At 52.6% G+C, this 115343-nt stretch carries 102 protein-coding genes and 4 pseudogenes (1 of these 106 running past the window's edge); 47 read left to right on the forward strand and 59 right to left on the reverse strand.

Features of this window, described 5'->3' with window-relative positions:
* From rsxG to blr, 8 genes are all read right to left on the reverse strand, one after another.
* On the reverse strand, window positions 1-185 hold the 5' end (the start) of the coding sequence (gene rsxG / locus C3708_RS00305; protein WP_095281824.1) for an electron transport complex subunit RsxG. Its footprint begins 436 nt before the window's first position; only the first 185 of its 621 coding nucleotides appear in the window; it begins with the start codon at window positions 183-185; its stop codon lies off the left edge, out of view.
* Window positions 186-194: 9 nt separating this feature from the next.
* The gene (rsxD, locus tag C3708_RS00310) at window positions 195-1247 is read right to left on the reverse strand and encodes an electron transport complex subunit RsxD (protein WP_103949073.1); all 1053 of its coding nucleotides are present in this window, start codon (window positions 1245-1247) and stop codon (window positions 195-197) included.
* A complete protein-coding gene (gene rsxC / locus C3708_RS00315; protein ID WP_095281826.1) occupies window positions 1248-3269 on the reverse strand; it encodes an electron transport complex subunit RsxC in 2022 nt (673 codons plus the stop codon). It lies immediately after the preceding gene.
* On the reverse strand, window positions 3262-3837 hold the full coding sequence (gene rsxB / locus C3708_RS00320; RefSeq protein ID WP_095281827.1) for an electron transport complex subunit RsxB: 576 nt from the start codon (window positions 3835-3837) through the stop codon (window positions 3262-3264). The genes rsxC and rsxB overlap by 8 nt, the downstream gene beginning before the upstream one ends.
* Window positions 3837-4418, reverse strand: a complete 582-nt coding sequence (rsxA, locus tag C3708_RS00325) for an electron transport complex subunit RsxA (protein WP_095281828.1) — start codon at window positions 4416-4418, stop codon at window positions 3837-3839. The genes rsxB and rsxA overlap by 1 nt, the downstream gene beginning before the upstream one ends.
* Before the next feature lie 76 nt (window positions 4419-4494).
* Window positions 4495-4935 (reverse strand): DUF2569 domain-containing protein, encoded by a 441-nt coding sequence (locus C3708_RS00330; RefSeq protein WP_095281829.1) that lies wholly within the window; start codon window positions 4933-4935, stop codon window positions 4495-4497.
* Window positions 4936-5021: 86 nt separating this feature from the next.
* Complete coding sequence (gene ydgT, locus C3708_RS00335; protein WP_095281830.1) at window positions 5022-5237, reverse strand: transcription modulator YdgT; 216 nt, start codon at window positions 5235-5237, stop codon at window positions 5022-5024.
* Between the two features lie 225 nt (window positions 5238-5462).
* Complete coding sequence (blr, locus tag C3708_RS00340) at window positions 5463-5588, reverse strand: division septum protein Blr (RefSeq protein ID WP_174348432.1); 126 nt, start codon at window positions 5586-5588, stop codon at window positions 5463-5465.
* 246 nt (window positions 5589-5834) lie between these two features.
* On the opposite strand from blr, the gene C3708_RS00345 reads away from it, so the two are divergent.
* Window positions 5835-6875: an oxidoreductase gene (locus C3708_RS00345; RefSeq protein WP_095281832.1), complete on the forward strand. Its 1041-nt coding sequence runs from the start codon at window positions 5835-5837 to the stop codon at window positions 6873-6875.
* A gap of 83 nt (window positions 6876-6958) precedes the next feature.
* On the opposite strand, the gene add is transcribed toward C3708_RS00345, so the two are convergent.
* The 3 genes from add to malX all read right to left on the reverse strand — a co-directional run bounded on the left by add (window position 6959) and on the right by malX (window position 10865).
* Window positions 6959-7957: an adenosine deaminase gene (gene add / locus C3708_RS00350; RefSeq protein ID WP_103949072.1), complete on the reverse strand. Its 999-nt coding sequence runs from the start codon at window positions 7955-7957 to the stop codon at window positions 6959-6961.
* Window positions 7958-8053: 96 nt separating this feature from the next.
* Window positions 8054-9226: a MalY/PatB family protein gene (locus tag C3708_RS00355; protein ID WP_103949071.1), complete on the reverse strand. Its 1173-nt coding sequence runs from the start codon at window positions 9224-9226 to the stop codon at window positions 8054-8056.
* A gap of 49 nt (window positions 9227-9275) precedes the next feature.
* On the reverse strand, window positions 9276-10865 hold the full coding sequence (gene malX / locus C3708_RS00360; protein ID WP_103949070.1) for a maltose/glucose-specific PTS transporter subunit IIBC: 1590 nt from the start codon (window positions 10863-10865) through the stop codon (window positions 9276-9278).
* Window positions 10866-11043: 178 nt separating this feature from the next.
* On the opposite strand from malX, the gene C3708_RS00365 reads away from it, so the two are divergent.
* On the forward strand, window positions 11044-12072 hold the full coding sequence (locus C3708_RS00365) for a Mal regulon transcriptional regulator MalI (protein ID WP_095281836.1): 1029 nt from the start codon (window positions 11044-11046) through the stop codon (window positions 12070-12072).
* 5 nt (window positions 12073-12077) lie between these two features.
* Here the strand turns inward: C3708_RS00365 and C3708_RS00370 are convergent, their stop codons facing one another.
* Window positions 12078-13265: a serine hydrolase gene (locus tag C3708_RS00370; RefSeq protein WP_103949069.1), complete on the reverse strand. Its 1188-nt coding sequence runs from the start codon at window positions 13263-13265 to the stop codon at window positions 12078-12080.
* 193 nt (window positions 13266-13458) lie between these two features.
* Here C3708_RS00370 and C3708_RS00375 point away from each other — a divergent pair, with 193 nt between their 5' ends.
* Window positions 13459-13974 (forward strand): phospholipase D family protein, encoded by a 516-nt coding sequence (locus C3708_RS00375; RefSeq protein ID WP_103946394.1) that lies wholly within the window; start codon window positions 13459-13461, stop codon window positions 13972-13974.
* 102 nt (window positions 13975-14076) lie between these two features.
* On the opposite strand, the gene C3708_RS00380 is transcribed toward C3708_RS00375, so the two are convergent.
* Together C3708_RS00380 and manA are read right to left on the reverse strand one after the other, a co-directional pair.
* Complete coding sequence (locus C3708_RS00380; protein ID WP_103949068.1) at window positions 14077-15594, reverse strand: YdgA family protein; 1518 nt, start codon at window positions 15592-15594, stop codon at window positions 14077-14079.
* Window positions 15595-15681: 87 nt separating this feature from the next.
* Window positions 15682-16857 carry a mannose-6-phosphate isomerase gene (gene manA, locus C3708_RS00385; protein ID WP_103949067.1) on the reverse strand — a complete coding sequence of 392 codons (1176 nt, stop codon included), beginning with the start codon at window positions 16855-16857 and terminating at the stop codon, window positions 15682-15684.
* Between the two features lie 201 nt (window positions 16858-17058).
* On the opposite strand from manA, the gene fumA reads away from it, so the two are divergent.
* Entirely contained in the window at window positions 17059-18705 is a 1647-nt protein-coding gene (fumA, locus tag C3708_RS00390) for a class I fumarate hydratase FumA (RefSeq protein WP_095281841.1), read from the forward strand.
* Window positions 18706-18946: 241 nt separating this feature from the next.
* Window positions 18947-20341, forward strand: a complete 1395-nt coding sequence (fumC, locus tag C3708_RS00395) for a class II fumarate hydratase (protein ID WP_103949066.1) — start codon at window positions 18947-18949, stop codon at window positions 20339-20341.
* Here fumC and tus read toward each other — a convergent pair whose 3' ends face one another.
* Entirely contained in the window at window positions 20342-21271 is a 930-nt protein-coding gene (tus, locus tag C3708_RS00400; protein ID WP_103949065.1) for a DNA replication terminus site-binding protein, read from the reverse strand.
* 239 nt (window positions 21272-21510) lie between these two features.
* On the opposite strand from tus, the gene nikA reads away from it, so the two are divergent.
* The 6 genes from nikA to nikR are packed head-to-tail and all read left to right on the forward strand — an operon-like array spanning window position 21511 to window position 26807.
* A complete protein-coding gene (nikA, locus tag C3708_RS00405; RefSeq protein ID WP_103949064.1) occupies window positions 21511-23082 on the forward strand; it encodes a nickel ABC transporter substrate-binding protein in 1572 nt (523 codons plus the stop codon).
* Window positions 23082-24026, forward strand: a complete 945-nt coding sequence (gene nikB, locus C3708_RS00410; protein WP_103949063.1) for a nickel ABC transporter permease subunit NikB — start codon at window positions 23082-23084, stop codon at window positions 24024-24026. Before nikA ends, nikB begins: the two co-directional genes overlap by 1 nt.
* Window positions 24023-24856 (forward strand): nickel ABC transporter permease subunit NikC, encoded by an 834-nt coding sequence (gene nikC / locus C3708_RS00415; RefSeq protein WP_103949062.1) that lies wholly within the window; start codon window positions 24023-24025, stop codon window positions 24854-24856. Before nikB ends, nikC begins: the two co-directional genes overlap by 4 nt.
* Window positions 24856-25620, forward strand: coding sequence for a nickel import ATP-binding protein NikD (nikD, locus tag C3708_RS00420; protein ID WP_103949061.1), 765 nt, complete (start codon window positions 24856-24858; stop codon window positions 25618-25620). The genes nikC and nikD overlap by 1 nt, the downstream gene beginning before the upstream one ends.
* The gene (gene nikE / locus C3708_RS00425; protein WP_103972655.1) at window positions 25617-26390 is read left to right on the forward strand and encodes a nickel import ATP-binding protein NikE; all 774 of its coding nucleotides are present in this window, start codon (window positions 25617-25619) and stop codon (window positions 26388-26390) included. The genes nikD and nikE overlap by 4 nt, the downstream gene beginning before the upstream one ends.
* Before the next feature lie 15 nt (window positions 26391-26405).
* A complete protein-coding gene (nikR, locus tag C3708_RS00430; protein WP_095281849.1) occupies window positions 26406-26807 on the forward strand; it encodes a nickel-responsive transcriptional regulator NikR in 402 nt (133 codons plus the stop codon).
* Here nikR and rstB read toward each other — a convergent pair.
* Both rstB and C3708_RS23745 read right to left on the reverse strand, forming a co-directional pair.
* Window positions 26804-28111 carry a two-component system sensor histidine kinase RstB gene (gene rstB, locus C3708_RS00435; RefSeq protein WP_103949060.1) on the reverse strand — a complete coding sequence of 436 codons (1308 nt, stop codon included), beginning with the start codon at window positions 28109-28111 and terminating at the stop codon, window positions 26804-26806. The two genes, nikR and rstB, sit on opposite strands and share 4 nt — an antisense overlap.
* 29 nt (window positions 28112-28140) lie before the next feature.
* A pseudogene (locus C3708_RS23745) lies at window positions 28141-28506 on the reverse strand (tyrosine-type recombinase/integrase); the annotation flags it as partial.
* A 568-nt stretch (window positions 28507-29074) separates the two neighbouring features.
* On the opposite strand from C3708_RS23745, the gene C3708_RS00450 reads away from it, so the two are divergent.
* On the forward strand, window positions 29075-30997 hold the full coding sequence (locus C3708_RS00450) for an acyltransferase family protein (protein WP_103949058.1): 1923 nt from the start codon (window positions 29075-29077) through the stop codon (window positions 30995-30997).
* 158 nt (window positions 30998-31155) lie between these two features.
* On the opposite strand, the gene rstA is transcribed toward C3708_RS00450, so the two are convergent.
* On the reverse strand, window positions 31156-31872 hold the full coding sequence (rstA, locus tag C3708_RS00455; RefSeq protein WP_103949057.1) for a two-component system response regulator RstA: 717 nt from the start codon (window positions 31870-31872) through the stop codon (window positions 31156-31158).
* Between the two features lie 128 nt (window positions 31873-32000).
* Here rstA and C3708_RS00460 point away from each other — a divergent pair, with 128 nt between their 5' ends.
* The gene (locus C3708_RS00460; RefSeq protein ID WP_095281854.1) at window positions 32001-32336 is read left to right on the forward strand and encodes a GlpM family protein; all 336 of its coding nucleotides are present in this window, start codon (window positions 32001-32003) and stop codon (window positions 32334-32336) included.
* Here C3708_RS00460 and folM read toward each other — a convergent pair.
* The 3 genes from folM to ydgH form a co-directional block, all read right to left on the reverse strand.
* Window positions 32333-33055 carry a dihydromonapterin reductase gene (folM, locus tag C3708_RS00465; RefSeq protein ID WP_095281855.1) on the reverse strand — a complete coding sequence of 241 codons (723 nt, stop codon included), beginning with the start codon at window positions 33053-33055 and terminating at the stop codon, window positions 32333-32335. The genes C3708_RS00460 and folM overlap by 4 nt on opposite strands.
* 40 nt (window positions 33056-33095) lie before the next feature.
* On the reverse strand, window positions 33096-34478 hold the full coding sequence (locus C3708_RS00470) for an amino acid permease (protein WP_103949056.1): 1383 nt from the start codon (window positions 34476-34478) through the stop codon (window positions 33096-33098).
* 184 nt (window positions 34479-34662) lie between these two features.
* Window positions 34663-35607, reverse strand: coding sequence for a DUF1471 family protein YdgH (gene ydgH / locus C3708_RS00480; RefSeq protein WP_095281858.1), 945 nt, complete (start codon window positions 35605-35607; stop codon window positions 34663-34665).
* Between the two features lie 535 nt (window positions 35608-36142).
* On the opposite strand from ydgH, the gene pntA reads away from it, so the two are divergent.
* The gene (gene pntA, locus C3708_RS00485; protein WP_103946380.1) at window positions 36143-37672 is read left to right on the forward strand and encodes a Re/Si-specific NAD(P)(+) transhydrogenase subunit alpha; all 1530 of its coding nucleotides are present in this window, start codon (window positions 36143-36145) and stop codon (window positions 37670-37672) included.
* Window positions 37673-37682: 10 nt separating this feature from the next.
* Window positions 37683-39071, forward strand: coding sequence for a Re/Si-specific NAD(P)(+) transhydrogenase subunit beta (pntB, locus tag C3708_RS00490; protein ID WP_095281860.1), 1389 nt, complete (start codon window positions 37683-37685; stop codon window positions 39069-39071).
* Between the two features lie 123 nt (window positions 39072-39194).
* Here the strand turns inward: pntB and uspE are convergent, their stop codons facing one another.
* From uspE to C3708_RS00520, 6 genes are all read right to left on the reverse strand, one after another.
* Entirely contained in the window at window positions 39195-40145 is a 951-nt protein-coding gene (gene uspE / locus C3708_RS00495; RefSeq protein WP_095281862.1) for a universal stress protein UspE, read from the reverse strand.
* Window positions 40146-40281: 136 nt separating this feature from the next.
* Complete coding sequence (gene fnr / locus C3708_RS00500) at window positions 40282-41034, reverse strand: fumarate/nitrate reduction transcriptional regulator Fnr (protein WP_014070017.1); 753 nt, start codon at window positions 41032-41034, stop codon at window positions 40282-40284.
* A gap of 184 nt (window positions 41035-41218) precedes the next feature.
* Complete coding sequence (ogt, locus tag C3708_RS00505) at window positions 41219-41731, reverse strand: methylated-DNA--[protein]-cysteine S-methyltransferase (RefSeq protein ID WP_095281863.1); 513 nt, start codon at window positions 41729-41731, stop codon at window positions 41219-41221.
* 10 nt (window positions 41732-41741) lie between these two features.
* Complete coding sequence (gene abgT, locus C3708_RS00510; RefSeq protein ID WP_103949055.1) at window positions 41742-43268, reverse strand: p-aminobenzoyl-glutamate transporter; 1527 nt, start codon at window positions 43266-43268, stop codon at window positions 41742-41744.
* A 52-nt stretch (window positions 43269-43320) separates the two neighbouring features.
* Window positions 43321-44766, reverse strand: coding sequence for a M20 family metallopeptidase (locus C3708_RS00515; RefSeq protein ID WP_103949054.1), 1446 nt, complete (start codon window positions 44764-44766; stop codon window positions 43321-43323).
* Window positions 44766-46076: a M20 family metallo-hydrolase gene (locus C3708_RS00520; RefSeq protein ID WP_103949053.1), complete on the reverse strand. Its 1311-nt coding sequence runs from the start codon at window positions 46074-46076 to the stop codon at window positions 44766-44768. The genes C3708_RS00515 and C3708_RS00520 overlap by 1 nt, the downstream gene beginning before the upstream one ends.
* A 175-nt stretch (window positions 46077-46251) precedes the next feature.
* Between C3708_RS00520 and C3708_RS00525 the strand changes: the two genes are divergently transcribed.
* Window positions 46252-47172 (forward strand): LysR family transcriptional regulator, encoded by a 921-nt coding sequence (locus tag C3708_RS00525; RefSeq protein WP_095281867.1) that lies wholly within the window; start codon window positions 46252-46254, stop codon window positions 47170-47172.
* A gap of 337 nt (window positions 47173-47509) precedes the next feature.
* Entirely contained in the window at window positions 47510-48073 is a 564-nt protein-coding gene (gene smrA, locus C3708_RS00530; RefSeq protein ID WP_103949052.1) for a DNA endonuclease SmrA, read from the forward strand.
* 3 nt (window positions 48074-48076) lie between these two features.
* On the opposite strand, the gene C3708_RS00535 is transcribed toward smrA, so the two are convergent.
* Complete coding sequence (locus C3708_RS00535) at window positions 48077-49735, reverse strand: methyl-accepting chemotaxis protein (protein WP_103949051.1); 1659 nt, start codon at window positions 49733-49735, stop codon at window positions 48077-48079.
* Between the two features lie 97 nt (window positions 49736-49832).
* Between C3708_RS00535 and C3708_RS00540 the strand changes: the two genes are divergently transcribed.
* Together C3708_RS00540 and C3708_RS00550 are read left to right on the forward strand one after the other, a co-directional pair.
* Window positions 49833-50699, forward strand: a complete 867-nt coding sequence (locus C3708_RS00540) for an aldo/keto reductase family oxidoreductase (protein ID WP_103949050.1) — start codon at window positions 49833-49835, stop codon at window positions 50697-50699.
* A 916-nt stretch (window positions 50700-51615) separates the two neighbouring features.
* Entirely contained in the window at window positions 51616-52458 is an 843-nt protein-coding gene (locus C3708_RS00550; protein ID WP_103949048.1) for a hypothetical protein, read from the forward strand.
* A 12-nt stretch (window positions 52459-52470) separates the two neighbouring features.
* On the opposite strand, the gene C3708_RS00555 is transcribed toward C3708_RS00550, so the two are convergent.
* The 6 genes from C3708_RS00555 to C3708_RS00580 all read right to left on the reverse strand — a co-directional run bounded on the left by C3708_RS00555 (window position 52471) and on the right by C3708_RS00580 (window position 59058).
* Window positions 52471-52758 (reverse strand): putative quinol monooxygenase, encoded by a 288-nt coding sequence (locus C3708_RS00555; RefSeq protein ID WP_095281873.1) that lies wholly within the window; start codon window positions 52756-52758, stop codon window positions 52471-52473.
* A gap of 85 nt (window positions 52759-52843) precedes the next feature.
* Complete coding sequence (locus C3708_RS00560; RefSeq protein WP_103949047.1) at window positions 52844-54049, reverse strand: fimbrial protein; 1206 nt, start codon at window positions 54047-54049, stop codon at window positions 52844-52846.
* Between the two features lie 26 nt (window positions 54050-54075).
* Window positions 54076-55110, reverse strand: coding sequence for a fimbrial protein (locus tag C3708_RS00565; protein ID WP_103949046.1), 1035 nt, complete (start codon window positions 55108-55110; stop codon window positions 54076-54078).
* An 8-nt stretch (window positions 55111-55118) separates the two neighbouring features.
* Entirely contained in the window at window positions 55119-57713 is a 2595-nt protein-coding gene (locus tag C3708_RS00570) for a fimbria/pilus outer membrane usher protein (RefSeq protein WP_103949045.1), read from the reverse strand.
* Window positions 57713-58435 (reverse strand): fimbria/pilus periplasmic chaperone, encoded by a 723-nt coding sequence (locus C3708_RS00575; protein WP_103972656.1) that lies wholly within the window; start codon window positions 58433-58435, stop codon window positions 57713-57715. The genes C3708_RS00570 and C3708_RS00575 overlap by 1 nt, the downstream gene beginning before the upstream one ends.
* 44 nt (window positions 58436-58479) lie before the next feature.
* Window positions 58480-59058 (reverse strand): fimbrial protein, encoded by a 579-nt coding sequence (locus C3708_RS00580; protein WP_103949044.1) that lies wholly within the window; start codon window positions 59056-59058, stop codon window positions 58480-58482.
* A 317-nt stretch (window positions 59059-59375) separates the two neighbouring features.
* Here C3708_RS00580 and C3708_RS00585 point away from each other — a divergent pair, with 317 nt between their 5' ends.
* Both C3708_RS00585 and C3708_RS00590 read left to right on the forward strand, forming a co-directional pair.
* Window positions 59376-59639 (forward strand): hypothetical protein, encoded by a 264-nt coding sequence (locus C3708_RS00585; RefSeq protein ID WP_103949043.1) that lies wholly within the window; start codon window positions 59376-59378, stop codon window positions 59637-59639.
* Between the two features lie 71 nt (window positions 59640-59710).
* Window positions 59711-60370, forward strand: a complete 660-nt coding sequence (locus C3708_RS00590; RefSeq protein ID WP_103946367.1) for a helix-turn-helix domain-containing protein — start codon at window positions 59711-59713, stop codon at window positions 60368-60370.
* A gap of 11 nt (window positions 60371-60381) precedes the next feature.
* Here C3708_RS00590 and umuC read toward each other — a convergent pair whose 3' ends face one another.
* The gene (gene umuC, locus C3708_RS00595) at window positions 60382-61644 is read right to left on the reverse strand and encodes a translesion error-prone DNA polymerase V subunit UmuC (protein WP_103946366.1); all 1263 of its coding nucleotides are present in this window, start codon (window positions 61642-61644) and stop codon (window positions 60382-60384) included.
* On the reverse strand, window positions 61628-62062 hold the full coding sequence (gene umuD, locus C3708_RS00600) for a translesion error-prone DNA polymerase V autoproteolytic subunit (RefSeq protein ID WP_103949042.1): 435 nt from the start codon (window positions 62060-62062) through the stop codon (window positions 61628-61630). The genes umuC and umuD overlap by 17 nt, the downstream gene beginning before the upstream one ends.
* Before the next feature lie 141 nt (window positions 62063-62203).
* On the opposite strand from umuD, the gene C3708_RS00605 reads away from it, so the two are divergent.
* A complete protein-coding gene (locus tag C3708_RS00605; protein WP_103949041.1) occupies window positions 62204-63136 on the forward strand; it encodes a zinc-dependent alcohol dehydrogenase family protein in 933 nt (310 codons plus the stop codon).
* Here C3708_RS00605 and C3708_RS00610 read toward each other — a convergent pair.
* Complete coding sequence (locus tag C3708_RS00610) at window positions 63123-64157, reverse strand: AI-2E family transporter (RefSeq protein WP_095281877.1); 1035 nt, start codon at window positions 64155-64157, stop codon at window positions 63123-63125. The genes C3708_RS00605 and C3708_RS00610 overlap by 14 nt on opposite strands.
* 431 nt (window positions 64158-64588) lie before the next feature.
* On the opposite strand from C3708_RS00610, the gene mdtJ reads away from it, so the two are divergent.
* From mdtJ to C3708_RS00630, 3 genes are all read left to right on the forward strand, one after another.
* Entirely contained in the window at window positions 64589-64951 is a 363-nt protein-coding gene (mdtJ, locus tag C3708_RS00620; RefSeq protein WP_095281879.1) for a multidrug/spermidine efflux SMR transporter subunit MdtJ, read from the forward strand.
* A complete protein-coding gene (gene mdtI, locus C3708_RS00625) occupies window positions 64938-65267 on the forward strand; it encodes a multidrug/spermidine efflux SMR transporter subunit MdtI (RefSeq protein ID WP_095281880.1) in 330 nt (109 codons plus the stop codon). Before mdtJ ends, mdtI begins: the two co-directional genes overlap by 14 nt.
* 83 nt (window positions 65268-65350) lie before the next feature.
* On the forward strand, window positions 65351-67513 hold the full coding sequence (locus tag C3708_RS00630) for a bifunctional diguanylate cyclase/phosphodiesterase (RefSeq protein ID WP_103949040.1): 2163 nt from the start codon (window positions 65351-65353) through the stop codon (window positions 67511-67513).
* A 1-nt stretch (window position 67514) separates the two neighbouring features.
* Here C3708_RS00630 and C3708_RS00635 read toward each other — a convergent pair whose 3' ends face one another.
* Both C3708_RS00635 and asr read right to left on the reverse strand, forming a co-directional pair.
* Window positions 67515-68336, reverse strand: a complete 822-nt coding sequence (locus C3708_RS00635; protein WP_103949039.1) for a serine protease — start codon at window positions 68334-68336, stop codon at window positions 67515-67517.
* Between the two features lie 276 nt (window positions 68337-68612).
* Window positions 68613-69011, reverse strand: a complete 399-nt coding sequence (asr, locus tag C3708_RS00640) for an acid resistance repetitive basic protein Asr (RefSeq protein WP_095281884.1) — start codon at window positions 69009-69011, stop codon at window positions 68613-68615.
* A 245-nt stretch (window positions 69012-69256) separates the two neighbouring features.
* Here asr and C3708_RS00645 point away from each other — a divergent pair, with 245 nt between their 5' ends.
* On the forward strand, window positions 69257-69538 hold the full coding sequence (locus C3708_RS00645) for a hypothetical protein (protein WP_103949038.1): 282 nt from the start codon (window positions 69257-69259) through the stop codon (window positions 69536-69538).
* A gap of 53 nt (window positions 69539-69591) precedes the next feature.
* Here C3708_RS00645 and C3708_RS00650 read toward each other — a convergent pair whose 3' ends face one another.
* Window positions 69592-71076: a carboxypeptidase M32 gene (locus tag C3708_RS00650; RefSeq protein ID WP_103946360.1), complete on the reverse strand. Its 1485-nt coding sequence runs from the start codon at window positions 71074-71076 to the stop codon at window positions 69592-69594.
* Window positions 71077-71349: 273 nt separating this feature from the next.
* Here C3708_RS00650 and C3708_RS00655 point away from each other — a divergent pair, with 273 nt between their 5' ends.
* Window positions 71350-72573, forward strand: a complete 1224-nt coding sequence (locus C3708_RS00655; RefSeq protein WP_095281887.1) for an MFS transporter — start codon at window positions 71350-71352, stop codon at window positions 72571-72573.
* Between the two features lie 435 nt (window positions 72574-73008).
* Window positions 73009-73485 carry a GNAT family N-acetyltransferase gene (locus C3708_RS00660; protein WP_103949037.1) on the forward strand — a complete coding sequence of 159 codons (477 nt, stop codon included), beginning with the start codon at window positions 73009-73011 and terminating at the stop codon, window positions 73483-73485.
* Window positions 73486-73615: 130 nt separating this feature from the next.
* Here the strand turns inward: C3708_RS00660 and C3708_RS00665 are convergent, their stop codons facing one another.
* From C3708_RS00665 to C3708_RS00675, 3 genes are all read right to left on the reverse strand, one after another.
* Window positions 73616-74056 (reverse strand): GNAT family N-acetyltransferase, encoded by a 441-nt coding sequence (locus C3708_RS00665; RefSeq protein ID WP_103949036.1) that lies wholly within the window; start codon window positions 74054-74056, stop codon window positions 73616-73618.
* A 48-nt stretch (window positions 74057-74104) separates the two neighbouring features.
* On the reverse strand, window positions 74105-74494 hold the full coding sequence (locus C3708_RS00670) for a GFA family protein (RefSeq protein ID WP_095281890.1): 390 nt from the start codon (window positions 74492-74494) through the stop codon (window positions 74105-74107).
* Between the two features lie 93 nt (window positions 74495-74587).
* Window positions 74588-74932: a cupin domain-containing protein gene (locus C3708_RS00675; protein WP_103949035.1), complete on the reverse strand. Its 345-nt coding sequence runs from the start codon at window positions 74930-74932 to the stop codon at window positions 74588-74590.
* Window positions 74933-75278: 346 nt separating this feature from the next.
* On the opposite strand from C3708_RS00675, the pseudogene C3708_RS00680 reads away from it, so the two are divergent.
* A pseudogene (locus C3708_RS00680) lies at window positions 75279-75750 on the forward strand (hypothetical protein).
* A 682-nt stretch (window positions 75751-76432) separates the two neighbouring features.
* Entirely contained in the window at window positions 76433-86020 is a 9588-nt protein-coding gene (locus C3708_RS00690; RefSeq protein WP_103949033.1) for an autotransporter-associated beta strand repeat-containing protein, read from the forward strand.
* Between the two features lie 69 nt (window positions 86021-86089).
* Here C3708_RS00690 and C3708_RS23515 read toward each other — a convergent pair whose 3' ends face one another.
* Window positions 86090-86431: a hypothetical protein gene (locus C3708_RS23515; RefSeq protein WP_133159899.1), complete on the reverse strand. Its 342-nt coding sequence runs from the start codon at window positions 86429-86431 to the stop codon at window positions 86090-86092.
* 198 nt (window positions 86432-86629) lie between these two features.
* Here C3708_RS23515 and C3708_RS00695 point away from each other — a divergent pair, with 198 nt between their 5' ends.
* On the forward strand, window positions 86630-87664 hold the full coding sequence (locus C3708_RS00695) for a GIY-YIG nuclease family protein (protein ID WP_103949032.1): 1035 nt from the start codon (window positions 86630-86632) through the stop codon (window positions 87662-87664).
* A 111-nt stretch (window positions 87665-87775) separates the two neighbouring features.
* Here C3708_RS00695 and C3708_RS00700 read toward each other — a convergent pair whose 3' ends face one another.
* Window positions 87776-88219 carry a VOC family protein gene (locus tag C3708_RS00700; protein ID WP_103949031.1) on the reverse strand — a complete coding sequence of 148 codons (444 nt, stop codon included), beginning with the start codon at window positions 88217-88219 and terminating at the stop codon, window positions 87776-87778.
* 474 nt (window positions 88220-88693) lie between these two features.
* Entirely contained in the window at window positions 88694-89632 is a 939-nt protein-coding gene (locus C3708_RS00705) for an omptin family outer membrane protease (RefSeq protein ID WP_103949030.1), read from the reverse strand.
* Between the two features lie 169 nt (window positions 89633-89801).
* Here C3708_RS00705 and C3708_RS00710 point away from each other — a divergent pair, with 169 nt between their 5' ends.
* Window positions 89802-90317 (forward strand): ClbS/DfsB family four-helix bundle protein, encoded by a 516-nt coding sequence (locus tag C3708_RS00710; RefSeq protein ID WP_103949029.1) that lies wholly within the window; start codon window positions 89802-89804, stop codon window positions 90315-90317.
* A 24-nt stretch (window positions 90318-90341) separates the two neighbouring features.
* Here the strand turns inward: C3708_RS00710 and C3708_RS00715 are convergent, their stop codons facing one another.
* On the reverse strand, window positions 90342-90806 hold the full coding sequence (locus C3708_RS00715) for an NUDIX hydrolase (RefSeq protein ID WP_103949028.1): 465 nt from the start codon (window positions 90804-90806) through the stop codon (window positions 90342-90344).
* A 111-nt stretch (window positions 90807-90917) separates the two neighbouring features.
* Between C3708_RS00715 and C3708_RS00720 the strand changes: the two genes are divergently transcribed.
* From C3708_RS00720 to C3708_RS00735, 4 genes are all read left to right on the forward strand, one after another.
* Entirely contained in the window at window positions 90918-91322 is a 405-nt protein-coding gene (locus C3708_RS00720) for a nuclear transport factor 2 family protein (RefSeq protein ID WP_103949027.1), read from the forward strand.
* Window positions 91323-91343: 21 nt separating this feature from the next.
* Complete coding sequence (locus C3708_RS00725) at window positions 91344-92021, forward strand: hypothetical protein (RefSeq protein WP_103949026.1); 678 nt, start codon at window positions 91344-91346, stop codon at window positions 92019-92021.
* Between the two features lie 427 nt (window positions 92022-92448).
* Complete coding sequence (locus tag C3708_RS00730) at window positions 92449-92943, forward strand: molybdopterin-dependent oxidoreductase (RefSeq protein WP_095281901.1); 495 nt, start codon at window positions 92449-92451, stop codon at window positions 92941-92943.
* A gap of 17 nt (window positions 92944-92960) precedes the next feature.
* Window positions 92961-94889: a bifunctional diguanylate cyclase/phosphodiesterase gene (locus tag C3708_RS00735; RefSeq protein WP_103946349.1), complete on the forward strand. Its 1929-nt coding sequence runs from the start codon at window positions 92961-92963 to the stop codon at window positions 94887-94889.
* A gap of 23 nt (window positions 94890-94912) precedes the next feature.
* Here the strand turns inward: C3708_RS00735 and catA are convergent, their stop codons facing one another.
* A complete protein-coding gene (catA, locus tag C3708_RS00740; RefSeq protein ID WP_103949025.1) occupies window positions 94913-95590 on the reverse strand; it encodes a type A chloramphenicol O-acetyltransferase in 678 nt (225 codons plus the stop codon).
* Between the two features lie 269 nt (window positions 95591-95859).
* On the opposite strand from catA, the gene C3708_RS00745 reads away from it, so the two are divergent.
* A complete protein-coding gene (locus C3708_RS00745; protein WP_103946347.1) occupies window positions 95860-96237 on the forward strand; it encodes a RidA family protein in 378 nt (125 codons plus the stop codon).
* A gap of 241 nt (window positions 96238-96478) precedes the next feature.
* Here the strand turns inward: C3708_RS00745 and C3708_RS00750 are convergent, their stop codons facing one another.
* Window positions 96479-97468 (reverse strand): hypothetical protein, encoded by a 990-nt coding sequence (locus tag C3708_RS00750; RefSeq protein WP_103949024.1) that lies wholly within the window; start codon window positions 97466-97468, stop codon window positions 96479-96481.
* A gap of 341 nt (window positions 97469-97809) precedes the next feature.
* Between C3708_RS00750 and C3708_RS00755 the strand changes: the two genes are divergently transcribed.
* The 4 genes and pseudogenes from C3708_RS00755 to C3708_RS00770 form a co-directional block, all read left to right on the forward strand.
* Window positions 97810-98292: a glutathione peroxidase gene (locus C3708_RS00755; protein WP_095281906.1), complete on the forward strand. Its 483-nt coding sequence runs from the start codon at window positions 97810-97812 to the stop codon at window positions 98290-98292.
* Between the two features lie 71 nt (window positions 98293-98363).
* Entirely contained in the window at window positions 98364-98708 is a 345-nt protein-coding gene (locus C3708_RS00760; RefSeq protein WP_103949023.1) for a DUF1294 domain-containing protein, read from the forward strand.
* 80 nt (window positions 98709-98788) lie between these two features.
* A pseudogene (locus C3708_RS00765) lies at window positions 98789-99531 on the forward strand (isocitrate lyase/phosphoenolpyruvate mutase family protein); the annotation flags it as partial.
* A gap of 42 nt (window positions 99532-99573) precedes the next feature.
* Window positions 99574-99852 (forward strand): annotated as a pseudogene (locus C3708_RS00770) (methylated-DNA--[protein]-cysteine S-methyltransferase); the annotation flags it as partial.
* On the opposite strand, the gene C3708_RS00775 reads toward C3708_RS00770, so the two are convergent.
* Window positions 99853-101106 carry an MFS transporter gene (locus C3708_RS00775; protein ID WP_095284261.1) on the reverse strand — a complete coding sequence of 418 codons (1254 nt, stop codon included), beginning with the start codon at window positions 101104-101106 and terminating at the stop codon, window positions 99853-99855.
* Between the two features lie 121 nt (window positions 101107-101227).
* Here C3708_RS00775 and C3708_RS00780 point away from each other — a divergent pair, with 121 nt between their 5' ends.
* The 3 genes from C3708_RS00780 (at window position 101228) to bioD (ending at window position 104304) form a co-directional block, all read left to right on the forward strand.
* Complete coding sequence (locus tag C3708_RS00780) at window positions 101228-102136, forward strand: LysR family transcriptional regulator (protein WP_095281908.1); 909 nt, start codon at window positions 101228-101230, stop codon at window positions 102134-102136.
* A gap of 119 nt (window positions 102137-102255) precedes the next feature.
* Window positions 102256-103476, forward strand: coding sequence for a sugar metabolism global transcriptional regulator Mlc (gene mlc, locus C3708_RS00785; protein ID WP_103946342.1), 1221 nt, complete (start codon window positions 102256-102258; stop codon window positions 103474-103476).
* A gap of 132 nt (window positions 103477-103608) precedes the next feature.
* Window positions 103609-104304, forward strand: coding sequence for a dethiobiotin synthase (gene bioD / locus C3708_RS00790; RefSeq protein WP_095281910.1), 696 nt, complete (start codon window positions 103609-103611; stop codon window positions 104302-104304).
* Window positions 104305-104345: 41 nt separating this feature from the next.
* Here the strand turns inward: bioD and osmV are convergent, their stop codons facing one another.
* The 7 genes from osmV to C3708_RS00830 all read right to left on the reverse strand — a co-directional run bounded on the left by osmV (window position 104346) and on the right by C3708_RS00830 (window position 111691).
* A complete protein-coding gene (gene osmV, locus C3708_RS00795; protein WP_095281911.1) occupies window positions 104346-105491 on the reverse strand; it encodes an osmoprotectant ABC transporter ATP-binding protein OsmV in 1146 nt (381 codons plus the stop codon).
* Window positions 105491-106138, reverse strand: coding sequence for an osmoprotectant ABC transporter permease OsmW (gene osmW, locus C3708_RS00800; RefSeq protein WP_095281912.1), 648 nt, complete (start codon window positions 106136-106138; stop codon window positions 105491-105493). Before osmW ends, osmV begins: the two co-directional genes overlap by 1 nt.
* Window positions 106139-106147: 9 nt before the next feature.
* Window positions 106148-107047: an osmoprotectant ABC transporter substrate-binding protein OsmX gene (gene osmX, locus C3708_RS00805; RefSeq protein WP_103946340.1), complete on the reverse strand. Its 900-nt coding sequence runs from the start codon at window positions 107045-107047 to the stop codon at window positions 106148-106150.
* Between the two features lie 18 nt (window positions 107048-107065).
* The gene (gene osmY / locus C3708_RS00810; protein WP_095281914.1) at window positions 107066-107779 is read right to left on the reverse strand and encodes an osmoprotectant ABC transporter permease OsmY; all 714 of its coding nucleotides are present in this window, start codon (window positions 107777-107779) and stop codon (window positions 107066-107068) included.
* Between the two features lie 409 nt (window positions 107780-108188).
* Window positions 108189-108803 (reverse strand): Tat proofreading chaperone DmsD, encoded by a 615-nt coding sequence (gene dmsD, locus C3708_RS00820; RefSeq protein ID WP_103949022.1) that lies wholly within the window; start codon window positions 108801-108803, stop codon window positions 108189-108191.
* A gap of 12 nt (window positions 108804-108815) precedes the next feature.
* The gene (ynfE, locus tag C3708_RS00825) at window positions 108816-111254 is read right to left on the reverse strand and encodes a selenate/tellurate reductase subunit YnfE (protein WP_103949021.1); all 2439 of its coding nucleotides are present in this window, start codon (window positions 111252-111254) and stop codon (window positions 108816-108818) included.
* A 134-nt stretch (window positions 111255-111388) separates the two neighbouring features.
* Window positions 111389-111691 (reverse strand): DUF1161 domain-containing protein, encoded by a 303-nt coding sequence (locus C3708_RS00830; protein ID WP_095281918.1) that lies wholly within the window; start codon window positions 111689-111691, stop codon window positions 111389-111391.
* Window positions 111692-112026: 335 nt separating this feature from the next.
* Between C3708_RS00830 and C3708_RS00835 the strand changes: the two genes are divergently transcribed.
* On the forward strand, window positions 112027-113058 hold the full coding sequence (locus C3708_RS00835; protein ID WP_103949020.1) for a methyltransferase: 1032 nt from the start codon (window positions 112027-112029) through the stop codon (window positions 113056-113058).
* A gap of 107 nt (window positions 113059-113165) precedes the next feature.
* Window positions 113166-113876, forward strand: a complete 711-nt coding sequence (locus tag C3708_RS00840; protein WP_095281920.1) for a YnfC family lipoprotein — start codon at window positions 113166-113168, stop codon at window positions 113874-113876.
* A gap of 54 nt (window positions 113877-113930) precedes the next feature.
* On the opposite strand, the gene speG is transcribed toward C3708_RS00840, so the two are convergent.
* Together speG and C3708_RS00850 are read right to left on the reverse strand one after the other, a co-directional pair.
* Window positions 113931-114491 carry a spermidine N1-acetyltransferase gene (speG, locus tag C3708_RS00845; RefSeq protein ID WP_095281921.1) on the reverse strand — a complete coding sequence of 187 codons (561 nt, stop codon included), beginning with the start codon at window positions 114489-114491 and terminating at the stop codon, window positions 113931-113933.
* A gap of 23 nt (window positions 114492-114514) precedes the next feature.
* Entirely contained in the window at window positions 114515-114853 is a 339-nt protein-coding gene (locus tag C3708_RS00850) for a DUF1283 family protein (protein ID WP_095281922.1), read from the reverse strand.
* A gap of 139 nt (window positions 114854-114992) precedes the next feature.
* On the opposite strand from C3708_RS00850, the gene C3708_RS00855 reads away from it, so the two are divergent.
* Complete coding sequence (locus C3708_RS00855; protein ID WP_103946336.1) at window positions 114993-115319, forward strand: YnfA family protein; 327 nt, start codon at window positions 114993-114995, stop codon at window positions 115317-115319.
* The last annotated feature ends 24 nt before the right edge of the window (window positions 115320-115343 follow it).

The following is a 115343-nucleotide window of genomic DNA, read 5'->3' on the forward strand; positions in this document are numbered from 1 at the left end:
CTTTTCTGCAGGTCATTATCGTAAAAATCCGATGGGATCACCTGGTCAAATAGCGCTTTTTGCTGCTTTGAAGCCTGTTCATCAATGGTGTTTTTTGTGAGTTCATTCACCAGCGCGGTCAGTCCCGTCAGGGCTGCGGCGAAAATCGCCAGCGTCACGCCGTGTTTTTGCATTGTTTTCAGCATGGCGAATCCTTAGCGGTGGCCATACACGCGAGGGCGCGTGTAGTAGTCGATGAGTGGCACCGTGATATTGGCGAGCAGAACGGCAAACGCTACACCATCGGGATAGCCGCCAAAACTACGAATCAGCCACACCAGCAGCCCCGCCAGTGCGCCGAAAATCAGGCGTCCACGGTTGGTGGTTGAGGCAGTGACCGGATCGGTCAAAATAAAGAATGCGCCAAGCATCGTTGCGCCGGAGAGCAGGTGCATCTGCGGGCTTGGCAGCGGTTCGGACGAGAACAGCCAACCCAGCGTGGCGCAAATGGCCAGTGTCACCAGGAAACTCACTGGAATGTGCCAGCGAATCGCTTTCTTCCACAGCAGGAATACACCGCCCAGCAGATAGGCGATATTCACCCACTGCCAGCCTGCGCCCGCCAGCACCCCGCTGTAAATCGGGTACTGCATGATTTGTTCCAGACTATGACCGGCATGAAGCGAGGTTTTAAACGTATCGAGCGGCGTTGCCTGGCTAATCCCGTCAACGCCCATACGCAGCGTGGTCATATCGCCGCCTGAGGCCGTATGACCGGTGAAGATCACCTGCAGGGCATCCATAAAGCCCGGCACCGTCGCGGCGATTTCGTGCGGCGGCAGCCAACTGGTCATCTGCACCGGGAAGGAGATCAGCAGCACCACGTAGCCGATCATCGCCGGGTTAAACGGGTTATGTCCCAGACCACCGTACAGCTGTTTGGCAATAATGACTGCGAAAACGGTACCCAGTACCACCATCCACCACGGGGCAAAGGGCGGAATACTGATTGCCAGCAGGAGGCCTGTCAGCAGGGCTGAGTTGTCCGCCAGAATACGCGGGACGGGCATTTTGCGCAGCTTCAGCACCAGCGCTTCGGCAGCCAGCGCACTGACGCAGCCGAGGAGTATCTGAAACAGTGTCCCCCAGCCAAAAAACCAGAACTGCACAGCAATACCCGGCAGTGCTGCCAGGCAAACCAACATCATAATGCGCGACGTCTGGCGCTGGTTATGGGTGTAAGGGGAACTTGCGATTCTGAAAACCATTTAATCCTCGTTTACTGCCTGCTGTGCGGCTTTCTTAGCCTGAACGCGCGCAATCGCGGCAGCGACTGCGGCTTTGCGTGGGTCGTCGTTTGCTGCGGGTTCGGCTTCCTGCTGGGCCGCTTTACGCGCTTTCGCGCGGGCAATAGCCGCTTCGACGGCGGCTTTACGCGGGTCTACCGGGGCTTCCGGCGCGGCTGACGCTTCCTGCTGGGCCGTTTTACGTGCTTTGGCGCGGGCGATAGCGGCTTCAACGGCGGCTTTACGCGGGTCAATCGGGGCTTCCGGCGCGGCGGGCTCTTCCTGCTGCGTCGCTTTACGTGCTTTGGCACGAGCAATCGCTGCTTCCACAGCCGCTTTACGCGGATCAATTTCTGCGTTCGGCTGCACGTCCTGCGCTTTTTCTGCCTGACGGGCGCGGGCCTGTGCTTTACGCGCTTCGCGGGCGGCGATGGCTTCGCTGTTATCCGGTTTTTCACCGGCAGGAATAATCACCGGCTGCGCAGCAGAGGCTTTTTTCTCGCGAACGCGGGCCAGGGCGGCGTTAATCGCATCGTGATCTTTTTCAGCAGGCTGAACGGCGGCCTTTTTATGACGTTCCTGACGCGCCAGTTTCTCGCGCTCAAGACGGGCCTGACGGGCTTCAAAGCGGGCTTTAGCTTCGGCAGCGCGTTTTTCTTCCATCGAAATCGCGTAAATCTCGGCCTTTTCCTGACGGAAGTATTGCACCAGCGGAATGCTGCTTGGGCACACCCATGCGCAGGCCCCGCACTCGATGCAGTCGGCCAGATTATGCGCTTTGGCTTTGTCGTGCAGTTGGCCTTTGCTGTACCAGTACAGTTGCTGTGGCAAAAGGTCAGCCGGGCAGGCATCGGCGCAGGCACTACAGCGAATGCAGCCTTTCTCTTCCTGTTCTTCGCCCATCTCGCTGGCAGACGGTGCCAGCAAACAGTTGGTAATTTTGACCACCGGCACGTCGAGCCACGGCAGGGTAAAGCCCATCAGCGGGCCGCCCATGATCACCATCTGATCGCTACCCGGACAAAATCCGGCCTGCTCCAGCAGATGGCGCACTGGCGTCCCCAGACGCGCCCAAACGTTACCCGGCTGCGAAACGGATTCCCCGGTCAGGGTCACCACGCGTTCGGTCAGGGGTTCGCCGTCGACAACTGCGCGTTTCACCGCATAGGCGGTCCCGACGTTTTGCATCAGCACGCCGATATCTGAAGAGCGACCGCCGTGGGGAACCTGTTTGCCGGTTAAAATCTGAGTGAGCTGTTTTGCGCCGCCGGACGGATATTTAGTTGGAACAACGCGCAGGCCAATGTCATGACTGCCCGCGAGCACCGCACGCAGCATGGAAATCGCCTGCGGTTTGTTATCTTCAATGCCGATCAGCACTTCACGCGGTTGCAAAATATGCGCAAGAATGCGAATGCCTTCCACAACCTGTGCGGCGCAGTCTTGCATCAGACGGTCGTCGGCGGTGATATAAGGCTCGCACTCGGCGGCATTGATGATCAGGGTCTCTATCTTATCGCCGCCGCCGCGCAGTTTGGTTCCGGTTGGGAAGCCCGCGCCGCCCAGACCAGCCACGCCAAACTGATGGATGCGTTCGATCAGCGCCTCGCGACTCTGCGCGCGATAATCGCTCCAGCCGTCGCGATCGATCCAGCGGTCTTCACCGTCTGCTTCAATAGTGACGCTTAATTCGGACAGCGCCGAAGGGTGGGGCACTGTATGTGGGGCAATCGCCACCACTTTACCTGACGTTGGAGCATGAACCGGCAGCATACGCCCGCGCCCGAAGGTGAGCGGTTGGCCACGCAGTACGCTGTCACCGACCTGGACGCACAGCTCGCCCTCAGCGCCGATATGCTGTTTAAGCGGCATAACAAAACGGGTTGCCAGCGGGATCTGGCGCAGCGGCGTGCCGCTGGACTGGGTTTTCATTTCCGGCGGATGAATGCCGCCGTCGAAATCCCAAATCTTCTCTTTTCTGAAAGCAGAAAATAACTTAAGCATGGTGTTCCACAGGAATTATGCGAACTGGAATGGTTTGAAGATCCCACTTCCAGCTGTCGGGAGTCGTTTCAACCGGGCGCAGCTCAATGCATTGCGTTGGGCAGGGGGCCACACAGAGATTGCAGCCCGTACACAGATCCGCCATCACGGTATGCATCGCGCGCGTCGCGCCAACAATCGCATCAACCGGACACGCCTGAATGCATTTGGTGCAGCCTATGCAGTTGGCTTCATCGATGACGGCCAGCACGCGGACAGGCTCTTGCGCACTCTCATCGCCATCGACAGGTTGCGGATCGACGTTAAGCAGTGTGGCAATTTTCAGCATCACGGCTTCGCCACCGGGCGCACAGCGGTTAATCTTTTCACCGTTCCCAACTGCTTCTGCATACGGACGGCAGCCAGGATAGCCGCACTGTCCACACTGGCTTTGGGGCAGGAGGTCGTCGATTTTTTCCACGACAGGATCGCCCTCGACCGCAAAACGGCGCGAGGCGTAACCCAGAATAATGCCAAAAAACAGCCCCAGCACGCTGATGGAGGCGATGGCAATCCAGATAGCATTCATTACAACTTCACCAGACCACTGAAGCCCATAAAGGCCAGAGACATCAAACCGGCGGTCACCAGCGCAATAGCATTACCGCGAAAAGGGGCCGGAATATCGGCGGCGGCCATGCGTTCACGAATCGACGCAAACAGTACCATCACCAGCGAGAAGCCGACGGCAGCGGAAAAACCATACAACGCTGATTGCAGGAAATTATGTCCCAGGTTGATGTTGAGCAGCGCCACGCCGAGAACCGCGCAGTTGGTGGTAATCAGCGGCAGGAAAATACCGAGCAGGCGATACAACGCCGGGCTGGTTTTGCGCACCACCATTTCCGTAAACTGCACCACAAAGGCAATCACCAGGATAAAAGCCAGCGTGCGCAGATAGGTCAGGCCGAGTGGGATCAAGATCCAGGTATCAATCCACCAGGCGCAAATAGAGGCCAGCGTCATCACGAAAGTGGTCGCCAGTCCCATGCCCATCGCGGTCTCCAGTTTTTTGGAAACCCCCATGAACGGGCACAGGCCAAGGAACTTCACCAGCACGAAGTTATTAACCAGCACAGTTCCGACAAAGAGCAGTAAGTAATCGGTCATTATTTAGCCTGAAATAAAAAAGCCGCCTATTATCGGATAAACCACAACGGGCGACAACAGGATAACTGTAGGGTTATTACGGATTCACAAAGGTCTTTTTCACGCGGGCTGAGCGCCTGAAATAGGGTGCGAAGAGCGCGGCGGCCAGCAGCGGGAACAGCAGCTGGCGTGTCGCCAGTAAGTCTGAAACCGGCGAAAAGGCGAAAGCCTTAATAGCCAGCAGCACAGAAATCAGCAGCCAGATAATGTAATGCTTGCGTACTTTCTGACGACGTTTAAAGAACGCGATGGTCAGCCAAAGGGTGTAATACCACATGGCGATAGCAAAACCGAATGAAGCAAACCATAAAGCGATATTCACGGTGCTTTGCGAGGTCAGATTCTTTAACGCATACGGCGTGACGAGAGCCGTGGTGTACAGCAGCAGCGCAAGCGATGCGCTTAACAAAGCAACCAGTAACCAGGCGAGCGGGGCGAGTAACCAGCCTCCGATTTTTTCTCCAGGCGATGTGGTCATGTTATCTCCCTCAGTCTGCGCGAAATGATACCCGGCAAATTTACCGGGGCGTGAGTATATAACATTTCGCGCTGATGGCTACCGTCTTACAGCACGTAGCGCCAAACTGATTTAGGGACTTCGCCGACGTTGAACAAGCGTCCGCCTGACACCAGCTCCGCACGGCGATGGTCGGCGGCGCGATACATATTGATGATGTCCTGATTATCGGTGAGCGTGTAGTTCAAATGGTCAAACAGTTTTTCCAGGCTCTCGAGAGAACTGATCTTGCGAAATTTTAATAAATAGTCCTGAACTGTCATTTTATTAAGCTTCCATTTTAAAAGTAAATTTTACTGGCAGGGAAATTCGGTCGAATAATAAACGGATAAATAAGGACGTAAACGGCCCACTCAAGTGTTAAGGCTAAATTAGGAGTTTTCTTTGAATAAATCAGGCGTCGGACGACGCCCAAGGAAGAAGGTTAACGCTGATTTCTGCCACTGGCAATACGCAACTGACAGCATATGTCACTCTTTCATTGCGACTTATTTCGCCTGAGAGGCGGCAACAGGCTCAGGTGGCTGGTAGTTATCAATGTGGCTGGCAACGCCGAGCAAAATGACTGAAACACCGAGGACAACCCATCCCGCTAATTCCACAATTCGATTGATTATTGACGTCATGATCTTTGTTTGTGATTTATCCATAAATACAGTTTGAGAATGTTACAGCGCTGTTTCGGCTATCGCAAGTCCTTTGGGAACGGTTTCCTTGTATGAATTCAGCATGTTATATGAATGTAACAAAGACAAAAGGTGACTCGTGCTATTTTACTTTTTGTAATCCATTACAAAATTGTTGTGACAGCAATGTTGATAGTGTGAGAATGAGCGAAAGCAACGACGAGAGGCAATGACATGAGTGACAAAATCCGCGTAGGATTAATTGGTTATGGGTATGCCAGCAAGACGTTCCACGCGCCGCTGATTGCTGGTACGCCTGGAATGGAGCTGGCAGCAGTTTCGAGCAGCGATGCGACAAAAGTTCACGCTGACTGGCCAACGGTTCCGGTAGTTTCTGAGCCTAAACACCTGTTTAACGATCCAAACATCGATTTAATCGTCATTCCCACCCCCAATGACACGCACTTCCCGTTGGCGAAAGCCGCGCTGGAAGCGGGCAAGCACGTGGTGGTGGATAAACCTTTCACGGTCACGTTGTCGCAGGCACGCGAGCTGGACGCACTGGCAAAAAGCCTTGGGCGATTGCTGTCGGTTTTCCATAATCGTCGCTGGGACAGTGATTTCCTGACGCTCAAAGCGCTGATTGGCGAAGGAACGTTGGGTGAGGTGGCGTATTTCGAATCTCATTTCGACCGCTTCCGTCCGCAGGTGCGTAATCGCTGGCGCGAACAGGCCGGTCCGGGAAGTGGTATCTGGTACGATCTGGCCCCGCATCTTCTGGACCAGGCGGTGAATTTGTTTGGCCTGCCGGTCAGCATGACGGTCGATCTGGCGCAGCTGCGTCCTGGCGCACAGGCAACGGACTACTTCCATGCGATTCTGAGCTATCCGCAGCGTCGCGTGGTCCTGCACGGTACCATGCTGGCGGCGGCAGAATCTGCGCGATACATTGTTCATGGTACGCGCGGGAGCTACGTCAAGTTTGGTCTGGATCCGCAGGAAGACCGCCTCAAAAACGGCGAACGTCTGCCGCAGGAAGACTGGGGCTACGATATGCGTGATGGTGTTCTGACGCGTGTTGAAGGCGAAGAACAGGTACAGGAAACCTGGCTGACGCTGCCGGGCAATTACCCGGCCTACTATGCAGCAATTCGCGATGCGCTGAACGGTACGGGCGAAAACCCGGTTCCGGCCAGCCAGGCGATTCAGATTATGGAACTGATCGAGCTGGGTATCGAATCAGCGAAACACCGCTCGACGCTCTGTCTGGCGTAAGAGTGAAAAAGGCCGGCGAATGTGCCGGCCTTTTATTTATCTGTGTTGGCCGGCAAAAGAAGTGCCGCCCGACAAGAGGTTTATCAACCAGCGACTTTATCGCGCAGCGCTTGTTTCTCCGCTGCGCTCAGGAACGCAATCTCCAGCCCGTTGATCTGTGCCTGGCGAATCTGCTCACGGCTCAGACCTGCCTGAGGTGCGGCGATATGATACTCATGGATAATATCGATACCCTGAACCGCCGGATCGTCGGTGTTCAGCGTTGCCAGCACGCCATGTTCAAGGAAGATTTTCAGCGGATGCTGTGCCAGGGACGCGACCGTGCTGGTCTGGATATTGGACGTCAGACACGATTCGATACCGATACGCTGTTCAGCCAGGAAATCCATCAGCGCTTTGTCTTCAATGGCCTTCACGCCGTGGCCGATACGCTCGGCACCCAGCTCACGAATGGCCTGCCAGATACTTTCCGGGCCTGCCGCTTCGCCCGCATGTACGGTGACATGCCAGCCTGCATCGCGTGCGCGGTTGAAGTGGGAGAGGAACAAGCTGCCGGGGAAGCCCAGCTCGTCACCGGCCAGGTCGACGGCCGTAATATGGTCGCGGTGGGCCAGCAACGCTTCCAGCTCTTGCAGACACGCGGCTTCACCAAAAGTACGGCTCATAATACCAATCAGACGCGCCTGAACGTCAAACGCTTTACAGCCTTCGCGCACGCCTTCGATAACGGCTTCTACCACACCTTCAACAGGCAGATTGTGGGTCATTGCCATGTAGCCTGGGGAAAAACGCAGTTCGACATAGTGCAGGCCGTTGCGCGCAGCATCTTCGATGTTTTCAAACGCGACGCGACGACAGGCATCCAGCGAGGCCAGCACTTTCACGCCCCAGTCCAGCTTGCCGAGGAAACTCACCAGATCCGGCTCGTTCGTCGTTACCTGCACGTGGGGGATCAGGGTCTCAATAGTTTGAGCGGGGAGGGATAAATTAAACTGGCGGCCAAGATCGAGAATAGTTTGGGCACGAATGTTGCCATCAAGATGACGGTGGATATCGGTTAACGGAAGACGTGTATCAATCATGGTCGCACTCATTTTCTGGTTAAAGTGCGCCACATTATAAAAACATTTGCAGGTAAAAAGCTATTTGCGCAATAGGAAATTCTATTGCGCAACCCGTTACAGCAGAGATTGAATCCCTGCGATTAACCGCTCAACCCCTTGTTCCAGCTTGCTGCGCGGACATCCTGCATTCAAACGCACATAACCCTGACCTTCCACGCCGTAGGTATATCCCGGCATAATCGCCACTTTTTGCTGTTCGATGAGGACTTTTTGCAGCGATTTATCATCGATGCCTAATGGACTCAAATCAATCCACGCCAGATAAGTGGCTTCCGGCGGCTGCCAGTTGAGCTGTGGGAACGCAGCGTTTAACTGTTCTGCTACATAGTGCAGATTATTTTCCAGATAAGCCCGCAGTGCATCCAGCCACGCTTCGCCTTGCTCGTAAGCGGCAATATGCGCCGTCAGCGCCAGCACGGAAGGGGACGAAAGTCCGTCGCGACCTTTCAATGCTTTCAAATAACTCGCGCGACTTTCGTCATCGCCGATCAGCCCGTACGCGCCGGTCAGCGCCGGAATGTTAAAACTCTTGGAGCCTGAGGTCAGCAGCGCCCACTTGCTCTTAGCCACTTCGTTCCACGGCGTATGCTGATGGTCTCCCCACACCATATCCATATGAATTTCATCGCTGATCACCGCCACATCGTAACGGTCACACAGCTCGGCCATGATGTTTAGCTCGTCGCGCGTCCAGACTTTCCCTGTCGGGTTTTGTGGGCTACACAGCAGCAGAACGGTGTTCTCAGGTTTCGCCAGCTCAGCTTCCAGTCGGGTCATATCGCACGCCCAGCCGGTCGCATTTTTTTGCATCGGAACAGGAACGACTTTGCGATCGTTACCCTGCACGGCGTTATAAAACGCGTCGTAAGCGGGGGTGTGGACCACAATGCCGTCACCGGGTTTGGACCAGATGCGGATAAGCTCGGAGACCATATAAATCACCGACGGGCCATACACGAGGGTGTCGGTGTCGATACGGCTATTAAAACGTTGCCGGAACCAGTGCGCCACGGCAGCGAGAAACTCGTCGTTCTTCCAGCGACTGTAGCCAAATATGGCGTGGTTGATGCGCTGGTGCAGCGCCTCGGTAATGCACGGTGCGGTGGCAAAATCCATATCGGAAATGGTGAAGGGCAGTAGATCGTCCGCGCCAAAGCGGTCAGCGACGTAATCCCACTGCGTACACCAGGTTCCGTGGCGATCGACGACGGTTGAAAAATCAAACATGGCTCTCGTCCTTAAAGTAAAACCCCCTTCACTAGAAGGGGGCGAGGTGTCAGGCTTCTACCGTACGCATGAGCGTCGATAGTTCATCTTTAACCGACTGGACCTGCGGTCCAATCACCACCTGCAAATTATGCTGATTCAACTGTACCACGCCGATGGCCCGGTTGGCCTTCAGGGCGTTGGTGTCTACCTTCGACATATCGTTTACCGACAGGCGCAGGCGGGTGATGCAGTTATCCAGCGAGGTAATATTATCCGCACCGCCGAGAGCCGCCAGAATCGCTGGCGTGTTGTAGCCCGATTTACCAACAGTGCCTACAACCGCTTGTTCAGTGCTGGCTGTATCGCTATCACGGCCCGGCGTTTTGAGGTTAAAGCGCGTAATCGCGAAGCGGAAGATACCGTAGTACACCGCGAACCAAATCGCCGCAACCACGGGTACAAGGTACCATTTGGTCGACAGACCGTGCAGGATACCGAACACCACGAAGTCGATAACGTTGCCGTCGGTGTTGCCGATAGTCACACCCAGAACCGCCATCACGGTGAAGCCCAGGCCGGTCAGCACGGCGTGAATGAGGTACAGAACCGGAGCGACGAACAGGAACAGGAACTCGATTGGCTCAGTTGTTCCGCCGACCACGCAGGCGATAACGCCAGAGATCAGCAGGCCTTTAATTTTGTGACGGTTTTCAGGGCGTGCGCAGTGGTACATCGCCAGAGCGGCACCCGGCAGACCGCCGAGGAAGGCCGGCATTTTACCCTGCGACAGGAAGCGGGTCGCGCTTTCAGAGAAGCCGTGGGTAGTCGGGCAGCTCAGCTGCGCCTGGAAGATAGTCAATGCGCCGCTGACATCGTGACCGCACACGTCCATCGTGCCGCCCGCTTCGGTAAAGCGGATCAGCGCCACCAGAATATGCTGCAAACCAAACGGCAGCAGCAGACGTTCACCGGTACCGAAAATCATCGGACCGAAATCGCCCGCGCTGTTAATAATGCGGCCAATGCCGGTGATTCCCATCGCGAAGACCGGCCAGATCAGTGGAATAATCAGGCCAAACAGGCCCATAACGAAGAGGGTAGCAATCGGCACAAAGCGCGTACCGCCGAAGAATGCCAGGGCGTCAGGCAGGCGGATATTGTGGAAGCGCTCGTGCAGCATCCAGATGATCACGCCCGCAATGACCGCACCGAGGATCCCGGTGTCGATGGACTGAATGCCCAGCACGCTCTGAATGTTGTTGGCTTTCAGGACGGCAGCGTCAGTGGTTGGCAGAATGCCTTTGGCGGTCAGCCAGAAGTTCACTGCCAGGTTCATCACCGCGTAACCGACGAAACCCGCAAATGCGGCCACGCCTTTGTTTTCGCGCGCCAGACCCAGCGGGATTGCGATACAGAACATCACCGGCAGGAAGCTAAACGCGAAGGAGCCGACTTTGCTCATCCAGATGAAGATCGCCTGCAGCACCGGATTGCCCAGGAATGGGATCAGAGTAATGACATCGTGGCTGCTGAGCGAGCTGCCGATCCCGAGCATGATCCCGCAAAACGAGAGCAGTGCCACCGGCAACATAAAGGTTTTACCCAGTTGCTGGAAGAACTCCCACAGCGATATTTTTGGTGCTGCTTTCGCCGTCATAAAACGACTCCTTGAAGGTTAAAAGGGTTTTATCTGTTTCGTTGTGGCGAGAAGATAAAACGTTTTACCAAACTTTAGTGCGCTCTGAATCACATTCTCGTGCTTTAATTAGCAGTATAAATAGAACCTATTGATAAAACGTTTTATCGGACTGCACATCAGGGAGTTGGGCGTTCACATGTCTGTTGCGAAAAAGGTAACCATTAATGATGTTGCGCTGGTGGCCGGAGTATCGGTCAGTACCGTTTCGTTGGTGCTGAGCGGAAAAGGGCGCATTTCTCCTGCTACCGGTCAGCGCGTGAACGAGGCGGTAGAGCAACTGGGGTTTGTACGTAACCGTCAGGCGGCTTCGCTTCGCGGCGGGCAAAGCGGCGTTATTGGGCTGATTGTGCGCGATCTCACCTCGCCGTTTTATGCGGAACTGACCGCCGGGCTGACGGAGGCGCTGGAAGCGCAGGGGCGAATGGTTTTCTTGCTGCACGGGGGACGCGAAGCGGATCAGCTGCTTTCCCGTCTGGATATGCTGCTGACCCAGGGCGTGGACGGTGTAATCATCGCGGGCGCGTCGGGCGTGGGCAGTGAACTGTGCGAACGTGCGGCGCAAAAGGGCGTTCCACTGGTGTTTGCCTCGCGCGCCAGCTATCTCGATGAAGCCGATACCCTGCGGCCCGACAACATGCAGGCAGCACAAATGCTGACTGAACATCTGATTCGTCGCGGTCATCAGAAAATCGCGTGGCTGGGCGGGAAGAGTTCCTCGCTGACCCGCGCCGAACGCGTGGGCGGCTACTGCTCAACGCTGATTAAATATGGCCTGCCATTCCACAGCGAATGGGTGGTCGAGTGTGAATCCAGCCAGAAGAAAGCGGCGGAAGCTATGGGCGCATTGTTGCGCAGCAATCCCACCATCAGCGCGGTGATTTGCTACAACGATATTATTGCGATGGGCGCGTGGTTCGGCCTGATCCGCGCCGGACGCCAGAGCGGTGAAGGCGGCGTTGAGACTTTCTTCGATCAGCAGGTGGCTTTGGGCGCTTTTGCTGACGTTGGAGAAAATGCATTAGACGATCTGCCTATCGTCTGGGCGACAACGCCAGCGCGGGAGATGGGCTACACGCTGGCGGACAGAATCATGCAGCGAATTGAAAAATCAGACGTACAAGCCGGGCATCAGATTGTCTCGGCGCGGCTGGTGACGGTGAAGTAGCACCGTCAGTTTGCAGCGAGGGTTTTCGGCTGTTTTGCCAGGTGCGTCAGGATCGTCTGGCCAATGTAGTTGCTCCAGTTAAAGCTATTTTGTAGCACGATCACCGCATTCTGATTTTGCTTATCAAAACCAATGTAACTGGAATATCCACCAATATACCCCACCTGATAGGTCATTTTCTGACCGTTCATTTCGTCACTCACCCAGGCAATATTGGCGGCCTCTTTCTGCCGGTAATAGTAGGTGCGGGTGACGTCTTTAAACGTCTGATTGAGTGCGTCTTGATCGGTAGGGCTGAAGTGCGCTCGGGCGTAGGTCGCAAGATCGCGGGCGCTGCTGTACAGGCTGGCCGCAGCGGTCATATTGTGCTGGAAATGCCAGTCCGGCGTGAGCTCTCCACGGGGGATCAATTTGGGCTGATCGCCAGCATGACCGAGTGCGCGATACGGATAAGACTTGAGCCGCTCTGGCCTGTAACTGCTGTTACTCATGTGCAACGGGGCAAATATCTCGCGCTGTGCCAGTGCTTCAATGGGCTCTTCGGCGTGCCTTTGCAAAATGTAGCCCAGAATGGCATAGCCGATATTTGAATACTGCGGTGCGTGAGAGTCGGGGGCGTCGAAATCGCTCAGATAAGTCAGGACGTTGTTGCTATCAAGCTCTGAATAAAAGTTCTCACCGGTGCTGAAATAACGCATAAGATTTTCCAGCGTCAACAGATCCATAGGTTGACGCGGCAAACCGGAGGTGTGAGTCACCAGCTGTAGCAGGGTGATATTTTTCGCATCAGGGCTTAACGGCGTGTCGGCAGGCAGCAGGGTGTCGAGCGTATCCGTCCAGTTGAGTTTTCCCTCATTGACCAGCAGCGTGGTCACTTCGGCGGTGACACCTTTACTCAACGAACCCAGGGCGAACAATGTATCAGGATTGATGGGGTGGCGATTTTTCTCGTCAGTGACACCGTAACTGTGAAATTCGGCGGGACCATTATGCTGAATAATCGCGACAATCATCCCGGTGACGTTTTTATCCTGCATATACAGATGGATCATGGGGTCGATGCCGCGCCCGTAATCACCGACCACAATGTGAGCGCGTTTTTGTACCGGCATTTCCATTTGCGATAACGTACTGTTTCCACAGCCAGCTAACACCAACAGGGACAAGAGCAGTAATGGTGTTTTCATGTTCATTCTTGAAAGCTGACTGTGCCGCCCTGTCTGGAAAATGGAGCGCGTATTATACAAAGATTGCGGTTAGCGCGGCGCAGAATTTTGGCTATTTTCAGTCCGGCACGGTGTGTTGCGGTGATCCAGATCAAGAGCCACACCCGTTGAAGGATGCATATTCGGCGCTCCTGTTAAGTTCTGTAAAACGATTATCTTCATGCAAATCTTCAAAACTCTGCTCGCATTAGCGTTCATTCCCGCTGTTTCGATCGCCTCAAGCAATATTGAAGTCGGATTCTCACCGGAGGGCGGCGCCCAGGAACTGGTGCTGAAAACGATTAATAATGCCGAAAAATCGATCCGCATGATGGCCTTTTCATTCAGCGCCCCGGATGTGATGAACGCGCTGGTGGCGGCGCAAAAGCGCGGCGTTGACGTGCAAATTGTGATCGATGAGAAGGGAAACATCAGCGATAAAAGCCTGCTGGCGATGCGCTATGTGACGCAAAATGGCATCAAGCTGAGAACCGACGATCATTATCGAATTCAGCACGATAAAGTGATTATCGTCGACGGGTGCACGGTGGAGACCGGCTCATTCAACTTCGCCAAAACGGCGGAATACAAAAACTCGGAAAACGTGATTGTGATCCACAACGCCCCGGACCTGGTGGCGCAGTATCTTGCTCACTGGGAGAATCGCTGGCGACAGGGAGTGGATTTCTCGTCATAAAAAAAGCCGGGTGGCGGCTTCGCCTTACCCGGCCTACAAAACCCTTGATCGCACTGGCTCTTTAGGCCGGGTAAGCGCAGCGCCACCCGGCTTTTTTCACCGTTACTGCTGCGGAGCCGCAGGTTCAGCCGGTTCCGGCATTCCCAGCGTTGGCATTCCGAACATGCCGACGAAATCTTCCAGCGGCATTTTCTGCCCGTTCAGCGTGACCTGGCCGTTTGCGTATTGCAGGCTGGTGCCAATCACGTTGTCTTCAAGCGTCGTAATGCGGAACATCTGGCCCATCGCCGCCATGCCTTTCACTTGCTGGCTTGCCAGCTTCGCCGCATCGGCTTCGTTATAGCCTTCGAGCTTCGCTATTTGCGTCATAAACTCGGTAGCCATATCCACCGGAATGGTCAGTTTGCTATCGATGGACTTCACGTTGCGATCCACTTCCTGCGCCAGAGTCTGCGCTTCACCGGTCGCTGTTGCCGGATCTTTCAGGAACAGAGACAGATTAAAGTTGGTTTCGCCTTTGCCGTTTTTCCAGCTCAGGGGAGCAATGGTGATCACCGGTTCGCCTTTCAGCAGCAGCGGCAGGTTGCTTAACAGAGCATCCATTGCTTTTTGCTGATACAGCTCAGGATTTTTTGTCATCAGCTCTTTATCGGCCAGCAGCGCCTGGCTCTGAGCACGATACTGTTGGCTGAACTGGTGCCACGCCTGGCCGTCGATATTGCCGATTTTCAGCGTCAGTTTGCTGGAGCCCAGATCCTGATTCTGTACTTTCAGGCTATTCAGGCTGTAGTCCAGCTGGCTGTTCACGCTTTTGCCGTCTTTGGTGATTTCCGATTTGCCGTCCAGATTCATGCCTTCCAGCACGGCCATCTCTTTACCTTCCACGCCAAGTGACAATTTCTCAAGGCTAATTTTTTGATCGCCAATGCGTTCATCAAAGCTGGTCAGGCGGCTGTTACCGTCCAGTTTCAGGTTATTGAAGGTCATCTGGACCTTCTGATCGTATTCGTTCACCGCATTGACCAGTCCGCTTTCCGCTGTTCCACTCAGGGAAATTACGTTGCCTTCACGGTCCGCATCCAGTTTGAAATCGCCACCGCTGAAGGCGACTTTCTCTTCACCTTTTTCATAATTCAGCGCTTTCAGGGCGATATCAGAACTCGTATCACCGGCGTAGCTGATGCGGGTATCCACCACAAATGGCGATTCGTTTTTCGCCAGGTCGAACAGCGGTTTGGTCGCTTCGTTATTCACCAGCGTGGATTTAACCGACGCCATCGAAGGGATCAGATTGAAATGCTTAAGCTGAGCCAACGGGAATGGGCCGTGATCGACCACTTCGTTTAGTACCACGCTTTGACCGGCCTTCAGCCAGCCATTTTCACTGCCTGCAACGGGTTTAACCACCAGTTGCATGTGGCTCTTGAAGACGCCGCGCTGATAATCCTGATAGCTCAATTCCAGCCCGGCTTCGGGTGCCGTACGTTTAATTTCGCTGTTGGCCTGCGCCACCATTTCCGCCAGACGGCTCTCCAGCTGCTTACCGGTGAACCACGAAGCACCCGTCCAGACCACGCCTAATGCGACAACAACGCTAACCGCTACAACCGATTTTTTCATCGTGATTATCCCTAAAATGAAACCAGGCGGTAGAAACCGCCTGGTGATATAAAGCCTTTAACTAGCTTAGCAAGAGTGCCGATAAACTTATAGCTTATTGAAGACTCGAGCCAAACGGCCAGTGCCGCTGATGCTGATCGGTGACTCATTCGCCGCCACAAATGCCGATTCACCCGGTTTCTGCACCAGGCGCTGCTCACCTTTGCTCAGCACCGCTTCGCCTTCAACACAGAACAGGATCGCCGCGCTCTGCTGTGAAACCGCTGTCTCCGTTGCGCTCAGGTCATGCAGCGCAAAAGCGAAATCGTCAACCGGAATCGGGAAGTCCAGCTCTGCGCCGTTTTTCACCGGCTGAGTGAGCAGCTCTGCGGCAGGTTTCGCCACGAATTTCACGTTCGCCACCAGTTCAGGAATGTCGATGTACTTCGGCGTCAGACCGGCACGCAGGACGTTATCGGAGTTCGCCATCACTTCCAGCGCCACGCCTTGCAGGTAAGCGTGCGGCGTTTCGGCAAACAGGAACATCGCATCGCCCGGATTCAGCTTCACCACGTTCAGCAGCAGAGGGGAGAAGAGGCCGCTGTCGTTCGGGTAGAATTCAGAGATCAGGCGAATGGTCTGCCACGGTTCGCCCTGCTGGCTGTTCAGCGCGGCTTTCAGCACTGCCAGCGCGTGAGATTTTTCGTCGTCCTGCATGTTCAGCAGGCTGGCAAAAAGCTGGCTCAGGCCTGCCGCATCAGGGTTCTCGAGGAAATGGGCGATGGCATGATGGGCGCCTGCGACCGGTTGCAGCAGGGAGACAATCTCGGAGAACTCGCGAAAGGCGTTCATCGCCAGGAATGGCGTTAAGGCGAAAACCAGTTCCGGCTTGTGGTTCGGATCTTTGTAGTTACGCTCGGCGGCATTCAGCGGAATTCCGGCTTTATTCTCTTTTGCAAAACCGATTTCAGACGCTTTTTTGTTCGGGTGAACCTGAATAGACAGCGGCTGTGCGGCACACAGTACCTTGAACAGGAACGGCAATTCGCCGAAACGCTGGGCAACCGCATCACCGAGCAGCGCGGCTTTATCGGCGTCGATCACATCACGCAGAGAACGCACCTGACCGCTGGCGTCTTCAATTTTTGAGCTGCTCTTCGGATGCGCACCCATCCACAGTTCCGCCATCGGCAGATTGTCGGGATTGGCGATACCGTAGAGATCCGTTAACGCAGTTTGACTTCCCCAGGCATAGTTCTGCACTGAGTTGATGAGTTTTTGCATTATCAAGCCCTGTTTCAAATGTGGAATTATCTTCGCGTATTAAAGCAATAAACCGCGCGGAAGTAACCTGCGCATGTAAAAAGTCGTACTAGTCTCAGTTTTTGTTAAAAAATTGTGTAGGATAAGCAAACTCGCTTTTAAAGCAGGGCAGCGGAACATCTGCTCTTAAATAATCAGACCGAAGCAGTAAGTGAGAGAACAATGTCGAACAAACCCTTTCATTATCAAGATCCTTTCCCGCTGGCGAAGGATCAGACCGAATACTATCTGTTAACATCTGACCACGTCTCTGTCTCTGAATTCGAAGGGCAGGAGATCCTAAAAGTTGACCCCCAGGCGCTGACCTTGCTCGCGCAGCACGCCTTCCACGATGCCTCCTTTATGCTGCGTCCGGCGCATCAGCAGCAGGTTGCCGATATCCTGAGCGATCCGCAGGCCAGCGAAAACGACAAATACGTCGCGCTGCAATTCCTGCGTAACTCCGATATCGCTGCGAAAGGCATTCTGCCGACCTGTCAGGACACCGGCACGGCGATCATCACCGGCAAAAAAGGCCAGCGCGTCTGGACCGGCGGCGGCGACGAAGCCGCGCTGGCGCATGGCGTGTATAACACCTACATCGAAGATAACCTGCGCTATTCGCAAAATGCGGCGCTGGATATGTACAAAGAGGTGAATACGGGCACCAACCTGCCAGCGCAGATTGACCTCTACAGCGTCGACGGCGACGAGTACAAATTCCTGTGCATCGCCAAAGGTGGCGGTTCTGCCAACAAAACCTATCTGTATCAGGAAACCAAAGCGCTGCTCTCGCCGGGCAAGCTGAAAAACTATCTGGTCGAGAAGATGCGCACGCTCGGCACGGCTGCCTGTCCGCCGTATCACATTGCGTTTGTCATCGGCGGCACCTCGGCGGAAAGTACCCTGAAAACCGTCAAACTGGCGTCCACGAAATACTATGACGGTCTGCCGACGGAAGGGAACGAACACGGTCAGGCGTTCCGCGACGTTCAGCTTGAACAGGAACTGCTGATCGAAGCGCAAAACCTGGGCCTCGGCGCGCAGTTCGGCGGCAAATATTTCGCCCACGACATCCGCGTCATTCGTTTGCCGCGCCACGGTGCGTCTTGCCCGGTCGGAATGGGCGTCTCCTGTTCGGCGGATCGCAACATTAAAGCGAAGATCAACCGCGACGGTATCTGGATCGAAAAACTGGAAAACAACCCAGGGAAATACATCCCGGAAGAGCTGCGCAAAGCCGGTGAAGGCGAAGCGGTTCACGTTGACCTTAACCGTCCGATGAGCGAGATCCTGGCGCAGCTGTCCCAGTATCCGGTTTCGACGCGTTTGTCGCTGAACGGCACCATTATCGTCGGGCGCGACATTGCTCACGCCAAGTTGCAGGAGCGTCTGGAGAACGGCGAAGGTCTGCCGCAGTACGTGAAAGATCACCCGATTTACTACGCGGGACCGGCGAAAACGCCAGACGGTTATGCCTCGGGTTCACTTGGCCCGACCACGGCAGGACGCATGGATTCCTATGTGGATCAGCTGCAGGCCAACGGCGGGAGCATGATCATGCTGGCGAAAGGCAACCGCAGCCAGCAGGTGACGGATGCCTGTCATAAACACGGCGGATTCTATCTCGGGAGCATCGGTGGTCCGGCTGCGGTTCTGGCGCAGGGCAGCATCAAGAGCCTGGAGTGCGTGGAATACCCGGAACTGGGGATGGAAGCTATCTGGAAAATTGAAGTGGAAGATTTCCCGGCGTTTATCCTCGTGGATGACAAAGGCAACGACTTCTTCAAACAGATCCAGTCGTCCCAGTGTTCGGCGTGTGTTAAGTAGTTTTTAAACAGTGCCGGGTGGCGGCTTCGCCTTACCCGGCCTACAAAACCTTGGGTCTGTAGGTCGGGTAAGCGAAGCGCCACCCGACACAAAAACCGTAGAATCCCGGACCTGGCGATACTTAACCGCCACCCGGCAAATAAAGAGCGCACAAAGCGCCATACCGTTTTTTTGAAGCAAACAATACTTAATCCAGCATGTGAGCAATGTCCCCCATTTCATTGTTATCAAGGAGAAAGTAATGACCACCACACGTCGCGAGAACGATTCAATGGGCGCTATCGACGTCCCGGCTGACAAGCTATGGGGCGCGCAAACCCAGCGCTCGCTGGAGCATTTCCGTATCTCAACGGAGAAAATGCCCGTCTCGCTGATCCACGCTCTGGCGCTGACCAAACGCGCCGCCGCAAAAGTTAACCAGGATTTAGGCCTGCTTCCCGCCGAGAAAGCGACGGCTATCATCAGTGCCGCCGATGAAGTGCTGGCTGATAAACACCCCGACGAATTCCCGCTCGCCATCTGGCAGACCGGCTCCGGCACGCAAAGCAACATGAACATGAACGAAGTGCTGGCCAACCGCGCAAGCGAACTGCTGGGCGGCGTGCGCGGCATGGAGCGTAAAGTTCACCCGAACGATGACGTCAATAAAAGCCAGAGCTCCAACGACGTCTTCCCGACGGCGATGCACGTCGCGGCGATCGTTGCGCTGCGCGAACACCTCATTCCGCAATTGAAGGTGCTGACCCAAACTCTGAGCCAGAAATCACAGGCGTTCGGCGATATTGTTAAAATTGGTCGCACTCATTTACAGGATGCCACGCCGTTGACGCTCGGCCAGGAGATTTCCGGCTGGGTGGCGATGCTGGAGCATAACCTCAGACATATCGATAATAGCCTGCCGCATCTGTCTGAGCTGGCGCTGGGCGGCACGGCGGTCGGTACCGGGCTGAATACCCACCCGGAATATGCGGTGCGCGTGGCGAAAGAGTTGGCAGAGATCACCGGTCAGCCGTTTGTGACCGCACCAAACAAATTCGAAGCCCTCGGCACCTGTGACGCATTAGTCCATGCCCACGGTGCGCTGAAAGGGCTGGCGGCGTCGCTAATGAAAATCGCCAACGACGTGCGCTGGCTGGCGTCCGGCCCACGCTGTGGTATCGGGGAAATCAGTATTCCGGAAAACGAGCCTGGCAGTTCGATCATGCCGGGAAAAGTGAATCCAACGCAGTGCGAAGCCGTGACCATGCTGTGCTGCCAGGTTATTGGCAACGACGTGGCGGTGAATCTTGGCGGGGCATCGGGCAACTTTGAGCTTAACGTCTATCGCCCGATGGTTATCCATAACTTCCTGCAATCGGTGCGCCTGCTGGCAGACGGGATGGAAAGTTTTAACGAACACTGCGCGACGGGGATAGAGCCGAACCGGGAGCGCATCAGTCAGCTGCTGAATGAATCCCTGATGCTGGTGACCGCGCTCAACACCCATATTGGCTACGATAAAGCGGCAGAAATTGCCAAAAAAGCGCACAAAGAGGGGTTAACGCTAAAAGCCTCTGCGCTGGCGCTGGGCTATCTGAGCGAAGCCGAATTTGATCTCTGGGTGCGTCCGGAAGAGATGGTCGGTAGCCAGAAGTAATCACTCCGCCACATACAGGTGCAGCCGTGGGATAATCAATCGCAGCGGCTGTGCCTGCGGTTTATAACGGTGCTGAATATTTTCGGCATCGTAGTTCAGCAGCTCCCCGATATCGGGCACCATCGCCCCCTGGTCGGTGTCGTACAGCGCAATCAACGGCGTCGGGCAGGCGTACTGCACCTGTTTTTGCTCACCGGAATACCAGACGCGCGCAATCGGCTGCACTTTCACCGGACGTTTGATTTTGAGCCGCGCATCGGCAGGCAGCGCGGCGATATTCTCGTACTCCTGTTCGAGACGCTCAATCCACTGCTCGCGCGACCAGGGCGCCATAGTGCGCGGGGATTTGAGACTCTTCTCCAGCATCGACAGCACCTCATTACGGGTGAAATTCTTGATGATGTGCTTGTTCGCCCAACCAAAGCGCAAAGTCGCTGGCTTGCGCAGCAGGGTCAGCGAGCGGTAAGCGTTGAGAGTAATCAGACCCGGCAACTGGCGATGCACCCACTCAAAGCGCGCGGCAGGGGCCAGACCAGACTCTTCGGTGACGATTTTCTCAAACGCGGCCTTCAGCGTATTAATCTGTGAGATCTGATTTTCGATCTGCTCGCGAAGGGGGGCATCGCATTGCAGGCAGATGACGCCCGGCAGGCGCACGGCGGCTTTGCTGCTGCGATTTTCTGACTGCTGCTGGATAAACAGATGGCGGTAGTGGGCAATCGTCAAATCCAGCGCCTCTTTTCCGACGTGCTGTTTCACCTCAATCACATCCAGCGGATCGTGTTCCGCCCCTTTAACCACATCCGGCAAGCTAAAGACGCGCGCGGCCAGCAGCCGACAGCTTTTCAGCCGTTCGCTCAGGCTCATCAGTTCATGTTCAATCTGGTGAAAGGTCGAGTTCAGCCGTTCGAGAAGATCGTAAGTCGCCATAATACGCCCATAGTAGTTACAACATACTTATTATATAGCACAGTACGCCTGGTCAGGCTACGGTGCGAATTGGGTCGGGCAGGGTAAAGCTGTGCTTATTGATTGGGATTTAAATATACGAATTTTGTATATTTTCTGTCTCCCGCGCCCCGTCGGTTGATCCAGGACAGCTTAAAAGTATGATGAAAACCTAAAATCGTCACACGTTTTAGCTACCCCGAAAGGGTAAGAGGCAACTTTTGTCCAGATCTGGCCGTTTTGTCTGCGCGCTGCTGGCGTGCGTGTCGTTTTTCGCGCAGGCAGGCGCACCCGACGAACTCACAACCGCGTGGCCCGTCAATGTAGGACCGCTCAATCCCCATCTTTATACGCCCAATCAAATGTTTGCTCAAAGCATGGTGTACGAGCCACTGGTGAAATACCAGACCGATGGTTCGGTTAAACCCTGGCTGGCGAAAAGCTGGACCCACTCGGCGGATGGCAAAACCTGGGTATTTAGGTTGCGTGACAATGTCACATTTTCCAACGGTGAACCCTTCACTGCTCAGGCCGCCGCCGAGAACTTCCGTGCGGTTCTGGATAACCGTCAGCGCCACGCCTGGCTGGAACTGGCCCGGCAGATTGTCGAGGTTAAAGCGCTCAATAACACCGAGCTGCAAATTACGCTGAAAAGCGCCTATTACCCGTTCCTGCAAGAACTCGCGCTGCCGCGTCCTTTCCGCTTTATCGCGCCGTCGCAGTTTAAAAATAACGAAACGATGAACGGCATTACCGCGCCTATTGGCACCGGTCCGTGGGTGCTTAAAGAGTCAAAACTCAATCAATACGACGTACTGGTGCGCAACGAGCACTACTGGGGCGAAAAGCCCGCCATCCGCCAGATTACGGTGAAAGTCATCCCGGACCCAACCACCCGCGCCGTGGCCTTTGAAACGGGGGATATTGACCTGCTTTACGGCAACGAAGGGTTGTTACCGCTGGATACCTTTGCCCGCTTTAGCCAAAGCGTACACTATCGTACTCAGCTTTCTCAGCCCGTCGAAACGGTGATGCTGGCGCTTAACTCCGCCAAAACGCCGACGGACGATCTCGCCGTGCGCGAAGCGCTGAACTACGCGGTCAACAAAAAATCCCTGATTGACAACGCCCTGTACGGTACGCAGCAGGTGGCGGAGACGCTGTTTGCTCCGACAGTGCCTTACGCGAACATTGGCCTGAAACCGCGTCAGTACGATCCGCAACAGGCGAAAGCGCTGCTGGAACAGGCCGGATGGAAGGCGCACAGCGGAAAAGCGATCCGCGAGAAAAACGGTCAGCCGCTGCGGATTGAACTGTCTTATATCGGCACCGATGCTCTGAGCAAATCAATGGCGGAAATCATTCAGGCCGATATGCGTCAGGTGGGCGTCGATGTGGCACTGATAGGGGAAGAGGAGAGCAGCATTTACGCTCGTCAGCGCGACGGTCGCTTTGGCATGATCTTCAACCGCACCTGGGGCGCGCCCTACGACCCGCATGCTTTTATGAGCTCAATGCGCGTTCCCTCTCATGCCGATTACCAGGCTCAGCTGGGCCTCGCAGATAAACCGGTTATCGACAAAGAGATCGGCGAAGTGCTTTCGACGACCGATGAAACGCAGCGTCAGGCGTTGTACCGCGATATCTTAACTCGCCTGCACAACGACGCGGTTTATCTGCCCATCAGCTATGTGTCGATGATGGTGGTGGCGAAACCAGCGCTGGGCGTGATCCCGTTCGCGCCCATCGCGTCCGACATTCCGTTTGAACAGATCCAGCCGGTGAAACCCTGATGGGGCGCTATATTTTGCGGCGCATACTGCTGCTGGTCCCGATGATATTCGCCGCCTCGGTGATTATCTTTCTGATGCTGCGTCTTGGGACCGGCGATCCGGCGCTGGATTATCTTCGTCTGTCGAATCTGCCGCCCACGCCGGAAATGGTTGCGTCGACGCGGGTGATGCTCGGGCTGGATCAGCCTTTAATCGTGCAGTACGGCACCTGGCTTTGGCGTGCGTTGCATCTCGATTTCGGGGTGTCATTCGCCACTCAGCGCCCGGTGCTGGACGATGTTCTGAATTTTTTGCCTGCCACGCTGCTGCTGGCCGGTGCGGCGCTGGTGCTGATCTTGCTCACGTCGGTGCCGCTGGGGATTTGGGCAGCGCGTCATCGTGACCGTCTGCCCGATTTTATTGTGCGGGTGATTTCGTTTCTCGGTGTCTCGATGCCTAACTTCTGGCTCGCCTTCCTGCTGGTGATGTGCTTCTCGGTATGGCTCAAATGGCTCCCGGCGATGGGCTACGGTGACTGGCAGCATTTGATTCTGCCCGCCGTGTCAATTGCGTTTATGTCGTTGGCGATCAATGCCCGACTGCTGCGGGCCAGCATGCTCGACGTCGCCGGACAGCGCCACGTCACCTGGGCGCGTTTGCGCGGTCTGAATCACAAGCAAACCGAGCGGCGTCACATTCTGCGCAATGCCTCGCTGCCGATGATCACCGCCGTGGGGATGCATATCGGCGAGCTGATTGGCGGGACGATGATCATTGAGAACATCTTTGCCTGGCCGGGTGTGGGGCGCTATGCGGTCTCGGCGATTTTTAACCGCGACTATCCGGTCATCCAGTGCTTTACGCTGATCATGGTGGTGGTGTTTGTCCTCTGCAATCTGGCGGTGGATGTGCTGAACGCGGCGCTCGACCCGCGCATTCGTCGTCATGAAGGAGCGCACGCATGAATTTCTATCGTTCCGCGCGTCTTTCCGTTCGCCTGGCGCTGGTCATCATCGCGTTGCTGGCGCTGGTTGCGCTGACCAGCCAGTGGTGGCTGCCGTTTGATCCGCAGGCGATTGACTTGCCTTCGCGGCTGTTGTCGCCGGACAGCCAGCACTGGCTGGGCACCGACCATCTCGGGCGCGACATTTTTTCTCGTTTGCTGGCGGCCACCCGCGTGTCGCTCGGCTCAGTGATGGCCTGCCTGCTGTTAGTGCTGATAGTAGGGATGGTGGTTGGTGGCGCTGCCGGGCTGCTCGGCGGGCGAGTCGATCAGCTCGCCATGCGCGTCGCCGATATGTTCATGACCTTTCCGACCTCGATTCTGTCGTTCTTCCTCGTGGGCGTACTGGGGACGGGGCTGACCAACGTCATCATCGCCATCGCGCTGTCCCACTGGGCCTGGTATGCGCGGATGGTGCGCAGTCTGGTGATCGCCCTGCGCCAACGAGAATTTGTCCTCGCGTCACGCCTTTCAGGAGCCGGAAATCTACGCATTTTTATCGATCATCTCACCGGGGCTGCACTGCCGTCGCTGCTGGTGCTGGCGACGCTCGATATCGGCCATATGATGCTGCACGTCGCCGGGATGTCCTTCCTCGGCTTAGGCGTGACCGCGCCAACCGCCGAATGGGGCGTGATGATCAACGATGCGCGCCAGTATATCTGGACGCAGCCGCTGCAAATGGTCTGGCCTGGGGTGGCGCTATTTATCAGCGTAATGGCCTTTAATCTGGTGGGTGACGCCCTGCGCGATCACCTCGATCCTCATCTGCTCACGGAGCATGCCCACTGATGCCACAACGTATTGATTTACAGAATCTCGTGCTTGAAGCGGATCGCCCGCTGGTGAAAGGCGTTTCTTTGACGCTCAGGCGTGGACGCGTGCTGGCGCTGGTCGGCGGAAGTGGCAGTGGGAAATCCCTGACCTGCGCGGCCATGCTTGGCGTGTTGCCCGCCGGTGTGCGTCAGACGGCGGGCCAGATTCTGGCGGACGGCAGGTTAATCGCGCCGGATTGCCTTCGCGGAATGAAGATCGCCACTATTATGCAAAACCCGCGCAGCGCCTTTAACCCGCTGCATACCATGACGACGCACGCCCGCGAAACCTGTCTGGCGCTGGATAAACCGTCAGACGCCAGGGCGCTTATCGCCGCGCTGGAAGCCGTTGGGCTGGAGGAGGCGTCGCGGGTGCTGAAGCTTTATCCGTTCGAAATGAGTGGTGGCATGTTACAGCGGATGATGATCGCCATTGTGATGCTGTGCGATGCGCCGTTTATCATCGCCGATGAACCGACCACCGATCTGGATGCCGTGGCGCAGTCGCGGATTCTCGATCTGCTGGACAGCATCATGCAAACTCGCGCACCTGGAATGCTGCTGGTGACGCACGATATGGGCGTGGTTGCTCGACTGGCGGATGACGTGGCGGTAATGGATAACGGCGTGATTGTGGAGCAGGGCGAGGTTGACGCGCTGTTTCGTGCGCCGACGCATCCGGTGACGCGCGGTCTGGTGTCGGCACATCTGGCGCTGTATGGCATGGAGTTAACGTCATGACCTTACTGTCTGTTTCTGCACTTTCGCATCAGTATATGCCTTCAGAGCGGGTGCTTAACGATGTCGCCATGAGCCTCAAAACCGGCGAAACCGTGGCTCTGTTGGGCCGCAGCGGCTGTGGGAAAAGCACGCTGGCGCGTTTGCTGGTGGGGCTGGAATCCCCCGGCCAGGGCGAGGTGTTCTGGCGGGGCGACTCGCTTTCACAGCTCAATCGGGCCAGACAAAAAGCGTTTCGTCGCGAGATTCAGATGGTGTTTCAGGATGCGATCAGCGCGGTAAATCCGCGTAAAACCGTCAGTGAAATCCTGCGCGAGCCGATGCGCCATCTTCTGTCCTTATCTAAAACCGAGCAGATAATCCGATCCCGCGAACTGCTGCGTGCGGTAGAACTGGATGATGCGCTTCTCACTAAACGTCCTCCACAGCTGAGCGGGGGTCAATTGCAGCGCGTATGTCTTGCGCGGGCGCTGGCCGTTGAACCGAAGCTATTAATCCTCGATGAAGCGGTGTCGAATCTTGATCTGGTCTTGCAGGCGAACGTGATTCGCTTGCTTAAAAAACTCCAGCAACAATTCGGGACAGCGTGCCTGTTTATCACCCATGATCTGCGTCTGGTAGAGCGGTTTTGCGATCGGGTTATGGTGATGGAGGCCGGGAAAATCGTTGAGACCCAGACAATGGGTGCGGCGTTAACGTTTTTCTCTGACGCCGGACGCGAGCTACAAAACGCGGTACTTCCCCCATTCCCCGTGCGCCGACGCACCAGTTAATAAGGTTTACACCCGATGCAACGTGTCACTATTACCCTCGATGATGATTTGCTCCAGACGCTGGATAGCCTGAGTCAGCGCAGAGGTTACAACAATCGCTCGGAGGCGCTCCGCGATATTCTGCGCGGTGCGCTGGCGCAGGAAACGGCCCAGGAGCACGGCAGAAACGGGTTTGCGGTGCTGTCGTATGTGTATGAGCACGAGAAGCGCGATCTGGCGCGGCGGCTGGTTTCGACGCAACACCATCATCACGATCTGTCGGTGGCCACGCTGCACGTCCACGTTAGCCACGAGGATTGTCTGGAGATCGCGGTGTTAAAAGGTGATATGGGCGATATTCAGCATTTTGCCGATGATGTTATTGCCCAGCGTGGCGTGCGGCATGGGCATTTGCAGTGCTTACCTGACGAGGACTAAGTCCGTCCGACAGGGTCAGGAAGCGTGATATGGTGATAGACCGGCCAGCTAAAGCAGAACTTCGCGCCGCCTAATTCACTGGCGTCGCAGCTCACGTGGCCGCCCATTGCCTGGGCGATAGAGTGCACAATCGCCAGTCCCAGACCGCAGCCGCCCGTCGCCCGGTCGCGACTGGGGTCGAGGCGCACAAACGGCTCAAACACCCGCTCACGCTCGTCTGGCGCAATGCCTGGTCCGTCATCTTCCACCGCTAAATTGGCTTCGCTACCGTTCAAATGCAAGCTGATGCGAAGCTGGTTTTCGCTGTAACGCAGGGCGTTGTTGACCAGGTTATCCAGCACGCGCTCCATCAGGCGCATATCCAGCGCACCGTAATCGCCGGGGCTGTTATCCAGCAGCAGCGTGCGCTGTGGATTCACGCTTTGCACATCCTCAATATGACTGTGAATCCAGGCCGACAGGTCGGGCGTACTGAGTTTAAGCTCGTTCTGCGGGCGATCGAGTCGGGCGTAGGTCAGCAGCTCTTCGATCAGCGCTTCAAGCTGGCCCACATCACGATTAAGCGCCTGCAATTCTGCTTCCGTCAGGTTTTCACTCATCTCCAGGCGATAGCGCAGGCGCACCAGCGGGGTACGCAGTTCGTGTGCGATGCCGTCAATCAATAACTTTTTACTGGCGATCAGGGCATTAATGTTATCGGCCATCTGGTTAAACGCCACGCCCAGACGCTCAAAGCTGGAGGCGCTGTCAAAGTGGATACGTTCGGTAAGATGCCCGTCGCCAAAACGCTGCGCGGCGGATTCCAGACGCAACATATCCTGCCAGTGCGGGCGCATCCAGATAAAAACCGGAAAGGCCAGCGAGATAGCGATAAACGCCAGCAGCGCCATATCGAGCAGACGCATCTGATGCAAAAAATACAAATAGGGTACGGGACCGACCGCCAGCACGTAATGGCTGCGCGGAATACGCTGAATAAAAGTGTACTGATCGTCTAACGCCACGATGTCTCCATCGCGCAGGCGTTGCGTCGTAGGGGCATCGAGATCGTAATTTTTAAGCGGTTCGATGCGCATATTAAACGACAGATTCAGGTCCAGTTCTTTCAGCGTGCGCGCCCAATCATGCGGCGGGATCTCACGCAATTCGCTGCGCATCAGATACAGCGAGCTTTTCATCAGGTCATCCAGCGACTGCTTGCCCGCGCGCTCGGCGGTAAACTTATAGACCAGCCCGACCAGCATGGTCATCACCAGAAAACAGACAAACAGCAAAAGATAAAACTGCACAAACAGCTTTTTCATGAAATCACACCATAAATACAATGAGTTAGCTAAACTGATTTTACCTTCAGGGGCACTATGGGGGCAGTGTTGTATTCATCTATGCGCTTGTTGAGGAACGCAATCTGATCGCCGTCCAAAGCATGTATCCAGGCAGAGTAAACGGTATAAACCATCTGTGCATTTTCATGTCCCATTTGAGTTGCTATGAAAGCAGGGTTTGCCCCGGCTGACAATAACCAACATGCAAACGTATGGCGCGTTTGATAAGGGCGGCGGCGTCGGATGTTCGCTCTCCGAACGGCCACGTTCCAGATCGAGTTAATCGAGCCAAGATTATGTGCAACCTGCTTATCTCTCAATGCCCTCGGCATAATAACAAAATTCAAATACTGGGTTTCGCTTCTTCCAAACTCTCAGTGCTGAATAGTAATAGGCAGCGTTGGGGAAATGGTCAGTCATTTTTATGCATTCAGCGCGCTAAGGGTTGAATCAAGTAATTTAATGGTTCTGATGGCCTTGCCTAAACCTGATGATAGCTTTCGCCATCTAATGGCCCCCGCGGGATTAGATGCATTGAGAATCGCTGAGGCTCAACTAAAAGCAGACCGCAAAATCATAGTTTGTCTATTTGAGTGTAAGTTGATGATAAGTAACTACATTAAAGTGATTGAAGTAAAGTGCATCCATGATGTGCCTTCTGGCAGTTGGTGAGATTTACCTTTAGAGATGCCCGAAAATAGCCTTTGGAACACTGAGGTAAAGTCGTGTCCTTTACGTAGGCTAACTGGGGAGGTCTAAGATGAAGCATAATTTCATTTTTTTACATTAGAGATCAAGTTCTGACAAGTAACATTGATGTCTTACATTAACTCAGTAGAAATCACTTTTAAAAGCAATCAGCAATATTTTGTAACCTAATCTTCATCACGAGACAGGTATGTGGTAGATTGCCGTTTTGCGATTTGAATTGTGAGACAGTAAGTGACTGTTACCTCAGTAAAAAACAAAACTAATTATCGTGCAGACATAGACGGGTTACGCGCCATCGCGGTCATTTCCGTTATATTGTATCATTTTGATGTTAGTGGCTTTAATGGTGGGTTTGTTGGTGTAGATATCTTTTTTGTTATTAGTGGCTATTTGATAACGAAAGGAATAGTCTCAGCCTTTACGAAGGATAAGTTTTCTTTTTCAGATTTTTATTTACGAAGAACCCGCAGACTGATTCCAGCTTTATTGGTTGTTATATTTTTAACATTTATATTTTCTTTTTATTTACTTGGGCCAGCTGACTTTGCCTCTTTTTCTGGTTCCGTTGTATATTCTCTCGCAGGGATTTCAAATTTTTATTTCTGGATGCAATCCGGATATTTTGATAGTTTTTCTAATATCAAGCCTCTGTTACATACCTGGTCTCTGAGTGTTGAGCTTCAATTCTATTTGTTGTGGCCTATAATTGTAATAGGTATTGTAAAGTATCTGAAGGGTGTTTATAGATTTATTTCTGTATTGATATTTATCATCTGCTTCTCCTGTGTTTCATTTTACTATTTAAATGTCGATTCTAGTGGTGCATTCTATCTCCCTTGGTTTAGGATGCATGAGTTTGTTATTGGGGCTATTGTGGTGTTCTGTGATGGGGTTCGAATTCGCAGACATATGAGTAGCTTTTTATATATTCTAGGATTGGCTTTGGTGTTAATTCCAATATTTTTTTATGACATAAAAAACATATCTTTCCCCGGGTATTTCGCTTTAATTCCATGTGTCGGCGCGGCATTGCTTATTTTTTCAGGCGAGGGTTCAATTTTTAGAATCTTTACAGCTAATAAAGTAGCGAGCCATATTGGAGAAATAAGTTATTCTTTATATCTAGTCCATTGGCCTTTATATGTGTTGTGGTCCTACGTCCTCGTTGCAAAACCTTCCATAATGTGGATTGTTTTAATGTGCTGCGCGACTATAATTGCAAGTTACTTGTTATACTATTGTGTAGAGCGTAAATTTAGATTTCAGACAAACAAATCACTTAGTGGCCCGGCGTTCACTATGGTATGTATGGCGTTCATTGTTTTTCTGACTTTGCCGGCAGCCACAAGTTGGGCAAATAAGGGCTGGGAATGGCGACTACCTAAAGAAGTCCAGAATATTAATAATCTCTCGTCTGAGGTAGCTAAGGATTATACTTGGCAACTACAATCAGCGTTGGTAAAACGTGATAGCTTTGATTCAAGTCATTCAAAACAGAGAGTTCTTGTAATTGGCGATTCACAGTCTGCAGATGTTATAAATATGATGAATGAATCGGGGGCGATAAACAAATTTGATGTAATTGCACGCACAGTGGATTATCAATGCGCAACGCCTTATGTTAATGAGAAAGAGTCTGGAGAGTTCTTTAATAAAATAAATAAAAGAACAATAGCGGATCCTGGACGCATCCCTAAGTGTCTTAAACAAATAGCTGCCGCAACAGATCCTAAACTTCTGGCTACAGCAGATAGAATATATGTGGCAATGTTTTATGAGAATAACCTTGATTCATATGTTCAAAAAGGCATTGAGTTTATAAAAGATAATTCAAAAGCGGAAATATATGTGTTTGGGCGGAAAAACCTTTCTAAAAGTAGTATTGATATAGTCAATGCCTTCGGTCGTTTATATGGTGTTGATAAATATGCTCATGGGTTTGTAGATAAAGATGCTTTGATAATAAATGCTAACCTGGGGAATATCAAAGGTGTTAAGTTTATTGACTTGTTGAGTTTTGTTTGCCCCGATGAATTTACGTGTAGGGTACTTACTCGAGACAATAAACCCATTTTTTATGATTATGTTCATTTGACAAAATACGGTGCGAAATCGATAGGGAACGCATTATTTGTTAATCTTAAAGATATTTAATTAAAACCCGCTTCGGCGGGTTTTTTCTTTAATGCTAAACTTACTAAAGAGCTGTAAATAGACCGATTTAGTTCCACGTATTTTTTGAGATCCCAGCCAGATGATGTCGTAGTCGGTACTCCTCCGGCATCTTTGGCCTTATTGGCTATTGAAAATCATCAGGTTTCCCAGGCGTGCGGCGCGAACAAGTAGCCTTTGTTACGCACGGTTTTGATGCGGTATGGTTCGGTGGCGTTATCCAGCAGCTTTTTACGCAGGCGCGAAATGGCCACGTCAACGCTGCGATCCATACCATCGTAGCTCACGCCGCGCAGGTTTTTCAGCAGAGCATCGCGATCCATAATTTGTCCGGCGTGGGTGGCAAGCTCCCACAGCAGGTCAAAATCAGCGGTCGAGAGGGCAATATCCACGCCGGAAAGTAATACCTGGCGGTTAACGGGATCGATAGATAAGGTGCCGAAGCGCATCGCTTTGTGCGGTGTGAGTGCAGCAGAAGGGGGTTGGCTCTCGGTTGCAACACGCTGGCGCAGGTGCAGACGCAGACGCGCCAGCAGCACCGCAGGCGGCGTGGTTTTGAGAATATAATCGTTGGCACCCATTTCCAGCGACAAAATATGGTTCATGTCGCTGTCGAGCGACGTGAGCAGCACGATTGGACCATCCCACTGCGCGCGCAGATCGCGACACACGGTCATCCCGTCTTTGCCGGGCAGCATGATATCCAGCAGTACCAGGTCGGGTTTCTCGCGCAGCACCACTTCTTCAGCCCGGTCGCCACGCGGCTCAACGATAACATCCATATCGTGTTTTCCCAGATAGGCGGCGATTAGCTGGCCGACTTCGGGTTCATCCTCAACAAAAACGATCTTATTCATACAACGTCTGTTTTCGCGAAAAAAGCCAACATACACCGCGCAACCTTAACCTTCCATTAATCTTTCAAAATTAACCTCAGTTCCGTTATTCTGGGCTTAATTGTTGTTTGATTGTTAAGGGAAAATGGATGGCGCTTTTGATCAAAGCCGCGCTGGGTGCGCTGGTGGTGGTGCTGATTGGCATTTTAGCGAAGACTAAAAATTACTATATCGCCGGGCTGATCCCGCTATTTCCGACCTTTGCGCTGATTGCCCATTATATTGTGGCCTCTGAGCGGGGAATTGAGGCGCTGCGGACCACCATCGTGTTTGGCATGTGGTCGATCATTCCCTATTTTATCTATCTGCTTTCCCTGTGGTATTTCACCGCCATGATGCGCCTTCCGCTGGCGCTGGGCGGCGCCGTGGTGTGCTGGAGCCTCAGCGCCTGGGTGTTGATATTCTTCTGGAGCCGTTTTCACTAATTCAGCGGACGGCCGCCGTCCACGCCAAACGAACGACCGGTGACATAGCAACTGGTCAGCAGGTAGTCGATAAGGTCAATGACCTCTTTCTCGCCCGGTGCGATTTTCATCAGCGATTTATTGAGCGCTTTCTGGCGATATTCCGCATCGTCATCGTCGTTGAACATAATCAATGACGGGGCGATGGCATTGACCTTGACCTCCGGGGCCAGCTTGCGGGCGAACGAACGGGTCATGTTATCCAGCGCCGCCTTGCTCGCCGCATAGGCGATATGTTTGTCGCTCCCGCGCTCCACCACATAATCGGTAAAGTGAATAATATCGCTGGCGGCATGACCGTGCCCGCAGAGTAAATCCTGCAACGCATGATTGAGCAGATAGGGGGCGTGAACGTGGATTTGCATCATCGCTGCGAGAGTCTCACTGAGCGGCGTTCCCGGCTTTTCAGCCTGCCAGGCGCTGGCGTTATGCACGATGGCGCGCAGGCCGCCAGTGGCCGATTTTACGTTATCGGCAAAGTCGAGAATCCCGGCATCCGTAGAGAAATCAGCTTGAATGCACACCGCGCCAGCGCGTCTTAATCCTTCGATGGAGCCGTATTCAGTACGGTAGCTGACAATCACCGGCTGGTGTTGGTTAAGAAAGTGGTGGGCAAGGGCGAGGCCGATACGTCGGCCTGCACCCGTAATGAGAATCGGGCGTTGCTGTGTGTTTCCCATCGTGTTCTCCTTTTCCGTTCGACAATGGGAAAAACGTCGCTTATCCCATCAACATCCACGTTGCCGGTACGGCAGCAACCAGTAACATGCCAATCAATGCCATTTCACGGCGCTTCAAGGCGTGTCCGAGCTGATGCGTGCGGCGGGCGTAGATAAACACCAGCAGGCCCGGTGCGTACAGCACAACGGACAGCAGCAGATGCATTGGCCCTGACGCATACAATAACCATAACCCATAGACGCAGGCACCGACACCGACCACGTAATGTGCCGGGCGGGTGGCTATTTTTAGCAAATATGCGCCGACTAAGAAATAGGGTACCAGAATCATTTCGGAGGCGATGGTCAGCAGGGTGTTATAGTCTGAGCCTGTGAGCCAGATCAGCACCAGACAGACCTGCACGCTGATGTTGGTCAGCCACAGCGATGCGGAAGGCGCGCTGTTTTTATTCTGACGGGCGAACAGACGCGGGAAGGCTTTATGCGTCGCGGCCAGGAACGGCACTTCAGCTGCCATAATGGTCCAGCTCAGGTATGCGCCGCAGACCGAGACAATCAGCCCTGCGGCAATCACCACATCGCCCCAGGAACCCATCATTTTGACCATCAGACCCGCCATCGACGGATTACGCATTTCAGCAAGCTCTGGGCGAGCCACCACACCGATAGAAAGTAGCGTCACCAGCAGATAGACGCTGAGTGCAGCCAGCACCGCCAGCAGCGTGGCCCGACCGACGTCGCGTTTGTTACGCGCTCGCGCCGACACCACCACCGCGCCTTCCACACCGATAAACACCCATAGGGTGATCAGCATGGTGTTTTTCACCTGTTCCCAGACCGGCACGCCGAGCGCGACACCGCTGAAATCGAGGCTGAACACATCGAGACGAAACGCGATAAACGCCAGAACAATGAACAGACCCAGCGGAACCAGTTTTGCCAGCGTTGCCACCAAATTGATGCTCGCCGCTGTCTGCACGCCGCGCAGTACCAGCCAGTGAACCAGCCACAGCAGCACTGAAGCACCGATGATGGATTGCCAGGTATTGCCATCACCAAAGAAGCGCAATTCAGGCGTATCGGTAAAGAAGCTCAGCGCGGAGAAGACGATCACCAGATAGGAGACATTAGCGATCACCGCACAGAGCCAGTAGCCCCAGGCAGAGCAGAAGCCAATCAGCTCGCCAAAACCTTCGCGAGCATAGGTAAATATGCCGCCGTCCAGCTCCGGGCGGATGCGCGTGAGTAAGAGCATGGCAAAGGCCAGCAGTAAGATCCCGACACCGGTGATCCCCCAACCGATGAGCAGCGCCGCTGGGCTGGCGACTTCCGCCATATTCTGCGGCAAACTGAATACGCCTGCGCCCAGCATGGAGCTTAAAACGAGCGCAGTTAAAGCGCTTAGGCCAAGTTTCTTTTCCATTGGCTTCCTGTTATGAAAGGTCCAAATCCAGAATAATTATTTCGCATAAGCGCATAAAAATGGTGGATCACACTAAGGCGCGGGATTTTACGGAGTGTCTTGCAGGCATGCAATGATGTGAGGCAGAAATTAGATAAAAGTTACAAAAAAGGCGGCATTGCGCCGCCTTTTCACACCTGTTTTGTTACTTGTACAGGTCAGCGCTGATGGTCATGTTATTACCACGTTCCTGCCACTGGCGGGTGATGTGATAATACTTAGCCCCTTTCTTCTGCGCACGCTTCGCCACCTGATAAGAGACTTCGGTCATGTTGCCGTAGTTTCCGGTGAACTTAATGCTGTCGAACGGAACCATCTGCGCAGCAGTGGTGTTGTTCAACTCTTCAATTTTAGTGCCGTCTGGCAGAGTGACAGTGTAACGGCCACCTTTGGTCGTCTGTGTTTCAAAGAAACGACCCACTTCAGCGCTTGGTGCCGCAGACATTGCTACGCCTGGGATCTCAACTTTCTTCGCTGCTTCGCCGCCTTTTGCAATGGCTGCGCGACCCGCATCAGAATCTGCCGGGATCACATCCGGGCTTTGCAGGACGCGTTTTTTCGCATCGGCTTTATAGATAAAAGCGGTGATACGCTGGTTGCCGCCCTGGTTGGCGTCAATCTGGCGCACGATATAGAAAGAGGCCGCGCCTTTGGCTTTTGCCGCTTTGGTGATGGCATCGTTCACTTCAGGCTGGGTGCGATAAAAACCCTGGATGGTGACAGTATCATAGGGCTCCAGGGCAATAGCCTGGTCCTTTGGCAGTTCGGTCACACCATTAATCACGCGGTTTTTCGGCGCGTCAGCTTTCGGCGCGTCGTTTTTATACAGTGCTACGATGACGCGCTGATTGCCGCTGTTACCGTAGTCAGATCGATCAACGACATAAAATGAGTCCGCGCCGACTTTATCGGCCTGCTTGGATGCGGCTTCAATGGTGTCGCCAATGGCGTTAAAACGACCGACAATGATTGCACGATCGTAAGGCTTCAACGCTGCCGCTTGCTCCGGCGTTAACTCTGTCGCTGCGTTAGCAGACAGGGCGGTCGCAGAAAGGAGTGCGGACGCCAGGAGAGTGTTCTTAAGCTTCATAAAAATAATCCTTCGCCTTGCGCAAACCAGGTACTGGTGTTGTTGTTAATTTGAAATCGTCGCCGATTATGGCATTTAAATCCCGTCGCTGTCTGCGCGATTTTTCACTCCCTGTGCTCCCGACAGGATCAAATTCGATAACATTTGCTGATATGTCGAGTAAACAGGCGTTTGAGCAGTAAAACTGATTAAGCATATGACTTTTACAAGTTAATTTAATGTTAATAAGTTGTTTTAATACGGCGCTATATCATGTTTTTACCGCTTCGCTTGAGCTATTTATCGGGCCTGGCGATGAAATTAAGGTAAATATCGCTGTCAGAGACGGCGATCACTTATTTTTCACAGATAAAGTCAGAAATAGTGTTTTCTTGCTGTAGATCACAGGCGGTATTTTCAGTAGGTTATAGAAAGTTTGTTACTGTTTTATTTTCCGCGGTTTTTCATCCGGCAGAGCGAGCACGTATCGAATGCTTATGCAAACCACGGTCATTTATCGACAAACCATCATCAAGAACCGATGGAAGGGAAAACTATGCGTATTGGGGTACCAAAAGAACGGTTAGCCAATGAAACCCGCGTTGCTGCCACGCCGAAAACGGTTGAGCAGTTACTTAAACTGGGTTTCACCGTCGCGGTAGAAAGCGGCGCGGGTAAACTGGCGAGCTTCGATGACGAGGCATTTATTCAGGCTGGCGCCGAGATTGTGGGCGAGGCTGAAATTTGGCAAGCGCCGGTGATTCTGAAGGTGAACGCGCCAACCGAGAGCGAAATTGCGCTGTTGAATCCTGGGACGACGCTGGTGAGTTTCGTCTGGCCTGCACAGAACCCGGAGCTGATGGAAAAGCTCGCCGCGCGCGGTGTTACCGTGATGGCGATGGACTCCGTGCCGCGTATTTCGCGCGCCCAGTCGCTGGATGCGCTGAGTTCTATGGCGAATATCGCCGGTTATCGTGCGATTGTTGAAGCTGCCCATGAATTTGGCCGCTTCTTTACCGGTCAAATCACTGCTGCGGGTAAAGTTCCGCCAGCAAAAGTGATGGTGATTGGTGCGGGTGTCGCCGGTCTTGCCGCGATCGGCGCGGCCAACAGCCTCGGCGCCATCGTTCGCGCCTTTGATACCCGCCCGGAAGTAAAAGAACAGGTCCAGAGTATGGGCGCAGAGTTCCTTGAGCTGGATTTCAAGGAAGAAGCGGGCAGCGGTGATGGCTACGCCAAAGTGATGTCCGAAGCGTTCATCAAAGCGGAAATGGAACTGTTTGCGGCCCAGGCTAAAGATGTCGATATCATCGTCACCACGGCGCTGATCCCGGGTAAACCGGCTCCGAAGCTGATCACCCGTGAAATGGTTGATTCGATGAAAGCCGGCAGCGTGATTGTCGATCTGGCCTCCCAGAACGGCGGTAACTGCGAATACACCGTGCCAAACGAAGTGATGACTACGGCGAATGGCGTAAAAATCATCGGTTATACCGACTTGCCAGGCCGTCTGCCTACACAATCTTCCCAGCTGTATGGCACCAACCTTGTTAATTTGCTGAAACTGCTGTGCAAAGAGAAAGACGGCAACGTGGTGGTTGATTTTGATGATGTGGTGGTACGCGGCGTTACGGTCATCCGTGATGGCGAAATCACCTGGCCTGCACCGCCGATTCAGGTTTCTGCACAACCGCAAGCCGCAGCGAAAGCCGCTCCTGCACCAAAAGAACCGCCTAAACCCGTTTCTCCGTGGCGTAAATATGCGCTGATGGCGCTGGTGATTATCCTGTTCGGCTGGCTGGCGGACGTGGCGCCGAAAGAGTTCCTCGGCCACTTTACCGTCTTTGCGCTGTCGTGCGTGGTTGGTTATTACGTGGTGTGGAACGTGTCTCACGCGCTGCATACGCCGCTGATGTCGGTCACAAACGCCATTTCAGGGATTATTGTGGTGGGTGCGTTACTGCAGATTGGTCACGGCGGCTGGATTAGCTTCCTGAGCTTTATCGCGGTGCTTATCGCCAGTATCAATATTTTCGGTGGTTTCACCGTGACTCAGCGCATGCTGAAAATGTTTCGTAAAGGCTAAGGGGTAGCATATGTCTGGAGGATTAGTCACAGCGGCATATATTGTTGCTGCAATCCTGTTTATTTGCAGTCTGGCGGGGCTTTCCAAACACGAAACGTCGCAGCGCGGGAACCACTTCGGTATCGCGGGTATGGCGATCGCCTTGATTGCCACCATCTTCGGGCCGGATACCGGCAACGTCGCGTGGATCCTGGTGGCGATGATCATCGGTGGTGCGATTGGTATTCGTCTGGCGAAACGTGTGGAAATGACCGAAATGCCAGAGCTGGTCGCGATTCTGCACAGCTTTGTCGGTCTGGCGGCGGTACTGGTAGGCTTTAACAGCTACTTGTATCACGAACCGGGCATGGAACCGATTCTGGTCAATATTCATCTGACCGAAGTGTTCCTCGGGATCTTCATCGGTGCGGTGACCTTTACCGGGTCTATCGTGGCGTTTGGCAAATTGCGCGGCAAGATTTCGTCTAAACCGCTGATGCTGCCAAACCGTCATAAAATGAACCTGGCGGCGCTGGTGGTTTCGTTCCTGCTGCTGGTGGTGTTCGTACGCACCGAAAGCACAGGTATGCAGGTTCTGGCGCTGCTGGTGATGACCGTCATTGCACTGGCGTTTGGCTGGCATCTGGTAGCGTCTATCGGCGGGGCGGATATGCCGGTGGTGGTGTCGATGCTGAACTCCTACTCCGGTTGGGCGGCAGCGGCGGCGGGCTTTATGCTCAGCAACGACCTGCTGATCGTTACCGGTGCGCTGGTGGGTTCCTCGGGTGCGATCCTGTCGTACATCATGTGTAAGGCGATGAACCGTTCGTTCTTCAGCGTGATCGCCGGTGGCTTTGGCACCGACGGCGCGTCGTCCAGCGGTGATGAAGAAGTCGGTGAGCACCGTGAAATCACGGCAGAAGACACCGCCGAGATGCTGAAAAACTCGCATACAGTAATCATCACCCCAGGCTACGGCATGGCGGTGGCGCAAGCTCAGTATCCGGTGGCCGAAATCACTGAGAAGCTGCGTGCTCGCGGGATCAAAGTTCGCTTTGGTATTCACCCGGTGGCAGGGCGTTTGCCTGGTCACATGAACGTGCTGCTGGCAGAGGCGAAAGTGCCTTACGACGTAGTGCTGGAAATGGATGAGATCAACGATGATTTCACCGATACCGACACGGTGCTGGTTATCGGCGCTAACGACACGGTGAACCCGGCGGCGCAGGACGACCCTGGCAGCCCGATCGCGGGTATGCCGGTGCTGGAAGTGTGGAAGGCGCAGAACGTGATTGTCTTCAAACGCTCGATGAATACCGGGTATGCTGGTGTGCAGAACCCGCTGTTCTTCAAAGAGAACACCCACATGCTGTTTGGCGATGCCAAAGCCAGCGTGGATGCGATTCTGAAAGCGCTGTAAATGTGTTTTGCCCGGCGGCGCAAGCTTGCCGGGCCTACGAAGAACCTGTAGGCCAGGTAAGCGTAAGCGCCACCCGGCATAAAAAAAGCCGCCATAGTTGGCGGCTTTTTTCATATCAGAACATCAATCGTCTTCTTCGTCATCCAGCTCAACCGGCGTTTGATATTGATCCGGTTTGATGACCAGCAGGTCGCAGCGCAAGTGGTCGATAACCTGTTCTGCGGTGTTGCCAAGGAATGCCGCGGAGATACCGGTTCTCCCGACGGTGCCGAGTACCACAATACCCGCTTGTAAATGCTCCGACAGATCCGGGATCACCTCTTCAGGCAGTCCTTTCTCAACGTGGGTCATTTTCTCGTCGATGCTGAATTTTTGGCGTAAGGCTTTCATTGCCAACAGATGTTGACCACGGATCGCGTCGTTGTAAACGCTCGGGTCAAACTCAGGCAGTTCAATGGCGATATTGATAGGCGTGATTGGATAGGCGCCAACCAGATGGACTTCAGTATGATTGACCTGCTCGGCAAGATGGATAGTCTCTTTCACCAGCTTTTCGTTCAGGGCGTTGTGATAATTCTCTTCACTGGCGAGATTCACGGCAACCAGTGCTTTACCTCCTTCCGGCCACGGCTGGTCTTTGACCATCCATACCGGGCACGGGCATTTACGCAATAAGTGCCAGTCGGTTGGGGTAAAGATCACGGACTCCAGCTTGTCGTGCTGATGCGCCATCTTCAGCAGCAGGTCATGTTTTTCACTGACCACTTCCTGGATGATGGCTTCGAAAGGACGGTTATGCCACACCACTTTGATGTCGATGGGAATACCGGCATCGATATAATATTTTGCCTGCTCGCGGATCCACGCGGTACGCTGGCTGATCACTCCCTGACGCATAGCGGTACGCTCGTCAGGCGACAGAAGGGTGGTCATCTCATATGAGAAGTCATAGATCGGCAAAAACGCTTTGATTTTGCCGCCAATCCGTTGATGTAAATAGACAGCTCGCCGTAACGCCGGTTGATCGTCCTGATTAGGATCGATGGCCACCAGCATGTTTTGATACTTTGCCATACAGGTCTCCTTACTACTGTCACCACAGTCTGTAATTAAAAGAGTAACCTATATATGTTGAATGAAACAGGGGAGAAGGTTTTGCCAGATCAATAAATCACGAAAATTTATCGATCCGGCAGAAGAGAAGAGAGGCTTAGGCGACGTTACGAGAGTGACCGGCGAGGACCGCCAGCGCTTCACCGTTTTCAATGGTGATGTATTTGCCTTTAACAGCCAGCATTCCGCTTTTCTGGAAACGACCCAGCAGGCGGCTAATGGTTTCAACGGTCAGGCCCAGGTAGTTACCGATATCGCCACGCGTCATGGTCAAACGGAATTCACGTGGAGAGAAACCACGCTCTGCAAAGCGGCGCGACAGGTTGTAGATGAAGGCTGCCAGACGCTCTTCCGCATTCTTTTTGGAAAGCAGCAGGATCATGTCCTGATCGCCTTTGATCTCACCGCTCATCAGACGCATCATCTGCTGACGGAGGTTAGGCATTTTGCCTGACAGATCGTCCAGTGTTTCGAACGGGATTTCGCAAACCATTGAGGTTTCCAGCGCCTGAGCGAAGCTCGGGTGGTGACCGGTACCGATAGCGTCAAAGCCGACTAAATCGCCCGCCAGATGGAAGCCGGTGATTTGCTCATCGCCTTGCTCGGTGATGGTGTAGCTTTTAATGGTGCCAGAACGGATAGCATAGAGCGATTTCAGTTCGTCTCCCGCCTTAAACAGCGTCTGCCCTTTCTGAATAGGCTTTTTGCGCTCGATGATATTATCAAGCTGATCGAGTTCATGCTCATTCAGGGTAAACGGGATACAGAGCTGGCTAATGCTGCAATCCTGGCAATGGATAGCACAACCGCCAGACTGAATGCGTCGTATAATTCGCTTTTCCGGGATCATAGGTCTGCTCAAGCCTTAATTGATATTGGTCAATTTTAACATCTTTTTGGAGTGCGCGTAAGCCTGGGAAACCATCAATAGAGACAAGTGGCGACAATGCGTCGCCATCTTCTTGATATTCCACAGTTTGATTGTGGAATAATGACCTAAATCATAGAAAATTAAGCACTAAAAGCCTGGATTTCTAAAGCAGCAAATACCCTTCATGGCGCAATAACCACTCTTTACGCTGCACGCCTCCGGCGTAGCCGGTCATGGTGCCGTTGCGACCAATGACCCGATGGCAAGGCACCACAATGCTGACCGGATTTGAGCCGTTAGCTGCACCCACGGCGCGTGCGGCTCCTGCGCGACCAAGCTGCTCGGCGAGCTGCCCGTAGTGCATAATTTGACCGCAAGGGATCGTGCGTAGCGCCTGCCACACTTCGCGCTGGAAAGGCGTTCCGGCGGTTGCAGTAGGCAGAGTATCAATGATGCCGAGATCGCCGTCGAAATAATCCGCCAGCTTCGCGCTCAAGCCGCCGGGATTGGTGGCACTGATACGCTCGTAGCCGTCGCGATAGTGGATGTTCAACAGTTCCACCATCCGATCGCTGTGCTCTTCCCACTCCACCGCGCGCAGGTTGAACTGCTCGTCAGCAACTATCCACAGTGGGCCAAGCGGCGTGGCAATCTTATCTTCGAGTAATCTCAGCATCCTTTGTCCCTTAATTCAGCCGTGGGTAAATCCCCGGTCCAATTGGCAGACCGACAAGATACCACGCGACTAACATCACCAGCCATACCCCTAAAAAGATAAGCGGATACGGCAACACCAGCGAATAGTAGGTACCCAGTTTTGCTTCAGGTTTGTAGCGTTGCAGGAAGCCTAAGAACAGCGGGACAAACGGCGAAACAGGGGCCAGCGGGATCACTGAGGAATCGGCCACGCGGAACAGGATCTGCGCGAACGCTGGATGAAAACCGAGCAGCATAAACATTGGCACAAAAATCGGCGCCAGAATCGACCAGATGGCGGACCCGCTGGCGATAAACATGCACAGCAGCGAAGAGAGCAACGCCAGGCCGACAAACGCCGGAATGCCGCTCAGCCCGGCGGTTTCAAGGGCATCGGTCAGGCCTACGGCCATAAACTTGCCCATGTTGCTCCAGTTAAACATCGCCACGAACTGCGCCAGCGGGAACACCATCACGATAAAACCGGCCATCTCTTTCATCGGTTCGATCATCAGTTGTGGCAGATCGCCCTGACGGCGGATTTTGCCAGTAGCAATGCCGTAGGCCAGAGAAACAATAAAGAAGAACAGGATAATCAGCGGCACGATACCCTGAATAAACGGCGACGGCAGAACCGTGTGTTTCAGCGGATCGCGCAGCACGCCGTTTTCCGGGACGACCATTAGCGCAATGGCGGCGATAAACAGCAGCGAGACCACACCGGCGACGCGCAGGCCGTGGCGCTGCTCCTTTCTCAGTGCTTCCAGCTTTTCATCACGGCTGCCTTCCCATTTGCCCAGGCGCGGCTCGACAATTTTATCGGTAATCAGCCCGCCGACAATCGTCAGTACGATCACCGAGCTTGCCATAAAGTACCAGTTATCGATCACGCTGACGTGCATGGCGGTATCGATGGTTTTTGCCGCTTCGGTACTGATCCCGGACAGCAGTACGTCGGTAGTGACAATCAGCAGATTAGCCGTAAAGCCGCACCCGACGCCGGCAATGGCGGCAAGCAAGCCCGCGACCGGATGACGCCCGACGGCGAGAAAAATCAACGCCCCCATTGGCGGCATGATCACCAACGCGGCGTCAGACGAAATGTGGCTGAAAAAGGCGATAAACAGCACCATGTAGCTGGCGTAACGTGCGTTCACGATCGACGCCATTTTGACCATCAGCGCGGGCAGCAGGCCGACGCGTTCCGCCAGACCCGCGCCCAACACTAGCGCCAGAATCGCGCCGAGCGGCGCAAAACCGCTGAAGTTTTTAATCACATTCGGCAAAAACCAGTGCAAGCCTTCCACGCTGAGCAGGTTTTTCACCGCCACCATACTGCCGTCAGCCGGGCTGCGCACACTGACGTCGAAGGCTGACAGTACAGCGGTGGCGATCATCAGGATCACAATTAAATAGATAAAAAGCAGGAAAGGGTGCGGCACTTTGTTGCCGATCCTTTCAACCCAGCCATAGACCTTACCGGATGGGGAATGCGAAGGTATGGAAGACATACTCATGGGCGTTCCTCGGGACTGTTGTGTTGTTATGTTATTGTGTTTGCGTATTTTTTTATTTTAATGGTGACGGTGTCACGTTATGCGGTATCGGACACTCATACGGTCGTTCTGCGATCTGTTGTTCAAACTCATCCCGGCAGGCCTGCAGAAGTAAAGCGTCCTGCAGCAGGTTCAGGGCTGTCGCGCCCATCACTTTTCCGGCCAGCAACATTCCTTTATGAGCAATAGACGTGCGCCCCTGCGCGACTAATTGCCAGGTGTGCAGCGGCGTACCGACGGTAAAGCAGGGGGTGAAACACTGCGCGACGGGCATTTTCCAGCTCACATCACCCACGTCAGTGGAACCGGCCAGCACGTTATCGGTGATGGCGTAGGGGGCGACTTCATTAATCAGCAGTGTGTTCTGATGTCGACGGGCAAACGCTTTGCCTTCTTCTGCGCCCGTAGCGGCGATATTTTTCAGGCTGTTTTGCAGATCGTTAGCCGTCAGGGTTTGGCGGATCTCCCCGGCGAAGGCGCGTTCTTCTTCCGTCCACTCTGGCGTGCCGTAGTGCTGTAAGGCGCTGTACATCGCGGCTTCGAGCGTGCGGTTGGGCAAGTAGTTCGAGCAGGCTTTATCAAAACGGCACTCGACGGTGGTTTCGGTCATCAGCGCCGCGCCTTGTGCGATTTTCTCGATGCGTTCGTAGATTTGCTGCGCGTCGGCCATCTCCGGAGCGCGGATTAAATACAGCACTTCGGCCTGAGCCTGCACCACGTTTGGCGAAATCCCGCCGGTGTTGGTGATGGCGTAATGGACGCGGGCTTTTTCGATGATGTGCTCATTGAGGAAGTTGCTGCCGGTGGTCATCAGCGTGACGGCGTCGAGTGCGCTACGCCCGAGATGAGGCGAATTGGCGGCATGTGCGGCGATCCCCTGAAAACGCCACGAGGCCTGAATATTCGCCAGCGTACTGACGTTAAACATCACGGCGAACGCTTCCGGATGCCAGGTCACGGCGGCATCGACATCGTCAAACAGCCCCTCGCGCACCATAAAGGTTTTGCCGGAACCGCCTTCTTCGCCAGGGCAACCGTAAAAACGCACCGTCCCGCTACCGCCGTGCTGTTCCATCCAGGTCTTAACCGCCACTGCGCCCGCCAGCGCGGCGGTGCCGAGCAGGTTATGCCCGCAGCCGTGGCCGTTTTCGCCTGGCGTGTCAGATTGCGGGGTTGCGCAATGTGCTTTCTGGCTCAAACCGGCCAGCGCGTCAAATTCCCCTAACAGGGCGACGATGGGTTTACCGCTGCCGAAACTGGCGATAAAGGCGTTAGGAATGCCGCCTGCTTCACGCTCTACGCTAAAACCTTCGGCCTCAAGTGCTGCGGCCAGTCGTTCAGAAGACCAGAACTCCTCAAAGCGCGTTTCCGGATGATCCCAGATTTCATCGGCAATATCGGTAAAGATCTGACATCGGGTTTCGATGGCATCGTCAATAAAAGGGTAAATCTCCTGCATTACACACCTCGCGTCCACGGAAAGTTCAGCGCAGTTCGGGCCAGCATCTCAATCGCTACGCCCATGATCTGCTCGTCAAAATCAAACTTCTCATTGTGATGCCCGGCACTTAAATCGGTCCCAAACACCATATACGACGCCAGACCACCATTTTTCTGGACGTGGGCCATCATCAGCGTGGCGTCCTCTGAACCTGCCGGGGCTTTCACTTTGTCGATAGCCAGACGGACAGCCGCAACCTGGCTTGCCTGTTCGCGCAGATAATCAACCCACGCAGGTGATGGTGAACTTGAGGTTGCCGCGCCCATCAGACGCATCTCGACCTTCACGCCGTACAGCGCGGCGGCACCGTCAATCACAGCCTGTGCGCGCTCGAAAACGTATTGATTGATCGCTTCGCTTTCGCCGCGCGTTTCCACTTTTAATAGCGCGTTAGCGGGAACGACGTTACGCCCGCTCCCGGCCTGCATCACCCCGACATTGACGCGTGACGCGCCTTCGCTGTGGGGCGCAATGCTGTGCAGCGCAAGGGATGCCTGAGCGGCCGCGAGCAGGGCATTGCGGCCATCTTCCGGTTTACCGCCTGCATGAGCGGCGACGCCGGTAAAGCGCACGTCGAATTTGGTGGTCGCCATAAAGTTATCGCTGCCACAAATGACGGTACCCGCCGGGACGCCGGTACCGATGTGGATTGCGGTAAAATAATCGATGCCGTCCAGCGCTCCGGCGGCCACCATCGCCCGCGCCCCGCGCGTGCCTTCTTCGGCGGGCTGGAAGATAAGCTTAATGGTGCCGTTCAGCTGTGATTCGTTTTGCTTAAGAAGGTGGGCCAGACCGAGGCCAATTGTCGTGTGTCCGTCGTGGCCGCAGGCGTGCATCATACCGGGGTTACAGGAGGCAAAACCGTCGCGGAACGGGCGGTGACTGTCATCGAGCGCTTCGCTGAGATCCAGCGCGTCCATGTCCACCCGAAAGGCGAGGGTTGGGCCGGGGCGTCCGGTGTTTAGCGTCGCGACCAGACCGGTAAAACCACCTTCGAACGCGCTGAGCCATTTTTCCGGCGCACCTTGTTGGCGGGCGCGGGTAAATTCAGCTGCCAGCGTCTCGGCATCGGGCAGTCCCATTCGGCTGTCGGCATCGACCACGTCGCGGCCCATCGCCAGCTCATAGCCCAGGCTATCGAGTATCTCCGCCACCTTTGCCGCTGTGCGAAACTCCACCCAGCCGGATTCGGCAAAATGGTGAAAATCACGACGCCATGCACTCAGCTGCGGCGCTAATGTTTGAAGGGCTTGTGTCAGTGAATCCATCTCTTTTCCTGTCATCATAAAAATGTGTGAACTGCTTCACGTTGTGATAGTTTTTACTTATCACTAACCAATTTTTCACAGTTTTAACCGTTCAGGAATTACCCTCGCACATCCCTTTCCATTAAAGTAGATGACAATTTCTTTACTCTGATAAACAACGGTTATCGGTCGGGCTATGTCATTTCAGGTTAAATTTCATCAAATTCGTGCCTTTGTTGAAGTGGCGCGTCAGGGCAGTATTCGCGGTGCCAGCCGGGCGATGAATCTGTCGCAACCGGCGTTAACCAAGTCGATAAAAGAGCTGGAAGAGGGAATGGCCGCGCAGCTATTTGTGCGCCGCAGTAAAGGCGTGGCGCTGACCGAATGCGGTGAGAGTTTTTATCAGCACGCTAATCTGATCCTCGAAGAGTTGCGTGCCGCGCAGGACGACATTCGTCAGCGTCAGGGACAACTGGGCGGGCAGATCAATATCGGGATGGGAGCAAGCGTTGCGAGGACACTCATGCCAGCGGTGATTACGCGTTTTCATGAGCAGCACCCGCAGGTCAAAGTCCGAATTATGGAAGGCCAGCTTGTTTCGATGATCAATGAATTACGCCAGGGAGAGCTGGATTTCACCATCAATACCTATTATCAGGGCCCCTACGATCACGAATTTAGCTTTGAAAAACTGTTTGAAAAACCGTTTGCGATATTTGGTCGGGAAGGGCATCCGGCGATCGGTGCTAAATCAATTAGTGAGCTTATGAATTATAACTGGACGATGCCAACGCCGCGCGGAAGTTATTATAAGCAGCTGGAGGATATATTTCGCCACCGCTCACAAATACCGCATATCGGCGTGGTGTGCGAAACATTCTCGTCCTGTATTAGCCTGGTTGCACAAAGCGATTTTTTGAGCATTTTGCCGCAGGAACTGGGCTGCGATCCGCTGCTGGCGCACCGTCTGGTGATGCTGCCTGTCGAAGAGGTTTTACCCCGAGCTGCTTATTATTTAATCCAGCGACGTGATTCCCGGCAAACACCGTTGACGGCGTCTTTAATAACGCAATTCAGAAGACATGCCCGTGGAATATTACTTAACGAAGGGAAATAAAAAAATAGAGCCTGCCGACATCTGACAGACCCTACAGTACACACAGCAGTGCATCCTTTTGCAAACTCCCGCTTGATTACTCCGTTTCGCAGGTTTATTTAGTTATAACAGCTTTCGCCCAAAAATAAAGTGATCGGAGTGTCTGATTTCACTTATTTTTAACTTAAATTATACAGTTAATGATTGATTAAATTTACTTTAAGGTGGCTTCATTGTTATTTATTAGCCGAATTAATAGTTTTCGCAGCGTGATTATTTTTTCTACGTCGTCCATGAATATTGAAACACCTCTCCGGCGCGGGTAGAGTACGCCTTCAGATGCCGCTGGAGGAGCACCATGAAACCTGACGACAAATCCCTTTTTCTTGATGCCATGGAAGATGTCCAGCCCCTGAAACGCTGCACCGATATCACCTGGCAGCCGAGCCGCAATCAGCGCACCCGCCAGAGTATCGACACCTCGCAGCTCGATAACTTTCTCACGCTCGGCTTCCTGGATGTTTTGCCGCTTGCCGAACCGCTAACTTTTCAGCGCGAGGGCATTCAGCAGGGCGTGATAGACAAATTACGTACCGGTAAATACCCACGCCAGGCCAGCCTGAACTTACTGCGCCAGCCGGTCGAACAGTGCCGTCAGTTGCTTTTTTCTTTTATTCAGCAGGCCCAGCAAAACGGTCTGCGTAACCTGATCATTATCCACGGCAAAGGCCGGGAAGATAACTCGCACGCTAACATTGTGCGCAGTTACCTGGCGCGCTGGCTGACCGAATTCGACGCCGTGCAGGCGGTCTGCGTGGCGCTGCCCCATCATGGCGGCAGCGGGGCGTGCTATGTTGCGCTACAAAAATCGGGTGAAGCTAAGCTGGAAAACCGGGAGCGGCACGCCAAGCGCAGCCGCTGACGGTTAGAACGTTTCCCAGTTTCCGTCTCCGGCGGAGGCCGTTGCCGGGCGCAACACCTGCGGTGTTTTCAGGTTTGTCGCGCGAGGTGCGGCGGTTTGCGTTTGTACATTCAGGCGGAATGCGGCGACAGCCTGACGCAACTGCTCAGCCTGATCTTCCAGTGCCGCTGCGGCCGTGGCGGATTCCTGAACCAGCGCGGCGTTTTGCTGCGTCACGCTATCCATCTGCGAAACGGCCAGACTCACTTGTTCAATACCCCGGCTCTGTTCATCTGACGCCGAGGCGATTTCGCCCATAATATCGGTCACGCGAGTGACGGCGGCGACGATCTCTTTCATGGTTTCGCCCGCTTCACTGACCTGTCCTGATCCGGTATTTACCCGGCTGACGGAGTTTTCGATCAGCGCTTTGATCTCTTTTGCGGCCTGCGCACTGCGGCTTGCCAGCGTGCGGACTTCACCTGCGACCACGGCAAATCCACGGCCTTGTTCCCCGGCGCGCGCGGCTTCGACGGCGGCGTTCAGTGCCAGAATATTGGTCTGGAAGGCAATGCTGTCGATAACGCTGGTGATGTGGGCAATCTGCTGAGAGCTGTCGGCGATTTCGGTCATCGTGCGGATGACGTTGTCTACCACCCGTCCGCCGCGATCGGCTGTTTCTGAGGCGTTTTTCGCCAGCAGAGTGGCTTGTCTCGCGTTGTCTGAGTTCTGTTTTACTGTGGCAGTTAGCTCTTCCATGCTGGCTGCCGTCTCTTCCAGCGAGGAGGCCTGCTGCTCGGTACGTGCTGAGAGGTCATTACTGCCCGCTGCGATTTCGCCCGCGCCGGTATAGATCGAATCGGTACTGCCGCGCACCGCGCTGACAGTGGTCACCAGCGAGGTTTGCATCTCGTGAAGACCGGCCGCCAGTTGGCCCATTTCATTGCGGCTATTGATGGCGATGGTGTGCGTCAGATCGCCGCTGGCGATGGTGCGGATATGGTTCATCACGCTACGAAGCGGTTTCAGCAACAGATGTTGTAATCCTTGCCAGAACACAATCAGGACTATCATCACCACCAGGAAAATCGTGCCCAGCGTCCACTGCATATGAGTAAAACTGCTCTGGTTTTCTTTGGCGGCGGCTTTTAACAGGGTGTTATTTTCGGCGCGCCAGTGGGTGTAAACCGCTTCCATCTCATCCTGCGCCTGCTGGGCATCGAGATCGCCGTACGCCTGATAATTATCGGCACGCAGATACTCAATCGACAGACGCATCACCTCATGCATCTGGGTATACGCTTTTTGCATTTCAGCCGTTAATTCCTGGCTCTGGCCGCTAACAGGCGGCATAGCATGCCAGGCGCTATAGTAGTTTTCAGCTTTCGTCAGAGAGTCGCTGGCGTTACCGAGCAGCTTATTGATTGCCGCAAGAGAAGCCGGATCGCGCTGATTTTTGAGGTAACGAATAGCCACGCGCGTGACCGTGACGCGGGTTTTGACCAGCGTGTTGACGCTGTCGCTCAGGCTCTCCTGCTGTGCATTGAGGCTACCTGAGTTCTGGAAGTTGTGACGGTCATTGCTGACTGCGGAATAGAACAATCCCCCCGTGACGACTTGCAACAGGCAGAATATAGTGAGAGCAAAGATAATCCCGGTAATGACGTGCAGATTTTTCAGCATAACGGAAGCCCATTTGATGTGCAGAAGTTGCATCATTGTTATCGACGTAGTAGGGCTAAACTTTAATTTTACTAATGCTTAAATCAGGTAGATCACTATGACGGATATTGATAAAAGCGGCATTTTTACGTTAGGTTCGCGTTCGGTTAAACGTCTCGGCTATGGCGCGATGCAGCTGGCCGGGCCTGGTGTCTTTGGCCCGCCAAAAAATAAAGAGGCGGCACTGGCTGTATTGCGCGAAGCCGTGGCGGCAGGAGTGAATCACATTGATACCAGTGATTTTTACGGCCCGCACGTCACCAATCAACTTATTCGGAAAGCATTACACCCGTACCGTGACGATCTGACGATTGTGACTAAAATCGGTGCCCGACGCGGCGACGATGCCTCCTGGCTACCGGCGTTTTCGGCTCAGGAGCTTACCCATGCGGTGCACGATAACTTGCGCAATCTGCAGCTGGACGTTCTGGACGTGGTGAATTTACGCATTATGTTTAGCGCTCACGGTCCTGCGGAAGGATCAATTGAGGAACCCTTAACGGCGCTGGTTGAATTGCAGCGTCAGGGTCTGGTGCGACATATTGGTCTAAGCAATGTGACCGCCACGCAGATTGCGCAAGCCCAGAGGATTACACCGATAGTCTGCGTGCAAAACCTCTACAACATTGTTAATCGTAGCGATGATGCCATCATCGATGTGCTGGCGGAGCAGGGGATTGCGTATGTGCCTTTCTTCCCGCTGGGCGGATTTACACCGTTGCAATCATCCGGGCTGCAGGCCGTCGCGGATAAACTGAGTGCCACACCGATGCAAGTCGCGCTGGCCTGGTTACTTAAGCGTTCGCCGAATATACTGTTGATTCCCGGCACGTCTTCAGTGGCGCACCTGCACGAGAATTTGGCGGCTGGCAATCTGGTGTTGCCGGATGACGCTCTGGCCACGCTGAACGCGCTGGCGGAATAACGTGCCTGTCTGACGGCCACGTTTTTATTCCGTGGCCGGTCCCACCATTCGACTTCTTCTGTGCAATTCTAACGCTTCTGCCACAATTTCCTGTTTGCTCAGGCGCGTTTCATACGCCGTCGCTCTGACATATTCGACCAGCGCGGATTGAATCCTCGCGCTTAACATTTTAAGGTCTGCATCCTTTGCGGTGCCGCGTGCTACACGCTTGTCCGGGTAATCTCGACTAGGCATTGTTCAAGTCCTCTTAACGTTGTCTTGTTAATTCGTGCTGTGAAATATGCGTTGGGAGTGAAAACAAGTCAACTTTCTAAAACCACGGTTCAGTTTGTATTAAATCCGTTAAAAAAACGCCCGTATTTCACGACGTTTTTCATTTGAAAGGGGAAAGGGTTCAGTATGGAAAGCGGGAAAAATAGCGGAAGTTAAGCATCCGGTTTTGCATAGGACGTAAACGGTTCGTTACACGAAATGATCACTACATAAAACTATCCAATGCAATAATAAATCAGGTCAATGAATTACGAAGATTTAAAGGGTTAACGACGAGCACCGCATCAAATGTATACATATGCAGTGGAATGTTTTTTTATGCATTGAGAAACGGATGTTGTATTTTTTGAGCGTTTCTCGCGTCGCTAACCTCACGCGACAGCCGTAACAATTTTGCAAAAAATGGTCGAAACGTTTAGTGCGAAAACAGAATAATATCCTGAAAAAGTTTTATTTTAGTGATTTTGTAGTATCTGATTTTATGTGGTTAAGTGATGTGGCTAGTGTGATTAATGCTATTTTAGTAGTGTTGATCTAGTGTTGTCGTTTAAGAAATGTATACTCTGGTTGCACTGGCAATTCACAAACCCGCTCTTATTGTGTGTTATCCTGCCAGGGTCTGCGTAATCAGGAAGTCACCGGTATGTATCACCTTTTTCTAGAATTCGATAGCCTCGAACCCGGCGTGAAGTCTGTGGAGGATTTGAAGTATGTGATCCGCGATGACAAACACACGGCGTTTGTGATGAGCGCAGTAGTGGCCAGGTTTATCAAAGATGCGCTAATCATGAACCACACTATCATCAGTCTGAAGAACTGCCGTTTTGCGTTCGATGGCGGGGCAGAGTTTGTGGAATTTGACGATAAAGGTCAGGCAACACTCTTTACCGAAACGCCGGACTGGTTTGTGACGCCGGGTGAATTTGCGCGTTCCCAGTGGTTAGTTAACCACGAACTTCACGACCTCATGACGCCGCAATTTATCGCGACCTTTCTGGAAATGTTCTCTGATGTCAAAAAGCGCCGTGAACACTGTAATGTGCTGTTTGATTTGCAACTCGAAGATAACCGTAAACGCGGTAAAGCCGACGCGAAACCGGCGAATAAACCCCGAGGCTCCACTAAGCAGAAGATTTTTGATCTCGGCTCGTTTGAGCTGTTCAGCCAGTTTTTTATCCGCCTGAAAAAATCCGTTGATGCTAATCAGTTCCCGACGGTTCAGGTGCTGACGGATATCGCGGAAGTTTCAAAAGTGCCTGCAAGCTTAAAAAGCGCCGTTCGAACCTGGTTTAAAGCCATTTCGTCCGAGATGCCGCCGAACACCAAAAGAGTGGGAGCCGGTAACGTTGAGCTGTTCTGCGCCCCTATTCGTGCGCAAATCCAGCAGATTGAAGCCTATGGCGTCGAGCGCTATTACAAGAAACTGTCAAAAGCGATAGCCGATGGCGGCGATCGTTACATCGCCGATTTCACGTTTAAGCTGTAGGGTTAATACGGTTTAACTAAAACCGTTCATCATGATAAATGTCGGTTCTTTACGCTGGTGCTGATTAATCATCGGCACCAGCCGTCTGAAGTGCTCACTCGCACAATGCGCATCCAGTGCTGCGCGATCGGGCCACTCTTCGATGAAGATAAAATGCCCCGGATCTTTCTCATCGACATATAAATCGTAAGCAATACACAGCGGCTCCCGTTTAGTGGCTGCAACCAGCGCACGATAAAGCGGGAGAACAGTCTCAACGGCTTGCGGTTTAATAAAATCTTCGGCGATGACTTTTAGCATGATCTCTCCTTTTTAAATTCCGTGTGAGTTCAATGGGGGTATTTTACGCCTCGGCGGTTTCTCTTTGATGTGTATTGGACACCCACTATTCATAGTTGGCGATCACCTCCACCGACGCGCTCGCTGGCCCAGGGGTTACCTCACCATCAGTGCGAATATACCGAGCGGCCATCTTGATAGCATTATCGCCGCCCGTAAAGGCATTGCCATCAATGGGGGTAGATGAGGAGCGAAACTGACTGTTCAGTTCGCTAACATAAATAGCGTGTGAGGTGCCAAAACGGACGGGTTTAAGTGGTTCCCCGTCGTTTTGGGACAGATAATCACCCCAGGCAAGCTGGATGCCATAACCCGTCGCGCCAGTGCCGTCGAGAGCGATAATGCCCCTGCCAGCATCGACGATAGCAGTGTAGGGGACAATAGCCAGTTTAACGCGACCATTCTGCTGACTGTTCTTAGAAATAACGGCAGTTGACGGGCCAGGTCCGAATGGCGACTGCCCCGAGTTGTTCATTGCCGTTTCGCCTCCGTAACCATGTGCATCCGGACAAACCAATCTGAAGCTTGCCTCTTTCCATGATGAGTTTGCATTCCTGACACCCGGATGGTCACCCATTTGAACAATAATATCACCGCCTTGAATTTCGCATGTGCCGGGCTGAAAGATTAACGTTGCATGAAGCTTTCTTGAGCTGGCTATGTAATATTGTCCATTCGAGTAAATACGGTCGGTACTGCCATCTGAGTTTTCAAAAATATAGGGTGGGTTACTCAGTATCTGCCCCACTACAGGGCCGTTTACGGACAATGCACCGGACTGCATAGGAATATTGCCTGGCGTTTTCCAGAATTTAATTTTCCCCATGATATATTCCCCCGTATGCGCACTTATCCAGCCACTCATGACTAAATTCGGAAAAACGGGAAGTGATGCGGCAACATCAGGACTGTAAATTGATATTCCTATGCCTGGAACATCCGTCGGATAGATACGATCCCCGGAGATCGTATTTACAGGTGAAATTCCCTTGTCGAGAATTGTTTCATATAAATAGACGCTATTTTCACACGTCGTCAGATCTTGGCCGAGTGTAATGTTATCTTGTGTATAGATAATGGTATAGTCAGGTATTGCTGTACCAACCGTTATCGTGACGCCAGGAGGATTGAGTTCTAAAATTGTATTGATGCTTGCCCAAGGATCATTCGATTGTACACATGTTATTGTCTGGCCGTATGCTAGATAAGATGATGCGCATAAGGCCAGTGGTATTAAATTACAGTCCCTCATGTATTAATTATCCCTAATCATCTTCTTTATTGATAGTTAAATGTAAACTCTGCTACTGCTTTAACATCACCACCATGAACATCACCGCCTTTATAATAGTAATAAGCTTTTAACTTCACTAACTCCATCGCCTGAGCATCATTTATGACTTCCGTAGACTCACCCATTACGATGGGTTTATCATTAAGCGAAATTTGTATTCCAACATTATCATTCCCGGGGAGTTTATTAGCGAGCACATCTTTTACCCCCGCCATCACATCGCCATTAAACTGAACAGTGACGTTTGTGTGAAGGTCACAATTGAGATTGAATTGGAAAGGGGTTTCTGATGCGTCATACTTTCCTGGGCCATTGTTTTGCAGGTCTGGGACTGAGATGGTTTTTAGATTAACAATATCTGAATAATCTGAAAGTGAGCAGGTGTAATGAGGAATAACCATATCGTTTTTTAGTTGAAATATCCATGTGATATACCAAGGTTGCCATATTCCACCTCCGCGCCCCTGCGTGGTCATTCTCATTATTTCCGTACCGGCAGGTATAGTGGTTCCCCCTGACCATTTTGCTAAGGGATTCCGGCTAATGCCTAATTTTGCATTTATGGGCTTTGTAATCACTTGCGAAGCGTAATTATAATTGCATGTGTCATCCGGCCATAAACATGCTTCATTTGATGGGGACTTTTCAGCTGAAACCTGAATGTAAGGTTCGTAACCAACACTTGATAATTCAGGTGATATCGTGATTTCAGTACTACGTAGTGCATCCTTGTAGCCCGAATCGGGCTGCCCATAGCATTTTGCATAGTCACTCATGTCAGTAATGATTGCATCTGTTACAGATTTATTAAGAATTGGCGCGTCCACAAGAACAGTAAATGTACCAGATGAATTATAAATAGAGCTGGATCCATTGTAGCATGTAAATGCATAAGCGTGTTTAGGCGAGAAAATAAAGAAACAAATTAGGAGGGCGAACAGGAGTAATTTACCTGCATTGCTTAAATATCTGGCATTTGATTCTGAGAATTCATAACTTATTAATTTTATAAAGGACATAATCACACCTATTGGCAAATACTTGCAAAACGCTGGATAGCATTTTTACTGTTTTGATTGGGTTCTGATGGATTTAACGCATAAGCCACCTGGCACTGGTTATGCACATCCTCACCCCATTTGATGGTCAACGTCCCTTTTGGTTTACTGACTTTCACGTAAATCACGCCTCCCTGTGATACCGCGCCGATATGCGTGTTTTCATCATCAAAAACATCGGCCCCAAACGGCAGAGGCTCCCCTTTAGTGGTCGAGACGATGAGCAGCGGTGTACCGGTATGGGTGGTAAACTTCACTTTCACGACAGATCCCGCACGCGGAACCACTTCTTGTGCGGTGTTTTCAAACTCCACGCCCAAATCTGAGCCTTCCGGGTTAATCGCGACCCGGTTTTGCTGGTAGGGAACCAATGACGGTGAAAGGGCATAACCTGAAGAATCTATCGTCGAACCGGCAGAACCCGCCACTTTCGCGCCTTCGGCTCCTTTGGCTTCTATCAGGGCGTAGTTATCGCTGTTATAAGGGGAGAATGTGACGCCACCTGAGTGAGCGACAATTCCGCCAGACATCCCAACAGACGTACTGTTATAGCCGCTGCCGGTGCTGTAACTCCCGTTTACCGTCGCTTTGCTTCCCTCCCATGAGCCACTCACACTGCCGGAACTTCCGGAGTAGTTGTCATGCGAACCACTGACGTTGTAGTTATACTGGTTATCGCCGCCAAACGAGCCTGACAGGTTGGCCTGTTCACCGCGTCCACCATCGCTATCTTGGTTGTAACGCATGCTGACATACGGCGTCGCGCCGCCATGTCCAGGCCACAAGGGCATGGAAAGGGTCAGATACCAGGTGGTTTGATCCTGTCCATTTCCGGCTTTGTTCCTGCTGCCATTAATACTGTAATTAAGCCACTTGTAACTATTGGAATATCCTACCTGGTACTGCATGTTGTAGCTGTCACCGTTATTCCAGTAGTTCTGCATGGAGGAGCTAATATAAACATTACCCATCCCCGCCGGCAGTCCCTGGTTCAGGCTAAGCGAAAACTGGTTTTTTGAGCGCCAGACAGTATTTGGATCGCCATCATGGTTTATTGCATCACGCGTTTGCACTGCGGTTTGCAAATCCATGTACCCTGAACTGGAGTAGCGATATGCCGCGATCGTAATGTTGCTGTTAGTTTCGTTAATGAGTTTGCTGTAGCTCAGGCGAAAACTTTGGCCAACCATATCACCAGTTTTACCACCAATATGGCTCCAGGATTGCGTCACATCCGCACTGACTGCGCCAACGGGGGTTCCAACAGCTGCCCCAACGAGGACCGCCTGATAGTTCTGGCTGTATTGCGTGCCCGTATAAGCCGTGAGGATGTTGGTTAACCCGCGCATGAAGGTTGTTTCATAGAACATCGGCTGTTCGGATTCACCGTAATCGCGCAATTTGCCTGCCGTCGCGGTGAATTGTTGCGCTCCGGGGCGCAGCGATTGCGCCAGAGAAGAGTAGGGGATGGAATACTGCTGGGTACTGCCATCCGCCTCTTCGATAGTCACATCCAGATCGCCGCCGTAACCTGTCGGCCCCAGATCATCAATCTGAAATGCTCCCGGAGCAACGGTGGTCTGATAAAGAATATTGCCGGACTGACGCACCGTGACTTTGGCGTTTGTTTTTGCGATCCCTTTTATTTGCGGGGCATATCCGCGCTGAGATGCGGGTAACATGCGATCGTCAGTGGCTAGTTGTGCACCGGTAAACGAGACAGAATTGAACATTTGTCCCGAGGTGTAATATTGTCCAAGGTAAATATGGCCCCGGACAAACTCCGTATCTCGCTGCACATAGGTGTTATTACTCTGATAACCACCACCGGTATCTTGATCCCAGTTATAAGAGCCATTGTGGCGAAAGTACCATTTGCCAATATTTAGCCCTGCGTTCAGAGAGGAGTAGAATGAACGGGATGTCCCGGCGTTGCTGTAATGGGATTCATAGCCGTTCATATAATAACCCAGCATCAGGGCAGGCACGCCGCTGTCCCACAGTGCCGGGTCGATATTTCCTCGCGCTGTGTGCTGCAAATAGATTTGAGGTACTTCAATATTGAGCTGTTGTTTATCAGCGTCAAATTTAACAGTCGCATCGGGTATCAGATTAGCAAGGTCAGTACAGGCCGCCAATGCAGCAAGCCCCTTTCGGGCATCAAAAGGAACTTTTTCTAAATTCAAGTTAATAGAGTTAATAATGTCGGGTGTTAAACAGGGGGTAACTCTGTTATTTTCACCTTCTTTGAAGGTGACTTCTTCATGCGAGACCAGGTTCTCATTTACCAGAATGTCAATGCGATATTTACCTGGCATCACATTTGAACCATAGGCAAAACGGCTGACATCTATTTTATTCTGTCCTTCCTGACGCAAGAGCTGAGTATCGAACTCTGCCGCCGTATCCTCTGATGAGGTTGGGTTTCCATCTTCTGAATTAGTGTTTAACTCAGTAGCACTGAATCCGAACGGCGAGAAAAAAACAAATGTCGAAAAACAATATAAATAGACGCAAGGAAGAAAAACATTTTTTCTTAACACAGCCAACCCCTGTTTAGACATTAACTTTTTGCTTTGTGGTGAATGAGCGCTCCGTAGTCATTAATGGTACTGAATGAAAGTGCGTCAATATTCCCGGAGTTTTTTAGCGTGAATTTCTGAGATTCACCGGGGGCAATCATTTTTCCGTTGGACTCAGATGTCCCGTTATTCCCTTTGTAAGTTATATCGAAGATAGTGATGTTGTATTTAGAATTGTTTTGCACCGTAGCGTTCTGGCCGGTTAGGCGCCAGTGCAATTCGTCGGGAGCATCATTGCTATTCCCGGCTAAACCCTCAGGGCGATAAAATAATTTAATGCGGGTGCGAAATACGACATTCAACTTTTGTTGGCTATCGCTGCTGTTTTTATCTTTCGCAGGGACTTCAAGGACATTAAGCCAGTATACGGATTCTTTGTCACTGGGTAGAGCAGGAACGCCGGTATAGCTGATTCGTATCGTTTGTCCCTTATTGGGGTCAACCCGGTTGATAGGCGGTGTTAAAACAAAGGGTACTGAAATTTTTTCGGGTGTTGTATTTTCGTTGCCAGTATCAATCCAGCTTTGGACTAATACTGGCCGGGTATTATTATTGGTGAGGCTGATTGTAACTTCGTTTTTATTTCCCTGATATATTACTCTGGTTCCATCCAAAACAATGCTTGCATAAGTCGACTGACTTATCATCATGCCTGCGCTGAGCGCGCAAAATGCCCACACAGCTTTTTTACTGTAGAAATTCATTTATGAAATACCTAATTTTAACCAGGGAAATAACTTACGAGAACTTATTGATACATCAACTCATAATCGACAGTACTGCTGACGGAGCCAGAAGTTGCAGTACCCAGAGCTGAATAATACTCTACAAAGTAAAGCATTTTAGTTGCACCCTCCGGGTCGGTGTTAATCGTTGTTGGCGCTGTTGTTGATGATTGATTCGGGTCATTCACCTTGATGGCTTCATGGTCTGAATCGAGAAGTCTGAATTGAACATTTGTTGCCGCGCCGGTGGAGGCTGTGTTGTTGAGATATCCCTGGTTATCACCATTGGCACTTTTAAAGTTTGCCGCAATTTTCGTTTTTGCAGGCGTACCCAGAGTACAATTTTTAGCAACAATGAAGAATGGCTGCTGACCCGCAGAGGAGGCCGGAGCGGCCAGTGATGTTTTCGAAACTTCGTCCAGAGTTATTGTCCCGGTACCGGCTGTACCAATTTCAGCTCCTTTATATTCAAGAGAAACATCACATGTCGCATCTGTGATTTTACCATTAAAAGTAATGGTATTCGTTGCAGCGGCATTTTGCAGAGTGGCCATATTTAATGCCATTACTGTACCAAGTGAGAACACCGTTATTAATTTCATTTACAGCTCCATTCAGTTTCTGTTTACTTTATGTTTACATGTATGGTGAAGTACTTAATGAGTTAAGTACTTATCTAAAGTGTCGATACTGTAATGTTAATTTCCACATTAACCATGTCGTGCATTTACAGTCTGCCACTGTCATTTCTTTGATATTTTAATGATTCCGAATCGATTAGTTTCGGTAGGTGAATTATCTAATTAGTCTGCTAACAGGTCTACCTTTTTACAGTCCAATTATAAACTGTGAAATGATAGAGCTTGCTTTAAGCCTGCGTTAGTGTTCGCTCGTATTCTAATTTACAAAGGTGCTTGCCATGACCCCGTCCAGAAAAATCAATGTCACATCACAGGAAATTAACAAAAACTCAGTAGTGCTTCGTTGCGATGAAGATTATGAAAGATGGTATCTGGAACAGTTTGATTTCAGTATGTTTTCTGATGTTGAAGCTAAAAATGCGATGGAGGAAGAAAGACCAGATTACTATCCTTGTATTCCATTGCTTCAGGAAGACAGGTATGAAGTGACCTATTTGGGGGAGGACCTTGTTAAGCACTGGTTCCGAAACTTTATACAGTAACTCTTTTACCGATTTAACCACCTTGCAACATCTCTGCTAATCTAATAAAAACACGTCCTCTGGAAAAAGAAATGAGTAACGACTCAGATGCAATGAGGCTCTTATGCCCAACATCAACATGCGTACATTCCGGGCATTTGAAACTATTGATGGATAAACTTGAGCCACATTTAACGTACCGTATCTGCCCCGTAGGCAAACGGCTCAGTTTCAGTGCAGATCATCAGCCAGACTGTTACTTCATCCGCAAAGGGGCTATTTCTCTTTATCGACAACCTGATGATATTCTTTTGGAAATTTTGGAGGCCCCAACGTTAAGGGGGATCATCCCTGTTCCTGAAACCTCACAGTCTCTGTTCACATTGCGAGTTGTTGAAACGGCAGAGATTGCCACTTTGGATAAACAACGGTTCTATACCCTGCTAACAGAGCACAGTCTGTGGCAACCTTTTGCTATGCATCTGCAGCTGGTTGCGAGTATTTCAGCAGAAGTGTTGTTCAAACTGGGGTCTCCGTCCGTTTTTGAGCTGGTTCGCTATCAACTCTATGAACTGATTAGCAAACCTCAAACCCTAAGAGAATCGATTACCGCGGAGAATTATATTCGAGGAAAAACACGGCTCTCTCGCTCTGCAATCATGAACACTCTTTCGGCATTAAAAAGAGGTGGCTATATCAGTATCGAAAACGGGCATCTTACGGACGTTAAATATATTCCCTCGCGTTATTAACTATTTCTGCTTTATTTGACAATAGGCAGGTCTGAATATCGCGTTGTATAGCAGGGCGACAACATTTCTCGTTTCATGGCCCAGGATTTTTTGGCGCCCTGACCAGCAAACCACACAGAACCTCGGCCAGAATGATTGAGTTGATCGACGACGCGCATGAGGGCGGCACTGTCTGGGCGCGGCTGGCGCTCGTCAAACAAACTCAGCTGTGCCACTCCCTGGCTGTAGAAGTCACTGAGCATCACGCCTGCTTTCATATAGCGATGTCCGTCAATCCAAATTTGGTTCAGTGCCTCAATCGCCACGCTGATAATATCCCGCGTATCGTTGGTGGGAATTATCAGCTTACCCGAACATTGATTGCCATAAAAAACCTCATCCTGTGCATGTGGGCTGGTACGGATAAACACGCTAATAAAACAACAAAATTGTTTCTCCGCCCGCAGTTTCTCGGCGGCGCGTTCGGCGTAAGCGCAAATGGCCTGGTGCATGTCGTCATACTGAGTGATGCGACTCCCGAAGGAGCGGCTGCAGATAATTTGTTGCTTGGTGGGAGAAAACTCTTCCAGTTCCAGACAAGGTTCACCGCGTAGCTCGCGTGAGGTTCTTTCCAGCACGACATTAAAGTGTTTACGGATCACCCAACTGGAGCATTCGGCCAGATGCAAAGCGGTGTCGATCCCCATCAGGCTGAGCTTCTTAGATATCCGTCGCCCAACCCCCCAAACCTCGCAAACCGGTACAAGCGCCAACAGTTTACGCTGGCGATCGATATTCGATAAATCGACCACGCCGCCCGTTTTTTTCCACGTTTTTGCAGCATGATTTGCCAGCTTAGCTAATGTTTTGGTCGGGGCGATACCGACGCCGACTTTCAGACCCGTCTCTTTAAACAGCCGCTGGCGAATTTTGTGGCCGAAATCCTCCAGACTGATACAACTGCTGATGCCTGTCATGTCGAGAAAGGCTTCATCAATCGAGTAGATTTCTGCTTTCGGTGCCATTTCTTCGAGGATGGTCATCACCCGGCGGCTCATATCTGCATACAGCGCATAATTGGAGCTAAAGACGTGTACCTTTTGTCGCCTCAGTTCATTCTTTAACTGAAAATAGGGGCCCGCCATGCTGATACCCAATGCCTTCGCTTCTGCTGAACGTGAAATAATACATCCATCGTTATTTGAAACGACAACCACGGGCTTCCCCTGAAGGTCTGGTCGGAAAACAGTCTCACAGGAGGTGTAAAAGTTGTTTACGTCAACGAGGGCGAACATGTCTGTTGGCTTTCAAGGTAAATGTCACGACGCCAAATATTTCCAGTTCTTCTTCTCCTTCAAATAGGATGGGAGAATAGCTAGCATTGTGAGGTATGAGTTGAAGACGTGGATAAGTTTGCAGCTCTTTTACGGTAAATTCGCCCGCGACGGCAGCAATAACAATATCACCGTGCACAGCAGATAGTGAACGGTCAACAACCAGTAAGTCACCATTGCTGATGCCTGCGCCGATCATGGAATCGCCACTCACTCTGACAAAGTAAGTGGCACTGGGATGTTTAATGACCAATTTATTCAGGTCAAGACTATCCTCGACATAGTCCTGGGCTGGGCTGGGGAATCCACAGGGTACACGCTCCATAAACAGCGGAAGCAACATCGTGGCGTCGAGCCTGCTTGGGGAAATTAACTGCATAATGGGTGGCTCATTCAACTGTGTTTATATACAGTATCCATGATTAACCAGAACGATCAAGAGCCTTGCTGGGTGTTTTCTGGAACCAGTTGAAGGGGCAGTAAATTTTAATTATGTTGATAACTCTTTTCAGGGCCGTACATGAATCATCTCGCATTAGGATATGGCTGCTTTGGTGAGCCTGAGTCCGTCCTCCAGCTGGAGACGATTTCTCCCGGTTTGTTCAATCCCGATCAGCTGCGGGTACAAATGCTTTTTTCCCCGGTTAATGCCTCGGATCTGATCCCCATCACCGGCGCTTATCGCCATCGCACACCGCTGCCTGCCATCGCGGGCTATGAAGGTGTCGGCGTAGTCATTGACGGGCCGCCGCATCTGATGGGCAAACGCGTGCTGCCACTGCGCGGGCAGGGAACCTGGCAGCAGGTGGTGGACTGTCCTGGGGATCTGGCGATCCCGGTGCCTGATGATATCGACTCCATGCTTGCCGCTCGCGCCTGGATCAATCCGCTGGCCGCGCAGCTGATGCTGAAACTCTACCCGCCACAGGGGAAACGCGTGCTGTTGACGGCTGCGGGATCGGACTGTGCCATTCTGCTGGGGCAGTGGGCGCTCAACGCCGGAGCTGAAGCGGTGTACGGAATCCATCGCTCGCAAGTCCATGCCGACCGGCTGGCGGCACTGGGGATCACGCCAATATCACAACACAACGCAGCAGTAATTCGCGCGTTAGCGAAAGATACGGATCTTGTCTATGACGCCACGGGCGGCGACGTGGCAGAGCAGATTCTGGATATGCTGCCCAAAGCCGGAACTTTTGTCTGCTACGGTCTGCTTTCCGGGCAGATGTTCAGGCAGCAAAAACAGGTGCGCTGGTTCCATATCCGCAACACGCTGGATGCGATGAGCGTGGACGAATGGCAGGGGCAATTTCGCGAAATATGGCCGAAATTGCAGACCAGCCATTATGGCGATGCCTCGCTGTTTGCGCTGAGCGCGTGGCGTGAAGCGCTGGCCTGTTACCGGGAAGCGGGGCGAACCGCGAAGCCGATGTTTGCCTTTACCGCTGGCTAACATCGCTCAGCAGTACCGCGATGCTCTGGCCGCCCGCCGTCTGCTCCAGCGCAATCTTCACGATAATGGTCAGCGGCACGGAAAGGAGCATCCCAACCGGGCCGAGCAGCCATCCCCAGAAGATCAGCGATAAAAAGACCACCAGCGTGGAAAGTCCCAGCCCGCGGCCCATCATGCGCGGTTCAAGAATATTGCCGAACACCAGGTTAATCACCAGATACCCCGTCAGCACAATCAAAGCATCGTACAATCCGCTAAACACCAGTACCTGGGCGATCGGAGGAATGGCGGCCAGCACCGAGCCAATGTTGGGAATATAATTGAGCGCAAAGGCCAGCAAACCCCAGACAAACGCAAAGCGCACATCCAGCGCCGCCAGCATCGCCCACGCTACCAGCCCCGTCACAATACTGATGGCCGTTTTGAGCACCAGATAGCGCGACACGCTGTCCAGCGCCCGCTGAATCGCGACCATTCCTTCCACCGGACGGGACATAACCTGCTGCAATTTGATCGGTAGCTGAGGCACTTCGATCAGCATAAACACCACGGTCAGCAGCAGCAGGAAGATAGAAGTCATCGCGCTGGAAAGCTGTGACAGCAGGGCAGTCACCAGGGTCATGGCGGCATTCGGGTCGATGTACTTCAGCAACTCTTCTACGGAGACTTCAATCCCGGCGCGCTGTAGCCAGGGTTCGATATGCTGCAATGGCACAACGAGAGAGGAGCGATACTGCGGCAGGGTGCGCGCCAGTTCGTTCAGGGATGTCCCCAGATACGCCACCAGCAGCACCATCGCCAGAATGATGACGGTAATCAGTAACGAAATCGCCAGCACGCGCGGGACGCGCAGGCGCACCAGACGTTGCACCAGCGGATTGAGGATCACGGCGATAAACAGCGCCAGAATAAAAGGCACGATAATGTCAGCGGCAAAACGGATCCCCGCGAGAATGATCACCAGCATTCCGAGCATGATGACAATTTTTAATCCGTTCAGGGTAATGATGGGTTTTGCCATGAGAGTTCCTGAGTTAATTCTTATATCTATATCATAACGGGAATATTCATTTACTCTACTAACCAACGTCAAACGGGCAGGGTAAAGAAGTGAAAAGGTTTTGAGTTAATTCCTGGCTTATGGTACAAATCAGGCGTGTTTAACTACCGAGGACAATTTTCATCCGCAATGACGAGAAGCAATACCGCGGATAATTGTAATATTATGGACAATCTGTTCAGGACGTACTTTTCAAATAACACCGCTGTTTTTTCAACTTCCCTCTGCCTGCTGTCCGGTGAGCAACACTGGCGCAACGCGCTATAGATCCCTCTTCTGCCTGTTATCTGAGCTAACGCCACGCGTTTAGCTATCTGATTGATATCATTTTTTCTGGGTTTGTCGTTTTCGACAAGCTGCAGTGATTTATATTCTCTTGCAGGAGATGCACCATGTTTTACTGGATATTGTTAGCCCTCGCTATTATCGCTGAAATTACTGGAACCTTGTCGATGAAATGGGCAAGCGTCAGCGATGGCAATACTGGCTTTATATTAATGCTGGTAATGATTTCCCTTTCGTATATTTTCCTGTCGTTTGCGGTAAAAAAAATCGCGCTCGGTGTGGCGTATGCGTTGTGGGAGGGGATCGGTATTCTGTTAATCACACTGTTCAGTGTGATGTTATTTGATGAAACCCTGTCAACAATGAAAATTGCCGGTCTGTCCACGCTGGTTGCGGGTATTGTGCTGATTAAATCGGGCACCCGCAAAGCGAAGAAACAGCCACAGGAGCCAACTCATGCAACAGTTTGAATGGGTTCATGCGGCCTGGCTGGCGCTGGCGATTGTGCTGGAGATTGTCGCCAACGTTTTCCTTAAATTTTCGGATGGCTTCCGGCGTAAAATCTACGGCCTGATGTCTATCGCCGCCGTGTTGGGCGCGTTCAGTGCGCTTTCTCAGGCGGTGAAAGGGATCGATCTTTCCGTAGCCTACGCACTGTGGGGCGGTTTTGGTATCGCGGCGACGCTGGCGGCGGGCTGGATACTGTTCGGTCAACGGCTGAATCGCAAAGGCTGGATTGGATTGGTTCTGCTGTTGGCTGGCATGATCATGATAAAACTGGCCTGATGTGATCGCTGCCTGTATTTACGGGCAGCGAAATTCGCTACCTGTATTACTCTTAGAAAGAAGTGCTTTTAAGAGGGCGGCGAATGTATAACCCATTAAGCTGGCGCAATATTCCCACCGCAAAAACCCTGTTCGTCATGATCTTTATGGCCGGGATCGGCTTGATCGTTTCTGTCGTCGCGCTACTTTATCTTTCTCTGCACCTGATCAGCAGTAAAACCAACGAAATAGATGAACACCGTTCGGCGCTTTCCGTGCAGGGGGCGATCCAGACATCGGCCAACCGCGTCTGGTCGCTGGTGATTGATAATGCCGTCTGGGATGACGCCGTCCGCGAAGTTTATCCTCCGGCCTTAAACACTGAATGGCTGTACAACACCTGGGGCGCTGGCTTTAAAATCAATAACCTGTATGACGGCACTTTCGTGCTGGATGAGCATTTCAACGTCCTGTGGGGCTCGTTTAAAAGCAAATCCTTTCACGAGCAGAATCTCGATTTTTTTGGCAATGGCCTGAAGGCGCTCATTCGTAACAATGCCGATTCGCTTCGGTCGGATAAAAATATTTACGCCGGGATCACCCGCACGCGCCAGGGGGTGGCGTTTGTCGGCATTGGCCTGATTCGCCCGATGATTGGCCGCTTACAGGTGCACAACGACGTGCGCCGCTATCTGGTGATTACCCGCCATCTCAACCCGCAAATCCTGAGCGATCTCGGAAATACCTTTCAGATTGAAAACCTTAATTTCACACCGGAACATACCAGCGAGGCCAGCGTCCCCCTGAAAAGCTCAGCGGGAGAACTGTTGGGTTATCTCAACTGGCAGCCGCGCCTGCCGGGTGCGCAGGCGGCGAGTGCTGCCTCGAGTGACATCACCCAAATTGTGATCCTGGCGGCGGGGCTGATCCTGCTGTTTATTCTGCTGAGCAGCGTCGGGTTGTACAAACTGGCGCGCGGTGAAAACCAGGCCCGGCGGGTCGCGCTGACGGACTGGCTGAGTCATTTACCCAATCGCCGCGCGCTGATCGAGGCGCTGGAGCAGGTCAGTCTGCGCGGCGATAGCGATGTCAAAAGCGTGGTGTTTATCGATCTCGACGGTTTTAAAGATGTGAATGATATTTACGGCCACGATGTGGGCGATGAGCTGATTATTATGATGGCTCGCGCGCTGCGTGAAAGGGTGCCGGACGGTGGAATGCTGGCCCGTATGGGAGGCGATGAGTTTGCGATGATGATTGGGGGCGGGTATTCGCAGGCGCGGGCGGCGGCGTTTGCGGGCAATGTGCTGGATTTTCTCAGTGCACCGCTGCGCCTGGGCGAGCGCACGATCCACATCAGCGCCAGTATCGGCATTGCCAGCGGCACGTTGATTGAATGCACCAGCTCAGAGCTGTTCCGCCGGGCGGATATCGCGATGTATCACTCGAAAATCACCGGCAAAGGCCGCGTCACCCAATACGACGCGGCGCTGAACAGCGTGCGCGAGCAGCAGTTGGCTATCGAAAATGAGATCCGCAGCGGCATGGAACGGGATGAATTTGAGGTCTGGTATCAGCCGATTATCGACGCGCGCAGCCAGAAAATGACCAGCGTCGAGGCGCTGGTGCGCTGGCCACGGCGTCCGGCGGGCGAGTTGGGGCCGGACGCCTTTATTAGCATCGCTGAAACCAGCGGTTTAATTTATGCCCTGGGGCAGTTTGTCCTGCGCCGTGCCTGTCAGGATCTGGAGCCTTTTAGCGATTTAAAGCTGTCGGTGAATATCTCCCCGGCGCAGTTCCGTGACCCTGAATTCGAGGAAAAAGTGGCGCGGGTGATTGAGATGACCCGTTTCCCGGCCAATCGTCTGCAGCTGGAAGTGACGGAAACCTACGTGCTGGAAAATCCAGAGCGCGCCAGGGCCGCCATTTCCAATCTCAAAGCGCTGGGGACTGCGGTGGCGCTGGACGATTTTGGCACCGGCTATTCCAGTATTGGCTATTTGAGGCGCTTTAATTTCGACACCATCAAAATCGACAAATCGCTGGCCGGGCTGGTGGACAATGACGAACAGGCGGCGGCGCTGGTGAGCGGAACGGTAAGAATAGCCAGTGCGCTGGGCATGGCGGTGGTGGCCGAAGGGGTGGAAAACGAAAAACAGATGAAACTGCTTCGCCTCGCGGGTTGCGACCAGTTGCAAGGATTCTGGTTCAGCCAGCCGATGCCCATCGAGGCGATTATTGAATTACGTAAAGTTCGATATGTGTGAGTTATTCCTGCGCCAGTGCTTCCAGTTTTTCCCGAAAACCGGTCACGGATAACGCCCGGTTATCCGCACGCCAGCGGTCTTTGGCCGCAGGTGCCGAGCTTTGTACGCCAATCAGCTGCCAGCTGTTGTCGGTTTTCAGCATCAGCGGGGAGCCGCTATCGCCCGGCAATGTATCGCACTGGTGGGATAACACACTGTTTTGTGCCCAACCGGTGACGATGCAGTCGGTGTGGGTGTAAAGCGAATCCAGATGATCGACTGGATAGCCCGATTGTGTCACTTTACGGTCAGTCGCTTTTAAAGCTGCCGTCAGCGCCGCTTTGTCGCCATCAAATAGCGGCAGTGGGGTGATCCCCGATGGCGGATAACGCAGCACAATCAGACCAAAATCCCACTCGGCAGCAGCGGGTGGCACAATCCAGCCATCGCCGTCAGGTTTTAAACGTTTACCCAGCGAAGGATCAACGCGACCTTCCACGCCGTGAATTTCGTAGCGCCAGACGCCTTTTTTCGAAATAAAGCGCAGGGCAACGGCTTTGTCAGGTTTGCCTTTCGGCGGGATCAATAAACAGTGCCCGGCGGTGAGTGCCAGGTGAGGGGAAATCAGGGTCGCGGTGCACAAATTACCGCTGGCGGTTTCCAGCTGCCCGATGGCATCCCAGGGAGCCTGGGTCGGGTCGGTGACACGCGTACGGTCATCATGACCAAAAAACAGCGTCTTGATCTCTTTCGCATCAATGGCGCTATCATCGCCATCATCCGCATGTGTCAGGCCAGAAAAGAGACAGAACGTTCCCAGTAACAACACAACAGTTTTCCGCATATCACACTCTGGTGGGGTAATTATGATTATTAAAAATGAACCCTGTGAAAATACTATAGACGGGACGGCGTTAAAGTGGGAGTAAAATCAGCGTGCTACATTCAGGAAAGATAAAACATGCTGGCGATAATCGCGCATAAAATAAGCGTGATAAGGATGAACTCAAACCGATAGCGTCGCAGCATACGCCCTCCGGATAAAAAAACGGCGCCGATTATTATGGCTCAGCGCCGATTTAGCAACGTGCCCGCGAGGGGCACGGTTTAGCGAGTTGGCTTACGCAGCTGGCTGTGCAGCAGGTTTAGCGGCTTCGTGTTTTACTGCTTTTTTGTGGTGCTTTTTAGCAGCCTGAGCTTTCTGCTCTACAGCAGGTTTAGCTGCTGCTTTCTTGTGGTGTTTTTTCGCAGCCTGGGCTTTCTGCTCAGTTGGCGCAGCAGTGGTGGTGGTTGCTGCTGGTTTGGTTGCTGCTTTTTTGTGGTGTTTTTTAGCGGCCTGAGCTTTCTGCTCTACAGCTGCTTTTTTGTGTTTTTTGTGGTGCACAGTTTTTGCTGGCGCCGCTTTAGTGGTCGCAGCAGCAGCCGGAGCTGGGGTAGCGGAGGTTGCAGCATCAGCAGCAAACGCAGCAGAAGACAGACCCATAGCAGCGGCAACAACCAGAGCTAATACTTTTTTCATTCTCATACCCTCGAATTTGGTTTCTCATTTAACCCCACTGCGGGGCCGTTGAAATAACTATATCCTTATGGATTCGAGGCTTCCGTGAGTCATTGGTATCGGCGTGTAACCTAATGTACAAAGCGCGTGTACATGGTCGATGGATGAAAGGCATTTCTTGCACCACAGAACTGCGCAGTCCTAATTTTCACTTAATCTTTTTCTCAGATAGTAGATTCTCACATTGTTGAAAGGGTTATTAATCTATGAGAAAGATTCTTCTTATTGCGCTTGCAGGGGCAGGAATGGCCGGTTCGGCCTTTGCACAGAACGTTACCGTGGATGTTCCGAGAGGTTATAAAGTGGTGATTGTGCCTTCATCCGCTACCGTTCCCCAGGCCGTCGTCGTTACCGCGCCAGCGCCTCAGACAGTGTACGTCGCGCCTGCGCCTGTGGCCGCTGCGCCGGTCTATCATCCTCGCGCACGCCATGTGGCCAGCGTGGCGGAAGGGATGGTGATTGAACATCAATACGATGACCATCATTAAGCAATAAGAAGGGTTTGCCCCTGAGAATGTTCAGGGGCAGATAGCGAAAAGGATTATAGGTAGCGGGACGTCAGATGTTCGCGGAAATAGCGGCTATTGAGATCTTCGCCCGTCGCCTGAGTAATAAGCTGCGAAGTGGTGAAACGGCTGCCGTGCTGCCAGATGTTTTGGTTTAGCCAGTCAAACAGCGCCGAGAAATCGCCGTCAGCGATGGAAGACTCCAGACCCGGCAACGCCGTTTTCGCGGCGCTGAACAACTGCGCGGCGTACATCGCGCCCAGGGTATAAGACGGGAAGTAGCCAAAGCCGCCGTCGGTCCAGTGGATATCCTGCATACAGCCGTTACGGTAGTTATCTTTAGTCGAGAGTCCAAGCCACGCCTGCATTTTCTCGTCCCACAGCGCCGGGATGTCATCCACTTCGATTTCGCCGTTAATCAGCGCACGTTCGATTTCATACCGCAGCACCACGTGCGCCGGATAGCTCACTTCGTCCGCATCGACGCGAATATAGCCCGGCTTCACGCGCTGGTTCCAGGCAATAAAGTTCTCTTCACTGAACGCCGCCTGGCTGCCAAAGCGAGCATGCACCGCCGGAAGCAGATGTTTCAGGAAGGCATTGCTGCGACCCAGCTGCATCTCAAAGAACAGGCTTTGCGATTCGTGAATAGCAGTTGAACGCGCCTGCGCGACGGGCTGACCGAGCCAGTTGCGCGGCAGGTTTTGCTCATATCGCGCATGGCCCGTTTCATGCACAACGCCAAACAGTGCGCTCAGCAGTTCGTCTTCGTCGTAACGGGTGGTAATGCGCACATCTTCCGGCACGCCGCCACAGAACGGATGGGCGCTAACGTCCAGACGCCCGGCGTTGAAATCGAAGCCCAGCATTTTCATCGCTTCCAGCCCCAGCTCGCGCTGAACGGCGGTCGGGAAGGGACCTTGCGGCGGAACGAACGATTTCTGTGACTGTTTTTCGACAACCTGCGCCAGCAGATCCGGCAGCCAGGATTTCAGATCGCCAAACAGCACGTCGAGACGGGCGCTGGTCATGTCCGGTTCAAAGATATCAAGCAGGGCGTCGTAAGGCGTGCAGCCTTTGGCTTCGGCGCGCAGACGCGCTTCTTCGCGGCTGTACTTCACCACTTCTTTCAGGTTAGTCGAAAAGCCCTGCCAGTCATTCGCTGGACGCTGGGTGCGCCACGCGTGTTCACATTTGCTGCCCGCCAGCGATTTTGCTTCAACCAGCGATTCCGGCAGCAGGGACGCCTGCTGGAAGTGGCGTTTCATCTCCCGCAAATTCGCCAGCTCGACGTCATTAAGATCTTCGCTTTCAGCGCCAGCCAGCCATTCACCGACTTTTTTATCGGTGAGAATTTGATGCTGCAACACGCTCATTTCTGCCAGCGCTTCACCGCGCGCCTGACTCCCGCCCGGCGGCATCATGGCAAACATATCCCAGCCAGCGATGGCGGAAAGGTGAGAGAAACGGGATAAGCGCAGGAACGTACGGGTGAGTTGTTGATAGTTGTTGTTATTCATGAGGTCCTCTTGTCTGGAACGGCTGACGTCAAAAGTAGCATTTGGTGGAAGGAAAAACGAGAGGAGCAGGGGATTTGTTGGGGCCTGTAATGTGTATGCTGCAAACATTTCGGCTTCAAGCGCACCGGCTATTTTTTTATGTGCTACATTGTTGTATCTGTTACCAAAAGAGTGTTATTCCAGTGTAGATATTCCGTCTTTTAACAGTGTGTACTTTCCGCATTGCCTGTGGGCTATGTGGGTTTCTGTTATTTGAGATGAGAATTTCTCTGCATGAATACGTTACTGCTTGCGCTCATTCGCGCATTGCGTAGTCATAGTTGGCTGCGCTTCATCGGTTGTGCCTATATCCTGTCGTCGCTGGGCAATGGATTGACTCAGATTATTGTCTTTGGGCAACTTTTACACTGGCAGGCTTCACCTGCGACTCTGACCTTGGTCTATATGCTATCGATGCTGCCCAGTTTTATAGGGAGTCTCTGGGGCGAAACGTTGTGTAAGAAAGTTTCACCACTCCGAATTCTTATTTTTACAGAGATACTCGGGCTGCTGGCACTTATTTTTCCATTGTATGGTTTGCTACATCATAATATTCCCGCTTTGCTGGCGGTGCAGTGTTGGGAAGCTCTGTTTACTGGCATGAGTTATCCCGCTTTGACACTGCTGTTTAAACGCGGTTTACATCATGACGAATTACCTGCAGCAACCGCAATGGAAACAATAATTTTTGCTTCACAGGTTTTACTTGGCACCGGATTGGGCCTTTTACTGTTCGACCAGGTTTCTCTTCTGAGTCTCCTTGTCATTGATGCGCTGAGCTTCGCTGCTTCTGTGGCTTTGCTTTTGATGTCAGGCTCAGTTTTTAAAGGGATTGCGCCACAACCTGAAGAGACTGCGCCTGTTACGCAGAGGCTACTCTGGCGATGTTTATCTCCTTTGCAAAAACGGAGCATTATGCTCTTACCTGCGCTTGCCGCTGTGGGTTCCCCCGCAATGGCACTTTTGCCTGCTCTGGCACAAGAAATCAGGCCTGAAGACTCAGCCGGATTGGCACTGCCGCTGATTTTTGCGCGAAGTCTTGGACAGCTCTGTGGGCCGCTCATTCTTAATCCCGATAAATTGCAGCGATATTCCGCCAATAACGGGCTGTTAATGATATGTCTGGGCGGGTTCATCGGAAGCTATTTTTTATTACCGCTTTCCGCCAGTTTTACCTACGTCGGGCTGGGTATGATCTTTAGCGCGCACATGGCTTCAAACATTGTGTTTGCTTTAGGCACGTTCGGCGTGCTTAAAAATTTCACAGAAACCCAGGTTGCGAAAGCCAGTGCAATGACCTGGCGTGGGCAGATTCTGACAGCGACTTTCTCTACCGGAATAACCAGCGTAATAGCGCAGAACTTTGGTGCTTTTACTGCGCTTTATAGTATTTCAATGTTTAGTCTGGCAGCCGTCGGAGTTTTGCTGTGGATTAATGGACTGCGCAGAACCCGCTAAAACGGTGAGATGCGTAGCATCAAGTAGGGGAGTTGAACCCGTAGGCCGTATAAGCGCCAGCGCTATCACAGAAAGGCCGCGTAATGCGGCCTTAATTGTTTATATGCTCAAATTTCTTCTTCTCAACTATCCATTTTAACGAGCCTACTATGCGCAAAATATTCATGCTTTCTTCTTCGCTATCACCTTTTGAAAATAATTCATCAGGTGTAAGGGAATGGCAGAATTTAAGCAGCGCCGAAGTTTCTGCTTTTGTTAGCTCAATGTGATACGAAATTAATTCCTCATGTCTGCTTTGTGCCAGGCGCGACTTGGCTTTTTTTTATGCATCGCCAAACCTAAACGCGTAGTAAGAAATGATTACTATTGACGATAGAGGGCTGCATCGTTATTAGTATATTAATATTTTCAGTACGATAAGTTGAGAGGCCCTTTGTGATTTCTTTCCGACCAATGACAAAAGATGAGTATCCTGCTTATCTCGAATACTTTATTCATGATTATGCGTGTGAAATAGAATCAAACTACAGAGTATCCCTTCGTGATTCTCTTACCAGAGCGAAGCAGGAGATTTCGGAAATGCTTCCCGAGGGAGTTAACACACTCGGGCAAGTATTAATGTGTATTGTTGCTCACTCGGATAAGGCTAACAGCCATATAGGTTATCTCTGGTACAAGCCCGACTCGACTAAGCGCACTGTTTTTATCTGCGATTTTCATATTTTCAACTCCAGCCAAGGGTTGGGCCTTGGCAAACAATCTCTAGGTGCTTTTGAAGCGTATCTGCAGGAAAAGGGTTTTAAAGAGATCAGATTGCGTGTTGCTGGTGATAATGCTCGCGCCCGGCATGTTTATGAAACCAGTGGATTCGGGGTTACGGGTGTGAATATGAGTAAATCGATTACGGACTAAGACACTGACACTTGAACAATCGCAGCATTATCATCTAGATCCGACCTGCTTTTCGCTCCCAGCGGACTTTCAGCTCAGTTTGCTTGTCCGCTGAGTGCCGGGTGCGGGCATCGAAGAGAATTACCGAAGATTAAACACCGCGGTATTTCTCTAATCTGATATCCGTGTCATTGATATTCTTTTTATTCCCCCAGCCGAGTTGCACATAGAATTGCGCCGCACGACTATTTTTATCCGTTTCAAGCCAGGCAATCTCATGATGTTTGAATAATTCATGCTCGGCTAGCTGAACAAGGCTACGGCCAATTCCTCTGCCTTCGTATTCCGGCAGAACAAACGCCGCAAAAAGACAGCCGTCATCCGGCAAAATCATTGAGAAGCCAATGACGTTGTCGTTTACGGTGGCAACCCATGCGCATCGACTCTGCTTAATCATATCGGCAACGACACTTTCGTTAATCCCCATCTGCTGCATTTCTTCGCGGCTCAGATGATTCTCAACAACCGAGGTTCTGACGTCGAAGATACTATCAATATCAGAAAGTTGAGCTGCCCTTGTAGAGATATTCATAAGTTTTAATCCATGTATGACAAAAAAATAATGCCCGGCACGTCCTTATTACACCGCGGTATCAGGCATGATTTTTCTCCACCATTCAGGTTTCATATCCTCAAATGAGTGAGATTGTGGCGAAAACAAGGCGCATTCATTATGGTCGAAAATACCGCTGAGCAAAGCAGTCACCGGAGTGTCATCAATCGCACCGAGTGAACTGCCACATCTGGCGCAAAATGCTCTGGATGAAGACGCAGATGAGCGGAAAAGAGAAGGCGTGCCTCCTTCGCCAGTCCATTCAACATCTGCCGAGTGGAATTCAAGCCATACTGCGGTCTGGCAACCAGAATGCTTCTGGCATATATCGCAGGAGCAGGAGTGAGATGACGCAGGGTTTATCGCTGTGAATCTGATAAATCCACATAAACATCCACCTGACAATTTCTTATCCATATCAGTCGATACCTTATCAATGCTCAGAGAGTGACAAAGATAGCATCGTCCGCTCCTCGCTGCTCACACCAGACCTGACATTAGCCACATTCCTCAGGAAGCAGGGAGGTCAGTGCGATCACCTCGCGTAGTGGGCTGAGAAATGACGATAAACTCTACGGGAGATTGAGTGTTGTTACTGGCTTGATGCGCTGAACCCGGGGGGATTTCTATTCCCTGCTGGGTCTTGATTTTATGCATCTCACCTTCAAGCTCCATGCTCAGTTCGCCCTGAAGCACAAAGAAAAACTGCCGGGAAACGGAATGGTAGTGGCGTTTTTCGCAGGTTCCTGGCGGCATTTTTTCATGAATAACCAACATGTCCTTGCGGTTAACGAGATACCAGCCGTCACAATTATCGCCCCAGACATAATGCTCGGCATTGTCCTTTGAAATCATGGTTATTGTCCCGTTTTGGCGTCTTGGTTTTATAGGTTTTCACTATTTATACAGAAGAGGATTATTGAATCGCAACAGGCTTACTGTGTTACTTGCCCAGTTGGACTAACAACTTAGTCAATAATCCAATGCAACTCATTGATTAAAATGATGTAACCACCCGAAAATAATTACATTCCACAACGAGATCCTCCTTCCAGTAATACCAGATGTAGATATCTGGCTATCGCCGTATTATTTCCCGGCACCTGCAACATCAGGTGCCGGGATTGGCCTGCTGAAATCCTTAGTGACGACATACCGGCGCGTTAGCGCCTTTTAAAAATCACTGAATGGAAATGACCTAATGATTCCCTTTATTACCCTCGCAGAAAATTTACTGAGCGTCCCGTTCACCGCCGCGACAGATTTCACCGATCTCGCCGACTGCTGCGACCGTTTTGCCGAAACCCTGATGGAATGTAACGAACCCGCCTACAAACTGGCGCTGCTGGGCCGAATCGGCGCGTGCCTCGCACTGCTGCGCCCGACGCTGAGTGAACTTATCCCGGCGCATCTTATCGAGCGCTTTACCGTTGATGCGTTGCCCGAAACGCCGTCATATTTTGAGCCGGATGCCGAAGCGTTGTGTGAATACTGCCAGACGTTGACCCAGGTGCTGTGCCAGCAGTCGCTGTTACCGGAAATGGAAAAATCGCTGCGCAGGTTGTTGTGTGAGCTGATGTGGATGTTCGCGGGGGGAGTTAAACGCGCCTCGCTGGGCTCGCCAGCACACAGAACACAAAAAAATTATCCCTCCCCAGAAGCGAAGGCCCTGATTATTCAGGGCCTTTTTTGTTGACGCCTTCATCCTATATCGCCCGGTGGCGCTTTGCTTACCGGGCCTACGAAACCCTGCATTTGTAGGCCGGGTAAGGCGCGGCCGCCACCCGGCTTTTTTTGACGCCGCACCAGACATCGCCCGGTGGCGCTTCGCTTACCGGGCCTACGAAACCCTGCATTTGTAGGCCGGGTAAGGCGCAGCCGCCACCCGGCTTTTAGTTGGCCCCGCACCACACATCGCCCGGTGGCGCTTTGCTTACCGGGCCTACGAAACCCTGCATTTGTAGGCCGGGTAAGGCGCAGCCGCCACCCGGCTTTTTAATGATGCCCGGCTTATCCATCCACGAACAAAACGTAACTATTACCCGGATAACAATTTTCCTCCGGTGTTTTTGTTTGTGACGCAATGGGAAAGAAATGTTCCGCCCGGGTTAATTCATTTACATCAGAATTAGGAATTTTCTCAGATGGCAATGAGCGGATGTCGTTTTTTGATTCTTCTCAAATAAAGTTGAAGAAATAAAAAATAGTATGCGTGCGAAACAATACACCACAAACAACATCACATCCGCTCGAATCGCCATGTTCATTCCGTATATGGCGATATTTCATTTCCATCTATTGCCTGTTGAGTGACATATCGCACTGCTTACGGACAGGCGGAAAGGTTAGTCGCAAATGAACAAAATTTATCGCGTTGTCTGGAGTGCCGCTCTGGGGCTCTGGGTTGTTGCATCCGAAACCACCCGCAGCCGTAAAAAAGGGCGAGTGCGTCGTGCGCTCCAGGTGGCGACCGCCAGTGCGCTCACCAGCCTGGTGCTCTCATCTTCAGTGCTGGCCGATGAAACTCTGAACTGGAGCCAGGCGGGCAGCTATATTCCTGCGCCGGATAAGGATGGGGTGATTGATGACTACGGCTATTTCGCCACTCTCAGCGATGCGATTGCGTCCCTGCCAGATGCGCAGCATAAAACCTACGCGGGTGGGACAAAACTGACGATTAACGGCCCGATCCCCAACATCCAGATGGGGACCAACGGCACCTCGCAAGACAAAACGTTGAAAGAGCTGCTGGCGTCCGGTGCGATTAAATCGATTACCGACAGCAAGGGTAATAACATCACGCTCGCCAATATCGATCAGTTCGTGGTCTCTTCCGGGTATAACGAGCCGAATGCGAATCAGAACATGGACCTCACGATGCCGGGCACCAGCGGCGGGGTTGAGCAGATCACCATTTTTAATTCCGCTGATTTTCAGAATAGCGGGACCAATACCCTCGGGGATATCAGCGTCCCGATCTACGATTTTGACAGCATCTATCAGTACAACCATTTCGGTATCAGCCACATCACCAACGACGGCGGCGACGTCACCCTGGATATTGGCGCGGACACCAACGGCAGCACGGCGATTGCCGATGCGAAAAATACCCTGCGTCTGTACACCAAAAATACCAAACTGACTCTGGCGGAAGGCGCTGCGGGAAACACCAGCCAGACCCACTGGCAGTCGGATAACTACATTCAGTTTGGCGGGGCGATCACGCTGCCGACTGAAACCAACAGCGGCAGCGGTTCGCTGAATGCCTGGAACAAAACGATCGAGCTCCCGACCTACACCCAGGACGCTGACGGCAATGTGGTGGCCGGGCCAACAAAAAGTTTCACCATCAACTCGCTGAGTGATATCGCTGCGGTAAATGATTTCCTCACGCAGTCGGGTAAGGGTCAGCCTTCCCAAATCCAGCTGTGGCTGCTCGGCGAAGAGACAATCAACGGCAATAAAGTGACCGACGGCACCGGCGTGCAGAACGTCTATCAGGCAATCATTAACGATCTGCTCGACGCCAGACAAACTCAGGATGTGAACTGGACTTACAACCTGTGGTCGGACGATCAAAGCCACAGCGGCAATGCCACCCAGGGCGCGGGTACCGTCAGCGTGATTTTCGCCACCGGGAAAGACGCGCTGGGCGAAATCACTGACAAAGGCAGCCTGGCGGTTTCCGGCAGTCACCTTGGGGTGATGCATGCGGAAAAGGGCGCACAGATTATTAACAACGGCGCGCTGAATACCTGGAATGATACCGGCGCCCGCGCCGATGGCATGTTCGCCAGCGACGCGACGGCTATCAACAACGGCACGCTAAACGCCGGGCTGTTTATCGAAAAAGACGGCTCGCGCGTCAGTCATATTGACGTCAGCAATGTTGATCTCAGCAACCAGGGTTCAGTGGGGATCTTCGCCACGGGCCGCAGCACCGTCACCAACAACGGCAAGCTGAACGTGGCGCTGGCGGATAATGGCAACGGGCTGGCAGAGGGGATACACGCCGAAGGCAAAACCACGGCACTTAACAACAGCATCATCAACGTGGTGAATAACCCGCGCAATACGCTGGGCAGCGCCACCGCGTACGGCGTCAACGTCCTCGGCGATTCAACCTTCACCAACGCCAGCGGCGGGACCATTACCCTTGGGGTGAAAATGGACAGCGCCACCGCCAGCAGCGCCGACGGAGTGATGGAAGGCGGCAGCGCGCAAAGTGCGGCGATCCGCAGCCAGAGCACCGGGGATGTGATCAACCACGGAATGATCCTGCTCGCCAAAACTGTGCGCAACGCCGTTGGCATGCTCTCCGAAGGCGGCGCGGGGAAAGTTATCAATAACGGGCGTATCGACGTGTTGGGCACTGCGCTTCCTGGCTCCAGCAATATGGCGGGTAACTATGGTCTCTACGCGCATGATGCCTCCGGCGTCATTAACAACGGTGAAATTAATATCGGCGGAGCGGGAAATAATGGCCTGCGCGTATATGCCGATAACGCCGATGCCCACGCGGATTCCACGGCGACAGGGGCGATCACCGTCATTAAAAACACCGACGGCTCTGATGATCTGAAATACCGTAACTATGCGGTGTATGTCGCCAGCCGCGATCAGAGCCATCAAGCTACGGCGAACATCGACTCCAGCATTACCCTCAACGCTCAAGGGGCGATTGGCGTTCACGTGCGTAATAAAGCCGAGGCCGATCTGGGCAAAAACACCACCGTCGCGTTTAATAATAGCGATCAGATTGGTTACTACGCGTATGGCGAAAATGCCCGTATTAATCTTGCTAATCTGACTCTGAACGACAACCAGCAGACCAACACTACGCTGTTCCTGCTCGATCATGGCGCACGTTTTGACGGGGATAACATCGGCTACGATTTGACCCTCACCGGCGAAAAATCCGTCGGCGTGCTGGCGAACGGCACAGGGACCACGGTCAGCACCGGCAAAGCCAAAATACATGTCGATAACGAGGGCGGCGTCGGAGTGGAAGTGACCGGCGGTGCCAGCGGGACCATTGCCGACGGCGCAATTGTGCTCGACCACGATAACACTACCGCCGTGGTGGTGGACGGGCAGGGTCACGGTCTGGATGGTGCGGACAGCGGCAAAACCTTCGCCACATCGGTCACCTCTGACGCCAGAATAACCACGCTCGACAGTCAGACGGGTGTGACCGGGTATGACGTCAGTCATCAGGGCGTGCTGACTCTGACCGGCACTTCCAGCCTGGATATTCGCGGACAGAACAATATCGGCGTGAACCTGGATACCGATGGTACGCTGGATAACCAATCCTCTTCCGCGCTGATGGTCAGCGGCAATGGCCGCCAGTCCGGGAATATCGGCGTACTGGTCAACGGCGCGAACGCTATTGTCAAACAACTTGGAACCGTCATCGCCAACGGCGGCGAAGCGGCGGTGAAACTGCAAAACGGTGCGACGCTGAATATATCTGGTTCGAACAACCACATTTCTGCCGCCGACGGCGCAGATGCGATCCTGCTCGCCAGCGGTGCGAAGCAGCTGACCGCGTCCAACACCACCATCGACGTGACCGGCTCCGGCGCAGGCATCCAGAACGATGCCAATAATTCCAATATTCAGCTCAATAACGTCACCATCAATGCAGGCGACGGTCCGGCGATCAGGACCTCGGTTTCCCTCAACGCGGGCGGTTCGAATAACGTCCTTAATGTGACCGGGAATGATGCCTCCGGCAGCGGGGCGGGTTTTGCCTTTGAGAATAAAAACTCCAGCGATCTGATTCAGGGTAAAGATCTGAACATCGGCGGGAGCTACGTGATCAACGTCGGGAACGCCGCAGGCGATGCCACCGGGAGCGGCATCCGCGCCAGAACGACCGGGAATGTCACCACCTCGACCACCATCAATATCAACGACAAAACTGGCGGCAGCGCGCTGCTGGCTGAAAACGCTAAATCGGTGACCAACAGTGGTAAAATCACCACCGCCAGCGACGGGGCGGCGGCGATCAACGCCAAAGCTGCGACCACCTTCACTAACACCGGCGATGTGGAATCGACCAGCACCGGCAGCACCGCGTCGCTGGTGGATCTCTCCGGTACCGACGCCGACACCGGCAACAGCAAAACGGTGCTCAACAGCGGGGCGCTGAAAACCGCCAGTCAGAACTCGGTGGTGCTGGATGTCAGCAGCAATACCAACAACACCATCACCAATCGCGGGGATCTGATTGCGGCGAACGGTGGCACCGCGCTGTTAAGCGGTGTAGGCAGCGACGCTATATTTTTTGAATCCGGAAATGTTACCGGTAACGTTCTGGCGGGTGACGGCGATGACACGTTGCAAATTTCCGGCGGCAGCGTCGCCAGCCGCATTGACATGGGCAACGGCAGCGATACTTTCACCTGGAATGCGGGCTCGCTCGCGGGCAGCGTCGACTTCAGCGGCACTCAGGGGAACGACCGCGGGAATATCGGCAACGTCGATTTAAGCAAAGTGACGCACGTGCTGACCGCCTCCAGCAGCGGCAACGCGCTGACCTTCACCGACACCCACGGCGCGGCGGCGAAAATCGGTAGCTTTGGGGTCGACGATTTAAGCAAAGGCACCAACATCGGCAGCGGCTGGAACAGCCTGACGGTGACGGGTGGGCAAGCCGATATGCGCGTGGTGGATAATCTTGCAGGCGTCAGCGCACTCAGCGTTACTAACGGTGCGACGTTGCGTTCAGGCGATAACGCGGTGACTGCCGGGCAGCACAGTATCGGTAATCTGAATGTCACAACCGCGGGGGCGAACAGCAAACTGGTGCTGGACGGCGACAGCAACACGATTTACAGCGGCGTCATCAGCGGCGACGGCCAACTGGAGCGCGCGGGTTCGGCGACCACCGTTCTGCTGGGTGATAACACGTACACCGGGCAAACCACCATCGACACCGGATCGGCGATCCAGGTCGGGAACGGCAGCACTGCCGGGGCATTATCCGACGTGACCCGCATTCTCGACAACGGTCTGTTCACGGTCAATCTCAGTAAAGAACAAACTCTCGGCGGCGCGATCACCGGCAGCGGCAGCTTCCACCAGGACGGCAGCGGCATGACGCGTCTCAACGGCGATAACGCGTATAAAGGCGCAACGCAGGTTAATCAGGGATCGCTGGTGATTAACGGCAACCAGAGCGCGGCGACCGGCGATGTCACCGTGGCGGATAACGCGCTGCTCGGCGGGCACGGTACGATCGGTGGGAACGTGGTGATGGGCGACAACGCCACGCTGCAGCCAGGCGACGGCGGCACCGGAACGCTGACCATCAGCAACGGCAAATCCCTGACGCTTGGCAAAAATACGGTTTCTGATTTTGAATTCGGCGAAGCCTACAAACCGGGTGGCAACCTGAATGACCTCGTCGACGTGGCGGGCGATTTAACGCTTGGCGGTAAGCTGGATGTCAGCACCGCGTCCGGCGGCAGCTTCGGCCCTGGCGTGTACCGCATCTACAATTACGGCGGCGCACTGCACAACGACGGCAAACTGGTGCTCGGCTCCTTACCGGGCGGCACGGCGGGCGATCACTACTACATCCAGACTGATATCGATCATGAGGTCAACCTGGTCAACGACGGCGGCCTGGCGCTTCAGTTCTGGGACGGCGCGGAGACAAACGGCGACCACGGCCCGACCGGCATCGAAGGGGATAATCACATCGACGGCGGAAACGGGGAATGGACTTCACGCGGCGATCTTGGGGATAACAACTGGACTACCGCCTCCGGGAAAGGCGACGCGCCGTGGGCGCAGTACGCGTACGCTATTTTCCAGAGCAAAGCCGGGACGGTCACGGTGGACGATAAAGTCGGCGATGTGCATTTTGCCGGAGGCCAGTTCGCCAGCGACGGTTACGTTGTCACGGGTGATGCGTTATACGCGGTCGATACGCTGACTGCGGCGTCTACCGACGGTTCGGTTCCGGCGGATTCTCCGCTGAAAAAAGGCGATCTGTGGCTGAACGTCGGCGACGGCACCGCCAGCTCAGAAAACTGGAAAGCAACCATTGAATCCGACCTTGTGCAGGCCAACGCGGGCGATAACATCGCGCTGGTCAAAGGCGGCACCGGGGTGCTGATCCTTAAAGGCAACAACGACTATCTCGGCGGGACGCGCATCGAGGGCGGCACCTTGCAGGTGCAGGGCAATCAGAATCTCGGCGCGGCGGATTCCACTATCACCATCAACAATAACGCCACGCTGCAAAACGGCGCGGACTGGGACACCACGCGCGGAATTATTCTCGGCGATGCGGGCGGTCAGCTCGATCTCAACAGCCATGCGCTGAACGATAACGGTGTCATCAGCGGGAAAGGCAAACTGACGGTGCGCAGCAGCACTGCCGATGCCGACAGTCAGCTGACGCTGAACGGCGATAACACCTTCCAGGGCGGCACGGCGATTATTGGGACCGATCATCGTTCTGATGTGGTGGTGGACGCCGAGTCAACGGCGGCGCTGGGCACGGGCAGCAGTAAGGTCGATCTCAGCTACGGCGCAACGCTGAACATCAACAATGCCAGCTCGACGCAAACGCACCACTTCACCGTCGACGATAGCCTGTTGACCCTCAACGACACCAGCCGTGCCGCGGATTCGGTTATCGATATCAGCAATAAAGGCCAGGTGCAGTTCAACGACAACGCGCAGGGCGATAATGCGAAGATTAACGTCGGCAGCGGCGCATCGCTGGCGATGAATAACGGCTCGGATGCGGGCAACGCGCAGATCGTCAATAAAGGCCGGATAAGCTTTAGCGATAAAGCTCAGGGGCGCAGTGCGACAGTCGATAATCAGAAAGGCGGAACGGTGAATATCGCCGGAGCCGACGACCAGACGGCGATCGGCTCTCTTTCTGGGGCCGGGAACGTCGAACTCGGCGGCAACACGCTGCTGGAAGGGGCGCTGGAGCGTGCGGATGAGATCAGCGGTATTATCAGCGGCAATGGCGGTAGCCTGGTAAAAGAGGGTAATGGCACGCTGACCCTGAGCGGCGATAACACCTACACCGGCACGACGCACGTCGAACAGGGCGTGCTGCTGGTGAACGGTGATCAACACGCGGCGACGGGCGATGTGACGGTCGATGCGGGCACCACGCTCGGCGGGAACGGCGTTATCGGCGGGGATGTGACCATCGCCGATAACGGCCATATCGCGGCGGGGGCGGATCTCGGCAGCGTTGGCAAACTCACCACTGGCAGCCTGACGCTGGCGCAAAATTCCCAGCTCGATTATCAGCTCGGCGAAGCTTACATCGTCGGCGGTAAGCTCAACGATCTGATCGACGTCAACGGCGACCTGAATCTCGACGGCAAGCTGAACATCACTCAAACCAGCGGCGGCAACTTTGGCGTTGGGGTTTATCGCCTGATTAACTACACCGGCAGCCTGAATAACAATGGCCTGGATATCGCCAGCGCGCCGGAAGCGGCGGACAGCCTGTACGTGCAGACCTCGGTTAATCATCAGGTCAACCTGGTGAACCGCGCGGGCCTGCAATTGCGCTTCTGGGATGGCGCGGGCGGTAAAGACGGCGTGCAGAAGAATAACAATGTCATCGACGGCGGGGACGGTGTCTGGCAGAGCGGCGCGGGGAACGACAACTGGACCACCGATGGCACCAATCCATCGGGTGCACTCAACGCGCAATTTGACGACGATGCGTTTGCGGTGTTCGAAGGGGCAAAAGGAACCGTCACTGTCGATAAATCGTTGGGCGACGTATGGTTAAGCGGCGCGCAATTTGCCACCGACGGCTATGTGGTGCAGGGCGATGCGCTCAACACCCATACCGCCGATACCATTCTGCGCGTCGGCGACGGTACGGTTGACGGTGCGAAGATGACCACCACCATCAACAGCGTCATCCAGGGAACCGGCGGCATCGACAAAACTGATATCGGCACCCTGGTGCTGAATGGCGATAACACCTACACCGGCGGAACGACCGTCAGCGGCGGGGTGTTGAACGTCAGTGCGGATAACAATCTGGGCGTGCATGAAACCAGCCTCACCCTCAATGGCGGTACGCTGCAATACGGCAAAGGCTTCGACACCGACCGCCTGGTGGTGCTCGGCGAATACGGCGGAGGTATCGACACCAATGGCAACAAAGCCACGTTGTCCACGGCGCTCACCGGCAGCGGTAAACTGACCAAACTCGGGAAAGGCACCCTGACGCTGACCGCCGACAGCCAGGCCACGGGCGGGACCACCATCGACGGCGGCGTGTTGCAGCTCGGTAACGGCGGCACCACCGGTACAGTGCTGGGCGATATCGAAGATAACACCGGTCTGGCGGTCAATCGTAGCAATACCCTGACGCTTGATGGCGACATCAGCGGCAAAGGGGAAGTGCAGCAGACAGGTCGCGGCACCACGGTGCTGACGGGCGATAACAGCTACAGCGGTATGACGCGTGTCACCAACGGTACCTTGCAGGCGGGCGGCAAACAGACGCTGAGTGAAAACTCGGTGCACACCGTGTACCAGGGCGCGTTGCTGGATACTCAGGGTTACGATCAGCAGATCGCCGACATGAACAATGCAGGAACCGTGAACCTGACCAGCGATCGCATCGGTTCGCAGCTCACGGTAAAAGGCAACTACGTGGGCGATAGCGGCACCATTAACCTGGCCGCGCAGCAGAAAGGCAGCGAAGGGACGGCGGATAAATTGGTTGTCGACGGCGGGACCGCATCGGGCCAGACCCGACTGAACATCGACATCTCACGCCTCGGCGCACCGACCCACGGCGACGGTATCGAAGTGGTGGAGGCACGCAACGGCGCGACCACTACCGCGCAGTCGTCTCGCGACGCGTTTACGCTTGGAGCCGATCATCTGGAAGCGGGCGCATTTGAATATCATCTGTTCGCTGGGGATCTGAAAGCGCAGGGCGAAAACTGGTATCTGCGCACCGACTATCGCTCAGAAGTGCCGCTGTTCGACGGCATTGCGCAGGCGGTGCGCACCGGCGATATGGCAGTGCTGGCGAATCTGCATAAACGTATGGGCGATGAAAACAGCTTCACCAAAGGCAATCCTGACGATAAACGTGCCTGGGCGCGTTACATCGGCGATGCCGGGCGGACTCGTCTCAATGATGCGGCACACTCCTCCCTCGACACGCACCTGAATGGCGTGCAGGTTGGGAGCGATCTCTGGACTAACGCGCAGTGGAAAACAGGACTGTATGCCAGCCTGATGGATAACAATACCTCGGTGAAGGGACAGTCGGGCGGGAACAACGGCTACGTGGGGGATATCAAAGACCACGCCCTGTATCTCGGCGGCTATGCGACCTGGACGGCGGATAACGGGTTCTGGGTGGATAACGTTGTGCAATATGGTCGCCACTCCCTGCGTGTGAAAACGCACGGGAAAACCTACGAGCCGGACGGCAACAGCCTGGCGGCGTCGGTGGAAATCGGCAAACCGTATCAACTGGGCGAAAGCCGCTGGCAGCTTGAGCCGCAGGCGCAGCTTATCTGGCAGCACAGCAGCTTTGACGATATCGATGTGAAAGGTGATACCAAAACCACTGCCCACATTGATGCCGGTGATTCCGTCACCGCGCGCATCGGCACTCGTCTGGTGGGGCATTATCAGACGCGACAGGGCGAAGTCACGCCGTATGTGCGCGTGAATCTGTGGCAGGGAATGGGCGGTTCGGATGACACGCGGTTTAGCAATAAAACAGCCACCACAAGTTTGTCTGCCGGACAGCGCTATTCCAGCACCGAAGCCGCTGCGGGTGCCACCTGGAGCGTCAAACCGACCCTGCAATTCTACGGCGAAGTGGGGCGCGAATGGAGCAACAAAGGCCAGCAGAGCGAGGTGAGCAAAGATGTGACCGGGAGCATTGGCTTTAAGGGGAGTTTTTAAGGTGAGGTAAATTAAGAACCCGTAGGCCGGATAAGCGCGAACGCTTATCCGGCTTTTTTTATATCATGTTCAGTTCAACTGCATCGTATTTTTTGACAACAGTATAAAACTCACCACATCATTAATTTTGTAATTTTCCTGGAAAAACGTTCTTAATCCCGTGCCGCCCATAATTCGTGGTGCCTGAGATTTGTTTGCTGTGCGATTAATGATTGCCGTGAGTCTTACTGAGCCCTCTCTATTGTTTCTGTCATAACATAATGCAATTGTCCCTCCTGCAATTCCCAGTAACCGATTTTGATAAATCCAATATTGAGCAGACGGCCCATTGCGATTAACTCTACGAAAAATATTAAGAATAACATCCTGTAATCCTGTCTTTTTATCAATCAATTTTTTGTCGCCCGGCATCTCTGGCCCGCAAACAGCCTGGGAGCTATAAGCAACATCTCTAGGCCGGATAAGCGATAACACTGGCGAGAAATGGCCGCCAATCGCACCCTAACCGACACAGTCGGAAACTAATACACCCTGACTTTTACCCCTTAAGAGGAAAGTGTTATGGTATGAAACACGAAATCACATTCATTAATATACAGACAGGCTGTTATGACTGATAAATTGAAAGGGTATGTCTATATACTGGAAGTCGCTGATATTGATCTACCCGTATGTAAAATTGGCATGACCACCAGGGATCCTGTTTCTCGATGCCATGAGATAAATAAAAGCTCAACGGGGGATTTTATCTGGTCTGTTGCTTTTTCTCTGGCGGTTGATGACTGTCAGTCATTAGAAAAATTAATTCATCATAAACTGACGCCATTACGACAAAAAAGACGAGAGTTTTTTAATATTTCTCCAGAAAATGCCTGGAAAGCCGTCATCTCTATTTTTGATTCTCAAAGTGATATAAAAATTGTAGATAAATTCGATGAGATCGAAATTACACCTGAAATGAATACTCACTCCAAAACCAAAAAGAGCACCAGCCATACGACTAGACAGGATGCTGCCGGGTATACCGCTTTACTGCAGACGTTTTGTGAGGTGCTGGAAGTGAAAGGGCGGCCATTTGGTCAGCTGAACAAGCCCTTTTTTGGGATGAGTGATGGCAACGAAGGCGTTCAATGGAACATTTCGGTACACCCGCAGAGCAATACGATCCACATGGGGGTTAATCTGGAAGGTAAAATGTACAAAAACTGGCCTGTCTCTCAGCTTATACAATCAGAATTAATTGCGCCTGAGTTGCCTTCGCTGATAGCAAAAACAGATCACTCCGATGATATTTTCCTGACGTTTTGGCGAGATGCCTGGCAGGTTGCATCCAGACCCGAAATTAAAGAGAAATATATCGGAGGTCGGCCATTCAGACTAAATGAACTCACTGGGGAAAAGTGGCAGGGTATTTTGAGTGAAGCCCTGGAGTGTCTCGATAAAAAGGCCGGATATCAAAAGCGTAATACCCAAAATGTCACTATTGTTAAAAAAGATGGCACAACCCACTGCCGAACTATGCAGGTCTCACCTCATTTAACGGTGTGGTCACCCTTGTTCATTCACGACAGCATTGAACAGGCTGTGAGAGATAAAATCACGGAACTCACCGGTATTTACAGTTGGATGAAGAAACTGGCCTAAACAGACATTAACAAGCGGTGTAAGCAGAACCCGTAGGCCGGATAAGCGCTAGCGCCATCCGGCTTTTTTTAAAGGGTGTGAGATTTATGCCAGTAACGAACTACTGGCATGTTAACGGCTGGATTCACTCTCCGCACCCGAGGCTTGAAGCCCAACCCTTTGACCGTAGGATAGCTCTAGAGTATTCCCGTCAGGATCAGCGAAAAAGACAAAGTAGCCAACGGGATCGCCAGCCTGAACCGGCTCTTTGCGCAACACGCCGTCTGAACGTGCCATCTCCACTTTTTGGTCGATCTCCTCAATGCTGGCGCATGCGACGCCAAGATGACCAAAATTGCCCAACGGGGTATCGGTCACCACATCGGGCTGGACAAGAACGAGGGCAAACGGACGTGTGCGATCGCTTAGCCAGGCAACTTTGCGCGCCTCCGGGACGTCAGGTTCTCGTTTGTGAACAACATCCATGCCCGCATAGCGGTGATAGAAATCAATACTCTTATCCAGATCCCTTACGACAAATGCCACGTGGGTAAAACCAACATCCACCTCTTTCATAACCTGAGTCCTTTTTTTGAGTTCCGGATGGGTATCTTAAAAGCTCAAGTTAACTTCAGGTCAAGCCTGAGGGCAGCATTGAGCTGCCCACGAGACGGGAGGTTGAAACGGCAAAGCACGAGGGGCAGGGAGCAGGGCGTTTAACATTTCAGCGAGACTTAATGACCATCCGGATCGCACCATGCACTCATCAGCTGTTGCAAAATGTAGTTAAGTCCCAACACAACGAGCAGGGATACTAAGACTGCTGCTACAACAATAATCATCAGAAACTCCTTGTAATCCGTTTTCGTCCTTCAAAATCTTAGATCGTATTTTTGATTTGTCACTCGCTGAAGTGAATTTTCTTATCCTCAACAGGGGCAGGCCATCGCTACGAAACCTATATCTGGTTCTTTTTTGGAAATTAAATCAATAAAAAAGCCCCGTCAGGGGCTTAGTATTTTGTAGAAATAGATGACGCGTCTCGCGGCATCAGAATCGATATTGCAGACCAGCGGTAAGGGTATAGTTTTTGTTAGAAATGCCCGCAGCATCTCCGCCAATGGAACCTGATTCGCCACTGTTGTTATCAATAATCTGAGTGCCTCCTTTACCTTCTTCATAGCTGCTATAGGCGAATTCGGCAAAGACTTTGGCGTGCGGTGTGACGTAATATCCCGCGTCAATTGAAGCGCCGTAATAGCGTGAGTTCGACGTTTTCTCACGGAAGGTCAGATCACGCATATAGTGCTCGTCGTTATCGTGTGCCCGGACCCAATCACTGAATTTAAACAGCGCGTTAACTTCAAAGTCATTAAAGCGATATTGTCCCGCTAGGCCAATGTAGGGCATAGAGAATCGCTGGCTATAACCAATTCCCCGTTCACCTGCCGGGAAATTCCCCGTATTAGCGCCGTTATCATAGTTGTAAGAGCCGCCGGTAGCCGTCCAGCTGAAACGTGTTTCCTGATAACCTGCGACTACCCCAGCTTTATAATTTTCGTTCTGAAATACCCAGCCTTTTACATTGAGATCGTATTCATTGGCATAATTGACATTCGTCGCCGGATGGGATGAGTGGTCTGTCCATGAGGACTGATTCTCGTTCATCCAGTCGTAGTCATCCATATGTCCCGAGCCTGATGCCAATGACGTCCAACCGCGGGCGTTCAGCGTCAGAAAAGAGTACGCGTCCCAGGAAATATCGCCTTTCAGAATGGCGACATTTTTTATTTTCCAGTCCAGTTGGCTGATTTTTCGGCCTGTTACTTCGTCATAAACCATCTCATGAGATTTCCCACTCAGCATCCCACCGGAGGCTGAAACACGTAAACTGTCTGGGGAAAAATCCGGTGTCCATTGCGCGGCACCCGCATAAACTGCGCCTGAAAACGTGGCCATCATCATTATTGCAACGCGACTTTTTTTCATTATTTTTTCCCTAAATAAAATTTAATCAATGAGTTGCAGAATTATTCTAAAAGTCATACAAATGACAATCAACTGCCAGTTTTGGTAATATTTTAGATCGCGCAGCGGGAATGCATCCTGACATCACAGTGATTTTCCGGTGTGTTTTCTTCCATGAGAGGGAATTCTGATGAGTGTGCCGCAAACAAAAGCTGAATTGCTTTTAGCTATTGATCAAAACTTCAGTAAATTAATCCGTTACCTCAATACCATCCCGCCCGAAATGACGTCCGGTTACGTAATGGAAGGGCACGCTAAAGGGACAGAGATGAGTGTTCATGACCTTGTTTCGTATTTACTCGGATGGAATTCTTTGGTGGTTAAGTGGGTAACTTCTGATGCTAAAGGCCAGCCTGTCGATTTTCCTGAATCCGGTTTTAAATGGAATCAGCTTGGTCTTCTTGCTCAAAAATTTTACGAAGATTATAGCGATTTACCTTATGACGCTCTCATTGCAGAACTGCAGACGGTAAAAAATGAAATTGTGACGCTGATTGATGAGCGTACTGATGATGTTTTGTATGGAAAACCCTGGTACGCAAAATGGACGATGGGGCGAATGATTTCGTTTAATACCTCTTCGCCTTACGCCAATGCAAATGGAAGATTAAGGAAGTGGGCGAAAAAGAATAATGTCAGTTTGTAGTAAGGATCGGCGCGAACATCAAGCTTATGTCGATACATTAAACGCTGAGGGGTCTTCAAGGATGCTGATGATCAAATCGAGCGGGAAGATGATCTCATGCGTCTGTCTTAGCTCGCCGAGTGTCCACCAGCGGTGATCGCGAATGACTTTCTTTTCATTGCTAGTCCACCTTGAGCGGTCAATATCTGATTTATCGGTATGAATAATAAAGAAACGCTCTTGTGCAAGAACCGTTTCCCCGCTGGGGAGCATCATTGTGAAGTTTCTGGACGCTATCTGCGGTCCTGCCGATGTTCTTGTCAGACCCGTTTCTTCCTGTAATTCGCGCAAAGCCGCCTGCTCAAAAGATTCATTGTGTTCAAGTCCGCCGCCTGGCGTTGCCCAGTAGGTTTTTCCGGTTAATGCATCATCGCTATGGCAGAAGCAAAAGAGCAAAACGTGATTTTCAGGCGAAAGGACCAGTAACCGGGATGATGGACGAGTACGCACAAAGTCTCCTTAAATAAAATGTTAACCCCAATGATCAATAAAAATTGGTAGCTATACATATACACTGAGTTACCAGGTAATACAGGTTGGTCATTTTACAGGATAATATCCATGCACTCACATCCGCTACGCCAGATTATTGAATCCTGTGACAGGTCGATTTCTGCTAAAGACTTTGATTCTCTGATGGAGAATTACGCTGAGGATGCGGCTCTGGTGGTTAAACCAGGTTTGATCGTTACTGGCAAAGAAAATATCCGCAAAGCCTTTATCGCCATTTCTGATTACTTTCAGGATCAACTTATTGTTGAGCAAGGAGAGATGCAGGTTATTGAAGGCGGCGGCAATGCACTTGTTATCATGGAGACCGTCCTTCGTTTCCCTGATGGTCAGGGGGGAACAGTCGAAACCACGCGGCGTGCAACCTATGTTTTCCGGCAGGAAAAGAGCGGTCGCTGGCTGTGTACAATTGATAATTCCTATGGCACCTCACTTTTAGATGCTGAGACTGCCTGATGAAAGGAGGACGGTTCGGTCATGGAATCCACTCAACTGCAAAAAGTTTACGACGCCGCTAACCAGAAAACGCTCACCCTCTGGCGGGAAAACCCCGGCATCGGTGAAATCAGGACCGAGCGTTACTACGATCCCGACAAGCTGGCACTGGCAACAGGTATAAGACCGCAGGTGCCAGCGGCAGTCGAAGAGCTCATTCGTGAGCTGAACACGCTCGTGGAGGGCGATCGGCTGGCCGATATCCTCCCGGTCAGTAGCGTGCATTTTACCTTTCTGCCCCTGACTCTGCCGCTGTACGAAGAAAACGAATCGCTCCCGACGAAGGCAGGGGAATTGACCGATATCTGGCGTGAATATCAGGGGAAGCAAATAGTGATCCGGCAGCTACGGCTAGTGGCTCTGCCCAGTCAGTTACTGCTTGCCGGTATCCCTGATGATCCGGCTATTGCCATGCGCCAGTCATTCTGCGAGAGCGTTTTAGCGTCTCAGTGGAAAGAGGAGTTGCTACAGCGTCATACCGGTAGCCCCTTGCCCGCGCCGTTCTGGCACAGCACGCTATTGCGATACAGCGCGCAATTTTTACCTACATCACTGCGGGAGTATTTTGCCCGGCATCAGGCGGTCGATTTTGGTGAGGTGTCGGGAGAATTTGTGTTAGCGAGAGTGAATTACAATTGGGGAAAGTGCTTAATTTATTGATTTAAAATAGGTAAACCGCGCACGGACGGGCGTTGCCAGAGACGCCGTCGTATTTTGAGCCGGAAGCCAATGCGCTGTGTAAATGATGTCAAAGAACCCGTAGGCCGGATAAGCGTCAGCGCCATCCGGCTTTTTTATTGAGAGGTGTGTGGTTGTTCTTGTGGTCCGCTTTATGCGGTGTATTTATTTGCGCTGAGTAATTACATTGCTTGTTTTTTGTACTAACGATGGTGCTGTTTGGGTATGCCAAATAACGGCATCGATCTTATTTAATCAATATAAAAAGAAAGGTTTCTTTTAACTGGTTGATTTCAATGGATTAAAATAATGCTAAAATGATTGCAACAATAATAGCCCTGGATCATATGTAAATAGCACAATAACTAAATTATAATTCTTTAACATCCGGTTGATATACGAGGTCAGAATGCGGTTAATTGTCATGCTGTTAAGTTTTGCGCTCTCTACTCAGGTCTGGGCGGGTGAACTTGCCAGACCTACCGGTAAAGTCCTTTTAACGCTGTCTGGTCATATCGAAAATACAAATGAGGGTGGTAAAGCCATTTTTGATCTCGCGAGCCTTGAGAAACTGGGCATGGTCAGCTTCCAGACGACTTCTCCCTGGTATAATGGCCGCACAACCTTTACGGGCATTTCACTACAAAAACTCATGGATTATGTCGGGGCGAAAGGGTCTGTTGTAAAGGTCACTGCGCTCAATGACTACACCACCGAAATCCCGCTCAGTGATTTTAAGAAATACAACGTCATCCTTGCTTTAAAAATCAACGGCGAATATATGCGTATCCGTGATAAAGGCCCGTTGTTTGTGGTTTACCCTTACGACAGCATACCTGAGCTGAATAATCAGATTTATTATTCAAGATCAGCCTGGCAGGTCAGCAGAATGGCTATTGAGTAAGGGGTCATAAGACCAACATGAACAGAATTCTGGCTGGCATCATTTGTTTCCTTTTTATATCCACCGGGTATATCTCTTTCCTTGTGCATGAAAGGCAACAAGAGTTACAGAAATTGACTCACTACGCCGCTTCGTGGTCTGCGGCACAGCTGGTATCAGAATATTACAGGTTCGAATCGTTGCTGGGTCTTTATGCTATCGATGAGACGATGACGCTGGATGATGTGCGCATGCGTCTCGACATCATGCTCAGCCAAAGTGATTTGATGAAACAGGGTGATCTGAGTAATTACATCGAAAGTAGCAAAGCTCATCATGCACTGGCTTTACAGCTTGAAAAGACGCTTGATTATCTGGATGTTCACCTTGAGAAAATGAATCGCTCAGAACTTCAGGCATACCTGCAAATAATGCACACGCTCGATCCGCAACTGGCTCGTCTGTCGTCCGGCGCTTTAGACAAAGATATCAACTCGATTAATGACGCCAACCTTAAAATTAAAACCCTGTACTATATTTACTCAGCGACCTCGGTATTGCTGATAATAATGAGTGCGATACTGGGTGTGCTGATATTTTTCCAGAACAGAAATATTCTGAAGGCACATCTTCAGGTAAAGAGTCTTGCTGAAGCATTGCAGGAATCGAAAGAAAAACTGCAAGTGCAGAATGCCAAGCTGGAGTATGACGTCTACCATGACTCTCTGACAGAAATGAATAACCGCCATTTCTTCTGGGAGAATTTAAATGAAACCATCGAGAGCGCAGTAAAAAGCAATAATTCTGTGAGCGTGATGCTGTTTGATTTAGATCGGTTCAAAGAGGTCAATGATACGTATGGTCATGATGTCGGTGATATGTTATTACGCCAGATATCACAGCGTCTGACTTCAATGGGCCTTTCTTCTGACACGCTTTATCGTTTAGGCGGGGATGAATTTGCGTTTCTCTCAAGTGGCCTGACTGAGAGTCGTGCCATTTCACGAGCCCAAAATATATGTGATGCAATCAATCAGCCGTACACGATATATAACACGATTATTAATATCACCACCTGTGTCGGTATTGTCATCTCAGACACTGAACGCCGTTCCGACTATCTCTATAAATTTGCCGATCTGGCTCTGTATGAAGCCAAAAAAGAAGGTGCGGGTAAGATAAAAGTCTTCCGGCAATGGATGCTGGATAAGCTGCAAGAAAGCCGAACCCTCGAGCATGATATGGCGCTGGCTTTAGTGAATAAAGAATTCGTGGTTTATTATCAGCCTATTGTCGATTCTTTCAGCCGGGAAGTTTACAGCTATGAAGCCCTGATTCGTTGGATGCATCCTCTGAAGGGCCTTCTGTCGCCGGACAGTTTTATTCCTGTGGCTGAAAAAACAGGAATGATTAACGAGATGGGGAAATCGGTGCTTGAAATGGCCTGCCGGGAAGCTGCTTCCTGGGCGATTCCGGCTAAAATTTCCGTCAATGTTTCTCCTGTCCAGCTAGGCAGTAAAGCGTTTGCCGGAATAGTGATGTCCATTCTAAACGAAACGGGACTACCTGCTGATCGTCTTGAACTGGAAGTGACGGAATCATCTCTCTTTACTGAGAATAATACACCGATGAATACGCTTAACAGGCTGCGGGCTTTGGGGGTGAAAATATCTATCGATGATTTTGGTACCGGCTATTCTTCTCTTTCGCGCCTCAGCAGGCTTGCCTTCGATAAAATCAAAATAGATAAGTCCTTTGTGTATGCCATATCGACACAGCAAGACGCCGTTAATATTATCAGGCTCATCACCGGCATGGCGAAATCACTCAATATGAAGGCCGTTGCGGAAGGTGTTGAAACACAGGAGCAGCTGGAAAGCCTTCAGGTGCTGGGCTGCGATTTCGCACAAGGCTATCTGTTTGGTAAACCTCAGCCCCATATAGATGGGAAAATCAGAAACGGTTAAAGGGGAAGTGCTTTAATTCCACATCAGTCATTAAGTTCCTTTGACAGGTGCTGTATGTCATCGCACATCGCTTGTAATTCATTGAACAGTCTTGCCGCATGGAAACCATCGCATACGGAATGATGTACCTGAATGGCGAGAGGCAACAATATTTTTCCATCCTGTTCATAGTATTTTCCAAACGTAAACATGGGAGCGAAGAAGTTCTGCATGTGAGCAACGTTGACATTAAAACTGGTAAAAGTTACCCACGGAATAGACGAAACGAAAAATACATTTTCCGGAGACTCTCCCTTAGGCCAATAAGAAAGGTTATTACCATAGCGTGCAACGTCTTGTGAATAAGCGTCCTGGAAGTGATGAATGTTGCCATCGTAGTGGCTCCATATTGAAGAGAAGGTCTCTGTTTCATTATGGAAAATGGTATAGCTTGGATGAATTTCATTCCATACGACAAGCTCATTGTTCTTTATGGCCATACGAAACTCTGAATGACTGTTTACGATTTTAGAGAGGAGGGAAATAATAGTAGGGTAAAATTTCCAACCCACCTCCTTTATATGTTTCAGAAGTGCGGTAATGTCTACCAGGACAGTTTGATTAATTGTACTCTGGGCAAATGACTGAAATACCTCAAAATGCTCTTTTCTTGCCCAACGAGATAAGTCAACAGGGGTATATTCTGGGGTTGTTTTTTTCATTTTATAACCTTTGATTGTACATTAAGCATACTTACAGGCCCCATACCGTTTTGGTAGCGAACGCATTTTGAGAGTAGCGCATCCTCATACAGGAGGGAAGGCGGTTTAAAACATTTTATATATCAGATAATAAAGTATCGCGAGGAGCCATGCGAAGAGGAATAGGGTACTGTTGTGGTCTTTGAAGATATCTCTGGCAACCGCTGTGATCTGTATCAGAGCAGGCAAGATTAAGGTCGCTATTTGTTCACTTTCAAGAGGCTTTCAACATGGGTCATGTAATAAGAAAGAATTATTCTGAGTTAGGTGATGTCAAAGCGCCGTACGTCCATTCCGTCAAGCATGGCAACACGCTCTACATTTCCGGACTCACTGCGTTTGGGACGGTGGCTCAACATGAAGGCATTGCTGAACAGGCGGAAGAAATATTCAGCCAAATCAAGAAAATAGTCAGCGTTGAGGGCACTGATTTTTCAGCGCTTATCAAAGTTACCCTGTTCGTGACCTCATTCGAGGAGATCGACGAACTTCGCAAAGTGCTGTATCGACATTACGGCGATCACTTGCCTGCCAGCTCGCTCGTGGAAGTCAGCCGTCTTTTCTCACCTGATCTTCACATTGAAATTGAAGCGATCTTCGGTCTTTGATCCATTCCGTTCTGGCAAAACACGCTAAAAAGTGGTGTTAACACAGTATTAGGCCGGAAACGCATTAGCGTTATCCGGCTTTTTGTTTGCGTGCAACTCTCCAGATATTACGCCTGAAAATACTGCGTTGTTACCCCAGCCTTAATGGGAAAACAGCGCAATCAGGATAATGATTGGAATAGGTACGCCTAAAAAGAACAGTAATAATGAGCGCATTTTAAACCTCTCGCATAATTAGGAATTATAAGTCACGTTGACGGCCACCGAAGGTCGCACACAGACTGGCGACGAAGGCACCCGCCAGCAGAGAAATGAACGTCCAAAGCATGAGATAGCTCGTGGTTTTACGTGCGGTATCAGCAGCCTGCTGCGCTTTCTCCTTCGCGTCTTTTAATTTAGCCTGGGCCTTGTCATAGGTGCTCTGTACCCGTTGTTCGGCCTCTTGCTGACTGATACCCGTAGTTTGAGCAATAAGCTGGGCGACATACTGACGATCTTCCTGGGGTAAGGCGCCGGTGGTAATGCTGTTGGCAAAGATACCGGTCACTTCGCCAACCTGTGCAGGCGAAACGGGCTGATGAGATGCAGAGGGCATTGCAGGAGCAGGAGCCGCAGTTGGCGCAGCGGGATCGGCTGCATCGTTTGCCGGTGTGGCAGGATTGTTCGCCCTGAACAATGAGTTAACGAAATAGCTCATTGACGAACCGGAAACTGCAGACGACCCGTTTGCCATACTTGCTGCACCAGCCGCCGTGGTCACCGCAGCACCCCCGGCAACGGTACCCGCGATTTTAGCCCCCCCTCCCACGATGGCACCGATAGTGCTCGTTAACAGCGCCGCCGATACCAGCGCTGCCACAGCCCAGGCCAAAAATCCATGTGCCGTATCGCGGAAGTAAACTTCATCGGTGTGGGTATCGACCCATTTTGTGCGCAGTCGACCGGCTAAATAGCCTCCCATTCCCGACGCAACAATTTGAGTGAACGTCAACCAGGCAATGGCAGCGATACCCACCGTACCTGCGTCAAGACCGCGACTTTCCCAGGGCGAAACGGACGTAAGGCCTAAACCGGCGCCCAGCATCAGCAAAATCAAAGAGAGGGAAGCCGCTGCTGCCGCGCCTGCAAAAATGGCACCCCAGGATACGGCGCTGCTGCTCGCGGCGGGCAGGGTCAGACGCGTATCGGGGTAGCCAGTGTTAACTGCAGATTGTTCGTGAATGTGAGTCATAGCTGTTGTCCTTTAATTAATCTTTGCGTTCGGAACCAGGAACTGATTGAAAACAGGAAACATTATCACCTTCAACATTGAGGCTCTTCAGAAGCCAGGTGATATCCCTTGAAAAAGGGAAGGCTGTAAAACTGAAAGAAATTAAAACTGATGGTCACAATGGAAATTTATTCCATGAACTAAGGATAGTAGATAGTTTTGCGCTCTTGCCTGCGGGTTGATGAGAAAGCCATGTGCTGCACGATCACAAATGCGAAAACCCGTTTGTTGTCCTTTTCGTTCGACTTTGCAAAGATGTATCGCACTTAACGTTAGACTGGTTCTGCACTGAGGATTCCGCCATGATCACCTTTCATCAACTGAAGGCCACCCGTCTGCGCGGCCAGCCCATCTCTATGGCTGACTACGCGGGTAAACTGGTTCTGGTGGTGAATACCGCCAGCCATTGTGGCTTCACGCCTCAATACGCGGGCCTGGAAATGCTCTACAAGAAGTATGCCCCCCAGGGGCTGGTGGTGCTTGGTTTCCCCTGCAACCAGTTCGGTAAGCAGGAACCCGGAGACGCCGACGCCATCGCGCAGACTTGCCACATCAACTACGGTGTGAGCTTCCCGATGTTCGAGAAAGTGGAGGTCAACGGCGCCGCTACCCATCCGCTATTTCGTTACCTGAAAGACGAATTGCCCGGCGTGCTGGGTGGGCGGATTAAATGGAACTTCACTAAGTTCCTGATCGGGCGCGACGGCAAGCCGCTCAAGCGTTTTGCACCGTTCACCACTCCGGAGAAAATGGAAGCCGCCATCGTTGCAGCGCTTGAAATCTAAGTGCTCCTGGCATTCTACCCCTTCACTTTAGAGAGCTTGCGACAAGCTCTAACACGGCTGTAACCAACTCTATGAATCTCAATCGCTTTTGTTATTTACTTCTGCTCCTCGCGGCAGTCGGCAGCATTTTTACCTCACACGCGGTGATCATTTGGCTCCTGCTCGCCAACGTATTAACGCTGATGATTTACGGGGTAGACAAAATGGCGGCGCGTAAGGCGTGGCGCAGAGTGCCGGAAGCTACGTTGCTGGTGTTTGGGGTGGTCGGTGGATGGCCGGGCGCGATTGTGGGTCAACAGATTTTCCGCCATAAAACGCAAAAACAGCCGTTCAAAACCTGGTTCGTCATCAGCGTAATAGCGAGTATCGCCGTGATGGTGGCGCTTTACCGGTTTGCTCCCGTTTCGCCTTTCTAAAAATGCTCGTCCGATTTTCGGTTGTCGGTGTTTCCCCGAATGCCCTGGATTGAACCTTCACACCGAACAAGGGGATAACCATGAACTTCGCTGAACTTCACCACCAGAACACACCATTACTTCTCGCTAACGTCTGGGATGCCACCAGCGCTCGCGCGGCGGAGCAGGCGGGTTATCCGGCGCTGGGGACATCAAGTGCCGCCATTGCTGCAATGCTGGGTTACCCTGACGGAGAAGGTATGTCGTTTGACGAGTGGTTCTATATCGTCTCGCAGATTAAGTCAGCGACCGGTTTACCATTAAGCGTTGATATCGAAGCCGGTTTTGGTGAGAGCGCAAAGGAGATTGTCGGGAATCTTAAGCGTCTATCAACGTTGGGCATTGTCGGGGTAAACCTGGAAGACAGCAGAGTGGTTAACGGTGTTCGACAACTCGACGACGCAAGTGTATTTGCCGAGAAGCTAAAAGCGATTCGGGGTGAACTGACTGATATGTTTATCAATGTTCGCAGCGATCCGTATCTTGTGGGTCACGGGCAGGCATTACAGGAAACCCTCACTCGTGGACGGATGTATCAAGAAGCGGGGGCAGACGGATTTTTTGTTCCCTGTCTGACGTCTGAGCTGGATATAGCGACCATTTCCAGAGAGATCGCGTTGCCGCTCAACGTCATGTGTATGCCCGATCTTCCCGACTTCCGCACTCTGGCTAAACTCGGTATAAAGCGCATATCGATGGGGAATTTTGTACATGCGTCCGTTCAGGCGACGCTGGAAAAGACCTTAAAACGATCGCATCGCATCAGTCCTTTGCCGGAGTCTTCCTCACCTGCAAACAACTGACTGGCGCTACGCCAACGGAACAGCGCCAGCAGTTTGAGCTTCAGCTTGATACGCCGGGGAGTGATTTCCAGCGTGTGGTCTGGCAGGGATTACGCGCCGTTCCTTACGGGGAAACGGCGCACTATCAGGCGCTTGCAGAACAGATTGATAAGCCCAATGCCGTACGCGCAGTGGCCCCCGCCAATGGTACAAACCGGGTGGCTATCGTCATTCCGTGCCACCGAATTATCGGTATAGACGGCACGATGACCGGCTACGGTGGCGGCATTGCGCGTAAAGAGTGGCTTATTAATCATGAAAAATTAATGCAATCGCTTATGAAGACTCATGCCCACCAGCAGCGCCGAGCACAGCATCAACGCGATAAACCCACCGACGCCATTCCAGCCGTAGTTATGCCAGAACACGCCGCCGAGCGTCCCGGCGATGCTGGAGCCCAGATAGTAGCTGAACAAATACAGCGAAGAGGCCTGGCCTTTGGCGCGACGGGCGCGCGGGCCAATCCAGCTGCTGGCGACGGAGTGCGCGGCAAAAAAACCTGCGGAGAAAAGCAGCATCCCGGCGAAAATCACCCACAGCGGCGAGAGCAGCGTCAGCAGTAAACCCGCCAGCATCACGCCAGTCGAGACCAGCATCACCGGCCCGCGACCGAACCGCGCGGTCATCGCACCGGCTTTCGGCGAACTCCAGGTCCCGGTGAGATAAGCCACAGACAGCAGGCCGACAAACGCCTGGCTAAGATGCCACGGCGAAAGCATCAGCCGATAGCCAATGTAGTTAAACAGCGTGACGAACGATCCCATCAGCAGGAAGCCCATCAGGAACAGGCGCGGTAGCCCCTGGTCGCGCCAGTGCAGGCGGAAGTTGATAAACAGCGTTTTGGGCCGCAGCGACGTGGGGCGGAAATGGCGGGACTCGGGCAGGATACGCCAGAACATCAGCGCCGAGGCGAGGGCGAAGCAGCCGATCACGGCCAGCGCGATGCGCCAGTTGAAAAGATCGGTGAAGACACCGCTCAGCAAGCGTCCACTCATGCCGCCAATCGAGTTACCGCTAATATACAGTCCCATCGAAAACGCGACAAAACTTGGGTGGATCTCTTCGCTCAGATAGGTCATCCCGACCGCCGCCACGCCGCTTAGCGACAGCCCAATCAGAGCACGCATCACCAGAATCCCGTGCCAGCTGGTCATCATCGTCGACAGAAGTGTGCAGACCGAGGCGAGCAACAGCGCCGTGACCATCACCGGTTTGCGGCCAATGGCGTCGGAAAGCGGGCCGGTAAACAGCAAACCAACCGCCAGCATCCCGGTTGAGATCGACAGGGAAATACTGCTGCTGGCAGGCGATACGCCAAACTCATGAGAAAGAACCGGGAGGATCGGCTGCACGCAGTACAGCAGGGCGAAGGTCGCGAGGCCTGCGGAAAATAGCGCGAGAGTAACGCGCATAAACTGGGAAGTACCGCGTTTAATAAACTGGGCTGGCGTGGGTGCTGCGGGTAAATCATCGATGTCGCTTGCCGGGGCGATATCAACGGTAGATGTACGACTCACAAAAGTTCCTTGCTTAAACATCCCCGTGATTTCTGGTGACGGGTATGACCACAAGATCAGAGTAGGAAATTGTAAATATTCTGTCTAATATATTAATAATCTCAAATGATACGTTAAACATATGAATATCGAGCTGCGCCATTTACGTTATTTTATCGCCGTTGCCGAAGAGCTGCATTTTGGACGAGCGGCGGCGCGCCTCAACATCTCCCAGCCGCCGTTGAGCCAGCAGATCCAAATCCTTGAGCAGCAGGTGGGCGCTCGCCTGCTGGCCCGCACTAACCGCAGCGTGAGCCTGACGGAAGCGGGGAGGCAGTTTCTGGCCGACAGCCGACATATCCTGAGCCTCGTCGAGGATGCCGCGGCCCGTGCCGAACGATTGCATTTGGGCGAAACGGGTGAACTGCGCATCGGGTTTACCTCGTCGGCCCCGTTTATCAGTGCGGTGTCGGACACGCTGTCGTCGTTTCGTCGCCATTACCCTGACGTGCATATTCAGACGCGGGAGATCAACACCCGTGAGCAAATCGTCCCGCTCAATGAGGGTTCGCTCGATTTAGGGCTGATGCGCAACACCCATTTGCCCGATACGCTGGCCTGGGAGGTTATCCTGCGCGAACCGCTGCTGGCGATGATCCCTCGCGATCATCCGCTGTCTTCGCAGGCGTCGGTCACGCTTTCGGAACTGGCCCAGCAGCCGTTTGTCTTTTTTGATCCGCACGTGGGAACCGGATTGTATGATGATATCCTGGGCCTGATGCGTCGCTACGGGCTGGCCCCGGTCATCACCCAGGAGGTCGGCGAGGCGATGACGATTATCGGCCTGGTGGCGGCAGGGCTGGGGGTGTCGATTCTTCCGGCGTCATTTAAACGCGTGCAGCTCAGCGAAATGCGCTGGGTGGCGATTGCCGAAGAAGATGCGGTCTCGGAAATGTGGCTGGTTTGGCCGAAACATCATGAACAAAGTAATGCGGCACAGCGTTTCAAAAACCAGCTAATTGCAGCCTCAAAGCGACCAATAACGGTCTGAAAAAGGGTAAAAAATGTGCGGTAAATCACATGGCTAAGTTTAAATTTGACGATTGCCTGCGAAGTGCTTCACCATAGCCCAAAGTTTATTTCGAAGCGCGAAAAATAAGGATGTAAGCGGTGGTTGCTGATAGTCAGCCAGGACATATTGATCAAATTAAGCAGACCAACGCGGGCGCGGTGTATCGCCTGATTGATCAGCTTGGCCCGGTCTCGCGTATCGATCTTTCTCGTCTGGCTCAACTGGCGCCAGCCAGTATTACCAAAATTGTACGTGAAATGCTGGAAGCCCATCTGGTTCAGGAGACGGAAATCCAGGAGCCTGGCAGTCGTGGCCGTCCTGCGGTCGGGCTGGTGGTGGAAACCGAAGCCTGGCACTACCTGTCTATTCGCATCAGCCGTGCTGAAGTGATCCTCGCCCTGCGCGATTTAAGCAGTAAGCTGGTGGTCGAAGACCGGCTTGAACTGCCGCTTCAGTCAGAGCAAACCCTGCTTGAACGCATTATTGCCCATATCGATCAGTTCTTTATTCGCCACCAGCAGAAGCTGGAGCGTCTGACATCTATTGCCATCACCATGCCGGGAATCATTGATACGGAGAATGGCATTGTGCATCGCATGCCGTTTTACGACGATGTAAAAGACATGCCGCTCGGCGAAGTGCTGGAGAATCACACCGGCGTGCCGGTTTATATTCAGCATGACATCAGCGCCTGGACGATGGCGGAAGCGTTATTCGGCGCGTCTCGCGGCGCACGCGACGTGATTCAGGTGGTGATTGATCATAACGTTGGCGCGGGGGTGATTACCGATGGGCGTCTGCTTCATGCAGGCAGCAGCAGCCTGGTGGAGATTGGCCATACGCAGGTCGATCCTTACGGTAAACGCTGCTATTGCGGCAACCACGGCTGTCTGGAAACGATTGCCAGCGTTGAGAGCGTGATGGATCTGGCGCAGCTGCGTTTGAGTCAGTCGATGAGCTCCTCGCTGCACGGCCAGCCGTTGACCATAGAGTCATTGTGCGGCGCGGCGCGGCAGGGCGATCTGCTGGCGAAGGACATTATCACCGGCGTGGGTAATAACGTTGGGCGTATTCTCGCCATTATGGTGAATTTGTTTAATCCGCAAAAAATCCTCATTGGCTCGCCGCTGAATCAGGCCGCGGATATTCTCTTCCCGGCGATTACCGACTGTATTCGCCAGCAATCCCTCCCGGCCTACAGTAAGAATATGGTGGTCGAGAGCACGCAATTTTCCAATCAGGGCACGATGGCCGGTGCAGCGCTGGTGAAAGATGCGATGTATAACGGCTCATTATTGATTCGTCTGCTGCAGGGATAACTCTTTTTCGCTGATCTCATAAAAATTGCGCTATCTCAATCTGGACCGACGGCGCATACCTTAGACTCACTCCACTGAATTATTTACTTGGTTTATATTTTCAAAGCATATGCCCAAAAGGTGGAGTGAGTGATGCTTAAGCGTTTCTTTGTAACGGGTACTGATACTTCTGTCGGTAAGACGGTGGTGTCCCGCGCTTTGCTGCAGGCCCTGGCGGCAGGCGGTAAGAGTGTGGCAGGGTATAAACCGGTCGCGAAAGGAAGTAAAGAGACGCCAGATGGACTACGCAATAAAGATGCGCTGGTGCTGCAAAGTGTCTCAAGCCTTGAGCTGCCTTATCAGGCCATTAACCCTATTGCGCTGAGTGAAGACGAAAGCAGCGTCGCGCACAGCGGTTTGATCAATTATTCGTTGCTGTCGAACGGGTTGGCGAATCTCGGTGACCAGGTCGATCACGTAGTCATTGAAGGCACCGGCGGATGGCGCAGCCTGATGAACGATTTGCGCCCGTTATCGGAGTGGGTGGTGCAGGAACAGCTGCCGGTACTGATGGTGGTGGGCATTCAGGAAGGGTGTATCAACCACGCGCTGTTGACCGCTCAGGCCATTGCCAACGACGGTTTACCGCTGATTGGCTGGGTGGCTAACCGTATTAACCCAGGACTGGCCCATTACGCCGAAATCATCGACGTATTAAGCAAAAAGCTGCAGGGCCCGCTGGTGGGTGAACTGCCGTATCTCCCGCGCGCCGAGCAGCGTGATCTGGCGCGTTACATCGATTTGACGATGCTGGACAGCACCTTTTCCGTTGAGAAGGTTGTCGCGTAACGCCAAAACCGGGCAGCAGTCCTGACTGCCCGGCTCTAACACTAGCTTTCGTGAATATTCAGCGCCCGACGGGTACGTCCTGAACTCAGATACTCCGCGATATAATCCTGCGAAATCTCACCGTTATAGCGTCCGTCTTCATCGACGATCGGCATCCAGCTGGTATTGCTCTCATACAGGCGCGACAGCACCACGCGCAGGTTATCTTCTGCTTTGCCCGTCATGCGGAACGGGTGCAGCATGTCCGCGCAGGCGCCCGTGGCGTGACGCGCCTCGCGACGTTTCACAAAGCCCAGCGGTTTGCCCTCTTCATCGACCACGGTGATAGCACGAATATCGTTGTCGTCCATCGTAGCAAACGCCTCTGGCAGGGCGGTGGATTCGCGCACGGTGATCGTCGGCTGCTGGTCGGTGACATCACCCGCCGAGACTAACAGCAGGCGTTTCAGCGTGCGGTCCTGCCCGACAAAGGAGCCGACAAATTCATTGGCCGGTTTCGCCAGCAGCTCGTCGGGGCTCGCGCACTGCACGATACGGCCCTGGCGGAACACAGCGATACGATCTCCGAGCTTGAGCGCTTCGTCGATATCATGACTGACAAGCATCACCGTCTTTTTCAGCTTACGTTGCATTTCGAGGAACTGATTCTGGATAACCTCGCGGTTGATCGGGTCCACAGCGCCAAACGGTTCATCCATCAGCAGCACCGGAGGATCGGCAGCCAGCGCACGGATCACGCCGATACGCTGCTGCTGTCCGCCGGACATTTCTCGCGGATAGCGATTGAGGAACTTGTGCGGGTCCATCGCCACCATGTCCATCAGCTCTTCGGCCCGCGCTTTGCTGCGCGCTTTGTCCCAGCCCAGCATCCGTGGCACGACGGTAATGTTCTCTTCGATGGTCATGTTAGGGAACAGGCCAATCTGCTGGATAACGTAGCCAATATTACGGCGCAGCGTGACGGTGTCCATTTCGTTAGTATTTTCGCCGTTAATCAAAATATTGCCGCTGCTGGGCGCAATCAGACGGTTGATCATCTTCAGCGTGGTGGTTTTACCGCAGCCCGATGGTCCCAGCAGGACGCACATTTCCCCTTCGGGAACATTCAGATTAACATTGTCCACGGCTTTAACCAGCTGGCCGCCTTTCTGTGAAAATTGTTTAGTGAGGTTTTCCAGTTTTATCATTATCGAATCCCCTTCGGAGTCAGCACGACCTGCAGGCGATGCAGCAACCAGTCGAGCACAATAGCTAAAAGACAAATCATTAAGGCACCGGCAATCAGCATACGAATGTCGCTTCCGCCTATGCCGTTGAGTAACAGCAGACCCAGGCCACCCGCGCCGATCACCGCAGCGATCGCCATAACGCCAATGTTCATGACCACGGCGGTGCGGATACCGCCAAATATCACCGGCAGCGCCATCGGGATTTCCACCCAACGTAGACGTTGCCAGAAAGTCATTCCGATCCCGCGTCCGGCTTCGCGCAGGCCCGGTGGCAGGCTGTCCAGCGCGGTGTGGGTGTTACGCACAATCGGCAACAGCGAGTACAGGAACACGGCGGTGACGGCGGGCAGGGCACCAATACCCTGACCGACCATCGAAAAGAGCGGGATCATCAGACCAAACAGGGCAATCGACGGGATCGTCAGCACGATGGTCGCGATGCCCAACACCGGCGTGGCCAGCCATTTGTGACGCACGATCAAAATCCCCAGCGGTACGCCGATGATAATCGCCAGCCCGACCGCCAGCGCCACCAGCCACAGGTGCTGGAAGGTCAGCGTTAATAAATAATCCCAGTTATCAATAATGTAGTGAATCGTCTCCATAGCGCCTCCTTACAGCAGCTGTTTGCTACGCAGGAAATCACGGGCGACCTGCTGCGGTGACTGATGGTCGATATCAACCTTTTTATTGAGCTCGGTGATAACGTCGTTATTGAGCTGACCGGAAAGCGTATTGAGCGCTGCTTCCAGACCCGGATTGGCTTCCAGCGTGTCTTTACGCACCACCGGCGTCACGGCATAGCTCGGGAAGAAGCCTTTGTCATCTTCCAGCACTTTCAGGTCGAAACCTTTCACGCGCCCGTCGGTGGTGTAGATAAGTCCGGCATCGACAAAGCCGTCGCGCACCGCGTTATACACCAGACCGGGGTCCATCTGGCGTATTTGCGGGCGGTCCAGACTCATCTGGTAAGCTTCCTGCAATGGCTTCATGCCGTCGCTACGCCCGGCAAATTCGAGGTCCAGGCCCAGCAGCCAGTTGTTATCCGGGTCGGTTTTGCGAATCTGTTCAATTTTCGCCACCATCTCTGACATCGTATTGATGTGCTCGGCGTCGGCGCGTTTGCGCTGCATGGCGAACGCGTAGGTGTTGTTCATGTCCGCCGGTTTGAGCCACACCAGGCCGTGCTTCGCGTCCAGGCGTTTCACCGTGTCGTACGACTCCTGCGGCGACATACGTTTGTTGATGTGGTTGAAGATGATCAGTGAGGTCCCGGTGTATTCCCACGTCATATCAATCTGCTTGTTGATCATCGCGTTACGGGAAATCACCGTCGCGATGTTGGTTTGTGGCTGAACCTGAAACCCTTTCTTCTGCAGATACTGGACGGTCATCGCGGACAAAATATGCTGTTCGGTAAAACTCTTGGTCGCCAGAATCAGCGGTGCGGCCTGAGCCTGGCTGACCAGAAACGCGGCGGCAACCAGCCCCGCAAGGCGTGAAAACAGTCTCATACGTGCTCCTTGTTATTGTTATCGTGCGATATGTGGGCTCATCAGACGGCCCAGCGCAGCCAGTAGCGTGTCCAGAATCAGCGCGAACAGCGCCGTAGCCGCCGCGCCCAGAATCAGCGTCGGGAAATCATTCAGATAGATGCCTGGGAAAATCAATTCACCGTAACTGCTGGCACCAATCAGGAACGCCAACGGGGCGGTCCCGACGTTGATCGCCGTCGCAATGCGAATGCCTGAGAGCATCACCGGCCAGGCGTTCGGAATTTCCACCTGACGCAGACGCTGCCATTTGGTCATCCCGATACCGTTCGCGGCTTCCAGCAGCGAAGCGGGCACCGAGCACAGCCCGGCATAGGTGTTACGCACAATCGGCAGCAGTGAGGCAAGGAACAGCGCGATGATCGCCGGGGTATCGCCAATGCCCAGCACCACCATTGCCAGCGCCAGCACCGCCAGCGGAGGAAGCGTGTTGCCGACGTTAAAGATCTGCATCACGTATTCGGCGGTGCCACGTGCCGCCGGGCGGCTGAGCAAAATCCCGCTTGGAATCCCGACCAGCAGGGCAAAGAACATCGAAGAGAACACCAAAATCAGGTGCTGTTGACCGAGATACAGCAGGTCAACCTGGCGCGCTTTGATCGTATCCAGACCAATTCCCCACGCAAGGAGCGCGAGAACGGCAACAATCGCGGCGATGAAAAGCAGCGTGCGTTTGAGTAAAGATGAGTGCATTGCGGTGTGTCTCCCTGTGCGCATGCGTTATATACCCGTCATACTTCAAGTTGCTTATGCGTTGGCTGCACCCGCTCACCCCAGTCACTTACTTGAGTAAGCTCCTGGGGATTCTCGGGTTTGCCGCCTTCAAGCAACTTGAATTATTTAGAGTAAAGCAACCCATTGATTGCCTGTTGTTATGCCATGTTTCGGCAGGGGTAATTGAGCTATAGCAAGCGAATGGGAAGGGTTCCAGCGAAGCGCGAAATGAGTTGAGAGACGATAACAATGTAAACAGGCTGTTACGCCTTATGGGATAAGGGCTGAGCGGAAACGGGCAGAATTGTCCTAAAGAGAGAAATCGGAAAGTGACACCGTAACAAAAAAGGGTTTCGCACGGCACCAGATGTGCCGTGCGAAGAGAGGATTATCGGTAAAGCGTTTTGTCTGCGACCGGAATGAGCAGCGCGGAATGCCAATCGGCCAGCGTCAGACGGGCGAGCTGAGCAATGCCAGCGTAAAACGGATGGTTGGCCTGTTCAATAAACACCGTCAAGAAGCGCTGGCTCCACGGCAGCAAATGCCATGCCAGGAGTTGATCGCGTTCGGCGTCTCGTTCGTTTTCGGCAAGCCAGGCGGCCAGCATCAGCAGCGTGCCAAAATGATCTTCCGGCTCGTTCTGCTTCATTTCAAAAGCGATGCTGTTATCACGCATCCACTGGCGCAGGGCAAGGGTCGAGTCACCAAACAGCACCGACTCACGATCGAGCCAGACGGAACCCCACGGCGGCGCGGGCAGTGCCCACGGGCCGATAAACAGACGCTGCCAGGCGTCGGGCAGCGGCTCATCTGATGAAGTGCGCAGGGTTTCAGCGACAGGCAATAAGCTTGCCTGCTCCAGCGGCCAGTCCTGATACCAGTCGGTTGTGGTCAGGGCCGTGACCAGCGGAGCGGTTTGCTCACTTTCCGGTGAAAAGTAAAACAAGGCTCCCAGCACCCTGGCACTTAATGCGAACGACTCGCGGGGTAAAACTTCATTCATCACTGCGTTCCTTTAAACCTTCTCGATCTGCACCAGGTTGGTGTGCTGCGGGTTACCTTTCGCCAGCGGCGAAGGGCGGTGTGTAGTAAGCGTATTGATACAGGAACCATGATCCACGCGGTCGCCGGTCATGTTGGCTTCGTGCCACGCGCCCTGGCCCATTGCGCTCACGCCCGGCATGATGCGCGGCGTGACTTTAGCGGGAATGCGCAACTCTCCACGAGTGTTAAATACGCGCACCAGATCGCCATTTTGAATGCCACGCTGGCCGGCATCGACTGGATTAAGCCACACTTCCTGACGACAGGCCGCCTGTAAGATATCAATATTACCGTAGCTTGAATGGGTGCGGGCCTTAAAGTGGAAACCAAACATTTGTAACGGGAACTGGCTGCGTTCAGGCGCGTCCCAACCGTCAAACGTGGAGGCATAGACCGGGAGCGGGCTGATGGTTTCGTCTTTCTCCAGCTCCCAGCTGTTAGCGATTTTCGCCAGTTGGCTGGAGTAGATTTCGATTTTGCCCGACGGGGTTTTCAGCGGGTTGGCTTCCGGATTGTCGCGGAACTTTTTGTAGGCCACAAAGTGACCGTTCGGGTCTTTGCGCTTGTAAATCCCCATCTCTTTTAGCGCCTCGTAAGACGGCAGTTTAGGATCTTTTTCAAGCATTTTCGCATACAGAAGCTTTAACCACTGCTCTTGCGTGCGGCCTTCGGTGAATTGCTGATAAACATCCGGCCCCAGGCGTTTCGCCACTTCGCTCATGATCCAGTAGATCGGTTTACGTTCAAATTTAGGCGCGGTGACGGGCTGGAGGAAAATCAGATAGCCCATGTTGCCCGCGTAGTCGTTAGGAATAATGTCTTCCTGTTCGACAGTCATCAGGTCCGGCAGCAGAATATCGGCGTATTTCGCCGACGAGGTCATGAAGTTGTCGATCACCACAATGGTGTCGCACAGGCTTTCGTCCTGCAAAATATCATGGGTTTTATTGATATCGGAATGCTGGTTGGTGATGGTGTTCCCGGCGTAATTCCAGATGAACTTGATTGGCACATCCAGCTTATCTTTACCGCGTACCCCATCACGCGTGGCGGTCATCTCCGGGCCACGCACAATCGCATCGGTCCAGCTAAAGCAGGAGATCTGCGTTTTCACCGGGTTGTCCGGCAGTGGCATGCGCTCGATGGTGATGGTGTAGGTGGATTCACGCGCGCCGCTGTTGCCGCCGTTGATCCCCACGTTGCCGGTTAGAATCGGCAGCATGGCAATGGCCCGCGACGTCAGTTCGCCGTTGGCCTGACGCTGCGGACCCCAGCCCTGGCAGATATACGCCGGTTTGGCGCTGCCGATTTCGCGCGCCAGTTTGATGATTCTGTCGACGGGAATGCCGGTGATGCGCGACGCCCACTCAGGCGTTTTGGCCGTGCCGTCTTCACCCTGACCGAGAATGTAGGCTTTGTAGTGACCGTTTGCGGGCGCATCGGCAGGCAGCGTTTTTTCGTCGTAGCCGACGCAGTATTTATCGAGGAACGGCTGATCGACGAGATTCTCATCGATTAACACCCATGCGATACCGGCGACCAGCGCGGCGTCGGTGCCTGGACGAATAGGGATCCACTCATCTTCACGCCCGGCGGCGGTGTCGGTATAGCGCGGGTCGATGACGATCATGCGCGCATTTGAACGTTCACGTGCCTGCTCGAGGAAGTAAGTGATCCCGCCGCCGCTCATTCGCGTTTCCGCCGGATTGTTGCCGAACATCACCACCAGTTTGGTGTTTTCGATATCCGAGGTGCTGTTACCGTCGTTGGTGCCGTAGGTGTAAGGCATGGCGCAGGCAATTTGCGCGGTGCTGTAGGTGCCATAATGGCTGAGGAAACCGCCGTAGCAGTTCATCAGACGTGCGACCAGCGAGGCGTAAGGCGAGGAGCGGGTGATGTTGCCGCCGACGATCCCGGAAGAGTAGTTGATGTACACGGCTTCATTACCGTATTTCTCCACCACACTTTTCAGGTTTTTGGTGAGGGTATCCAGCGCTTCATCCCAACTGATGCGCTCAAACTTACCTTCGCCGCGTTTGCCCACGCGCTTCATCGGGTAGTTGAGTCGATCGGGATGGTTAATTCTGCGGCGTATTGAGCGGCCGCGCAGGCAGGCGCGAACCTGGTGATCGCCGTAAATGTCTTCACCGGTGTTGTCGGTTTCGACCCAGTAAACTTCGTCATCTTTGACGTGTAATCGCAGGGCGCAGCGGCTGCCGCAGTTAACCGAACAGGCACCCCAGACCACTTTATCAGCGGCAGGGTTTACAGCCTGTTGCACGGCGGCAGCGGCGCTTTTGAGGCCGAAGGGTAAAGAGATCCCACCGGCTGCGAGCGCCAGTGAGCCAATTGCAGTGGATTTAACCAACGCTCGACGGCTAATCCCGCCGTGATGTTCGACATCGGACATGACTCACTCCATCTTTGTCATTGCGTGTGATAAGCACCCGCGATTACAACCGGGCTAATGATGGAGTGAGTTTTACCTATTCAGGGGTAATAAACCTTAATCCTTATCAAGCTAAGGGAAATTCTGCGATGAAATTACTGCGGTTCGCTTTGGGTATTGTCCTGTGCGCCCGCGCTGCTGGCAGCATTGCCGCTGCTGGTGCGCGTATAAAGAATTTTGAACGTATCGTTGGCGCAATGCCCGACGACCTGCGCGTCAGGTTGATCCGCTTGATCGCCGGGAACGATGTTCAGGCTAAATCCAGACTCGGGTACGCCATTGTTGATGATTCGCTGCTGGATGTCGCTTTTCACTCGCTCGCAGGAGTCTGGAGCGGCCAGCACCGCAGGAGAAATACTCGTTAACAGCAGCGCGGTAATCCAGGGTAACCGTTTCATATCTAGCTCCTTATCTCTGTGTGTGGACTTTATTTTAGCAGGGATAATGTAAATAGCTGTATTGCAGAGAAATTTTCTGAAAAATCCGAGTGGTTAATTTACCTGGGTTAGGTGCGAGATGTGATTATTTAATTCTGTGATGAGTAGTCATCTAATAGAGTCAATTGCTGGCCATATTAATGTACGCTATTTCTGATGGCGTGGATTTTAATTGCCATGATGATAAAAAAGAATAAATTTTATTTGGTGGCTAATTTATTTAATCCCATTAGGCTTGTTGGCGGACGTTTCATTTTAATTCTGTACTTTACCTATATCGTCACAGGAGAAACAAAATGTTAAGCCAAAAAAGTTTATCGGATAAAGAACGTCGTGATGGCATGTATGTGTTAGAACAAAGCATGGGGTTTGTCTGGCAAGCCGCGCTACGCACCGCGGCGTTATTACGGGTTGCGGATCATCTGAAAGACGAAGCGAAAACCGCAGAACAGCTCGCGCAGGAATTGCACGTGGATGCCGGATTTTTGTATCGGGTGTTGCGCACGCTGGCTTCACGCGACGTGTTTAAAATGACCGACGACGGCCTGTTCAGTCTCACTCCCGCCGCACAGTTTCTGCGATCAGATACCCCGTACTCCCTGCGTGAAGGGGTGTTGATGTTGACGGATAAAACCATGTGGCAGCCCGCTGGCGAAATGACGGATATCGTCAAAGGCAAACCGGTCTTCAACGAATTATTTGGCATGCCTTTTTACGAGTACTGGGGCACGAAAAAAACGCCGTCCGGCGACGACGGTTTTCATGCCAGGATGGCATCTATGTCGAGCGTTGAAAACGACATCCTGGTGGATAATTATCAATTCCCGGAAAATGCCACGGTCGTTGATATTGCCGGTGGATTGGGGAATCTTCTATTAACGGTTTTACGCCGAAATCCAACGCTGCACGGTATTTTATTTGATCGCCCAAACGTCGTGACTGAAAACAGCCTGCATTTATTGGGCGACGATTCGCGCTGGGAAACCGTGGCAGGAAGTTTTTTTGAAGCCTGTCCGGTCGCTGATATTTATATGCTGAAATATATTTTGATGGACTGGCCGGACGACAAAGCCAGCCAGATATTAAAAACCTGTCGCAAAGCGATGAAAGCCAGTTCACGCTTATTAATTCTGGAGCCGATGATTAAAGAAAAGGATAACGAGCAGGGGAGATATGAGATGGATCTAATCTTGCTGTCGGGCTTCGACGGCGGACGGGCGCGCACGGAGAAAGAGTATGCAGAAATGTTGGGTAACGTCGGGCTGAAGATTAATCGAATAATCCACACGCCGTCGTATTTGTCGATTGTGGAGGCGGTTCTGGCCTGACGCTTGCTAACACATAAAGTGATAAATTGCCGATGCGGTTTCGCTATAATGTTTACATCTATATTGGCTAATATGATTGGGATTAATTTCCACGCATCGGTGAGAATGTGAAGAAACTAGCAGTAATGATTGGGCTGACCAGCCTGCTGGCAGGGTGCGATAACGCCTCCGGGCCGCTGTCTTTTACGCCGGAGATGGCCAGCTTTTCAAATGAATTTGATTTTGATCCCCTGCGCGGGCCGGTAAAAGACTTCACCCAGACGCTGTTCAATGAAAAAGGGGAAGTGAGTAAGCGCGTAACAGGATCGCTTTCGCAAGAAGGGTGTTTCGATACCCTGGAGTTGCACGATCTGGACGCAAACACTGGCGTAGCTCTGGTGCTGGACGCCAATTTTTATGTGGATGCCGAAACGCAGCAGCAGAAAATTAAGCTGCAGGGTAAATGCCAGTTAGCCGAATTACCCTCTGCGGGCGTCACCTGGGATACGGACGATAACGGGTTTATCGTGACCGCACACGGTAAGGCGATGGAAGTGAAATATCGCTACGACGCAGACGGTTATCCGCTGGGTAAAACCACGGTTTCAGGCGATCAGCATCTCTCGGTTTCGGCTACGCCATCGAAAGATAAACGTAAAAAACTGGATTATTCCGCCATCAGCCTGCTCAACGATAAACCGCTGGGTACGGTGAAACAGAGCTGTGATTACGATCGTCACGACAACCCGGTCAGTTGTGAGTTACAGATGACGGACGACAGCGTAAAACCGGCTGTTGAGCATAAGTACACGATCAAAAACAGTATTGAATATTATTGATAAATCGGTGTTGTACGCCGGGTAAGGCGAAGCCGCCACCCGGCAACAAACGCATTACTGCGCCGTAGGCTTCAACAGGTGGGTTCCGGACGACCTGTGCTCTGCCAGATACTTATCCTGGAAAATACACATTCGAATGGTGTTGCGGTACTCGCCGTTAATAAAGAATTCATGAATCAGTTCGCCCTCCACCATAAACCCAAGCTTGCGGTAAATGTGGATGGCTTTTTCATTTTCTTTATCAACAATCAGATACAGTTTATACAGGTTGAGAACCGTAAATCCGTAGTCCATCGCCAGTTTCGCTGCGCGCGTCGCAAGGCCTTTGCCCTGGTATTCTGGCGAAATAATTATCTGAAATTCCGCCCGACGGTGGACGTGGTTGATCTCAACCAGCTCGACCAGACCGGCCTTTTCGCCGTCGCATTCGACAACGAAACGGCGCTCGCTCTGGTCGTGAATATGTTTATCGTAAAGATCCGACAGCTCGACAAAAGCCTCGTACGGCTCTTCGAACCAGTAGCGCATGACGCTGGCGTTATTGTCGAGCTGGTGGACAAAGCGCAAATCCTCGCGCTCCAGCGGTCTGAGTTTTACTGTTAACGGGCTGGCCATAATCATCCTTCAGGCAGTCAATATTAAGGTGCTACCGTACGCCCGGTACGACGATCAAGGCAGCGCAGCGTATTAGGCTCCCAGTAGGCATTCACGTTCGCACTTTGCTGACAGTTATCCCGTGCATCAAAGGCGACGTCGTCTTTGTCCCACTCTTTTTCGGCACGTTTGTTCACTTTCTGGCGCAGGCTGCGGGTGTCATTCCATTGCTCTTTATCCATCGCGGCATTCTGGCGACTTTGCGCACTGTCACCTGATTCGATGATCAGTTTGCTGGTGTCGGCAGAGGCGGGCGCAGTGAAGGCAAAAGCCGTCAGAGAGAGCATGGCCGCCAGACAGAAGCGTTTGCTTAGTGTACTCATTGCATGTTCCTTATATTGGGTGTACCCGAGACCAATTCTACACCAATCCGAAAAGGGGGCATATCCTCGTGTCGGTTATGGAATTAGCCACGCAATTATCGCGTATCATGGTTAAACCTAATCTCACTCAAACGCCAAAATGATTAAAACCACCTTACTTTTCTTTGCGACTGCCTTGTGCGAAATCATTGGCTGTTTTCTGCCGTGGCTATGGCTGAAACGCGGAGCCTCGGTATTACTGCTCCTTCCGGCTGGGATCGCGCTGGCGCTGTTTGTCTGGCTACTGACGTTACATCCGGCGGCCAGCGGACGAGTCTACGCTGCCTACGGCGGCGTCTATGTCTGTACCGCACTTGTCTGGCTACGGGTGGTCGACGGCGTGAAGCTCAGCGCCTATGACTGGGCAGGGGCTGCGATTGCCCTGTGCGGCATGTTGATTATCGTGGCGGGCTGGGGGCGCGCATAAGCGTTTTATTTGTGATCTATGGAT

This window comes from Lelliottia sp. 7254-16, assembly GCF_002922995.1.
In the GTDB taxonomy this organism is placed as follows: Bacteria; Pseudomonadota; Gammaproteobacteria; order Enterobacterales; family Enterobacteriaceae; genus Enterobacter; species Enterobacter jeotgali.

Coding starts and splice junctions, on each gene's coding strand:
- rsxD (WP_103949073.1), bottom strand. CDS start 1,247: ATGGTTTTCAGAATCGCAAGTTCCCCTTACACCCATAACCAGCGCCAG.
- rsxC (WP_095281826.1), bottom strand. CDS start 3,269: ATGCTTAAGTTATTTTCTGCTTTCAGAAAAGAGAAGATTTGGGATTTC.
- rsxB (WP_095281827.1), bottom strand. CDS start 3,837: ATGAATGCTATCTGGATTGCCATCGCCTCCATCAGCGTGCTGGGGCTG.
- rsxA (WP_095281828.1), bottom strand. CDS start 4,418: ATGACCGATTACTTACTGCTCTTTGTCGGAACTGTGCTGGTTAATAAC.
- C3708_RS00330 (WP_095281829.1), bottom strand. CDS start 4,935: ATGACCACATCGCCTGGAGAAAAAATCGGAGGCTGGTTACTCGCCCCG.
- ydgT (WP_095281830.1), bottom strand. CDS start 5,237: ATGACAGTTCAGGACTATTTATTAAAATTTCGCAAGATCAGTTCTCTC.
- C3708_RS00345 (WP_095281832.1), top strand. CDS start 5,835: ATGAGTGACAAAATCCGCGTAGGATTAATTGGTTATGGGTATGCCAGC.
- add (WP_103949072.1), bottom strand. CDS start 7,957: ATGATTGATACACGTCTTCCGTTAACCGATATCCACCGTCATCTTGAT.
- C3708_RS00355 (WP_103949071.1), bottom strand. CDS start 9,226: ATGTTTGATTTTTCAACCGTCGTCGATCGCCACGGAACCTGGTGTACG.
- malX (WP_103949070.1), bottom strand. CDS start 10,865: ATGACGGCGAAAGCAGCACCAAAAATATCGCTGTGGGAGTTCTTCCAG.
- C3708_RS00365 (WP_095281836.1), top strand. CDS start 11,044: ATGTCTGTTGCGAAAAAGGTAACCATTAATGATGTTGCGCTGGTGGCC.
- C3708_RS00370 (WP_103949069.1), bottom strand. CDS start 13,265: ATGAACATGAAAACACCATTACTGCTCTTGTCCCTGTTGGTGTTAGCT.
- C3708_RS00375 (WP_103946394.1), top strand. CDS start 13,459: ATGCAAATCTTCAAAACTCTGCTCGCATTAGCGTTCATTCCCGCTGTT.
- C3708_RS00380 (WP_103949068.1), bottom strand. CDS start 15,594: ATGAAAAAATCGGTTGTAGCGGTTAGCGTTGTTGTCGCATTAGGCGTG.
- manA (WP_103949067.1), bottom strand. CDS start 16,857: ATGCAAAAACTCATCAACTCAGTGCAGAACTATGCCTGGGGAAGTCAA.
- fumA (WP_095281841.1), top strand. CDS start 17,059: ATGTCGAACAAACCCTTTCATTATCAAGATCCTTTCCCGCTGGCGAAG.
- fumC (WP_103949066.1), top strand. CDS start 18,947: ATGACCACCACACGTCGCGAGAACGATTCAATGGGCGCTATCGACGTC.
- tus (WP_103949065.1), bottom strand. CDS start 21,271: ATGGCGACTTACGATCTTCTCGAACGGCTGAACTCGACCTTTCACCAG.
- nikB (WP_103949063.1), top strand. CDS start 23,082: ATGGGGCGCTATATTTTGCGGCGCATACTGCTGCTGGTCCCGATGATA.
- nikC (WP_103949062.1), top strand. CDS start 24,023: ATGAATTTCTATCGTTCCGCGCGTCTTTCCGTTCGCCTGGCGCTGGTC.
- nikD (WP_103949061.1), top strand. CDS start 24,856: ATGCCACAACGTATTGATTTACAGAATCTCGTGCTTGAAGCGGATCGC.
- nikE (WP_103972655.1), top strand. CDS start 25,617: ATGACCTTACTGTCTGTTTCTGCACTTTCGCATCAGTATATGCCTTCA.
- nikR (WP_095281849.1), top strand. CDS start 26,406: ATGCAACGTGTCACTATTACCCTCGATGATGATTTGCTCCAGACGCTG.
- rstB (WP_103949060.1), bottom strand. CDS start 28,111: ATGAAAAAGCTGTTTGTGCAGTTTTATCTTTTGCTGTTTGTCTGTTTT.
- rstA (WP_103949057.1), bottom strand. CDS start 31,872: ATGAATAAGATCGTTTTTGTTGAGGATGAACCCGAAGTCGGCCAGCTA.
- C3708_RS00460 (WP_095281854.1), top strand. CDS start 32,001: ATGGCGCTTTTGATCAAAGCCGCGCTGGGTGCGCTGGTGGTGGTGCTG.
- folM (WP_095281855.1), bottom strand. CDS start 33,055: ATGGGAAACACACAGCAACGCCCGATTCTCATTACGGGTGCAGGCCGA.
- C3708_RS00470 (WP_103949056.1), bottom strand. CDS start 34,478: ATGGAAAAGAAACTTGGCCTAAGCGCTTTAACTGCGCTCGTTTTAAGC.
- ydgH (WP_095281858.1), bottom strand. CDS start 35,607: ATGAAGCTTAAGAACACTCTCCTGGCGTCCGCACTCCTTTCTGCGACC.
- pntA (WP_103946380.1), top strand. CDS start 36,143: ATGCGTATTGGGGTACCAAAAGAACGGTTAGCCAATGAAACCCGCGTT.
- pntB (WP_095281860.1), top strand. CDS start 37,683: ATGTCTGGAGGATTAGTCACAGCGGCATATATTGTTGCTGCAATCCTG.
- uspE (WP_095281862.1), bottom strand. CDS start 40,145: ATGGCAAAGTATCAAAACATGCTGGTGGCCATCGATCCTAATCAGGAC.
- fnr (WP_014070017.1), bottom strand. CDS start 41,034: ATGATCCCGGAAAAGCGAATTATACGACGCATTCAGTCTGGCGGTTGT.
- ogt (WP_095281863.1), bottom strand. CDS start 41,731: ATGCTGAGATTACTCGAAGATAAGATTGCCACGCCGCTTGGCCCACTG.
- abgT (WP_103949055.1), bottom strand. CDS start 43,268: ATGAGTATGTCTTCCATACCTTCGCATTCCCCATCCGGTAAGGTCTAT.
- C3708_RS00515 (WP_103949054.1), bottom strand. CDS start 44,766: ATGCAGGAGATTTACCCTTTTATTGACGATGCCATCGAAACCCGATGT.
- C3708_RS00520 (WP_103949053.1), bottom strand. CDS start 46,076: ATGGATTCACTGACACAAGCCCTTCAAACATTAGCGCCGCAGCTGAGT.
- C3708_RS00525 (WP_095281867.1), top strand. CDS start 46,252: ATGTCATTTCAGGTTAAATTTCATCAAATTCGTGCCTTTGTTGAAGTG.
- smrA (WP_103949052.1), top strand. CDS start 47,510: ATGAAACCTGACGACAAATCCCTTTTTCTTGATGCCATGGAAGATGTC.
- C3708_RS00535 (WP_103949051.1), bottom strand. CDS start 49,735: ATGCTGAAAAATCTGCACGTCATTACCGGGATTATCTTTGCTCTCACT.
- C3708_RS00540 (WP_103949050.1), top strand. CDS start 49,833: ATGACGGATATTGATAAAAGCGGCATTTTTACGTTAGGTTCGCGTTCG.
- C3708_RS00550 (WP_103949048.1), top strand. CDS start 51,616: ATGTATCACCTTTTTCTAGAATTCGATAGCCTCGAACCCGGCGTGAAG.
- C3708_RS00555 (WP_095281873.1), bottom strand. CDS start 52,758: ATGCTAAAAGTCATCGCCGAAGATTTTATTAAACCGCAAGCCGTTGAG.
- C3708_RS00560 (WP_103949047.1), bottom strand. CDS start 54,049: ATGAGGGACTGTAATTTAATACCACTGGCCTTATGCGCATCATCTTAT.
- C3708_RS00565 (WP_103949046.1), bottom strand. CDS start 55,110: ATGTCCTTTATAAAATTAATAAGTTATGAATTCTCAGAATCAAATGCC.
- C3708_RS00570 (WP_103949045.1), bottom strand. CDS start 57,713: ATGTCTAAACAGGGGTTGGCTGTGTTAAGAAAAAATGTTTTTCTTCCT.
- C3708_RS00575 (WP_103972656.1), bottom strand. CDS start 58,435: ATGAATTTCTACAGTAAAAAAGCTGTGTGGGCATTTTGCGCGCTCAGC.
- C3708_RS00580 (WP_103949044.1), bottom strand. CDS start 59,058: ATGAAATTAATAACGGTGTTCTCACTTGGTACAGTAATGGCATTAAAT.
- C3708_RS00585 (WP_103949043.1), top strand. CDS start 59,376: ATGACCCCGTCCAGAAAAATCAATGTCACATCACAGGAAATTAACAAA.
- C3708_RS00590 (WP_103946367.1), top strand. CDS start 59,711: ATGAGTAACGACTCAGATGCAATGAGGCTCTTATGCCCAACATCAACA.
- umuC (WP_103946366.1), bottom strand. CDS start 61,644: ATGTTCGCCCTCGTTGACGTAAACAACTTTTACACCTCCTGTGAGACT.
- umuD (WP_103949042.1), bottom strand. CDS start 62,062: ATGCAGTTAATTTCCCCAAGCAGGCTCGACGCCACGATGTTGCTTCCG.
- C3708_RS00605 (WP_103949041.1), top strand. CDS start 62,204: ATGAATCATCTCGCATTAGGATATGGCTGCTTTGGTGAGCCTGAGTCC.
- C3708_RS00610 (WP_095281877.1), bottom strand. CDS start 64,157: ATGGCAAAACCCATCATTACCCTGAACGGATTAAAAATTGTCATCATG.
- mdtJ (WP_095281879.1), top strand. CDS start 64,589: ATGTTTTACTGGATATTGTTAGCCCTCGCTATTATCGCTGAAATTACT.
- mdtI (WP_095281880.1), top strand. CDS start 64,938: ATGCAACAGTTTGAATGGGTTCATGCGGCCTGGCTGGCGCTGGCGATT.
- C3708_RS00630 (WP_103949040.1), top strand. CDS start 65,351: ATGTATAACCCATTAAGCTGGCGCAATATTCCCACCGCAAAAACCCTG.
- C3708_RS00635 (WP_103949039.1), bottom strand. CDS start 68,336: ATGCGGAAAACTGTTGTGTTGTTACTGGGAACGTTCTGTCTCTTTTCT.
- asr (WP_095281884.1), bottom strand. CDS start 69,011: ATGAAAAAAGTATTAGCTCTGGTTGTTGCCGCTGCTATGGGTCTGTCT.
- C3708_RS00645 (WP_103949038.1), top strand. CDS start 69,257: ATGAGAAAGATTCTTCTTATTGCGCTTGCAGGGGCAGGAATGGCCGGT.
- C3708_RS00650 (WP_103946360.1), bottom strand. CDS start 71,076: ATGAATAACAACAACTATCAACAACTCACCCGTACGTTCCTGCGCTTA.
- C3708_RS00655 (WP_095281887.1), top strand. CDS start 71,350: ATGAATACGTTACTGCTTGCGCTCATTCGCGCATTGCGTAGTCATAGT.
- C3708_RS00665 (WP_103949036.1), bottom strand. CDS start 74,056: ATGAATATCTCTACAAGGGCAGCTCAACTTTCTGATATTGATAGTATC.
- C3708_RS00670 (WP_095281890.1), bottom strand. CDS start 74,494: ATGGATAAGAAATTGTCAGGTGGATGTTTATGTGGATTTATCAGATTC.
- C3708_RS00675 (WP_103949035.1), bottom strand. CDS start 74,932: ATGATTTCAAAGGACAATGCCGAGCATTATGTCTGGGGCGATAATTGT.
- C3708_RS00690 (WP_103949033.1), top strand. CDS start 76,433: ATGAACAAAATTTATCGCGTTGTCTGGAGTGCCGCTCTGGGGCTCTGG.
- C3708_RS23515 (WP_133159899.1), bottom strand. CDS start 86,431: ATGCCGGGCGACAAAAAATTGATTGATAAAAAGACAGGATTACAGGAT.
- C3708_RS00695 (WP_103949032.1), top strand. CDS start 86,630: ATGACTGATAAATTGAAAGGGTATGTCTATATACTGGAAGTCGCTGAT.
- C3708_RS00700 (WP_103949031.1), bottom strand. CDS start 88,219: ATGAAAGAGGTGGATGTTGGTTTTACCCACGTGGCATTTGTCGTAAGG.
- C3708_RS00705 (WP_103949030.1), bottom strand. CDS start 89,632: ATGAAAAAAAGTCGCGTTGCAATAATGATGATGGCCACGTTTTCAGGC.
- C3708_RS00710 (WP_103949029.1), top strand. CDS start 89,802: ATGAGTGTGCCGCAAACAAAAGCTGAATTGCTTTTAGCTATTGATCAA.
- C3708_RS00720 (WP_103949027.1), top strand. CDS start 90,918: ATGCACTCACATCCGCTACGCCAGATTATTGAATCCTGTGACAGGTCG.
- C3708_RS00725 (WP_103949026.1), top strand. CDS start 91,344: ATGGAATCCACTCAACTGCAAAAAGTTTACGACGCCGCTAACCAGAAA.
- C3708_RS00730 (WP_095281901.1), top strand. CDS start 92,449: ATGCGGTTAATTGTCATGCTGTTAAGTTTTGCGCTCTCTACTCAGGTC.
- C3708_RS00735 (WP_103946349.1), top strand. CDS start 92,961: ATGAACAGAATTCTGGCTGGCATCATTTGTTTCCTTTTTATATCCACC.
- catA (WP_103949025.1), bottom strand. CDS start 95,590: ATGAAAAAAACAACCCCAGAATATACCCCTGTTGACTTATCTCGTTGG.
- C3708_RS00745 (WP_103946347.1), top strand. CDS start 95,860: ATGGGTCATGTAATAAGAAAGAATTATTCTGAGTTAGGTGATGTCAAA.
- C3708_RS00750 (WP_103949024.1), bottom strand. CDS start 97,468: ATGACTCACATTCACGAACAATCTGCAGTTAACACTGGCTACCCCGAT.
- C3708_RS00755 (WP_095281906.1), top strand. CDS start 97,810: ATGATCACCTTTCATCAACTGAAGGCCACCCGTCTGCGCGGCCAGCCC.
- C3708_RS00760 (WP_103949023.1), top strand. CDS start 98,364: ATGAATCTCAATCGCTTTTGTTATTTACTTCTGCTCCTCGCGGCAGTC.
- C3708_RS00780 (WP_095281908.1), top strand. CDS start 101,228: ATGAATATCGAGCTGCGCCATTTACGTTATTTTATCGCCGTTGCCGAA.
- bioD (WP_095281910.1), top strand. CDS start 103,609: ATGCTTAAGCGTTTCTTTGTAACGGGTACTGATACTTCTGTCGGTAAG.
- osmV (WP_095281911.1), bottom strand. CDS start 105,491: ATGATAAAACTGGAAAACCTCACTAAACAATTTTCACAGAAAGGCGGC.
- osmW (WP_095281912.1), bottom strand. CDS start 106,138: ATGGAGACGATTCACTACATTATTGATAACTGGGATTATTTATTAACG.
- osmX (WP_103946340.1), bottom strand. CDS start 107,047: ATGAGACTGTTTTCACGCCTTGCGGGGCTGGTTGCCGCCGCGTTTCTG.
- osmY (WP_095281914.1), bottom strand. CDS start 107,779: ATGCACTCATCTTTACTCAAACGCACGCTGCTTTTCATCGCCGCGATT.
- dmsD (WP_103949022.1), bottom strand. CDS start 108,803: ATGAATGAAGTTTTACCCCGCGAGTCGTTCGCATTAAGTGCCAGGGTG.
- ynfE (WP_103949021.1), bottom strand. CDS start 111,254: ATGTCCGATGTCGAACATCACGGCGGGATTAGCCGTCGAGCGTTGGTT.
- C3708_RS00830 (WP_095281918.1), bottom strand. CDS start 111,691: ATGAAACGGTTACCCTGGATTACCGCGCTGCTGTTAACGAGTATTTCT.
- C3708_RS00835 (WP_103949020.1), top strand. CDS start 112,027: ATGTTAAGCCAAAAAAGTTTATCGGATAAAGAACGTCGTGATGGCATG.
- speG (WP_095281921.1), bottom strand. CDS start 114,491: ATGGCCAGCCCGTTAACAGTAAAACTCAGACCGCTGGAGCGCGAGGAT.
- C3708_RS00850 (WP_095281922.1), bottom strand. CDS start 114,853: ATGAGTACACTAAGCAAACGCTTCTGTCTGGCGGCCATGCTCTCTCTG.
- C3708_RS00855 (WP_103946336.1), top strand. CDS start 114,993: ATGATTAAAACCACCTTACTTTTCTTTGCGACTGCCTTGTGCGAAATC.